This window comes from Agrobacterium tumefaciens, from assembly GCF_013337285.1.
Classification (GTDB): domain Bacteria; phylum Pseudomonadota; class Alphaproteobacteria; order Rhizobiales; family Rhizobiaceae; genus Agrobacterium; species Agrobacterium burrii.
The window spans coordinates 1-92,010 of record NZ_SUPW01000012.1 but is presented as its reverse complement, the minus strand read 5'-3'; the positions used below and the strand labels follow the sequence as shown (position 1 = coordinate 92,010).

Annotated in this window: 79 protein-coding genes; 38 read left to right on the top strand and 41 right to left on the bottom strand. The window is 57.9% G+C overall.

The window, feature by feature from the left end; translation table 11 throughout:
• Window positions 1-1,148 precede the first annotated feature (1,148 nt).
• Window positions 1,149-1,985, bottom strand: a complete 837-nt coding sequence (locus FCH38_RS22490) for a hypothetical protein (RefSeq protein WP_174375226.1) — start codon at window positions 1,983-1,985, stop codon at window positions 1,149-1,151.
• Between the two features lie 110 nt (window positions 1,986-2,095).
• Here FCH38_RS22490 and FCH38_RS22485 point away from each other — a divergent pair, with 110 nt between their 5' ends.
• The gene (locus FCH38_RS22485) at window positions 2,096-2,746 is read left to right on the top strand and encodes a hypothetical protein (RefSeq protein ID WP_174375225.1); all 651 of its coding nucleotides are present in this window, start codon (window positions 2,096-2,098) and stop codon (window positions 2,744-2,746) included.
• A 218-nt stretch (window positions 2,747-2,964) separates the two neighbouring features.
• A complete protein-coding gene (locus FCH38_RS22480) occupies window positions 2,965-3,252 on the top strand; it encodes a hypothetical protein (RefSeq protein ID WP_174375224.1) in 288 nt (95 codons plus the stop codon).
• Between the two features lie 48 nt (window positions 3,253-3,300).
• On the opposite strand, the gene FCH38_RS22475 is transcribed toward FCH38_RS22480, so the two are convergent.
• Genes FCH38_RS22475 through FCH38_RS22465 form a run of 3 tightly spaced genes read right to left on the bottom strand, consistent with a single transcriptional unit; the run spans window position 3,301 to window position 5,137 of the window.
• Complete coding sequence (locus tag FCH38_RS22475; protein ID WP_174375223.1) at window positions 3,301-4,002, bottom strand: SDR family NAD(P)-dependent oxidoreductase; 702 nt, start codon at window positions 4,000-4,002, stop codon at window positions 3,301-3,303.
• A gap of 20 nt (window positions 4,003-4,022) precedes the next feature.
• A complete protein-coding gene (locus tag FCH38_RS22470) occupies window positions 4,023-4,553 on the bottom strand; it encodes a lipocalin family protein (protein WP_174375222.1) in 531 nt (176 codons plus the stop codon).
• 26 nt (window positions 4,554-4,579) lie between these two features.
• A complete protein-coding gene (locus FCH38_RS22465) occupies window positions 4,580-5,137 on the bottom strand; it encodes a hypothetical protein (protein ID WP_174375221.1) in 558 nt (185 codons plus the stop codon).
• A 444-nt stretch (window positions 5,138-5,581) separates the two neighbouring features.
• Between FCH38_RS22465 and FCH38_RS22460 the strand changes: the two genes are divergently transcribed.
• Genes FCH38_RS22460 through FCH38_RS22450 form a run of 3 tightly spaced genes read left to right on the top strand, consistent with a single transcriptional unit; the run spans window position 5,582 to window position 9,287 of the window.
• Window positions 5,582-6,835, top strand: coding sequence for a glycosyltransferase family 4 protein (locus tag FCH38_RS22460; RefSeq protein WP_174375231.1), 1,254 nt, complete (start codon window positions 5,582-5,584; stop codon window positions 6,833-6,835).
• On the top strand, window positions 6,832-8,115 hold the full coding sequence (locus tag FCH38_RS22455) for a glycosyltransferase family 4 protein (protein ID WP_174375220.1): 1,284 nt from the start codon (window positions 6,832-6,834) through the stop codon (window positions 8,113-8,115). The genes FCH38_RS22460 and FCH38_RS22455 overlap by 4 nt, the downstream gene beginning before the upstream one ends.
• On the top strand, window positions 8,112-9,287 hold the full coding sequence (locus FCH38_RS22450) for a glycosyltransferase (protein ID WP_174375219.1): 1,176 nt from the start codon (window positions 8,112-8,114) through the stop codon (window positions 9,285-9,287). The genes FCH38_RS22455 and FCH38_RS22450 overlap by 4 nt, the downstream gene beginning before the upstream one ends.
• On the opposite strand, the gene FCH38_RS22445 is transcribed toward FCH38_RS22450, so the two are convergent.
• The 6 genes from FCH38_RS22445 to FCH38_RS22420 form a co-directional block, all read right to left on the bottom strand.
• Window positions 9,251-9,859, bottom strand: a complete 609-nt coding sequence (locus FCH38_RS22445; RefSeq protein WP_174375218.1) for a putative colanic acid biosynthesis acetyltransferase — start codon at window positions 9,857-9,859, stop codon at window positions 9,251-9,253. The genes FCH38_RS22450 and FCH38_RS22445 overlap by 37 nt on opposite strands.
• Before the next feature lie 3 nt (window positions 9,860-9,862).
• Window positions 9,863-11,140, bottom strand: a complete 1,278-nt coding sequence (locus FCH38_RS22440) for a hypothetical protein (RefSeq protein WP_174375217.1) — start codon at window positions 11,138-11,140, stop codon at window positions 9,863-9,865.
• Window positions 11,137-11,763: a YdcF family protein gene (locus FCH38_RS22435; protein WP_236776682.1), complete on the bottom strand. Its 627-nt coding sequence runs from the start codon at window positions 11,761-11,763 to the stop codon at window positions 11,137-11,139. The genes FCH38_RS22440 and FCH38_RS22435 overlap by 4 nt, the downstream gene beginning before the upstream one ends.
• Before the next feature lie 79 nt (window positions 11,764-11,842).
• A complete protein-coding gene (locus FCH38_RS22430) occupies window positions 11,843-12,988 on the bottom strand; it encodes an MraY family glycosyltransferase (RefSeq protein ID WP_174375215.1) in 1,146 nt (381 codons plus the stop codon).
• A 255-nt stretch (window positions 12,989-13,243) separates the two neighbouring features.
• On the bottom strand, window positions 13,244-14,488 hold the full coding sequence (locus FCH38_RS22425; RefSeq protein ID WP_236776681.1) for a DUF4038 domain-containing protein: 1,245 nt from the start codon (window positions 14,486-14,488) through the stop codon (window positions 13,244-13,246).
• A gap of 79 nt (window positions 14,489-14,567) precedes the next feature.
• The gene (locus FCH38_RS22420; RefSeq protein ID WP_174375214.1) at window positions 14,568-15,767 is read right to left on the bottom strand and encodes a glycosyltransferase family 4 protein; all 1,200 of its coding nucleotides are present in this window, start codon (window positions 15,765-15,767) and stop codon (window positions 14,568-14,570) included.
• A gap of 270 nt (window positions 15,768-16,037) precedes the next feature.
• Here FCH38_RS22420 and FCH38_RS22415 point away from each other — a divergent pair, with 270 nt between their 5' ends.
• From FCH38_RS22415 to FCH38_RS22405, 3 genes are all read left to right on the top strand, one after another.
• Window positions 16,038-17,270, top strand: a complete 1,233-nt coding sequence (locus FCH38_RS22415) for a polysaccharide pyruvyl transferase family protein (RefSeq protein ID WP_174375213.1) — start codon at window positions 16,038-16,040, stop codon at window positions 17,268-17,270.
• A gap of 224 nt (window positions 17,271-17,494) precedes the next feature.
• A complete protein-coding gene (locus FCH38_RS22410) occupies window positions 17,495-19,006 on the top strand; it encodes an oligosaccharide flippase family protein (RefSeq protein ID WP_174375212.1) in 1,512 nt (503 codons plus the stop codon).
• A complete protein-coding gene (locus FCH38_RS22405) occupies window positions 19,003-19,962 on the top strand; it encodes a glycosyltransferase family A protein (protein WP_174375211.1) in 960 nt (319 codons plus the stop codon). The genes FCH38_RS22410 and FCH38_RS22405 overlap by 4 nt, the downstream gene beginning before the upstream one ends.
• A gap of 33 nt (window positions 19,963-19,995) precedes the next feature.
• Here the strand turns inward: FCH38_RS22405 and FCH38_RS22400 are convergent, their stop codons facing one another.
• Window positions 19,996-22,407: a response regulator gene (locus FCH38_RS22400; RefSeq protein WP_174375210.1), complete on the bottom strand. Its 2,412-nt coding sequence runs from the start codon at window positions 22,405-22,407 to the stop codon at window positions 19,996-19,998.
• A 693-nt stretch (window positions 22,408-23,100) separates the two neighbouring features.
• Here FCH38_RS22400 and FCH38_RS22395 point away from each other — a divergent pair.
• From FCH38_RS22395 to FCH38_RS22380, 4 genes are all read left to right on the top strand, one after another.
• Window positions 23,101-23,829 carry a LuxR C-terminal-related transcriptional regulator gene (locus FCH38_RS22395; RefSeq protein ID WP_149901103.1) on the top strand — a complete coding sequence of 243 codons (729 nt, stop codon included), beginning with the start codon at window positions 23,101-23,103 and terminating at the stop codon, window positions 23,827-23,829.
• Between the two features lie 218 nt (window positions 23,830-24,047).
• Entirely contained in the window at window positions 24,048-25,451 is a 1,404-nt protein-coding gene (locus FCH38_RS22390) for a glutamate-1-semialdehyde 2,1-aminomutase (RefSeq protein WP_174375209.1), read from the top strand.
• A gap of 118 nt (window positions 25,452-25,569) precedes the next feature.
• The gene (locus FCH38_RS22385; RefSeq protein ID WP_174375208.1) at window positions 25,570-26,640 is read left to right on the top strand and encodes an NAD-dependent epimerase/dehydratase family protein; all 1,071 of its coding nucleotides are present in this window, start codon (window positions 25,570-25,572) and stop codon (window positions 26,638-26,640) included.
• A gap of 12 nt (window positions 26,641-26,652) precedes the next feature.
• Window positions 26,653-27,996, top strand: coding sequence for a DUF4910 domain-containing protein (locus tag FCH38_RS22380; RefSeq protein ID WP_174375207.1), 1,344 nt, complete (start codon window positions 26,653-26,655; stop codon window positions 27,994-27,996).
• Between the two features lie 4 nt (window positions 27,997-28,000).
• Here FCH38_RS22380 and rfbC read toward each other — a convergent pair whose 3' ends face one another.
• The gene (rfbC, locus tag FCH38_RS22375) at window positions 28,001-28,528 is read right to left on the bottom strand and encodes a dTDP-4-dehydrorhamnose 3,5-epimerase (protein WP_174375206.1); all 528 of its coding nucleotides are present in this window, start codon (window positions 28,526-28,528) and stop codon (window positions 28,001-28,003) included.
• Between the two features lie 306 nt (window positions 28,529-28,834).
• On the opposite strand from rfbC, the gene FCH38_RS22370 reads away from it, so the two are divergent.
• From FCH38_RS22370 to FCH38_RS22340, 7 genes are all read left to right on the top strand, one after another.
• A complete protein-coding gene (locus FCH38_RS22370) occupies window positions 28,835-30,127 on the top strand; it encodes a methyltransferase domain-containing protein (protein WP_174375205.1) in 1,293 nt (430 codons plus the stop codon).
• Window positions 30,124-30,936: a glucose-1-phosphate cytidylyltransferase gene (locus FCH38_RS22365; RefSeq protein WP_174375204.1), complete on the top strand. Its 813-nt coding sequence runs from the start codon at window positions 30,124-30,126 to the stop codon at window positions 30,934-30,936. Before FCH38_RS22370 ends, FCH38_RS22365 begins: the two co-directional genes overlap by 4 nt.
• The gene (locus tag FCH38_RS22360; protein ID WP_174375203.1) at window positions 30,933-31,586 is read left to right on the top strand and encodes a PIG-L deacetylase family protein; all 654 of its coding nucleotides are present in this window, start codon (window positions 30,933-30,935) and stop codon (window positions 31,584-31,586) included. Before FCH38_RS22365 ends, FCH38_RS22360 begins: the two co-directional genes overlap by 4 nt.
• A gap of 67 nt (window positions 31,587-31,653) precedes the next feature.
• On the top strand, window positions 31,654-32,355 hold the full coding sequence (locus FCH38_RS22355) for a helix-turn-helix transcriptional regulator (protein WP_174375202.1): 702 nt from the start codon (window positions 31,654-31,656) through the stop codon (window positions 32,353-32,355).
• 63 nt (window positions 32,356-32,418) lie between these two features.
• The gene (locus FCH38_RS22350; RefSeq protein WP_174375201.1) at window positions 32,419-34,581 is read left to right on the top strand and encodes a GumC family protein; all 2,163 of its coding nucleotides are present in this window, start codon (window positions 32,419-32,421) and stop codon (window positions 34,579-34,581) included.
• A 3-nt stretch (window positions 34,582-34,584) separates the two neighbouring features.
• The gene (locus tag FCH38_RS22345; protein ID WP_174375200.1) at window positions 34,585-35,844 is read left to right on the top strand and encodes a polysaccharide biosynthesis/export family protein; all 1,260 of its coding nucleotides are present in this window, start codon (window positions 34,585-34,587) and stop codon (window positions 35,842-35,844) included.
• 86 nt (window positions 35,845-35,930) lie between these two features.
• Window positions 35,931-36,227: a hypothetical protein gene (locus tag FCH38_RS22340; RefSeq protein ID WP_174375199.1), complete on the top strand. Its 297-nt coding sequence runs from the start codon at window positions 35,931-35,933 to the stop codon at window positions 36,225-36,227.
• A 535-nt stretch (window positions 36,228-36,762) separates the two neighbouring features.
• Here FCH38_RS22340 and FCH38_RS22335 read toward each other — a convergent pair.
• The 3 genes from FCH38_RS22335 to gmd form a co-directional block, all read right to left on the bottom strand.
• Entirely contained in the window at window positions 36,763-39,261 is a 2,499-nt protein-coding gene (locus FCH38_RS22335; RefSeq protein ID WP_236776680.1) for a glycosyl hydrolase family 28-related protein, read from the bottom strand.
• A gap of 119 nt (window positions 39,262-39,380) precedes the next feature.
• Window positions 39,381-40,373: a GDP-L-fucose synthase family protein gene (locus tag FCH38_RS22330; RefSeq protein WP_174375198.1), complete on the bottom strand. Its 993-nt coding sequence runs from the start codon at window positions 40,371-40,373 to the stop codon at window positions 39,381-39,383.
• Window positions 40,357-41,427: a GDP-mannose 4,6-dehydratase gene (gmd, locus tag FCH38_RS22325; RefSeq protein WP_174375197.1), complete on the bottom strand. Its 1,071-nt coding sequence runs from the start codon at window positions 41,425-41,427 to the stop codon at window positions 40,357-40,359. The genes FCH38_RS22330 and gmd overlap by 17 nt, the downstream gene beginning before the upstream one ends.
• Before the next feature lie 315 nt (window positions 41,428-41,742).
• On the opposite strand from gmd, the gene FCH38_RS22320 reads away from it, so the two are divergent.
• Window positions 41,743-42,822, top strand: coding sequence for a class I SAM-dependent methyltransferase (locus FCH38_RS22320; protein WP_174375196.1), 1,080 nt, complete (start codon window positions 41,743-41,745; stop codon window positions 42,820-42,822).
• A 45-nt stretch (window positions 42,823-42,867) separates the two neighbouring features.
• Here the strand turns inward: FCH38_RS22320 and FCH38_RS22315 are convergent, their stop codons facing one another.
• Window positions 42,868-44,817, bottom strand: coding sequence for an ABC transporter ATP-binding protein/permease (locus FCH38_RS22315; RefSeq protein ID WP_174375195.1), 1,950 nt, complete (start codon window positions 44,815-44,817; stop codon window positions 42,868-42,870).
• A 349-nt stretch (window positions 44,818-45,166) separates the two neighbouring features.
• Here FCH38_RS22315 and FCH38_RS22310 point away from each other — a divergent pair, with 349 nt between their 5' ends.
• Window positions 45,167-46,936 (top strand): diguanylate cyclase, encoded by a 1,770-nt coding sequence (locus tag FCH38_RS22310; RefSeq protein ID WP_174375194.1) that lies wholly within the window; start codon window positions 45,167-45,169, stop codon window positions 46,934-46,936.
• A 56-nt stretch (window positions 46,937-46,992) separates the two neighbouring features.
• On the opposite strand, the gene FCH38_RS22305 is transcribed toward FCH38_RS22310, so the two are convergent.
• On the bottom strand, window positions 46,993-48,072 hold the full coding sequence (locus FCH38_RS22305; protein WP_149901088.1) for a hypothetical protein: 1,080 nt from the start codon (window positions 48,070-48,072) through the stop codon (window positions 46,993-46,995).
• 240 nt (window positions 48,073-48,312) lie between these two features.
• On the bottom strand, window positions 48,313-48,516 hold the full coding sequence (locus tag FCH38_RS22300; RefSeq protein WP_153516141.1) for a CsbD family protein: 204 nt from the start codon (window positions 48,514-48,516) through the stop codon (window positions 48,313-48,315).
• A 270-nt stretch (window positions 48,517-48,786) separates the two neighbouring features.
• On the opposite strand from FCH38_RS22300, the gene FCH38_RS22295 reads away from it, so the two are divergent.
• On the top strand, window positions 48,787-49,038 hold the full coding sequence (locus tag FCH38_RS22295; RefSeq protein WP_153516140.1) for a hypothetical protein: 252 nt from the start codon (window positions 48,787-48,789) through the stop codon (window positions 49,036-49,038).
• Window positions 49,039-49,128: 90 nt separating this feature from the next.
• Here FCH38_RS22295 and FCH38_RS22290 read toward each other — a convergent pair whose 3' ends face one another.
• The 7 genes from FCH38_RS22290 to FCH38_RS22260 all read right to left on the bottom strand — a co-directional run bounded on the left by FCH38_RS22290 (window position 49,129) and on the right by FCH38_RS22260 (window position 57,237).
• The gene (locus FCH38_RS22290; protein ID WP_153516139.1) at window positions 49,129-49,908 is read right to left on the bottom strand and encodes an SDR family oxidoreductase; all 780 of its coding nucleotides are present in this window, start codon (window positions 49,906-49,908) and stop codon (window positions 49,129-49,131) included.
• 14 nt (window positions 49,909-49,922) lie between these two features.
• Window positions 49,923-51,071 carry a galactonate dehydratase gene (gene dgoD, locus FCH38_RS22285; RefSeq protein ID WP_153516138.1) on the bottom strand — a complete coding sequence of 383 codons (1,149 nt, stop codon included), beginning with the start codon at window positions 51,069-51,071 and terminating at the stop codon, window positions 49,923-49,925.
• A 13-nt stretch (window positions 51,072-51,084) separates the two neighbouring features.
• On the bottom strand, window positions 51,085-52,707 hold the full coding sequence (locus FCH38_RS22280) for a GMC family oxidoreductase (RefSeq protein ID WP_153516137.1): 1,623 nt from the start codon (window positions 52,705-52,707) through the stop codon (window positions 51,085-51,087).
• Window positions 52,708-52,734: 27 nt separating this feature from the next.
• Window positions 52,735-53,625 (bottom strand): aldose 1-epimerase, encoded by an 891-nt coding sequence (locus tag FCH38_RS22275; protein ID WP_153516136.1) that lies wholly within the window; start codon window positions 53,623-53,625, stop codon window positions 52,735-52,737.
• Between the two features lie 6 nt (window positions 53,626-53,631).
• The gene (locus FCH38_RS22270) at window positions 53,632-54,639 is read right to left on the bottom strand and encodes an ABC transporter permease (protein ID WP_153516135.1); all 1,008 of its coding nucleotides are present in this window, start codon (window positions 54,637-54,639) and stop codon (window positions 53,632-53,634) included.
• A gap of 12 nt (window positions 54,640-54,651) precedes the next feature.
• Window positions 54,652-56,178 carry a sugar ABC transporter ATP-binding protein gene (locus FCH38_RS22265; RefSeq protein ID WP_153516134.1) on the bottom strand — a complete coding sequence of 509 codons (1,527 nt, stop codon included), beginning with the start codon at window positions 56,176-56,178 and terminating at the stop codon, window positions 54,652-54,654.
• 87 nt (window positions 56,179-56,265) lie between these two features.
• The gene (locus tag FCH38_RS22260) at window positions 56,266-57,237 is read right to left on the bottom strand and encodes a substrate-binding domain-containing protein (RefSeq protein ID WP_153516133.1); all 972 of its coding nucleotides are present in this window, start codon (window positions 57,235-57,237) and stop codon (window positions 56,266-56,268) included.
• A gap of 251 nt (window positions 57,238-57,488) precedes the next feature.
• On the opposite strand from FCH38_RS22260, the gene FCH38_RS22255 reads away from it, so the two are divergent.
• Entirely contained in the window at window positions 57,489-58,259 is a 771-nt protein-coding gene (locus tag FCH38_RS22255) for a FadR/GntR family transcriptional regulator (protein WP_153516184.1), read from the top strand.
• Window positions 58,260-58,318: 59 nt separating this feature from the next.
• Here the strand turns inward: FCH38_RS22255 and FCH38_RS22250 are convergent, their stop codons facing one another.
• The 6 genes from FCH38_RS22250 to FCH38_RS22225 all read right to left on the bottom strand — a co-directional run bounded on the left by FCH38_RS22250 (window position 58,319) and on the right by FCH38_RS22225 (window position 66,549).
• Entirely contained in the window at window positions 58,319-59,473 is a 1,155-nt protein-coding gene (locus FCH38_RS22250) for a mandelate racemase/muconate lactonizing enzyme family protein (RefSeq protein ID WP_153516132.1), read from the bottom strand.
• A 13-nt stretch (window positions 59,474-59,486) separates the two neighbouring features.
• A complete protein-coding gene (gene manD / locus FCH38_RS22245) occupies window positions 59,487-60,695 on the bottom strand; it encodes a D-mannonate dehydratase ManD (protein WP_153516131.1) in 1,209 nt (402 codons plus the stop codon).
• 3 nt (window positions 60,696-60,698) lie between these two features.
• Window positions 60,699-62,399, bottom strand: coding sequence for an ABC transporter ATP-binding protein (locus FCH38_RS22240; protein ID WP_174375193.1), 1,701 nt, complete (start codon window positions 62,397-62,399; stop codon window positions 60,699-60,701).
• Window positions 62,396-63,550 carry an ABC transporter permease gene (locus tag FCH38_RS22235; protein ID WP_174375192.1) on the bottom strand — a complete coding sequence of 385 codons (1,155 nt, stop codon included), beginning with the start codon at window positions 63,548-63,550 and terminating at the stop codon, window positions 62,396-62,398. The genes FCH38_RS22240 and FCH38_RS22235 overlap by 4 nt, the downstream gene beginning before the upstream one ends.
• Window positions 63,547-64,533, bottom strand: a complete 987-nt coding sequence (locus FCH38_RS22230) for an ABC transporter permease (RefSeq protein WP_174375191.1) — start codon at window positions 64,531-64,533, stop codon at window positions 63,547-63,549. The genes FCH38_RS22235 and FCH38_RS22230 overlap by 4 nt, the downstream gene beginning before the upstream one ends.
• Before the next feature lie 75 nt (window positions 64,534-64,608).
• A complete protein-coding gene (locus tag FCH38_RS22225; protein ID WP_174375190.1) occupies window positions 64,609-66,549 on the bottom strand; it encodes an ABC transporter substrate-binding protein in 1,941 nt (646 codons plus the stop codon).
• Window positions 66,550-66,716: 167 nt separating this feature from the next.
• Between FCH38_RS22225 and FCH38_RS22220 the strand changes: the two genes are divergently transcribed.
• Both FCH38_RS22220 and FCH38_RS22215 read left to right on the top strand, forming a co-directional pair.
• Window positions 66,717-67,427 carry a GntR family transcriptional regulator gene (locus FCH38_RS22220; RefSeq protein ID WP_174375189.1) on the top strand — a complete coding sequence of 237 codons (711 nt, stop codon included), beginning with the start codon at window positions 66,717-66,719 and terminating at the stop codon, window positions 67,425-67,427.
• A 245-nt stretch (window positions 67,428-67,672) separates the two neighbouring features.
• Entirely contained in the window at window positions 67,673-68,881 is a 1,209-nt protein-coding gene (locus FCH38_RS22215; protein ID WP_149901080.1) for an MFS transporter, read from the top strand.
• 141 nt (window positions 68,882-69,022) lie between these two features.
• On the opposite strand, the gene catB is transcribed toward FCH38_RS22215, so the two are convergent.
• Window positions 69,023-69,652, bottom strand: a complete 630-nt coding sequence (catB, locus tag FCH38_RS22210) for a type B chloramphenicol O-acetyltransferase (RefSeq protein ID WP_149901079.1) — start codon at window positions 69,650-69,652, stop codon at window positions 69,023-69,025.
• 318 nt (window positions 69,653-69,970) lie between these two features.
• Entirely contained in the window at window positions 69,971-70,438 is a 468-nt protein-coding gene (locus FCH38_RS22205) for an Lrp/AsnC family transcriptional regulator (protein ID WP_142842036.1), read from the bottom strand.
• Window positions 70,439-70,559: 121 nt separating this feature from the next.
• Between FCH38_RS22205 and FCH38_RS22200 the strand changes: the two genes are divergently transcribed.
• From FCH38_RS22200 to ehuA, 11 genes are all read left to right on the top strand, one after another.
• Entirely contained in the window at window positions 70,560-72,038 is a 1,479-nt protein-coding gene (locus FCH38_RS22200) for an NAD-dependent succinate-semialdehyde dehydrogenase (RefSeq protein ID WP_174375188.1), read from the top strand.
• A 14-nt stretch (window positions 72,039-72,052) separates the two neighbouring features.
• Window positions 72,053-73,456: an aspartate aminotransferase family protein gene (locus FCH38_RS22195; RefSeq protein ID WP_174375187.1), complete on the top strand. Its 1,404-nt coding sequence runs from the start codon at window positions 72,053-72,055 to the stop codon at window positions 73,454-73,456.
• Between the two features lie 169 nt (window positions 73,457-73,625).
• Window positions 73,626-75,074: a PLP-dependent aminotransferase family protein gene (locus tag FCH38_RS22190; protein ID WP_174375186.1), complete on the top strand. Its 1,449-nt coding sequence runs from the start codon at window positions 73,626-73,628 to the stop codon at window positions 75,072-75,074.
• Between the two features lie 70 nt (window positions 75,075-75,144).
• The gene (gene eutB / locus FCH38_RS22185) at window positions 75,145-76,164 is read left to right on the top strand and encodes a hydroxyectoine utilization dehydratase EutB (protein ID WP_174375185.1); all 1,020 of its coding nucleotides are present in this window, start codon (window positions 75,145-75,147) and stop codon (window positions 76,162-76,164) included.
• Window positions 76,161-77,174: an ectoine utilization protein EutC gene (eutC, locus tag FCH38_RS22180; RefSeq protein ID WP_174375184.1), complete on the top strand. Its 1,014-nt coding sequence runs from the start codon at window positions 76,161-76,163 to the stop codon at window positions 77,172-77,174. The genes eutB and eutC overlap by 4 nt, the downstream gene beginning before the upstream one ends.
• Window positions 77,171-78,349: an ectoine hydrolase DoeA gene (gene doeA, locus FCH38_RS22175; protein ID WP_174375183.1), complete on the top strand. Its 1,179-nt coding sequence runs from the start codon at window positions 77,171-77,173 to the stop codon at window positions 78,347-78,349. The genes eutC and doeA overlap by 4 nt, the downstream gene beginning before the upstream one ends.
• Window positions 78,350-78,353: 4 nt before the next feature.
• The gene (doeB, locus tag FCH38_RS22170) at window positions 78,354-79,367 is read left to right on the top strand and encodes a N(2)-acetyl-L-2,4-diaminobutanoate deacetylase DoeB (RefSeq protein ID WP_174375228.1); all 1,014 of its coding nucleotides are present in this window, start codon (window positions 78,354-78,356) and stop codon (window positions 79,365-79,367) included.
• Window positions 79,368-79,428: 61 nt separating this feature from the next.
• Window positions 79,429-80,280, top strand: coding sequence for an ectoine/hydroxyectoine ABC transporter substrate-binding protein EhuB (gene ehuB / locus FCH38_RS22165; protein ID WP_153516120.1), 852 nt, complete (start codon window positions 79,429-79,431; stop codon window positions 80,278-80,280).
• A gap of 60 nt (window positions 80,281-80,340) precedes the next feature.
• Complete coding sequence (gene ehuC, locus FCH38_RS22160; RefSeq protein WP_149901070.1) at window positions 80,341-81,006, top strand: ectoine/hydroxyectoine ABC transporter permease subunit EhuC; 666 nt, start codon at window positions 80,341-80,343, stop codon at window positions 81,004-81,006.
• 12 nt (window positions 81,007-81,018) lie between these two features.
• Window positions 81,019-81,711, top strand: coding sequence for an ectoine/hydroxyectoine ABC transporter permease subunit EhuD (ehuD, locus tag FCH38_RS22155; protein ID WP_149901069.1), 693 nt, complete (start codon window positions 81,019-81,021; stop codon window positions 81,709-81,711).
• The gene (gene ehuA, locus FCH38_RS22150) at window positions 81,708-82,487 is read left to right on the top strand and encodes an ectoine/hydroxyectoine ABC transporter ATP-binding protein EhuA (RefSeq protein ID WP_174375182.1); all 780 of its coding nucleotides are present in this window, start codon (window positions 81,708-81,710) and stop codon (window positions 82,485-82,487) included. Before ehuD ends, ehuA begins: the two co-directional genes overlap by 4 nt.
• A gap of 33 nt (window positions 82,488-82,520) precedes the next feature.
• Here ehuA and FCH38_RS22145 read toward each other — a convergent pair whose 3' ends face one another.
• Window positions 82,521-83,429: a LysR family transcriptional regulator gene (locus tag FCH38_RS22145; RefSeq protein WP_174375181.1), complete on the bottom strand. Its 909-nt coding sequence runs from the start codon at window positions 83,427-83,429 to the stop codon at window positions 82,521-82,523.
• 119 nt (window positions 83,430-83,548) lie between these two features.
• Between FCH38_RS22145 and FCH38_RS22140 the strand changes: the two genes are divergently transcribed.
• Window positions 83,549-84,271: an SDR family oxidoreductase gene (locus FCH38_RS22140; protein ID WP_174375180.1), complete on the top strand. Its 723-nt coding sequence runs from the start codon at window positions 83,549-83,551 to the stop codon at window positions 84,269-84,271.
• A 59-nt stretch (window positions 84,272-84,330) separates the two neighbouring features.
• Entirely contained in the window at window positions 84,331-84,609 is a 279-nt protein-coding gene (locus FCH38_RS22135) for an Atu4866 domain-containing protein (protein ID WP_236776683.1), read from the top strand.
• Between the two features lie 150 nt (window positions 84,610-84,759).
• On the opposite strand, the gene FCH38_RS22130 is transcribed toward FCH38_RS22135, so the two are convergent.
• The 7 genes from FCH38_RS22130 to FCH38_RS22100 all read right to left on the bottom strand — a co-directional run bounded on the left by FCH38_RS22130 (window position 84,760) and on the right by FCH38_RS22100 (window position 91,906).
• Entirely contained in the window at window positions 84,760-85,755 is a 996-nt protein-coding gene (locus FCH38_RS22130; RefSeq protein WP_174375179.1) for a hypothetical protein, read from the bottom strand.
• A 179-nt stretch (window positions 85,756-85,934) separates the two neighbouring features.
• Entirely contained in the window at window positions 85,935-86,804 is an 870-nt protein-coding gene (locus FCH38_RS22125; RefSeq protein ID WP_174375178.1) for a sugar phosphate isomerase/epimerase family protein, read from the bottom strand.
• A gap of 65 nt (window positions 86,805-86,869) precedes the next feature.
• Window positions 86,870-87,535 carry a nucleoside triphosphate hydrolase gene (locus tag FCH38_RS22120; protein WP_174375177.1) on the bottom strand — a complete coding sequence of 222 codons (666 nt, stop codon included), beginning with the start codon at window positions 87,533-87,535 and terminating at the stop codon, window positions 86,870-86,872.
• Window positions 87,536-87,564: 29 nt separating this feature from the next.
• Entirely contained in the window at window positions 87,565-88,413 is an 849-nt protein-coding gene (locus FCH38_RS22115; protein ID WP_149901061.1) for a sugar phosphate isomerase/epimerase family protein, read from the bottom strand.
• Between the two features lies 1 nt (window position 88,414).
• Window positions 88,415-89,410: an ABC transporter permease gene (locus FCH38_RS22110; protein WP_046801277.1), complete on the bottom strand. Its 996-nt coding sequence runs from the start codon at window positions 89,408-89,410 to the stop codon at window positions 88,415-88,417.
• The gene (locus FCH38_RS22105) at window positions 89,407-90,423 is read right to left on the bottom strand and encodes an ABC transporter permease (RefSeq protein WP_174375176.1); all 1,017 of its coding nucleotides are present in this window, start codon (window positions 90,421-90,423) and stop codon (window positions 89,407-89,409) included. The genes FCH38_RS22110 and FCH38_RS22105 overlap by 4 nt, the downstream gene beginning before the upstream one ends.
• Window positions 90,416-91,906, bottom strand: coding sequence for a sugar ABC transporter ATP-binding protein (locus FCH38_RS22100; RefSeq protein WP_174375175.1), 1,491 nt, complete (start codon window positions 91,904-91,906; stop codon window positions 90,416-90,418). Before FCH38_RS22100 ends, FCH38_RS22105 begins: the two co-directional genes overlap by 8 nt.
• Between the last annotated feature and the right edge of the window lie 104 nt (window positions 91,907-92,010).

The following is a 92,010-nucleotide window of genomic DNA, read 5'->3' as shown; positions in this document are numbered from 1 at the left end:
GGCAATATAAATCAGGCAAACAGGGCGGGCATGAACGGGGAAACAAAAAGCCTTCCCCAAAGCTAAAGAATCTAGGGGAACAGCGTTAATTCGTTGAAAACATACATCCTTTCAAGTCGAAATATGCGGGCGGCAACCACGGCTGCCAGTCAAAACAACTTTTCGCTTTGGCTTCATCGACAAGCTAGCATGATTATGTCCACTTCTGGCCCGAAGCGAACAATTGCTTTAGCTGCGTGTGACTTCTCAAAACTCCCAGACTGTTCGAATTGAAAAGCTGATTTTCAGTGTAAAACTCCTGATTTAAGCAACGCTATAATTTGTCAGGTTGTAAGTGTTGCGCACGCTGTGGAAAACGTGTTTCCGTGTTCACGTGGTAGGGTGTGGACACTAAATTGAAACTTCATCAAACAACAATGTTTCCGATGGAGAAAAATACGTTATGTTTCATTACATAAATCAAATGGTAGTCGATGCATCACCTTACGTCGCGCTGGTCAGCTTCTACATTCAACTTCATGTCATTTTCTATTTCCACGATCGGCGCTAGGAGTAATTCAATGAGCCGAGGATTAGGGAACGTAGAGAGGCTTGTCCAAGAATATCTGTTATCGCGCCCGCTTATGGCGAGAACAGATAGAATTGCATATTCGATATTTTTTCCTGAAAAGACTAACAGCCATTACTTCGACTATGATCATTTTTACTATCACGACGAAAGCTTTTTAGATCGTTTGAGTGCCAGCCAAATTTCAAGTGTGCGTCGCGCGCTATCTAGTCTTCACAGAAAGGGCCTAGCTTTCAAGACACTGAAGGACAGCCGATGCTACGTCTTATGGGGCTCCAAGGCAACTTTCATGTATTACCTAAATGAATTTGGATGGATGTATAAATGCCATACGGCTGACAATCATCCGCTTATTCGAATTAATTATTACATCCGTAAAGAAGCGTTAGGTGAATGAGTGACTTCTGTTCCGCGCTGTAAATTTGCCTGATCGTGACCGCAATTAGCGCAAAGCGGAAGACCGCAATTGGCCCTAAGCGGTCATTCTGGACCCAACTTAACATGTCCGGGAAGGGTGGGTGGCGGACAGTCAGATTACGACCGCTTCGCGCGATGGTCGGACACTTCCCCTCACCTAGATTTAGGGTAGGACCCATTTCGCTTTGTGGATTATGAGCTTTCTAATCCGGCCATCCAGCGCGAGTATCTCGTCACAGACTACCTCGATTTCGCTTGGGCGCTCATTGACGTACCGGTCAAGACTCTTGCTTATCGCCTGTCTAGTCGTAGCAGAGACTTTCTTTTTATCCACATGGAAAGATACGGTCTTACCGACCCCATGGAGAAATACTCGGCCATTGCCGCTGTTGGCGTCATATGCTCCAACGCCAACGGTTTTAGTCGTATTTTGGAGCCCGGGTATGTTGGCGTTCACATAGCTTTTTGTGTCGTCGTCTAGAGTAAGCAAGCTGGTGGTGGACTTCTTGATGTTAAGGGTAGTCGCACCCTCCCCAATGACCGTGTGGGCTCGTTTAATGGAGGCTTCGACAGCATCTATCATCGCCTCCACATCCCCCTTCGGAAACTTCGAAAGCCAACGCCTTTCCTGCGATGTGAGACGGTCCTGCTGCCCGGTGACACTTTTCAAGGCATATCCAACAAAGGTGCCGAAGATAGCAGATAGGGTGGCGGCTCCGAATTTGCCCACCGCCTTCGTCATAAAAAGACTGTCAGGATCGGAAACATGGACAATCAGGTCATTTATGAAACTGCCCTTCCTGGCAGGTTCAATGTAAACCATTGCGGCAGTGGACATAACTCCACTCTTCTTTATTTTGCCTGTCGCAAGGTAGTTCGCAAGAACCGAAAACGACCAGCTTATCCCTTCGAGCGAAACCATCCCGTCGTGCGCTGGCAATCTGTTTAAATCAGCCTCATCACCCTCAAACTGCAGTCGAAATTTAATCGAAAATGCCATAAGATTCCCCCCTCCGCTCTACGGCTAGCTGGCGGATATCGGAATCACAAGTGATTATTGCAAATAGATTTCCACAACCGCTGGGATGTCTAAGTTTGGGCTGGTTTGACATGAAGAAAATAATCGTGGGCTTATGTGGGCTATTTGTAACTCTGGTGCTCACGCCACTTTTGGCTTCGTGGCTGAGCGCGTTAGGAACCGAGCTTGGATGGTTCGATAGACCGAGTAACCAGATTCAGTTCCTGCTAAATAAGACTTCGGCTCTACGCGCGCTGCCACTTTACGATGTCGTCGTTGTTGCCGTTCCCAGCGCTGCATTCGGGTATGTTTTTCGCTGGATGGTGGAGCGCAAAAGCTCTCGGCCTGAGATCGCCACTGGCGACACATTAGTAGTAACAGCCGATGCGGTAGAAGCGTCTCGTCGGATTGGCCTGGCTATAGAAGCTATTGAAAAGGCAACAGCCATCACCAATCAAGGTGGCTCGATGGAAGACCAGCTCACGTATGTGGCGGGACAAATCACCGCCACCTCGCTCTCATTGTCTGCTCTGGGTGTTCAGCTTCCAGCGCTCAATCGAGAGCACCCGGCCGCCTATCTACGTTCATATAGGTCCCTTTTCGAGGCGATAAAACCTCTAATCGAGACCGGACACTTTCAGACAGCTGAGGAATTTGCGCGCGGCCTCGAAGACCGCTTACCAGAGCAATTTCTTCACCGGCCGAAGTACGCCACAATCGATGTGCCCAAATCGGGTCAGTAAGGGAGCAGGAGCTTTCTAACGATCAAATGGGCGAGGCGGCTGCAGGTGATCGCAAAACAATAGCGGCCGCTAACCAGATGATGGATTAGCTCACTGAAAGGCGGAATCGGGTCGATTGTTGACATTCCTGCACACTATTAGGATGTCCGCTATTGGCGCAAACCGGAAGACCGCAATTGGCTCATTGCGGACCTCCACAGCCCATGCGAATTTGCCTCATGACAGTTGAAGAGAACTCAGCGCCGGATAGCGCGCAAATCCAACTCACGCCCGAGGAGTCAATCGTGCTATTCGAGCTGTTATCGCGGTGGTGCGAAGACAACAATGCGTCAACACCGGAGGCCTCTTGTTTCGAAAGCACCGCCGAGGGCGCTGTACTGCATAAACTGTTGGCTGACCTTGAGAAGCAATTGATCTGCCCTATCAAAGCTGAATATCGCGACTTGTTGGATCGCGCCCGCGATCGATTGAAAGGGAACTGGGATTATCCGACATTGAGGGGCTGATCACTGCACTGGTACCGGACTGTTGGTAGCGACCACATACGCCAGAACTCACCATTGGATCGCTGAGCCATCATAGGCAAAAAATTGCCCTGTCTGGCTCTGGTTTAGACCGTCGATCGTTTCCAAAAGGCGCGCAGCCGATTGATCCGGGGTAAACCGGTCTCTGCCCTTCGAAAACGGCTGGGAAAGGTCCGTATCGACTGTTCCGGGATGCAGCGCGACGATGATGGCTTGGCGGTTGGTGCGGGCAATTTCTATCGCCGCGGTTCGAATGATCTGATTTTGAGCGGCCTTCGCGGCGCGATAGGAAATCCACCCGCCCAGCCGGTTATCGCCAATCGAGCCAACACGCGCCGACAGCGAGGCAAAGACGCTTCGCCTGTCCCGTTGCAAAAGCGGCGTGAAATATTTCAGGAGCAGTGCAGGCCCTATGGCATTGACTGCAAATTGTTTCGCCATGTGACCGGCGTTGATCGCCCGTATAGACTTTTCCGGGCCGGCACCATCGACCACCAAAGCACCCGTTGCGTTGAAGATCAGATCGAATGAACCGCGCTGGTCCTCCAGACGGGCTGCGGCTTCATGGACCGTCGTCTCGTCGGTGATATCGAGACCATCGCGGCTGCGAGACAGAGGCAAAGCGAGCGCGCACCGGGGATCGGCCTTGAGGCGCGCAAGCAGTGCCGCGCCAATACCGCCGGACGCACCGATAACGATGGCTCTATAGCCGCTTTCAAACGAGGCTGTCATGAAGGCGCTCCCGTCAGCGGTTATCTCTGGGCGGGAAACTCAAGCTTTTTGACATCGTAGCCCAGCTCACGCACTTTCATCATCATCCTGTTGAGCTTCGCCTTGGAGGGGATGCTGCGAGCGTAAACCCAGACATCTTCTGTGGATGGATTGGCGCTGATGAACCACGACTTGTCAGGGGATTTATAGAGCACCCAGTAATTGAACGTGATCAGGAGCGGGTATCGAACCCTCATCTTCGCCTTGTTTGACGCGAAGTCCTCGATCTTTCCAATACCGTTGATGGTCTTCAATTTGCCCTGGGGCGTGCCTTCGCGGCAGCCGTCTTCTACCAGCACTTCATCGGCCGACTTACCCTGTCGGTAGGTGGAATAGCCGGCAACGCATCCGTCCGTCAGAAACATCGGCATGCGGCCGATTTCCAGCCATGTGCCACGATAGTGATCGGCATCAACGGCAACGGGCTTGGGGGCTGCCGCGGCGAGCGAGCCCGCGAATAGAAACAGCGAAAATGTCAGCGCACCTATGATGCGCTTGCGATTTTTCTGCATAAACTCCTCCTGTCGATCAATCGGGTTCAGGTCTCAGTTCGCCGTGACAAGCCGGCATATCGAAGCGCGATAAAGGCCATGAGGCCGGCAGCGGAGAACGCGTTGAGATTAAGAAGCGTCGCAAGATCATCTGCCGACCAGGATTGCAGCGCCGCGCCCAGAAATGTGCGCGAGCAGAAGAAGGCGATAAAGACAAGAATTGCCGTCGCATATTGCCAGAGTTTCTCGTCCGCACGGAACGAGATGGCCGCCAGCATGATGCAGGCCGCAAAGAAAAATTCTGTGCCGGATGCGTGGCCGAATATCGCCGTTTCAAACAAAGTATCGAGCGTTCCCACAAGAGGAAGCGCCAGGCGTGCAGCCAGATGGGATTTCTTTGCCAGAAACGGGATAGCAAGGAAAAACGGCACCGATAGCAGGGTAACGAGCGATGCCACAGCAGCATCGGCATCGACCAGATACCAGACATAAAGCGGATAAAACGGCTTGTTGAGGATGATGACCCAGGCAACGGTCAGTGTCGCCTTTGTCAGGTCATCGGTTACGGACAGACCCGTCCGCCTATCATCTCTTCCAAGCTCCATCAGGCCGTCTTCTCCGTTAACGCCACTTAAGGCCGCTGGCCTAGATACGACGAAGCGATTGGTTTGGTTTCATTCGCGAGATAAAACTGCGATGGCGATGCCGTAAATCGACACGCAAACCGGATGTAGCGCTCGTCTATCCCGCATTTTTCGTTTTCTGGCCAAGTGGCCTGCCCCATCGGGCGATCCGGTTTGTATGGTCGTGCGCTCTGGGTTTGCTCTGAGCGCCAAGTTTTATTGGCCGAAGCATTTACGGATTTACTAACCCATAAGGGCGTCATCTGCGTTTTGGCTACCAAAGGGATAGTACATCGCCAACTTCGGAGTATTGGCCACTCCGTATCATGCCCCACCTAGTCCTTACGACCAGCTTGCCGCCTGTTTTCACCTCGCCAAGAATGCTTCTTCAGGGGCGGGCATTTGGCGGGAGAAAAAGGCGTGAGGATGATCTTCCTGAACAGATACGGTTTCCCCGACCAGTCGGCGACAAGCCGGATGATATCGTCGCTGGCCATTTCGATGGCGCAGCGCGGAATGAATGTGACTGTTGTTGCAAGTCGCGAAATACACAATCATCCCGGCAGCGTGTTGCCGGCAACCGAGACCGTTCGGGGTGTACAGATTCGACGGCTCGCAAGCGGCCGCTTCGGTCGGCACAGCCTCATGCGCCGGAGCATTGATTATCTTCTTTTTCAGGTGCTGGCATTCGTCTGGCTTCTGCGCAACGTTCGGGCGACGGATACGGTTATTGTCTGCACCGATCCTCCGCTCCTCTCCGTTACGAGTAGCATCGCGATCCGCCTCAAGGGCGCTCTCATGGTGAACTGGATCATGGATCTGTTTCCGGAGACGGCGATCGAGCTTGGATTTTTCAGGAAACGGGCACGGTGGCTTGCGCCATGGCTGACGCGGGCGCGCAACTGGTCTTTGCAGTCGCCCGGCATGGTTGTCTGCCCTACTGACAAGATGGCGGAATTCCTCTTTACGCGAGGCCTTGCAAAGGATCGCGTCGGTGTCCTGCATCACTGGTCGGATGGCGAGGAAATCTATCCTGTCTTGCGCCAAGACAACAGCCTGCGGAAGGCGTGGGGACTACAGGATGTGTTTGTCGTTGGCTATTCGGGAAACTTCGGGCGGGCGCATGAGTTCGGCACTCTGCTGGCGGCGGCGAAGCGTCTCGAGCACCGGCCGGATATTCGGTTCCTCCTCATTGGCGGCGGACACCAGCACGGGGCTGTGAAGAGTGTCGTTCAGGATCTCGGTCTTCAGAACGTCATCTTCAAGCCGCTACAGCCCGTTGAGAACCTTGCTGAAAGCCTGAGCGTTGCGGACGTGCATCTGGTTTCGCTGCTGCCGGAACTGGAACATTGCATTATTCCAAGCAAATTCTATGGCATCCTGGCGGCCGGGCGGCCGACGATCTTCGTCGGCGATGCGGATGGAGAAGTGCCGCGCGTTCTCAGAGCCAAGGGATGCGGCAGCAACGTCGAAATCGGCGATACCGATAGGCTTGCCGGCATCATCGAGACGCTTTGCGATGACCCAGATACCTGCAAAGCAATGGGTGATGCGGCAAGGCGGCTGCTTTGTGCCGATTATTCCCGAGAAAAGGCGGCGGATGCCTGGGCGGCGCTGATGGCCGGGCTACAGACTGTTGAGCCTTCCAGGCCCCCTATCGCTCAAGGTGTCTCGTCATGAAAGACAAAGTCGTCGTCAGCCAGCTCGGCGCCCGCATGCATTATGCCGTGCCGAGGATATTCGCATCCGCCGGCCGCCTTGCGCATTTTTACACTGACATATGCGCCACGAAGGGCTGGCCCCGGATCGTCAATTCATTTCCGGCCACCCTTTATCCCGCACCTGTCAAACGGCTGGCCGGCCGGATGCCCAAAGGCGTGCCGACAGCGCTGACGACGGTGTTTTCCGGCTTTGGCCTCCGTTCCGTGCTGCGCCACATGCGCACCAAAGACGTCGTCGAGGAAACCTCCCACGCGATCTGGGCCGGGTCGGTTTTTTCCGAAATGGTCGCCCGGCGCGGCTTCCATGGCGCCGCTGGGCTATACGCCTTCAGCGGCGACGCACTGGAACAGATGAGGGCAGCTAAACAGCAGGGCCTGTGGACCGCAGTCGAGCAGATGATCGCGCCACGCGATGTCGTGGAAACGCTTCTGGACCAGGAAATGATGCGGTTTCCGGCGTGGGCCGGGCCTGTGCGGGATAATCCGCATGCACGTCTATTCGCCGATCGGGAAAAAGCCGAATGGCGTCTGGCGGATATCATCGTCTGCCCGTCGGAATTTGTCCGCAGACACGTCGTTGCCTGCGGCGGGCCGGGCGACCGGTGTGTCGTCGTGCCCTATGGGGTCAATGTCACGGCTGCCATCGACAGACCAGCGCGCATGCCGGGGCCGATCAGGGTTCTGACCGTGGGTGAAGTCGGGCTGCGCAAGGGATCGCCCTATGTCGTGGAAGCCGCCAGATTGATGGACGGTGCCGCCCGCTTCCGGATGGCGGGCCGCGTTCGCCTGCCCGATGACGTCAAGCAGGAGATTTCGCAATGGGTCGAGCTGAGGGGTATCGTTCCGCGCTCGCAGATTGCCGAGGAGTTTCTGTGGGCGGATGTCTTTCTGCTGCCGTCGCTCTGCGAAGGGTCTGCGACCGCCGTCTATGAAGCGCTGGCAGCGGGACTGCCGGTCATAACGACGGAAAACACCGGCAGTGTGGTTCGCGACGGGATTGAAGGTTTCATCGTTCCCGTCTGCGATCCACAAGCGATCGCGACTGCGGTGCGGGCGCTCGCCGACAATCCCGAGCTGCGGCGGAGCATGTCCGCCAATGCACTGCTGCGCGCGGCCGAACATACAGTGGAGGCTTATGGCGAGCGGCTTCTTGCCGCCCTGTCCGGGCCGCATCTGTCGGATTCCGCCGGTCTTTGCCAGACGGACAACGCGCGGTATGGGGGGAATAGCCAGCTATGAAGATTATCCACGTCATCGCTTCGATTGATCCCAAGCATGGCGGGTTGCAGGCCGTTGCCATGCGCCTTGCCGCCGCGCAGGCCGGGCTGGGCCTGGATGTGAATATCGTCAGCTATGGCGACGCCGCCATCGAGGCACAGGTCAAGGAAATCGGTCGCAGCATACCGCATTTCGAAAATATCCACTGGCATCTGCTGCAGCCAGCCGGGAGGCTGGAGACGCTGTTCTGCTTCAGGGGCCGGCGCATGCTGAAAGCCTTGCTGAAAGATGCATCCTTCATGCATATTCACGGCGTATGGGAGCCATTTCTGCTCTATGCGTCCAAGCTGGCCCGCGCTGCAGGCGTCCCCTACTGCATTTGCCCGGCCGGCATGCTGGATCACTGGAGCCTTGGACAGCGATCGTGGAAAAAGAAAATCGCCCTGATGCTCTGTTATCGCAAGATGCTGAACGAGGCTGCTTTTCTACATCTGCTGAACGTCGATGAAATGGCCGCCGTAGAGCCGCTGAATTTCCAGGCACGCAATCTGATCATACCAAACGGGGTTTTCGCCGAGGAATTCGATCCCCTGCCGGCCCGAGGACATTTCAAGCAGAAAATCGCCCTGGCGCATGGCAGGCGTTACATTCTGTTCCTGTCCCGCCTGCACATCAAAAAGGGTATCGACATTCTCGCCTCGGCCTTCGCGGCTATCTGTGAAACCTATGTCGACGTTGATCTTGTCGTTGCAGGTCCACCGGGTGGAGCAGAGGGCCATTTTATGCACCTGGTCAAAAAACTGAACATCCGGGACCGGGTCTTTATGGTCGGAGCCATCTACGGCGAAGCGAAGCTCGAAGCCATGGTCGATGCCGACTGCTTCTGCCTGCCAAGCCGGCAGGAAGGTTTCAGCATGGCGATCACCGAAGCGCTCGCCTGCGGTACGCCTGTGGTGATCACCGACCAGTGCCACTTTCCCGAAGTTGGTTCTGCCGACGCCGGGCTTATCGTCGCGGTTGATGCGGCCGAGGTTGCCAAGGCCCTGGCAAGCGTTCTCGCCAACCCGGCCAAATCGAGAACGATGGGCGAAAACGGCCGTCGGCTTGTGCTGGAGAAATTCACCTGGCCGGCCATCGCCCATGCCACGCTGGAGGGTTATCGGTTGAGCGCGCCGGACGCAGCCGCTTCCTGACGGCGGGAGCCGACCGGCCTTGCCGGGTTGCCGACATAAATCGTCCACGGCTCCAGAGACTTCACTGTAACGGCACGTGCACCGAGCACGGCCCCCTTGCCGACGACGACACCCGGACCGACGAAAGCTTCCGCTGCCACCCACGCGTCCTCCTCGATCATCACCGGCCGCGTCACGAGGGGAAATGCGCTATCCTGAACGTCATGCGAGCCGGTGCACAGATGGGCACGTTGCGACACCGAGGCATATTGGCGGATGGTGATCATGTCGACGTTGTAGCAGATCACGCCGGGTCCGAGAGATGTGTGACGCTCCATGACGAGATGCCCCGGCCACCACACGATCGCCCCGGAATGCACCATCGCGGTGGCATGCAGGCGCGCGCCGAAACTGCGCAGGAGAAAATTGCGCCAGCGCCGCATCGGCGGCGGCGTCCAGCTGGCGAGGAGCCGCCAGACGATCATCCATCCCAGCCGTTTCAACCGGAAATGCAAGGCAAAGGTCGGACCGCCGAAACGCGGCAGCGGCGTCGTCGCATGCTGAAAGCCGGGATCGTCGTATCGTGAGCGCATCGCCTACCCTCCGGCCTGAGACGTCAAAGATGGTATTTCGTACCGACGCTGCTGCTCGCGCGCGGGTATGACGGCAAATGCCAGCGCCGGCGCTGCAAACATCAGCATATGCACCCAGACCATCAGAACCCAGTCGGTCTGATGCGATATGGCGTGCATGGAAGGTACGATCGACAACAGATAGGTGAATTGCGCCGCAAACTCGCCCATGTTCGCGGTCACCCAGATCCGGCGCACCAGATAGGCGAGCAGGAAAAACTTGAACGCTCCCAGATACCAGAACGACCCGAACGCATCCGCCATCCCGGTCTCCGTCGTGCCGAGGACGGGATTGTAGTCGCGCGATTGGACCGGGACAGGCAGCATGAAGGATTGCTTGACCTCCACGCCCACCAGCTGCGCGGGCACGAAGTTGAACACCAGTCTGTTCCAATGGAACTTGCCGTAGTCGAATTGCAGCGTGCTTGCGGTGTCGTCGATCCGCATGATCGCATTGCGCATCTCGTCGCCGCCATCCCGGAACACCTTTTCAAGATTGCCGACGAAATCTATCTTCTTGATGTCATCCCAGACGGGCGCGTCGTTGGCCTTGGTAATGGCGCGGTAGTCGCCCATGCTGTTCATCGACAGTGTACCGAGGAAAAGCGCAATGATGACGAGGATGCGCGGGATCGCCCATCCTTTGTGAAACCACCATGCCAGCGCAAACATCATGATGAGTTCCACCGCTTCGGCGCGCTTTCCCGTTATCACGATGCGATCCAGATAAAAGACGAGATCGAAGGCGAGGACGACCAGCGCCAGCCAGGAAAATCGTCGTGCAAGGCAGAGCACCGCAATGGCCAGACCATAACTCAACAGCCGCGAAAAGAAGATGTACATGACCGGAACACCGGTCATCTGCACCGCAATGGTCAACTCCCCCGGCAAACGGCTCAGCTTGAAATAGAAGTAGGCCCCGGCGACCGAGAGAACGGCAGCGACGAGCAGCAGACGTGTTTCATCGAAATCGATCCGGAAGAATGCAAAGGGTTTTGTCGTTCGGCTCCATCCCCACCAGCACATGAAAAGGCACAGCATCATGAACAGCGCGGCTCTGGCAAACGCGCCTTCCGGCAGGAATCTTTCTGACGCGAGGCCCGGAACCTGCGGCAGGATGAAACTGAACGTGATGACGCCCGTCAAAAACGGGAACTCGTAAATTCGCTCCCGGCGCATCATTCCCCAACAAATGAGCAGGACAACACCACCGAAAAGGCAGAAAACCAGAAGCGTGTTCATGAAGCGATCCCTGCCTGAACCGGAGGCAAATCCCGCACGAAACTGCTTCTGAGGTCGTAAAAGAGCGTTTTGGCGTACTCCTTGAAAACCTGAACACCATCGGCGTCCACGGCAAGCCGCCACAGCGGCACGGTCCTGTGCGCAGGAAGGGAAATCCACTCGATTTGAGGCATCACAAACCGGAAGCGCTTTACCGCACGCCGTGAATGAAACCAGCTCGTGACCAGAATGGCGCGCCTTGCTGCCATTCCAGTCAGTATCGGCTCTGCGAAGGTCGCGTTTTCCCAAGTGCTGAGCGAAAGACATTCTTTTGAAATGGCTGCGACATTGACCCCCAACTGCACCAGCATGTCTCGAATGAAGTCGCAATCCCCGTAGCCAACCACCAGAACGAGGGGCGCCCGTCCCTCATGCCAGAGTTTTGCCGCCTGAGCCGCTCTAGGAGGCCCGTTACCGCCCAGAACCACGATGACATCGGCCTGCGCCGGCGGATCCTCCACCACAAGGAGAGATCCTGCCGAAACGAGTGCCAGTCCGTAGAGGCCGATTGCACTCAAGATGATGGCACCCAGGCAAATCGAACTCCGTTTCGACAGCCAGTTGTTTTTGATGTTGCGCGACATGCGCGAACGCCAGGGCCGCCCTTTCGAAACGGCCTTTGCGGGAATTCGCGGTCCGGGCCACGGCGATTTCATGATGCGATTACTCTTCATTCGGCGATTGTATCGCTCTTGGCTCCGACGCGGCGTTGGCAACGACGGGCAGACGCACTACCTCGCGGTAGACGTCGATATTGCCCCTGTGAAGCAGGATTTTCGAGAGAGAGCCTGTCGCGGCAAGGACGAATATGGTGTGGAGGGCAATCGGCACGAGAAGGCCTGCGGCCATTATTTCCGCCGGGATGCCGGCTTTTATCCCGGCAAAACCGATGCTTCCGCAAATGAAGGAAATGACGATCAGCGTGTTCGTTGCCGCTGCCGGCGTGAGACCGTAGTCGAGAAGCAGATGATGAAAGTGCCAGCGATCGGCCGACATTGGACTGCGACCGTGCAGGATGCGACGGACAATCAGGCTGAGCGTATCGGTGATCGGCAGAATGACGATCCAGAGTAAAGCCGGAAAGGATACCGCACTGCTTCTGGTTGCCAGCAGGATGATCACGTAGGCTATCGTTGCGCCGAGCGCAGTGCTGCCCGCATCACCGAGGAATATGCTCGCCCTTGCGCGCCATGGGCCGCGCATGTTGAAGACCAGAAAAGCGCAGAGGCATACCGAAAGCGCCTGAAGCGGCGGAATGATGTCGCCGACGCCTGCGAAGATCGCCACGATCATCAGCCAGATCAACGCGACGCCGGCGGTGCCACCCGCAAGCCCGTCCACGCCATCCAGCATGTTCCACGAATTCACCAGCCCGGTGACGAAGAGAACGCCGATGACGAAAAACAGCGGCAGGAACAATTCCGAATTCTGCGTGAAAAGCACGCCGACAGAAAGAGAGCCGATATTGGCACCACCTACGAGCGCAATCGCCATTGCCAGTTGCATGACAAGGCGTCCTGCTGCCGGTAGCGGCCTGCGATCGTCAACGACGCCCATCAGCAGAATGACCGCCAGCCCGAGCCAGAAGTTCATGCCGAGAGCCGCGCTCCACCCGCCAACAAAGGCGGCAACGGCGAAGGCGGAAAAGATTGCTATGCCGCCGCACAGCGGAACGGCTCCGGTGTGGCGTTTGCGGATTGAATCGGGGCGATCCACAAGCTGAAACGCAATGGTCAGGCGCCTGAGAAGGACAATGAGAGATACGCACAGGATGAAGGTAGCGATGGTGTTGAAGAGTATCCCCGACATGTCTGATCCCCACGCTATGAACCTTGGCGGCCCACTTGCAACGATAGTCGCCTCATGACGATCCTAAAAAACACCGGCCCTGAGGGGTATGCGGGCAAAAGGCGTGTGGAATCCACCAAAGGGAGAGGGTGTCGCCATTAACATCTACCCTGCCTACTCCCAGACCGGATCAACCATCGAAAGAGCTAGGGCCACGACCTTGACTGCCGGTGACAACGAATGAACGACTCGGCAGCCAACAACGTCTGGGGGCGATCATTTCCGAGCGGAGATAATGGCGATCCAATCCTGAAAGCCAGAGGCATTCGCCGATGCGGGGACGGTGACGTTGCGAACGCCGCTGCGGCCTAGACGCTCGATCGGTTCGATGTAAAGTCCGTTCGACGGATCGTACCAGCGAAGGGTTTTCTCGCCGGCTGCCAGACTGTCGAGATCGATGGTAACGGAAGGCGTGTCGAGATAGATCAAGGCGAACGCGCCATCCCTGTCGCGCGCCGCGAATGCGTCCCCATCGCTTTTCAGCAGGCTTCCCTGATCCGGCACGAGCTTCCACCACGCCAGTTGACTGAAAAGCGCTGCCAGATGGGTGATGCTTTGAGCGCCACGGCTGTTGAGCGAATCCTGCCAGCTGTCCTTTGCGTCATAAAGCCCGGCGGCGGAAAAATGCCAGACCGGATTGTTGCCGTAAAGCTGACCACTCGCTCCCGACAGCATGGCGCCATAGGCAATAAGACGAACCTGACGTTCCCTGACATTGTTTTCGCCTTCATAAGCGCTTTCGATCAGGAAAAAAGGCCGTCGCGGTCCAGATCGATAACGATCCAGCACCGCCGTCGCGACATTGTGGTACGTATAAATCGAATCAATATCGAGCCAGGACGCATCCCGCCAAAAATCGCTCGTCACGGTGTCGGGATTGCCATGGAAGGTCTGCAATGCAGAAGGATTGGTTTCCGCGATCCCCATGACAACAGCCGTGACCAGGTTACGATCGGGCGGATCATAATCTCCGCCCTGCACCCAGATGATGTTCGGGTACTTCGCAAAACGTTGTCCGACATAGCGTCCATAGGCCCGAAGCTTTTCCGGCCCGGCTGCGACCATGTCCTGATACCATCCTTCCGGCCCACCGCGCGCGCCCATATAGGCCGGGCAGAGAAGCACCAGCAGGTTGCGACTGGCGGCTGCCTTTATGAACGCTTCTGCCCTGTCGAAATAGGCCTCGTTCGGTCGATCGAATGGAGCGCCGACAAAAGGTTTTTCGTCGTAGAAGTTTGCCGGCGCCTTGCGGGAGAACTGATGCTCGATCAGCGATACGAGCACGGTGTTGAAGCCCTGCCGCTTTCGGGTTTCCAGATAAAATTCCGCATCGGGGATGGAGGTATCGCCAATCAGCGACCAGGCACTGTCGCCGATAACAAGGAATGGCAGACCCTTGCTGTCCTCCAGATATTGACCGTCCTGCGCCGTTCGCAGCGGAAACGCGGTATCCTGTGCCATACAGGTCGAAAACATGCATAGCCAAAGAAGCAAGACGCTGCACAGATGTCCAAGTCGCCGCTGATCGTCGATCATCGCTTCAGAGCCGTTCACGAACGACGCGGAGCCAGTTTTTCAATGGCAATGGCAAATAGGTTCTAAAGCCCGGCCTCAACCCGGCGGGAATGGACCAGTCCTCCATCCTCAGCACTGTTGACAGGCCTGGACGGTCGTTCAGTGTCCCGGTGATGACTTCGTTATAGCGTGCGGCCATCCGCTCGATGCTGAAGAGGTTCAGGACCATTTCCTTTCCCGCAATCGACATTCGCTCGAGAAGGTCGCGATCGGCATGCAAGCGTGCGATGGCGTTGGCCGCTGCCGTATAATTGCCGATGGGGAACAGGAAGCCGTTTCGGCCCGTCTCGACGATCGTGTCAGTCACCCCGCGGATATGCGACACGACCGGGACACAGCCGCCGGCCATTGCCTCGATCATCGTCATGCCAAGCCCCTCGAAGCGCGACGGCATGATGAGAACATCGTGACTGGCCATGATGACGGGTATGTCGGAAAGCTGGACGGCTCCTGCATAACTGACGCGACCGCCGTGGCCGGCCAATCTTCGCTGGAGTTTGCCCATGTCCGGCCCATCTCCGACGATCGTCAGGCGCACCGCCTCGGGCGACGCATCCAGTATTTCCCGCAGCCACATCACGCCCTTCGACGCGTCTTCAATGCGCCCGACGAAGAGAGCCTTGAGTTCCGGCCCCCGGTTGAGGCGTCGAACCGCCTGACTGCGGAACGCATCGCTGTCCACCGCATTCGGGATTGCGTAGGTGCGATCCTTCGAAAAACCGTTGCGCGCGACCAGATCGGCACGGCACCGCTCCGACACGCCGATCGTCACATGGGCATAGTCGCGGACCGCACGCGCGGCCGCGTATGTTCCAGGCGAGATATTATGGACGACGAGAATACGCAGAATGCCTTCGGGGAGATAACGCGCGATATTTGTCTGCAACTTATCGCCAAGGACGTTGACGATCACGCCGTCGAACCCGCCCTCTTCGATAGCTGCCGCCATCTGCCCTGCGCAATCACGTTCGCTGAGATTGACGGGCATGCGCAGCAGTTGACCGAATGCCTTTTCATCCTGCAGATCGACCGGCAGCCCATATGTTTCCTTGCACACGCCGAGCCATCGAACGTCGATGCCATAGGCAGCGAGGCCTTTGCGAAGATGTTTGAAGACGGAATAGGTGCCGCCGATATGGGGAAGCACAAAATAGGCAAGCTTCATGGGACACTCTCGCTCTTGCACCCGCAACCACACCGCAATGGATCAACGGCGGATGGCTCAAGTGGCGGCTAACGAGACATACTAGAAAGCCACGGAATGACAGGCAGCTGCATCTTAGGCTTAGCTGTATCTTCCTTTGAGAGGTTTGCTTCGGCCAGACTATTCGTTTGGCGTAAGGCCCAACCCGAATGTCGGTGTGGGGTCGTCCTGATCCAGCAGATATCAATGCCATATCGAGCGTGTCGGCGCCGTGCTGCGATTGGAAAATAAATGAGGATCACTCTCCTTGGACAATTCGGCTCCGGCAATTCGGGCAATGACGGATCGCTGGAAGCCATGCTCCTCTATCTGCGCAGGATGAGGCCCGATGCCGATCTGCTGTGTATCTGCGCAAGTCCGACCGTCGTCAGCGCGAAGTTCAATATTCGTTCGATGGGCGTTGGGGGGCCTCCCCTGACGAATGCGTGGATGAGGCAACTGGACAAGATGCTCGGCAAGGTGCCGCGACGCTTGCAGCTACTGCTCAGTTCCCTGTTTCATTTCGACAAAGCCGACCTGATGATCATACCGGGGACCGGCATCCTCGATGATTTTCAGGAAAAATGGTTCGGCTGGCCTTTTGTCGTGTTTTGCTGGTGTCTCGTCGCACGCCTTCGTAACACGCGGATCGCTTTCGTCAGCATCGGCGCCGGTCCGATGAAAAGCCGTCTCAGCCGCTGGTTCCTGCGCTCCGCCGCACAGATGGCCTCCTATCGATCCTACCGGGACGATTTCTCGCTCAACTATATGAAAATGATCGGTGTTGACGTGTCGCGAGACCATCGTTACCCCGATATCGCCTTTGATCTTCCTGTTCCTGTGCCACACCAGGAGAGCTCCGCCGACGGCGTCATGAGAATAGGCGTCGGCGTCATGGACTATCGCGGCTGGCGTCACAACGATCCCGAGGCCGCCCAGATTTACAAAGCCTATATCCACAAGCTCTCACGGCTCGTGAGCTGGTTGATCGGTGAAGGCCATCGCATCACGCTTTTGATGGGCGACGTTACGGATAAGGTCGCCTGCGCGGATCTGATGTTTCTGCTGACGGATATGCTCTCTGAGGATGAGATGTCGCAGATCGAGATCAGCTCGGCGGCAACGCTGCGCGATATCATGCAACAAATGGCGGCAATCGATCTTGCCGTGGTGTCGCGATATCATGGCCTCGTCTGCTCTCTGAAGCTCGGAAATCCGACGATATCAATAGGTTATGCCCGCAAGTTCAACGACCTTATGAGTGATTTCGATCAGGATAAATTTGCCCGGCACATCGACACGTTCGAAGTCGAGGACGTCATCGGGCTGGTGAAGGAGATACTCGCTGGAGACGGGGCGGTGAGGCAGCGGATTGCCTATGCCAATGAACGCTTCAAGCGCCAGCTCTCCGAGCAGGAGGCGCTGCTTGGCCGGGAATTTCTCTCAACGGATGGCGTCGCAACGCCACAGAGCGTTACGCCTTAGGCGCACGCTGTGCCGCACCCTGATGCTTTCGACGTAATACCGAAGCTCGTTAACACCCGATGGGAGTAGACCGCATCCTCTCGCATGCCCTTCAACGAACATTGTCCAAACAGCCTACACCAACGGATCCGGCGGCCATCCCAACGGTCAGTTTCCAAGGTTGAAGTCCCCACTCTAGATTTGACGCTACCGTCGATCATCGGCGATGCTGTCGGAGCCCTTCGATGCACAAAGTCCGCCGCGCCTTTTTCATGGCCTTGCTGGAACAACATCTCGGAATTGCGATCAATTTAGCCCTGATCGCGGTGGTATCGAGACTGCTCTCGCCTGCGGAAGTCGGCTTTGCCGTTATCGGCTACGGGGTAACATCGGTGATCTTCGCGTTTCGCGAATTCGTTTCTTCCGATTTCCTCATTCAGCTCGATGTCGTTGAACGCGATGACATCAACACGTCGCTGACACTGTTGCTGCTGGTCAGCGGCATTCTCGGGATCGTTCTTTATCTGTGCGGACCGTATCTGGCGATTTTCTACCACCAGCCCGGCCTCCAGCACTATCTTATCCTCGCAATCGCCGCCGTCATCGCCGAAAGCCTGGGCATGCCGGCGTTTTCCATGCTGCGTCGCCAGCTGGCCTTCGGCACGATCGCGCGCGTCAGAACCATCGGCCTCATGGTTATGGCTGTGGTGACGGTCTTCGCGGCCAGACATGGGTGGGGCTTCGTCAGTTTCGCTCTCGGCCTGCTGGCGGGCAACAGCGTCGCCAGCGCTCTTGCCACCTATGCCGATCCGGCCCAGCGTGCAGCACGGCTTTCGCTCAGGTCGTGGCGGCGTATGGCCGAATTCGGCCGTTACAGGGGGGCCGCCACCATCGTCGACAAACTGTATGAGTCCCTGCCGCAGCTGGTGCTCGGCTTTGCCATGACACCGACAGCGGTCGCAATCTACAATCGCGCCAATACCGTCTGCTCCATTCCCGATCGCATTTTCCTCTCGGCAATCTTTTCCTTCGCCTTTCCGGCACTCGCCGCCGAAGTTCGCGAGGGTGGAGACGTCCGCAGGTCATACCTGCGCGCCCTCAGCTACATCACCGTGCTCTATTGGCCGTCGCTGATCATGGTCGCCATACTGGCCGATCCCATCGTGCGCCTTGCACTTGGAGACCAATGGCTTGCCGCCGTACCGATCACCCGGATCCTCGCGCTTGCGTCGCTCTTCTGGTTTCCGATGGTGCTGACGACGCCGCTGCTGATCGCTCTCAACGCCAACCGGGAAGCTTTTCTGGGCAATTTCGTCTGCCGCAGCGTCTCGGCAATCGTGCTCTGCTCTGCCAGCTTCTTCGGCCTGACTGCCGTAGCGCTCAGCCAGTTCGTCACACTGCCCTTTCAGATGCTCGTCGCTTTCTATCTGGTCAGACGCCACGCGCACTTCAGATTGTCAGAACTTTTCGCAGCCATCGGGCCGAGTGCCGCCGTGACCCTTGCCGCGATTGCGGGGCCGCTCGCCATCTCCGCCTGGATGGGCTTCCGCTTCGATTATTCCCTCGCCCAGGCTGGCGGTGCCGTCCTTCTGTCGGTGACCGGCTGGGCCGCCTGCCTGTTTCTTCTGCGTCACCCCCTCGTCGGCGAGATACGGTCGACGCTCGATGCTTTCGCCGGGCGTCTGCGCAGAAGCGGAAAGCCGCCTGCACCCGCTTCCATTTCCGACACCGTCGTTTCCGCAGCGGTCGAGCCATGAGCAGCATCGATATCGTCATCCCCAACTACAATTACGGTCGCTTTCTTGAGGGATGCGTCGAAAGTGTCCTTGGTCAGAACATCCCGGACATGCGCATCCTCATCATCGACAATGCCTCCACAGACGACAGTGTTGCGATCACCCGATCTCTCGCCGCAGCCAATCCCCGTATCGAAACGAGCCTGCGCCCAAAAAACCTCGGCGGTCATGCGTCTTTCAACGAGGGCATCGATTGGGCTCGGGCGGATTATTTCGCCATCATCTGCGCCGACGATGTCCTGTCGCCCGGCGCCCTGGCACGCGCAATACAGGCGCTCGACAATCACCCCGGCGCGCACATGGCCTTCGGCCGCACCGCCTTCTTCCGTGACGACGCCGAAATAACATCAAGCCTTCGCAGCGATGCCGATGGCATGCACCTTCATCGCGGGATCGACTTCATCGCCAACATTTGCGCGACGGGACGCAGCCCGGTGCCAGGCCCGCTCGCGGTGACAAGAACGCACGTTCAGCAACATGCCGGTCATTACCGCCCCGCCCTTCGCCATACCGACGATGTCGAGATGTGGATGCGGCTTGCGGTCCTCGGCGACATCGTCGAACTTGACGCGGTGCAGAATTTCACCCGCATCCACGGCGCCAACCAATCGGCCATCCTTGATAACGTGCTTGCCTGGAACAGCGAAATCGAAGCCGCGCTCGAAAGCTTCTTTGGCAACGAAGGGGCCTTACTTGCCAATGCCCAAACCCTGCTCCGGCGCGGGCGCGCCAGCCTGAGCGACCGTGCCTATTGGTGCGCGCTTTCCAATCTGGTTCGGCGTCGGCCCGGCGCGGGCGCCCTTCTCGCGCAGGCTTTCCGCCTGCGACCCGCTTCAGCGTTTCTGCCACCGGTAAGCTATCTTGTCCGCCGACCTGACGCGCTGCACCGCATTCGCGAAGCGATCGCCCGCAGATAGCAATCGATCAGCAAAAGTTTCGATGATGAAGGCCTATTCTTCGGCATTCAGCACAAGCCGCAACAACGCCGGCAACGAAGCAGATTTCGTTCGTCGCATGATCGAGGCGCGATGATTTTCGACAGTGCGCTGACTGAGCTTCAAATCGGCTGCAATAATCTTGTTGGCCTGCCCCTGAACAATCCGGTCAAGGATCTGCCGTTGCTTGCGAGTAAGCTTTGCCAATATCGCTCGAGCCGTCTCATGCCGCTCCTCACGCTCGTTCGCATTACGCGATCGATCGAGCGCCGACTGCACACTCCGATAGAGTTCCTGGTAAGAAATCGGTTTCTCGATGAAATCGGCCGCTCCGTATCGCATCGAATCGACTGCCATACGCACGTCGCTGCGACCCGTGATCACGATGACCGGAAACCGATGCTGCCTTTCTTTCAGCAAACGCAGCAACTCCATGCCGACCATGCCAGGCAGATAAGAATCGACAAGCAGACAGCCTGATCTGTCGGGCTTGTAATCTGCAAGATAGGCTTCGGCCGAAGCATAGGTTGAGGCCGTCCAGCCCTCGCCTTCGAAAAGAGCCCGCAAGTTATCCCTGATGTCTTGCTGGTCGTCGATGATTTCGATGAGCCTGCCCGTCGTCGGCTGCATGTCTTCGGACTGGCTTACGTGCTCCGCCCTCTCGCCGGTCTGGCGAACGACCAGGGTCTCGACCACCTGCACGACGGCCCTGAGTTTCGCCGGCTTGTGCAGATACGGTATGTCGTGCTGCGCAAAAGCCTTCAGGGCCTTGATCGAAATATCGCCTGTGAGAATGAGTGCCGGAACATTTCGGCGGAGTGCCTGCCGGATATCCTCAATCGCAGCGACGCCATCCCCACCGGTAAGGAGATTGTAGTCTGCGAGAATGACGTCCGGCTTGAACTGCAATCCTCGAACAATCGCGATCGCTTCGGCGGCCGTTGAGGTCGCGGCGACCACATATCCCGTCTGCTCCAGGCCCTTTTTGAGAAGATCGCGCATGCCGTTTTCATCTTCGATGATCAAAATCGACGCAGACGACAGGGAGGTCGCCTGATGCAAGTGACCATCCACGGGTGCTGGCAGTGACGCAAGCGGCTCACCTGCTGGCGCCTGATCGATCTCGATCATGAATGCAGAACCTTTATGCAATCGCGACCGCACTGCCACCCTCAGTCCGAGAAGCTCGCTGAGCCGCTTGACGATCGACAACCCCAGCCCCAAACCTCGGTCGTGCGTTCCAACAGGCGCATCGAGTTGGCGGTATTCCTGGAAAATATCATCGATACTGTTTTCTGGAATGCCCATGCCAGTGTCCCGCACTTCGAACCGAACCTTCGTACCGCGCCGGCGGCAGCCGACCAGAATTTTACCGCTCGTCGTATACTTCACCGCATTGGACAGAAGATTGCGAACGATCTGCTCGAACAATCGCGGATCGGTGCGCACGGCGAGGCTGGACGGCACAACATGGAGTTGCAGCCCGGCAGCGCGAGCGGAATAGTGAAATTCCTTGAAGAGCCGCCCCAGAAGATCGCCTATCGCAAAGCTCACGATCTGAGGTTCCACCATCCCTGCTTCGATCTGGTTGATGTCGAGAATGGAGTTGAGTATTCCCAACATCGAGGACAGCGTCTCCTCCATCCTCTGAACGAAAGTGCGCGCCTCCCCTTCGCCCACGCTCCTCTCCAAAAGCCCCTGCAACAGCTTCAACGTTTGCAGCGGTTGACGCAGATCGTGGCTTGCCGCAGACAGGAATTGCGACTTGGCCTCGGTCGCCCGCTCGGCGGATTTTTTTGCAGCTTCCCTGCTCTCGGCAACCTGTTTCTGGGCGCTCATATCGATGAAGGTGATGACGACCCCGTCGACGGTATTGCTGTCGTCGCGATAGGGGTTGACCCGGCGGACATACCAGCGACCGTCAGGCCCTTCTATCTCCCTGTCGATTGTATCGCCACCGCGCAGAGCCGTCATCGCATCGAGTTGAAGCGTATTGCCCCCGGTAAAACCGCCAAGGTCCGACAGGGGGCGGCCGACATCGGACGATATGATATTGCATACCGACCGGGTGGCCGGTGTGAAAAACCGTATAAGAAGACTGGAATCCAGAAAAAGCGTCGGGACATCGGTACTATACAAGACGTTTTGCAAATCGTTGGACACTGCACGCTGACGTTCCAGTGCTTCGTGGAGCTGGCTGTTGAGGGCCGTCAGCTCTTCATTGAGGGATTGCAGTTCCTCTTTTGACGTTGCCGGTTCCTCACTCGTTGAGGGCAAAGAGGGAGTGCCGATATTTCCACCTTGGACTGCGCCGGGATCAAGATCACCGGAAACAGGAGCTCCAACGCGCTGCGATCCGGACATCGAACCGGTGTCTCCCTCGTAACCAGAGGCAACCTCGTCACTATCCTCGCCGCGTTCCGCCATATTCACTCTCGTTAAAATTGACGCGCATTCCAAATAGAGATCAACCCTTGCAAAACGTCAGGCGCAGAAGGGTCAACGACGTCTTGAAAGCAGCCATCACGGCCTTGAGATCATTCGTCAGGGATAAATATTTCACCAAGCCCCGTCATCGACGGGGTAGGTTTGTGCACTTGTCGCAAGGCGCAACTTCAAAATGCGAACAACACTCATAAGTTGTTGACATTGCAAACAAAAGCACGAATGGCCGATGATAAGTCAATCCAGCCGCGATTATAATTCATCCAATATAGTTAGGGCCGGCTCAGGAAAAATGAAGATGACCGGGCAGAAATTCCATTTCGCCATTCGCGCGTGCAGATTGACATGTTCACGTCATGCTAGATTGAACACCACCTCGAAATCACAATCAAAAGTGAGTAATTTCCGAACCTTTTCCACGCGGGATGCTCCATTGTAGGATTGAGGGACGGAAATTCGGGTCGTGCAACGTCTTCTGCTTTCTGGGCAATATTAAATAACAAAAAATCCAGACCGCAAAACTGCACATCGCTTCCGGAGTTCCTGTTGATGACGACGTTTCGGGTTGGATTACCTCAAACTCAGTTGTGCCGACTCGTAAAAAGAAACTTCAGTTGCGTCTCTGCCAAGCCAGGCAGTTCCGCAAAGTAATTTTTAGCGCGGATAGGACATAACATGCTGACATCAGTTCCCAACAACGGGCATAGCCAATTCTCATCGAATTTCCATGTGGTTGCGCGTTCGAAAGCTGCCGAAACTTCCGTCAAAAAACTGGCGATCATCGACGACCGCACGCTCGACCGTGAGTGTCTGGCTCAGAGCCTGATCGCATACGGACTTGATATGGAGGTCGAGTTGTTTTCATCACTCGACGACTGGAGACATGCCCCGGACGGCCATCATAGCGGCATCCTGGTCAACGTCGGTCGCAGTGATTTTTGTGATGACGTATCCCTTCATGAATTACGGGAGTTCATTGCCGATTTCCCTTATCTGCCGGTCGTCATTCTTGCGGAAAACCGCGATCTGCGTCAGGTCATGAGGGCCTTTGAAGTGGGGGTGCGGGGATACATCTCCTCGTCGATAGGATTGGCAGTGTGCGTCGGCGCCATCTCCCTTGCATTGGCGGGCGGCGCTTTCGTATCAGCTGAAAATATCAGTGATCTCAGGCAGTTACTCGTGGTTGCCGAAGACAAGGAACGTCAGCGAACGGAAATGTTCACCCAGCGTGAGGTCGATGTCATCAACGCCTTGACGCAAGGCAAGCCGAACAAGATCATCGCCTATGAACTCAACCTTCGCGAAAGCACCGTAAAGGTACATATTCGCAATATCATGAAGAAGGTGGGCGCCAAAAACAGAACGGAAGTGATCTTTAAAATATCCGATCTGTTCAAAAACTAGCATCAGGTGTCGTGTGCAGTGAACCTGTTATAAATTTATAATTGCTTGCGGGTGTCGGGCCCCGCACGATGCAACCGTATTGAAGCGATTATCACAAGAATTTTGTGCATCCCTCTTAAGCCTTTCGGCTAGCATTCCACGCATAAAGACGGGGTAACGGCCATTGAGCCGGATACGGTACTCTCTGGTCATCGACCATATGGACCCGGGATTGCGCCATGCAAACTTTCGTCGAAAATTTCGAAAACTCGGATCGACTTCGCCAGCACTCCCGCAACATCATACCGGGCGGTGCGCATACCTATGCAAAGGGTGACGACCAGTACCCTGTTCTGTCTCCCGGCTTCATTGACAAGGGATATGGCTGCCACGTCTGGGATGTCGACGGCAACGAATATATCGAATACGGCATGGGCAATCGGGCTGTTGGCCTTGGTCATGCCTATGCCGACGTCGTAGAGGCGGCACGTGCGGAACTGTATCGCGGCTGCAACTTCACGCGGCCGTCAAAGATCGAGGTGGAGTGCGCATCGACCTTTCTTGATACGATCCAGACAGCCGACATGGTCAAATTCTGCAAAAACGGTTCCGATGCGACATCCGCGGCGATACGACTTGCGCGGGCCGTTACCGGTCGCGACCTGATCGCGCGCTGCAGCGACCACCCGTTTTTCTCCACCGACGACTGGTTCATCGGCACAACCGAGATGAATGCCGGCATTCCCGAGGCGATCCAGAATCTGGTTCTTGGTTTCAGCTACAATGATCTGAACAGTGCGCGCAGTCTGTTCGAGCGCTTTCCGGGCCGCATAGCCGCCTTCATCCTGGAGCCGTCGCGCGGTGATCCACCTCGGGACCAGTTTCTTCACAAACTTCAGACGCTTTGCCACGAAAACGGTGCGCTTTTCATTCTCGACGAAATGATCACCGGCTTCCGCTGGGATGCGGGTGGAGGGCAAAAGACATACGATATCGTCCCCGATCTTTCCTGCTTCGGCAAGGCGCTTGGGAATGGCTTTTCGATTTCCGCCCTTGCCGGCAAGCGTGAATTCATGGAACGAGGCGGCATCGATCAAACCGATGCCCCCCGGGTTTTCCTGCTTTCGACGACGCATGGTGCGGAAACGCATGCGATGGCGGCGGCAATCGCAACCATGAAGGTTTACACGCGCGAACCCGTGGTCCCACATCTGGTCCGCCAGGGAAATGCGCTGCGTGCCGCCATCAGCCAGATTGCAATTGCGCACGGGCTTGATGCCTACTTCGGCATACAGGGCCATTCCGCCTGCCTCAGCTACTTCACGCTCGACCAGAATGGAAAGCCGTCTCAGGCTTTTCGCTCGCTCTTTCTGCAGGAAACCATTCGCCGCGGCATTCTCGCGCCGTCTCTCGTCGTCAGCTACACGCATCAGGATGAGGATATAGCCAAAACGCTTGACGCCATCGATGAAGCACTGGTGGTCTACCGCAAGGCGCTGGAACATGGCGTCGAAAAATTCCTGACAGGGCGCCCATCCGCAGTCGTCTTCCGACGTTTTAATGGCGGCACGCAGCACCAGGCCAGCCATGATCTGGCCATGGCCGGCATGCCGCAATTACCGGAAAGCATCCGAAAGCCTTAGCCGACCGTGGCACCTATACCGTTCGCATGATCGCTACAGCCGCTTTGCCCGCTGCATCGGTCTCGCCTGAAAAGATACGCTCGTTACGATAGAAAATAGATTTTGGAGGGGAAATTTCATGCACGTTCTGGTCACCGGACATCGCGGATATATCGGCTCCGTCATGGTCCCCATCCTGCGCAAGGCGGGCCACGAAGTACACGGCTATGACACTGAATTCTACCATCGCTGCGCTTATGTTCCAGGCGGCCCCTTGCCGCAGGTACCTGGCGTCTGCAAGGACATCCGCGATGTTACGCCTGCGGATATGGAAGGTTTCGACGCCGTCATTCATCTTGCGGCGCTGTCAAACGATCCGCTGAGCAATCTCAATCCGGAAATCACCTATGAGATCAACTATCGCGGCAGCGTTCGGGCAGCGCAGGCGGCCAAGCAGGCAGGCGTCAAGCGTTTCATCTTCGCCTCCTCATGCAGCAACTACGGTGCTGCTGGCGAGGGACTGGTTAACGAAACGGCAGAGCTGAAGCCGGTATCGGCCTATGGCACATCCAAGGTATTGGCGGAGCGCGAGATCGCAAGTCTCGCCAGCCCCGGCTTCACACCGGTCTATATGCGTCCGGCGACGGCATATGGCCTTTCGCCGATGCTGCGTTTCGATATCGTCCTCAACAACCTGACAGCCTGGGCGGTGACGGAGGGACTGATCCTCCTGAAATCCGACGGATCGCCATGGCGTCCAATCGTTCACATCGAGGATATTTCGCGCGCTTTTCTGGCCGCGCTCGAAGCGCCGACCGATGTCGTCCACAATCAGGCTTTCAACGTCGGGCAGGACGCGCACAACTATCAGATCAGGGAGATCGCCGAAATCGTCGCCCTCACCGTGCCCGGATGCCGGCTGCAATATGCGAGCGACGCGAGCCCCGATACCCGTTCCTACCGCGTCGATTTCGGCAAGATCGCCCGTGCGCTTCCGGCATTCAAACCGACATGGACGGCGGCAGCCGGTGCCGAGCAACTCTATAGGGCCTATAAGAGCGCCGGCCTGACAATGGCGGAATTCGAGGGACCGCACTATCAGCGGATCGGCCAACTTCAGAAGCTGATCGGTGACAGGGATATCGACATCAACCTGCGCCGCCCCATGGCCGCGCCGCGCTACAGTGCCGATATTGCGACATCGGCTTGAACGGAGGCTCGGATGGGCAAGATGGAGCCTGGCGCCACGCTGACAGGCGCTGCGTGGCGAGAGGCAGGTATCGGCCAGACCATTCATGATCTGGCCTCCCGCCTCTTTCCGATCTGTCGCAGCATCACCGGTAAAGGTGTGCGCGACACGATCGCGATCCTTAAAGACTATATCGATATCGAGCAGCGCGCCATCCCGAGCGGAACGCGGGTTTTCGACTGGACGGTGCCGCAGGAATGGATCGTCCGGGACGCCTATGTGAAAAACGCGGCGGGACGCAAGGTCATCGACTTTCAGATCTCGAACCTGCATCTCATGAACTACAGCATCCCTCAACGTCGCGTGATGCCGCTGGCCGAACTGCAGGCTCATATCTATACCTTGCCGGCACAACCCGATCTCATTCCGTACAAAACAGCCTATTACACGGATGCCTGGGGCTTCTGCATGTCGCATCATGCGTTCCTCAAGCTCGAGGACGGCGACTATGAAGTCGTCATCGACACCGAAAAGACGTCAGGCAATCTGTTTTACGGAGAATATCTGCATGTCGGACGAAGTACCAAGGAAGTGCTTCTCTTCGCGCATATCTGTCATCCATCGCTCGCCAACGACAATTGTTCCGGCCTTGCAGTGCTGACGTGTCTTGCGGCCGGTCTGAAAAGCAGATCCACATATTACAGCTACAGGTTCGTCTTCGCACCCGGAACGATCGGCTCCCTGTCATGGCTTGCGCAGAACGAAGAAGATATCTCGAACATCGCACACGGTCTTGTGGTTTCATGCATTGGCGACGGGGGCGGACCGAACTACAAGCGCAGCCGCAGGGGAGATGCGCTGATCGACCGGATCGCTGCCTGCACGCGCTGCGGTGAGGACAAAAAACATCTTGAGATCGCCGACTTCAGTCCCTACGGCTATGATGAGCGCCAATTCTGTTCGCCGGGCTTCAATCTGCCGGTCGGACTGCTGCAAAGAAGCGCTTTCGGAACCTTTCCCGAATATCACACCTCGGCCGACAATCTCGACTTCATCCGGCCCGAACACCTCTACTCATCCTTCTGGATGATCATGGACATGATCGATGCTCTCGAAGACAATTGGACGCCGTTGAACCTCAAGCCCAAGGGTGAACCACAGCTCGGAAAATACGGGCTTTTCCCTGCGATCGGCGGCCATAAGACCAATGATGGCCGCACCATGGCCTATCTATGGATCCTCAACCTCGCCGATGGAAACAACTCGCTGCTTGATATCGCCGAAAGGTCGAAAATGCCATTTGTCGATATTGCGAGCGCTGCCGGCAAGCTGCTTGAAGCAGGCCTTGTCTCCAATCTTGGTTTCCTGACGCGCTAGAACTTCATTGCCAAACCGGCCAACCCAGGTCCTTTTCCGACATGACGGAGGGTGGCGCGGGCCATTCTACACCGATTGCGGGCTCGTCATGGCGGATCCCCGCTGCACTTTCTTGCGCATAGGGCACCGAAATCAGATAGGACACGGCAACGTCGTCGCTGAGCGACTGGAAACCGTGCGCAAAACCCTCGGGAATGTAGAACTGCGCGCCATTGTCGGCCGACAATATCGTCCCAACCCATTGCAGATAGGTCGGCGAGTCGCGACGCAGATCGACGGCGACATCCCATATTGATCCTTTGACGCAGGAAACCAGCTTTGTCTCCTGATGCGGAGGTCGCTGGAAATGCAAGCCTCGCACGGTGTGTTTCAGTTTTGACAGGGAAAGGCTGTGCTGCGCGAAATCAGAAACCAGCGCGTTGCTCTCAAATTCACGCTTGCAGAATGTTCTGGCAAAAGAGCCGCGACTATCCCGGACAGGCACCGTATTGACGACCCAAAGCCCCTCGATCTTCGTCTTCTCAAACAGCATTCGGCGCTCCTGAAGCAACCCCTCGCAGGCAAGAATTCCCCGCCATTTTTAGCGGCTAAGGAATACATCCATAGGCAGAACCATAGCTTGAAGGCGGGTTGTCAAATAAGTCACCCTTTCGGTTTCCAAAGCCGACCGCTGGAAGCGTATTTTAGCGGATTCTTATATCAACCTACGGCTTATGGATGACGTTTTCGTGCCGAATGCAGTATCGTCACTCCCCCCGATCCATAGTATTTTTTCCAGTTAATAAAAGAATTTTCTCAAATTCACTCAAAGACACTGCGATGAAATCAGGGGCGTCCGATGAATAATGAGGCAGTTTTTTCCGCAAGGTTGAGCTCTACGCAACACGTGGGGCTTTGCCGCCTTTGCAGCGCGCCATTGGTGCATACCTTCGTCGATCTTGGCATGTCTCCACCCTGCGAAAGCTTCGTGGCAGCCGATGCAGCCAACGACGTCGAGCCATTTTATCCGCTGCATGCATTCGTTTGCGACGAATGCTTTCTGGTCCAGCTTCAGGAGTATGTTGCGCCAGAGAACATTTTCACGGAATACGCTTACTTTTCCTCGTTCTCGGACAGTTGGGTCGCACACGCAAAACGGTATTGCGACATGGTCATCGAGCGCTTTTCGCTTGGCCAGTCAAGTTTCGTTGTCGAGCTTGCCAGCAACGACGGTTACCTGCTGCAGCATTTCCTTTCTAGCAACATCCCGATGCTCGGAATTGAACCGGCGGTCAACGTCGCAAAGGTGGCGATCGGGAAAGGCATTCCGACACTGACGGAATTTTTCAACGAGGCTCTAGCAACCAATATGGCGGCCAGGGGACAAAAAGCCGATCTCATCATCGGTAATAATGTCCTCGCCCAGGTGCCTGATATCAACGATTTCGTTGCTGGCATGAAAGCGCTGCTCAAGCCGGATGGCGTCATCACACTTGAATTCCCGCATATCGAAAAGCTCATCGAGGAAAACCAGTTCGACACAATCTATCACGAACACTTTTCCTACTTCTCGTTGCTGACCATCGAAAAAATGGCCCGCCGTCATGGGCTCAAGGTTTTCGATGTCGAAGAGATCCCCACACATGGCGGTTCGCTGCGAGTGTTTTTCTCACACGAAGACAGCAAGTTTTCGCGTGAAGCCCGCGTGGACAATCTCCTCGCACGGGAGCGCGGCGCCCGGCTCGACCAGATCGAGACCTATACCGCCTTCTCCGAAGCCGTGCGCCAGACCAAGCGAAACCTCCTGTCTTTCCTCATCCGCCTCAAGGAGATGCGCAAATCGATCTGCGCTTATGGCGCACCGGGAAAAGGCAATACGCTGCTGAATTATTGCGGCATCGGCACGGATTTCATCGATTTTGCAGTCGACCGCAATCCTTACAAACACGGCCGCCTCACGCCGGGAATGCATATTCCGATCCGGCCCGTCAGCGAAATAGAGCGCATCAAGCCGGACTACGTTCTCATTCTCCCCTGGAACCTGAAGCATGAGATCGTTGCACAAATGAACGACATCAGAAACTGGGGCGGGAAATTCATCGTTCCAATTCCCGACATATCCATCATTGATCCGAAGGAGTTGGTACAATGAAGGTCGTCTTGTTCTGCGGCGGCAGGGGTACGCGCATCAGGGAATATTCCGAAAGCGTCCCGAAACCGCTGATCCCGCTCGGGTCTCAACCGATCATGCGGCATGTCATGCAATATTACGCCCGTTTCGGGCATGAGGACTTCATCCTCTGCCTCGGCTACAAGGCGCATGTCATAAAAGAGTTCTTCCTGAACAGCCGGCCGGAAAGCTATGCCGATTGCGTCATATCAAGCCCCGGACGTGTGGAGTTGCTCGAGGAACTGCCGAGGGATTGGCGCGTATCCCTGATCGATACCGGGATATGGCGCAATATAGGCGAGCGTCTCTGGGCTGTGCGTCATCATCTCAAAGGCGAGAAAATGTTCCTCGCCAATTATAGCGACGGCCTGACCGACGTCGATCTCGACGACATGATTGCCCAGTTCGAAAAGAGCGACAAGCTCGCCTGCTTCCTGGCTGTCAGACCACCCCTCACCTACCACCTGGCGGAGATCGACGAGAACGGAAGGGTCCGGGAATTTCGATCATCGGAAACATCAGATATGTGGATCAACGGCGGCTATTTCCTGATGCGACCGGAAATTTTCGAGTACATGCGCGAGGGCGAAGAACTCGTGCTGGAACCGTTTTCCCGGTTGATAGCCGAAGACAAACTGATGGCCTACAAACATGAGGGCTTCTGGCGCTCAATGGATACGCTGCGCGACTGGCAGACGTTGGAAGCGATGGTCGAGCGTGGTGACATGCCATGGATTGGAGACGATGCGTCAATGGCACGCAGATCGTCAGAACCAAAGCTGCTGCCATGAAAAACATGTCCCTTGCCTCCGCCGGTGATCGCCTGTCTATCCTTTGTCTTGGAGCTCACTCCGACGATATCGAGATCGGCGTCGGAGGCACGGTCCTCAGCCTGCTTTCAAAAGGCGTGCTGCTGGATGTCTACTGGTGCGTCCTCAGCGCCGGCAACGAACGCGCGCTGGAGGCACGCAGTTCCGCCGAGGCTTTTCTGGCAAAAGCGGCATCCTACTCCATTGAGCTTGCCTCGTTTCAGGACAGCTACTTTCCCACGCAGAGCCGCGAGATCAAGTCGTGGTTGCTGACATTGCGCGACAAAGTCAGTCCCGACATCATCTTCACGCATAGTCGTGAGGATGCGCATCAGGATCACCGCGAAATCAACAAGCTCACATCCAACATCTTTAGAAATCACCTGATTTTGGAATACGAAATCCCCAAATGGGACGGCGATTTCAGCAGGCGAAATGCCTATGTGCCGTTGAGCGAAGACGCGATGAACATGAAGGTCGAGCTACTGTTGCAACACTTCGGAACACAGAGATCCAAGGACTGGTTCGACGCCGATACCTTTCGCGGCCTGGCGCGGCTGCGGGGAATGGAATGCCGTGCACCGACACGCTTTGCCGAAGCCTTTACCGTCAGAAAGCTGACCTTCGCCTGACAGATAAGAAATCGACGTTTTCCTGGAATTAAAAGAAACCAAAAATAATACAGGGGGCATTTTCGTCATGATCCAGAACCACATCTCCGAGAACCCGTCGGAAGGCGCACCGCATCCGCAGGCCGAAACGAATACGGCCGGCTACATCGGCATCATCGATCGTCGCATGCTGGAGCGGGAATGCCTTGCCCATAGTCTCAACTATCAATATGCGGACAGGCGCATTCTGACCTTCTCCAATCTCGGCGAATGGCAACAGGCACGCGCGGAAATCGGCATGCCTGCGGCAGTTCTGGTCAGTGCCTTGCCCGCTCCGTCGGCAGAGATGAACCGCGAGCTAGCAGAGATTGTCGCTGCCGTGTCGCCGGCCGCCGTCGTCGTGCTCTCCGACGATCAGGATATCAATACCATCCTCGATACGATCGCTCTTGGCGTGCGTGGGTATATATCGAGTTCCGTCAGCGTCGATGTCTGCGTTCAGGCGATCAGCCTTGCAATAGCGGGCGGCCGTTTCATACCGGCAAGCAGCGTCATGAACATGAAAAGCCTGTTCGGCCTGACGGCACATGCGACCACACCGCCGATGAAATTTACAAGCCGTCAATCGGCTATCGCGGAGGCCCTGCGGTGCGGCAAGGCGAACAAGGATATCGCTCTGGAACTGAACCTCTGCGAAAGCACCATCAAGGTCCATATCCGCAATATCATGAAGAAGCTTGGGGCAACCAACCGCACGGAAGTTGCCTGCAAGATCGGTGACATGGCGTAAGGGCGTTAAGCCCGCACCATTCACCGACCGCTACCGAACGCGCCGCTGAGAGCAGGAACAGTCATGATCCAGTCGTCATCATCTGCGAGTGAACAGGAAGGCATTTCCCGCTTCATATCCATCCTGCGGGAGCGGCGCAAAGCCGTCTTCATCTGCTTTCTCGCCAGTTTCACAATCGCGGCAATCGGCTACGCGCGAACCCCGATCCGATACAAGGCCGAAGCGACGCTTGCGCTTGATGTCCGCAAGCTTCAGGCGCTCCCCACCGAATCGGTTGTCTCGCCGCTGCCGCAGGAAAGCCCGGTGCTGCGAACCGAACTCGATATCATCGGCTCGAGGTCCATGGCCGAACGGGTTCTCGTCATTCTGCAGAAAGATCGCCTGCTCGAAGGGCGGCAAGCCAAATCCGACCCGGCGAACACCGCCGCGATCGTGCTTGGCAACGACGCCGAGACATCGAAAATGATCGATACCCTCATGACCAACGTTCGTGTGATGAATGATGGCCGGTCGTATACCATTTACATTTCCTATTATGCCGGCGATCCGGCGCTTGCCGCGAAAGTCGCCAACGCTTTTGGGGAAGCCTATATCGACTATCAGATCGACCTCCAGACGACGGCAACCCGGCGTGTCAGCACATGGCTCGGGGAGCGGCTTGTCAGTCTGCGGACAGAACTCGAGGAGTCCGAACGCCAGGCCTCGCAATTTCGCGAAAAATCCGGGTTGATAGACACTGGCGGCCTTCCCCTGCAATCGCAGCGTCTTGCAAGTCTGAATGTCGAGCTGACAACGCTACAGGCCAAGCTGGTAGGGTCGCGCGCGCGTCTGGCGACAGCGCTTGAACTGCAAAAAAGCGGCAATGGGCTCGGGATAACCGAAGTTCTGGCCTCACCAACGATCCAGCTTTTAAGGGCCGAGCAGGCAAGGGTCATTCGAGCCATCGCGCAGATCGACGAAAGCGGCGCCGTCATGAGCCCGGAGCGTCCGCAATTATCCTCCCAGCTCAGTTCACTCAACAAGCAGATCGATTCAGAAATAGCGCAGATCATCTCCGCCTTGCGCAATGAGATCGAGGTCACCGAAAAACAGCGGCAGGAGGTCGAAGCCAGCCTTAACGACGTGCAACGCGCCGTTTCCACGACGGATATGGCGATGGTTCAATCCGGGCAACTTGACAGGGAAGCGGCAGCGAACCGCTCGATCTACGAGACATATCTGGCACGCTACAAGCAGACGATCGAACAGGACGGTATCGCCACTGCCGAGGCACGGATCATATCGAGCGCCATGCCGTCCCGCAAGCCGACCAGCCCTGATGCGGGTTTGTGGGCCTTGGCTGCGCTTCTTCTCGGTTGCAGCACCGGTTTGGCGGCGGCTTTCATCCTGAATTTTACCGACCGCTCCGTTGGCTCCATCACGTCCCTCCAACAGAAAACCGGGCTTAACGTCATCGGGCGCATCCCACGCATTTCCTTTGGAGAGTTTGAGAACAAGCCCGGGAAATTCAGCAGCGGCGCGGCGGATTTCTACAGCGCGTTTGCCGACCTTCAGACCCACATCCAGTTGGCGGAGAGCAAGGCCAAGGTGATCGCCTTCACCTCTTCGGCCGATGGCGAAGGCAAGACGTTCGTGATTGCCAACCTTGCCAGATCGCTTGCGATGAGCGGCGTGAAGCTGCTGCTGATCGATGCCAATCTGCGGAATCCGGCTCTCGGATCGGAATTCAATGTTGGATCGGCGTCGCATGTCGCCCAGGCGGTCAACCGTGAGGTATCGCTGGATGACATCATCCAGCACGATCAGGATTCAGGGGTCGACATCATCATCGCCGAGAAAAGCGACCTGCCACCAAATCTTGTTCTTGGAAGCAAGCGCTTCGCCGGCCTGATTGCAGAGGCGAGGCAGCGATACGAACTTGTATTGATCGATGCCCCGTCCGTTGCGCATGACCTCGACCTGTTGCGGATCGCCACTTTGTCGGACGCCGTCTCGTTCGTGGTCCGGCAGGATGTCGCCGATGGCACGGCCATGAAAAACGCCGTCATCAAGCTGCGGGTCGCGGGCCGGCCGATCACCGGCATCGTCCTCAACGGCATACGGCGTCAGAGAACGCATCGAACGCCGGTCTGGCCGAGGATTTTCCGGAACTGGAATACGCATTTCAAGCCACAGAAACGCGCAACCAATCTGCGCCCGCCGGCTATCGTCCATAATGAGAGGTGAGACATGCGCTTCGTGACAAGGCCCAAAGGCTTTTCCCTGATGATCGCCAGTACGACCTTTCTGTCTTTGGCCGTTTGCCAGCTACCGGCCGTTGCAGATGGAACCAATTACAAGGTCGCGACCGGCGACGTCTTGACGATCTCCGTCTATGGCGACCCGGGCCTGACCGGCCTATTCCCTGTCAGTGCGGATGGAACGATCGGTTATCCGCTTCTTGGCAACGTCAACGTGGTCGATCAGACGGTGAACGAAATCGGTGCGCAGATCAGCCGCGATCTGGCAAGCCATGTGGCAAACCGCTCCGTCGCCGTCGCGGTCAAGGAATATGCTCCGATCTTCGTTGTCGGCGACGTCCAGAAGCCGGGAAAATATGAATTCCGTCCCGGCATGATCGTGCTTGAGCTCTTCGCACTCGGCGGGGGATTGCGCGAGTCGAATGCACAGAGGGATACATCGGGCATACAGCTGATCGCGGCCCAGCAGGAATATGAAGACATGTCGATGCAACTGCTGTCGCAGGACGTTAGGCGCGTTCGGCTGGAAGCGGAACTGAACGACACCGAATTCAACTATAAGGGCGACGACATCGGACTTGTCCGGGATCGCGCCGCGTTGGAGAAAATCGTCTCGTCTGAAACAGGTCTGTTTCGCCTTCGCCTGTCGGCGCAGCAGGACGAAAAGACCAACCTCGAAGTCCAGCGGCAGAACTTCATTCAGGAAATAGATACGCTTGAGAAAAGCAACGTCATGCGCAACCAGCAACTCGAATTGCTCGACATGGATGTCAACGCGTCGAAGGAACTTGTCACGCGCGGTGCAGCCTCCGAATCTGCCCTCCGAGAGCGCAAGCGCGAACTGCTATCCATGAACCAGCAGGTGCTGGAATCGACATCGTTCCTGGCACGCGCGCAGCAAAACAAGAGCGAGGTGGAGCGTCGTATTCTGGAGTTGAAAAGCAAAAGGCACAATGATGCTGCGACCGAACTGCGGGAGACGTCCCTCGACATCATGCGCCTGAAGAAAAAACTGGCCTTCAGTCTTCAATCCATGGCCGAGATCGGCTCGACGGCGCGGCGGGTTTCCAGCCTCGAGGACATGATCGAAACCAAGTTCTTCATCGTGCGTCAGGTTGCAGGCGCCTATAGCGAAATAGCTGCCGACGAGCATACGCAAGTTCGGGCGGGAGACGTCGTCCGCGTCCGCCTGTCGGTATCCGGCAAAGACCCGGTTTCGGCAGCGCTCGTCACAGGAAGCGTTAACTAAAAAGGGTTTACCGGAATTCCGATCGGTAGGCTCCCGATTTCCTCCAGAGAGCAGAAGCAATCGGCACAAGTGTCTGGGAGGCGGAGATGGAATCTGCGATCATTCCGGTTGGTTATCACATGGTCAGGCAGGACGCTGTCATCATCGTGAACGGAGAAAGAGGGCTGTGGCCCGTCCATGTGACGCAGGATGCCCTGAACGACATTCAGTCCCCACCGCAATGCGATGCGCAACGTCTGGCGCAATTCGCCGACGTGTTTGCAATGATAGGGGCATCCAAAATCGAGAAGGGAATGTTTGCGTTCGATGGACAGATCTGGATCACGGCAAGCGACGTCCGGACCTGGCTCAATTTGACGGCAAAAAACGGACCGGCCAGGTGAGTTTTATCAAACTCTACCGCCTTTATCGTTTTGTCGTTACCAAAAGCGCAAAATTTGTCAGACAGCATATGCGTGGATGGGCACCCTACCGCTTATAGCCAGATTGAATCGACACGATAAAAGCGGTTTCTAGAGGTACCCGCCGCCCCCTGATACTTTGGTGGGTCGCCGGTCACCGGGCTCACCTGGTAACCGGGAGGGCTCGCTCGTTGAACCGGGCGAGCCTATTTGCATCTCGCACAAATCGTCGCCAACGCCGCGCAAATCCTGTCGCATCGACGGCTTCTGATTGAGATTTGCAAGAATATCAGCTGAACCGAACGAACCACAGATCGCTCGCCACTCATGGAGTAACGAACGATCCGTCGGGTCCCTCGCCTGCAATGGAAACCTCCGAGCCTCAATCTGAATGGCCCATGGTATCGCATGACCTAGATGTATCGAGCCATAGTCGCCACTTTCCAGCAACAGGTCAATTCACCGCAGATACGTCATTAGGGGTAATTTGCCCCAATTTTTCCGGGAATAGACCCGTTTAATAAGATGTTGGCCTTGCGGCATTGGACGACGGTTTAACGGTGTTGGCCGTTGGCCCCGCGTTTCCCGTTGCAAAACCGCTCCACGTCGAGCCGATATTTGCCCAGCTATTGTCCGGATGCATCGTCACGAAACCCGAACTTTGGACCGGCCCTGGCGGTCCTCGGGTAAAATGATTGTCATAGAGTACCGTGTTGATCCGCCTTGAGCGTTCGGCCGGTCCGGCCTTGAAGCTGCCGTCATGCGTCCACATGAGTTTGTAGGCATCAACGAAGCCGTAGCGGACGTTGGTGAACGTATTTCCATCGAAGACAGTGCCATTGTAGTCGGCACCGGCATGGTTCCACGTTTCATATTCGACGCCGATATAGGCGATATCGGTGAACCTGTTCCTGCGATACACATTTCCGAGACCGCCCCAGATGCCGGCAACGCCGGTATCCGCGAATGTCGTGCCGACATAGAGGCCGCTGTTGCTGCGGGCCACGCTGTTGTTGGAATATTGCAGGAAATACGGGCTAAGGCCCCGCGTCGAGTCCAGCGCAACCGTCATCATGCCGTGTCGCATCCGGGAGATGCGGTTGCTGTCGACCACCACGTCATAGACGTTGCCGTAAAGGAGAACGGCGGTGGAATCGGAATCATGCTCCGCATAACTTCCCCTGCCCTCGAACGTATTGTCGTATATAACGGCCCGCGATGCGGTCGCTGCCAGCGCAAACCGGCTCGTTCGATCGGGAACGATATTCCAGGCTTGTTCGAGCAGAACGGTAGAACCGTCCGTCGATACAATGTGACGGTGCTGCCCGGCACCTCGGCCGCCAACGATAACGAGATCGCGCCCGCCCGGCACGGCATCCCCTAAATCCGACAGGGTGCTGAAGGTAACCGAGGTCGACGAAGCGCCGACGAAATCATTTTTAAGCTTGCTCCCGACGATCTCGAAACAGATTTGTTCGCCCTTATTGCAATCGACCTTGGTGCAGTCGTGAGGCGCGGCATTTCTTGAGATGTTTTTCTCGAAATAGAGGTTTCGCATGCTGCCGAAATGCGCCTGGCCAACAAAAAAACGTCCGATGCCATGGCCGTCGTCGCGCCTTTCATCCGCGTTCGTCAGCTCGTTGCCGGTCATGGCAAAATCGCGCCCACCCCACAGGGCGACGACGGACTCGCCGTAGCCCGTCATCCGGAAACGATTATCGGAGAAAAACACCTGCCGGCTCGCGCCGTAGAAGGACCCGTTTTCGATCAGCTCGGACGCATGGACAAAAAGCCCTTCCGTGTCCTGCGCATCGAAAGCCGGCACGCCCCAGGCGTCGATGCGCACGGAATCCAGACGGATGTTTTTGCGGTTGCGCAAAGCGAGAAGAGGTTTACCGGCAATATTGCGATTGGCATTGAGTGTCAGTTTCTCGAACCGGGTGTAGTCGCCTTGAACGACAACCATGCTCTGATCGATCCTGCGGTTGAGCCTGATTTCCGTGTTGTCAGCCCCTTCCCCCAACCATGCCACATTGCCGGGCGCAGTGAGAGGCTTTGTCACGAGATAAATGCCGGCGGGAAAATACAACACCGATGGCGCCGTTGCAGCCGCGGCGTCGATTGCGCGCAAAATCGCCGCGGTGTCATCGGTCATGCCATCGCCCGTCGCACCGAACTGTCCGGCGTTGATGCGCTTTTTATCCTGCGCCGCCCATGGCGATTGCGACAGGACGTCAAGTGCAAGCGGACCGCTCCAGCCGAAGCGGCCGCCATGGGTATTGTGAGCCCACACTTCATACTTGCCCGGAGGCAGAGCCGGCACCTTGAAATCGACCTTGAAGGGGTTGACGGAGATTGCCGGAACATACCAGCCCGCGGCACCGGCCGGCTTGATATAGAGATAAGACTGGCTGGTCCCATTGAACCGCGAAAGGTTGCGTCCATAGACCGAGACGACCGCTCCAGGCGCTGCGGCATCCGGCCCGATCCACCAGCTTTCGGTGCGATTGATCGCAAAGCTGCGTCCCTGGACATCACCCCGCTGGGGCCTGATCAGGTAGGTGGACCATGAGGCAAGCGTCGTTGGCAGCAGCAGCGTCGCCGCCGTCGCATCAGCCGTCAGCGGTGCGACCGGCGTCACCACACCCTGCGTGGCGCCGGGAGCTTGCGAAAAGATTTGAAAACCGGTTCGTCCATCGAGATCGACGCCGGTCATCGACACAACCTCGTCAGCGCCCGCCGTTCTAGAAATCTCCGCGATTGCCGGCCCCTCGCCGCCAACCTCTGTCCACGGCGGATTGAAGGCATCCGCATCATCTGGCAATCGTGGTTCTGGAACGGGTATCGGGAAACCGAACTGGCGTGGATCAGGCTGACTGCCTGGCTCTTGCCCTCCCTGCACCGCCGGTTGCGCCACGACACCCGAAAATGCGAAACCCGACAATGGCAAACCTGACAATGCGAGCACAAGCACGACAGGGAAAATCCATGATGTCAGGGAATTTGGCGATCTCATCTTGCGCAATCTCCGCAGACGAACGCAGGCTGGGTTCAATTCCTGCGAGTGGAACCGGCATCAGCAAGCGAAGCGGACCCGTCTCCAGAAATAGCACCTGCACGCCCCGTGATGGCTTATTACACGGCTTGTCGTACCATATCCGGTTGCAGCGACTTCGGTTGTCGCCACCACTCATACAAATCCTGAATTCCGTATCTGAGTTCCACCGTCGAGGTCCAGCCAAGCGCGTTTAGCCGCGAGCAGTCGAGCAGCTTTCTCGGAGCGCCATCCGGCTTGCTGGTGTCAAAAACGATCTGCCCGTCATAGCCGACGATGCCTGCAATCAGGTGGGCAAGATTGCGGATTGATATCTCCCGTCCCGAACCGATATTGAGCAGCGGAAAATGCGCCGATGATTTCATAAGGAAACAGCAGGCATCCGCCAGATCGTCCACATGGAGAAATTCACGCAGAGGGCTGCCCGTACCCCATAGAACAACCTTGTTCTGACCGCTGATTTTCGCTTCATGCATTCGCCTGATCATCGCGGGAATGACGTGCGAGCTTTGCGGATCGAAATTGTCGTTCAGGCCGTAGATGTTGGTCGGCATGACGGAGATGCAATTCAGGCCGTACTGACTGGCATAGAACTGGGAAAGCTTGAGCGACGCGATCTTGGCAATGGCGTAGGCCTCGTTGGTCGGCTCCAGCGGACCTGTTAGAAGGGCATTTTCCGTGATCGGTTGTGCTGCGAATTTCGGATAGATGCAGCTCGATCCCATCCAGAGAAGCTTTTCGACACCGATATCAGCAGCCGATTTCATGATGTTCATCGAAATGAGGGTGTTGGTGTAAAGAAAGTCAGCCGGATAGGCTGCATTTGCTGCGATGCCTCCGACCTTGGCGGCAGCGACAAAAATAACCTCCGGCCTTGCCGCCGCCATCCATTGCTCCGTCTCATATTGTCGGGTCAGGTCCAGCTCGCTGCGCGAGACTGTGAGGATTTTGCAACTTTCGCGTTGCAGCCGTCGCACAAGTGCCGAGCCGACCATTCCCGTATGGCCGGCAACCCAGACGCGCTTGCCCTTCAAGCTGAACGCGATGTCTTTCGATTTATGCGACGAATTCATTTCTTCCCTCTTCCAGCATCACGAGGCGAAGATCCGCTTCGACCATTTCATGAACAAGGTCGCAGAAGGACGTTGAATGGCTCCAGTTTAGTTTTCTGCGTGCCTTGCTGGAGTCACCGAGAAGAAAATCCACTTCTGCCGGACGAAAATATCTCGGATCGATTTCGATGATCGTATTTCCGGTTTTGGCATCGTATCCCACTTCGTCACGGCCATCGCCGTGCCACTCGATGCTCCTGCCAACAACGCCGAAAGCAAGCTCGACGAATTCCCGCACCGTATGTGCCTCGCCGGTCGCGAGCACATAGTCCTCGGGTATTTCCTGCTGCACGATGCGCCACATGCCTTCGACATAGTCGCGCGCATGTCCCCAGTCTCTCTTTGCGTCGAGATTGCCAAGGCGCAGCTTGCCCATGAGACCGCGTTCGATGGCCGCAACGCCGCGCGTGATTTTCCGGGTGACGAATGTCTCCCCGCGAATAGGGCTCTCATGGTTGAAAAGAATGCCGTTCGATGCGTGAAAGCCGTAACTTTCCCGGTAATTGACCGTCATCCAGTAGGCGTAGAGCTTTGCCGCAGCATAGGGGCTTCTCGGATAGAACGGCGTACCCTCGTGCTGGGCAACAGTACCCATCCCCCCGAACAGCTCCGATGTGGATGCCTGGTAAAACCGGCACCGGTCGCCCAAGTTCAAAATGCGCATGGCTTCCAGCAGTCTCAGCGTACCAAGCGCATCCGCATTTGCCGTATATTCCGGCGTCTCGAAGCTGACCTGGACATGGCTCTGGGCGCCAAGATTATAAATCTCGTCGGGCTGGACCTCTTGAATGACCCGGCACAGGTTCGTGGCATCCGTCAGGTCACCGAAGTGCAGACGAAAGCGAAGGTCTTCCTCGAAGGGATCTTGATAAAGATGATCGATCCGGCCGGTATTGAAGGAGGAAGACCGCCTCTTCAGGCCGTGAACGATATATCCCTTGGCAAGCAGCAATTCACTCAGATAAGCGCCGTCCTGCCCGGTTACGCCGATGATCAAGGCTCTCTTGTCTACCATTCACCACATCTCCCAGCGGTTCCGGCCCCGGCTGGCGCCTCCATAGAAGGTATAACGAGGCCCTGCGGGTCGGCAGCATACCAAAAGGGAGAGGACGGCAGGTCAGAACTGGCCGATTCACCGTCCACCACGTCGACATCTGCCTTTAAGAGGAGGCAGGGTGAGTATCCCCACTCCCGCCTTAAGCCTTTTGGTCGAGTTGCAGGTCGCGCGCACCGTGCCAGACTTCGCAAATACAACGCCGGGTCGCGCACGATCTTTACGACGGCAGGGAGCGCGAGACGAGATCATCTAAGATTCATGGAGGCGGATTGGATGGGTACGTTCGCGACGACTTACGAAAAAACGCAGAACTTCAACTGGCTGACGCGCTTTCTGCATGCGGGCCGCTATCGAAAACTGCTTGAGGTCCTCGAAACCGTGCAGAAGGATGTCGGTAATCGGAAGGTCAGAATACTGGATATCGGCTGCGGGCCTGGAACTGCGGTCGGACATATTCTGGAGAAATTCGACGTTGACTATGTGGGCATCGACTACGATCCGACCTTCATCGAGGCCGCGCGCAATCGTTACAGCAAATTTGAAAACTGCCGTTTCATCGTCGGCGACGCCACCGACGAGCGCCTTTACGAAACGATCGAGGCCGACATCGTCATCGCGCTGGAAACGCTCGAACATATCCACCTCAACCGCACCGTCCGTGTCATCGAGCATGTCTGCGCGATCGTTCGCCCCCGGATTTTCCTGGTGACGGTGCCGGTCGAAGTCGGGCCAGCGGTATGGATCAAGAACTGGGGTTCGGCCCTCATGGGCTACAACCGGCAATCCGGCAATCTGAAAGAGACTTTTTGGGCAGGGTTATATCGGCTGGACCGGGTGCCCGCGCACCATACGTCCCATCAGGGCTTCGACTGGCGGTGTCTGGCGCAGGTGATCCGCGTCAACGCGCCCTTGCGCGAAATCCGCAGCCTGCCGTTTTCTTTCGTTCCACGCCTGCTCAGCCCGAACGTCGCGCTGATCGCCGAGCCGGTGAAATCGACAATCGATCTGGCAAATGACGACCCCGACGCATGGAAGATCAACCATGGCCAGACGGCCTGGAACCGCCCGCAAATTGTCGGCGATGCCGATGTTGCGCGCCACGCCAAATCATCGAAAACATGGTCTATGCGCCTCAAAGGATTGCTGGGCATGACCCTCGCCGCAATGCCATTCGCCTGGCATCGCTGGTCTTACATTTCCATATCGCCGGGCGAACTGCACTCACCGCATTTCCTGCTGACGATCGACAAACACCTGCTACGGCCTGACCAGCCCTTTGAAGGCGACTTCATCATCCTTGCGGGGCAAGCCGTTGTTCAACGTATTTCCGAGGCCAGCTATCTGCTGATCTAGCGCATTTCCAGTAAAACTGCGTAGCAGGGCCATCAGATGTACCCGTCACCGCCGCTTGACTATGCGCCGAAGCATAGACCCCTTTCTGGCCTTGCGCGGGATAAGCTCGATATCACTGACAAGCTTTGCGCCACCTTCCCGGCGTTCCAGTGTGATCTTGCGGCTGTGAAATGCTTCCAGTTCGGCACGATGCGCCACGCTGATGATCGTGGCATCCGGTAGTTCGTCGATGACCGTCTGCATCATCTTGTCCTGACTTTTTTCGTCCAGGGCTGCCGTCGCCTCGTCCATGACGATGATGTCGGGAGCGTTCAGCAACAGACGTGCGAAGGTCAGGCGTTGTTTTTCGCCACCCGACAACGTCTGATCCCATGGCGCCTCGTCTTCGATCTTGTCCTTGAGTTGGCCAAGACCAACCTTGTCGAGAGCGGCGCCGATCTCTTCCGCCGTCCAGCTTTCCGCCGGTTGCGGATAAGAGACCGCGCGGCGCAGCGTGCCGGCTGGAATGTATGGCCGCTGCGGCAGCATGAACAGCTGGCTGCCGGCGCGGAAATTCACGCTGCCACCGCCCCAGGGCCAGAGGCCGGAAATGGCACGCACCAGCGTGCTTTTGCCCGAACCGGATTCCCCTGACACCAATACGCGCTCGCCCGCGCCGATTTCCACATCCGTCTCTTTGACGACGGCGGTTCCATCGCCCAGAGAAACGGAGACATCCTTGAGGCTGAGCATGGTCTCGCCTTCCGTTTCGCCGCGCACGATGCGGCCGAGAGTGTCGCTTTTTTCGGCCCGCTCGAGGCCATCGAGCGACATCATCAGCGAGGCGACGCGTCGTGCGCAGGCGTTCCAGTCTGCCAGGCGCGGATAGTTATCGACCAGCCAGCCAAATGCGGACTGGACGATGGTGAAAGCAGATGCTGCCTGCATTACCTCGCCGAGCGACATGCTGCCATCAAGAAACTTGGGCGCACAGAGCAGAAGCGGTACGACGGGCGCAATCAACATCGAACCATTGGAGACAACCGTGGTGCGCATATATTGCTGCGCCAGAAGACGCCACTGCCCCCGCACATTGGCGAACCTCTTGTCGAGATCACTCCGCTCCTCTTCTTCACCGCCAAGCAGGGCGATGCTCTCACCATTTTCCCTGACGCGCGTGAGCGTGTAGCGGAATTCCGCTTCGACCTGATTCTTCACTTCGGAAACCTTGACGAAGTTTCGGGCAATGAAGGCTATGGAACTGGAGGTGATGATCGCATAGATGACGGCTGCAACCACGAGGAAGCCGGGAATCGTGATCCAGACACCGCCGATCGACAGCGTTAGCGCCCCGCCAATCGTCCACAAAACAACGATGAAGGTGGAAGCAGACACAAAGGCAGCGATGACACCCGAGACGAAATCAACCGGCGCCTCGGTGGCGATCCGCATATCCTCCGAGAGCCTCGCCTCCGGATTTTGGTGGTCGCCATCAATCAGGTTGAGCTGATAATAGCGACCGTTCGCAATCCATCTTCCCACCAGCGCCTTTGTCAGCCAGGAACGCCAGCGCCGCTGAATACGCATTCTGACATACACCTGTGAGGTGACGATGAACACGCTGCCCAAAACGATGGGCGGAAAGATGGATGCGAAAAAATAGACCGTCGAAGCGTCGCGTTTCTCGATTGCGTCAAAAATTCCGCGATTCCAGACGTTGATGCCATATTGGAAGGCGACATTGATGCCGATCATGGCCAAAAGCCCGAGCGAGAACGGCCATGCCAACCCATCGCCGCGGCGGCTCCAGAAACCTCGCGCGCTGATCCAGAAGCGCTTCAGCAGATATTTCCTGCGCGCTTCCTCCGCTTCCTCGGGCGTCAAGCCCGAAGCAGGTTCCATCTCCTCTGGCGGGAGAGGATCATCGGTATCAGGAGCATCCTTGACGGATGCGGTTTCGGTACCAGTTTCGTCGGCACCAACGACCGGTTTCGGTCTTGATTCATTGTCGATCATGGTCGCTTAACGAAGGATGACGTGAAAGGTTTCACGGCTTTGTGATGGGTCGTGAAATTTTCTTTTGCAGTGACGCAAGGCCGCTGAGAAGGTTCCAAAACGTCAACTTCGTGCTCGCTGCCGAGACGCTGTAATGATGGCGGCGGGCGTTATGCTGACGTGATCGAGACGCTCCTTCCACGACACATCGCCAAGGGGATCAGACATAGCCCGCGGCACAACCGATCATGACGATGATCGGCAGTATGTTAACTTCCCGTTTTGACGAGATGCCCTAAAATAAGCAGACTCTGATATTGGACCCGCCGCGCCCGGTTGTCATGGCTTGCGGCAAGCAGACGGCGCCATCATGCGACTTAGCACCATCACGAACCTGGCCTATGCCGTGACCCTCGTACTCACAACGGTGTCGGCGACCACATTCATTCTGTCAGCCAGAAGTGCTTCTCAAGAACGAGTGGCCATCCAGGATCACCTCCAGTTGAATGATCTTGCCGAGGAACTGGCACTCATTGCGGATGAGCGCACCGAAGAGGCGCGTCTCTACGTCATGCGGGGCGACGAGCAGCATCTGGCGAAATTCTACGTCGACGAAGATCAGGAAAAGCACCTCGAAAACACGCTGGACAAACTCTCCGCGCTCGGTGTTTCGCCGGAAGAGGCAGGATCATTTCAGGAGATACGCAAGAGCGCTGACGCGCTGGACAAGATGGAGCGTGAGGCCATCAGCCTCTATCGATCCGGCCGCCAGAACGACGCACAGCAGATCCTGTTTGGCGATGAGCATTATCGGCTGCATACGGGCCTCATGAACACGGTCGCGACCTTGAGAGAAGGTATCGCGGTCCGCTCACAGGCAACGGTTGACCAGGCCAAAAGCCGGAGCGATTTCTATGGATCGATCGCCAAGGCGATGCTTGCACTCACCGCCCTGATGTTTGTGGCCGTGCTTTATTTCGTCCTTACCAGACGTGTTGCCGCGCCGCTTATCCGGATGAGCAATATCGTTACGCGCCTTGCCAGACAGGACTACAGTATCGATGTGCCCGACGAGGGACGTCGTGACGAAATTGGAGACATGAACCAGGCCATCCGCATCTTCCGCAGCAACGGGCTTGAGCGGGACCGGCTCGACGCGGAGCACCGCAAGAACCAGCGTATAAAGGACCTGATCCTGCAAATGATGCATCGGATCCAGGCATGTCAGAATCAGGATGAATTGTCCGACGTCGTTTCGAAATTCATGCCGCAGATTTTCCCCACCATTGCCGGCCGCCTGCTTGTCATCAAGGAGCACAGTTCGGTTCTCCAATCGACGGGGCAATGGTCCAGTCCTTCGTTTTCCGAGCCGGAGTTTTCGATCGACGATTGCTGGGCGCTCCGGCGCGGGCGTCCCCATGCCAGTAACCCTGATGGAGACGACGTCGCCTGCCATCATATCAAGGGGAATATCGGACCCGGCCTGTGTATACCGCTCACGGCATTGGGTGACACCGTCGGCCTGCTGTATCTTGAAATTCCGCAGGGTAACGAGACGCTGGAGACGGAGCGACTCTATCTGGAACTCCTCGCCGAGAATGTCGGCCTTGCCGTCGCAAATCTCCAGCTTCGGCAGCGACTGGTCGGCATGGCAAAACAGGACGCCCTGACCGGTCTCCTCAACCGCCGGTCTCTTGATGAGGAGCTGAACAGGCATATTGGGAAGCCAACCCAAAACCTCGCCTGCCTGATGCTCGACATAGACCATTTCAAGCGCTTCAACGACCGCTTTGGCCATGACGCCGGAGATGCGGTGATGCAATATGTCGCCCAGGTCCTTTCGGAAGCCATCGGTGGTCTAGGAGAACTGTTCCGTTTCGGCGGCGAGGAATTCACCGTGCTCATGCCGGCTGCGGGCATTGAAGATGCCATCAGGCTTGCGGAGAAACTGCGGTACGCCGTCGAGCGCGCACCTTTCACCTACCGCGGTCGCCTGCTTGACCCCATCACCATATCGATCGGCATTGCAACGTCACCGGGTGCGGGGACCGTGAGCAGCGTGTTGGAACGCGCGGACGCTGCGCTTCTAAACGCCAAGCAGACAGGCCGGAACAGGTGGGTGTCATCAGACGAACTGTAAATGGAAGAGCCTCCAACCCGTCAGGATGGAGGCTCTTGTCTAGTATACGAAACCGATCATTTCCGGTAGGCAAGCCCACCCCAAATCCGGCCTTCATCCCGATGTCGGCCACCATGAACGGCACCGATATATGCCGCAGCAGATGACACAATGGCAGAAGCCGCCAGCAGGAATGCAGTGAGGATGCCTGCAACGCGTGCCTTTTCAGCTGCATCAGCGGCCTTTGTCTTGGCGTCGTCCAGTGCCTTCTGAGCCTGAGCCTTCAAGTCATCGATCTGCTTTTGAGCTTCGTCGACCTTCTTCTGTGCTTCTGCACGCACGGCCTGCACACGTTCAACCGTCTGGTTCACCCGTGCCTGCGCATCGGTCTGGCTGATGCCGGTACGAGCCGCGATCTGATTGGTGAGCCAGGTTTTGTCTGCATCGGAAATCTCGCCGGTCGCCAGCAGGTTACCGAGAAGGCCGCTGATCTGACGTTGGAAATCGCCAGCGCCCTGTTCACCCTGCGGCTGGGTCGTCTGTGTGTCCGTTCGCAACAGGGTGTCGGTGAAGTAGTCGATCGGATTGGTCTTCAGGCCCTGCGGAAGCATCTGCTCAATGCTGGGCGCCGCTGCCTGACCCGCACCTTGCGCGATGCCGCCCGCCGCACTGCCGACCCCCGAAATCAGCCCACCGGCGACCTGACCGGCGCCTTGGACTGCGCCACCCACGGCCGAACCGGTTGCTTCAATGGCGGTTTGCGCCACGCTTCCCACGGCTTTTGCACCGCCGGACAGCACGCCGAGGGCCAGAAACGCAGAGACGACCGTTCCAATTCCCCAGACCACCAGACCATTGAGGCCATCACGAACAGTCAGTTCGTTTCGATCTGCCTGCCCGGCAGGACGGCGCATCCGGCCGGTGATGTAACCGCCCAGCATGTAAGAGCCGACCATGGAAATGATAACGAACAGAGCGGTTATGATCAGCCAGATTGTGCTGACTTCGCCATCGTCCAACGAGATTGAACTCAGCCCCAATCCACCAGCAAATGCGGTGAGGACCGCCATGGCGCCGGACGCAATAAATGCGCCAGCAAAAATCGCAGGCCAATCGACATAGCTGCGATTGGTTTCAGTACCGATTGAATCAACCATCAGCGCAACCCCAGGAATGAGAGAATGAACAAGACGATTACGACGAGCCCGACTAGATAAATGATAGAGTTCATACGGTATCTCCTCCGAAAGGACGACGAGTCCTCCGCGTAGCGGTTGATTATATTCTGGTGACAGGTGCGAGCTGATTGCTCTGCAGATCAAACTCGCAGCGACTGAAAAAGTTTCACGACCGGTAAACCCGGATAAGAAAAACCCCGCCGAAGCGGGGTCTTGTGGCTACCAGCTTTGACGACCATACCAGTCGTCAACGTCCTTCCTGGTCCGGTCCTTTTCGTAACCGTAACGCTCCTGGAGCTTGCCTTCGAGCTGCTCGCGCTTGCCGTTGATGACGTCAAGATCGTCGTCGGTGAGTTTGCCCCACTGCTCCTTGACCTTACCCTTCATCTGCTTCCAGTTGCCTTCGACACGATTCCAATCCATTTGGGCCTCCCTTTGCTTTGTGTTTGCCTCGTGTAAATGCCCGCACATCGCTGAGGTTCCGAAATGGATCGCCGGCGGAACGTTTCAATCGTGGATACGTGAACAGGTATTTGGTTTGGGTGCGAAGGCCGGAGCTCACCTGGGGCGAGCAGCATTGGAAACAGCTTGGGTCCCCGTTCAGCCCGGGTTAATGACACACGCGTCAACATCTCCGGAATGGAACTGCAAGCGTGATTTCACGTTAACGCTAGCTTTTTGGGAGATAAAACAATGAAGCTTTTGAGCGCCGCAATCTGCCTGGTCTCTGTGGGCATTCTGAGTGGATGCGTGGATGACGGTGGATACCGGACGGGCGGATATTACTCGAGCGGCGTCTATTACCGATCTTATGACCGCGATCGCCAATACCGTGACTATGACCGCCGTCAATGGCGTCAGCACAGGGAGTGGCGTGACCGCGGCGACGGGCGCGGCGATTACCGTTACCGGCCCCGTCCCGCCTATGGTGTAGAGGTGCGATGAACGGGCTGCCGCAGAGGAGTGGCGCTTGTGCGTCGTTGCCTTATGCGGCAACCCGTCGTCTTAACCGCTCTTCGGCGACCCCGGCAGCATTCAAACAGGATGTTGCTGGACGCTGAGGCCGCCGTCGATAGTCAGGCATGTCGCGTTCATGAAAGGGCATTCATCGGAGATCATGAAGACGGCTGCCATTGCGATTTCGTCCGGAGTGGCAATACGACCTCCAGGATGGAGCTTCATGGTTTCCGCCTCCGCCGCCACGGGATCGGGGAAGCTGTTCCAATAATCGATGACCTTCCGGGTCGCGACATATCCGGGCGCCAGCGCATTCACCCGTATATTTCTGGACGCATATTCGATGCCAAGCGACTTGGTCATGCCCATAAGCGCATGCTTTGCCAGCGGATAGGGAAACGTATGCGGGATAATCGTGAACGCATGCGTCGAGGCGATGTTCAGCACCACGCCACCGCCCGCTTTTATCATGCCCGGAAGCGTCGCCCTGCAACAATACCACGCCCCCTTGAGATTGATATCGAAGCAGCGCTGCCATTCCTCGTCGCTGGTTTCCAGCGGCTCGGCAAACACGTTGACCCCGGCATTGTTGACGAGTGCGTTGATCCGACCGATCTCGCCTGCCGCTTTTTCTACAGCCGCTTCAATCGCGTTCGCATCCGTAATGTCCGCCGCCATCCAGCCGAGCTTGCCCCCGCCATCTTGAAGTGCGCGCGCCTCGCGTTCGAGCAGATCGGCGTCGCGATCAATCAGGAACAAGGCGGCGTTTTCACGAAGAAATGCCTTGGCAAGAGCAAGGCCGATACCCTGAGCCGCGCCTGTTATGAAGATGCGTTTGCCGGAAAGCCTTCCAACCATGCTGTTCACCCCACTCACCACTCGGCAAAGCTGCCATCGGCATGACGCCAGATCGGGTTGCGCCAGCGGTGACCCTGCCTGGCGCGCTCGATGACATAGGCCTCGTCTATTTCAATACCAAGGCCCGGCCCCTGCGGGATAGAGACGAAGCCATCCGCATACTGGAACACATCCTTGTTGGAGATGTAATCCAGAATATCGTTGCTCTTGTTGTAATGAATGCCGAGGCTCTGCTCCTGGATGAACGCGTTATAGGATACGGCGTCCACCTGCAGGCAGGCGGCGAGTGCAATCGGCCCCAGCGGGCAATGCGGCGCGAGCGCCACGTCATAGGCCTCCGCCATGGCCGCGATCTTGCGGCATTCGGTAATGCCGCCGGCATGCGACAGGTCCGGCTGGATGATATCGACGTAACCGCCTTCGAAGACGGATTTGAAGTCCCAGCGTGAATAAAGCCTCTCACCCAGCGCAATCGGCGTCGAGGTATGGTTGGCGATCTCTTTCAGCGCTTCCTTGTTTTCGGAAAGAACCGGCTCTTCGATGAACATCAGCTTGTAAGGCTCAAGTTCCTTGGCGAGCACCTTGGCCATCGGCTTGTGAACGCGACCGTGGAAATCGACGCCGATGCCGATATGCGGACCGACTGCTTCACGGATAATGGCAATGGTCTCGACAGCCTTCTCGACCTTTTCGTTGGTATCGACGATCTGCATCTCTTCGCAGCCGTTCAACTTGATGGCCTTGAAACCGCGCGCCACGACATCTCTGGCATTTTGCGCGACGTCCGAGGGCCGGTCGCCGCCGATCCAGGAATAGACCTTGATACGGTCGCGAAGCTGGCCTCCGAGAAGCGAGTGAACCGGCTGGCCGAGCGCTTTGCCCTTGATATCCCACAACGCCTGATCGATACCGGCGAGCGCGGACATGTGCACGGCGCCACCACGATAGAAGCCGCCACGATAAAGCACCGTCCAGTGATCCTCGATGAGGAACGGATCTTTGCCGATCAGATAATCCGCCATTTCCTGCACCGCCGCCTCGACCGTCAGCGCGCGGCCTTCGACGACGGGTTCGCCCCACCCCACGATACCTTCGTCCGTTTCGATCTTGAGGAAAAGCCAGCGTGGCGGGACGATGTAGGTGGTCAGCCTGGTAATTTTCATGAGATCAGTCCAATCAAGAAAGAATAAGATCAGCTGCCTTGCCAGCGGCAGCAAGAACGGCGGCATTGGTATTGCCGCTGACGATTGCCGGCATTAGCGAGGCGTCGACGACCCGAAGGCAGCGCGTGCCGCGCACCCTGAGCCTGGCGTCCAGAACCGCTTCCGGGTCGCCGTCATGGCCCATTTTGCACGTGCCGACAGGATGATAGCCCGTCTTTACTGTGCGCCTGCAATGGGCTGCGATTGCCTCATCACTCGTAACCTCGGCACCGGGGAAGATTTCCCTGTCGATCAGGTCGCGCATGGGTGAGGCCGCAAGCACCCGACGCGCAAAACGAAAGCCGGCCATGGTCAGCTTCAGGTCATCGGGATGAGCGAATATCTGCGTATCGACGATTGGATCTGCTGAGGGATCGCTGGAGGAAAGCGTCACCGAACCTCGGGCTTTCGGGCGAAGCAGCAACGAATTGATCGTCACGCCGTCACCTGGTTCCGTTCCCATGACATCGCGATCCAGATAGACGGTAGGCACACAGAACATCTGGATCGTAGGTCGGTCATTATTGCCGTTCGGATCGTAGAAAGCGCATGTCTCGACACCCGTGGTGGAAGCAGGGCCGGATTTGAACATCAGGTATTGCAAACCGGCCTTGATCATCGGCCAGCCACGATCCTGCCCGTAATAGCCGAACGCGCCTTTTGTCGTGGCGACGACCGGGCATTCATAATGATCCTGCAAGTTCTTGCCCACGCCGGGAAGCGCGATTTTCGTTGCGATGCCGTGTTGCTGGAGATGATCTTCCGGGCCGATACCGGACAGCATCAGGAGCTTTGGCGTCTGGTAGGCCCCCGCCGCGAGGATGACCTCGACGCCGGCATCGGCTGTTTTTCTTGCGCCGTTTTCGACATAGTCGACGCCAATGGCACGGTTCCCATCCATGCGGATCGACGTGACAGTGGCGCCGGTCTCGATGGTTAGCTTCGGATTGTTCATGACCGGCGCCAGAAACGCATCGACTGCGCTGGAACGCTTGCGCGTCATCCAGTCTATGGTGTGCTGCATGAAGCCGACACCGAACTGTTCGGCGCCGTTGAAGTCGGGATTATAGGGAATGCCCATGCCCTGAAGCGTTTTGACGTAAGTGCGCGTCATGGGACTTGTGTGACCAAGATGCGAAATCTTCAGCGGTCCGCCGACGCCGTGATATTCGCCTGCCAGATGGTCATTGTCTTCCTGCGCCTTGAAATAGGGCAAAAGGTCACTGTAGGACCATGCACCGTCATTGTCAGAACCGGGCGTCGTGACGAGTTCATTCCAGAGATCAAAATCCGCCGCCTGTCCGCGCATATAGACCATGGCGTTGACGGTGCTTCCGCCGCCCAGCACCTTGCCCTGCGGCACGATGGGTCCGCGACCATCGAGCTGCGGTTGCGGCTTCGTGCTGTGCATGGCGAGATAGGTATCCTTCGCCAGGAACTTCATGTAACCCGCCGGAAAGTGCATGATGGGGCTGGCTTTGGCCGGCCCGCGCTCCAGCAACAGCACCCGCGCCCCGGACAAGACAAGACGCGCGGCGACGACACATGCCGAGCTGCCACCGCCGACGATGATATAGTCGAACCGCTTATCGGCCATTTTTAATCTCCAGATGCATGTGCATATTCATAGATCCCGCGGCTCAAGCCTGAAGCTGCCCGCCAGTTTTTCGCCAGGCGCCAGCACTTTAAGGTCTCCCAGGCCAGGAAGATAATGCCCGTTCGCCAGATGCGACATCGGTTCGAAACAGAAATAATCGCGCTCAAAAGAAGGATCGAAGGTAGTGTCGGATACGAACACAAAGGCGTGCCTGAAAATCGGATCGGCAGTGAGCAGCAATTGCGTATGGCGCTCCGGCCAGACAATGGTCGCTTCGCCCGCCCATCCCTCATAACCATTATTGACCCAGCGTTCCGGCAGGGGAGCAGGCTTCTTGAAATCCAGATCGGCTGGTATGGCTGTTCTTTCGCCCGGCAACCAACCCTCGACTTCCGTCCAGAAGTGCGAGGCGGCAGCACGCAGCGTCGTCTTCGGCGTCAGGGGGAAATAGGGATGCCAGCCAAGCCCGAAGGGCATCGGGCGCTCCCCCATGTTTTCCACGGCAAGGGTCAGCACGAGGCAATCATCTTCAAGCGTGAACGTCTGCACCGCCCGATAGTGATAGGGCGTGGATGACCCATGGCAGGTAAAGCTCATTTCGACGGATGTCGGCGTTCTTTTACCCACGGACCACTCGGCCTGCCAGCCCTCGCCATGCAGGTAATGCGGATCCCATGCCGTGTTGGCAGCGAGCGTATAGGCCCTGCCATCGAACTCGAAGCTGTTGTCTTTTACACGGTTCCCGAAAGGCACCAGTGGATAGCAGGATGAGCCAAGGGCATCCGCATCGTCCGACTTTGCCGGACGCAGCAACGGCACGCGGCCAACGTCGATATCCTTCCAGAAGCCGAGGATGATACCGCCCTGCGTCGAGATGCGCAGCGATAACGGTCCCGATTTCAGATCAATCATGGCCATGCCGCGTCATCCCCTGTTGCGCGACAGGCTGCGCTTGATCGCCTGAATATTGGCAAGCACGGCGATGACGATGATGAGACCGCGAACTACCTGCTGGAAGAACGGATTGATGCCGAGAAGAACAAGACCATTGCCGATAAGCGTGATGACCAGAACGCCAAGCAGCGTACCCAGCATCGAGCCGCGGCCGCCGGAAAGCGCGGTCCCACCCACAACCACTGCCGCGATCACGTCAAATTCAAGACCGTTCGCCGCCGTTGCATTGCCCGAACCAAGACGCGAAACAAGAAGAATGCCTGATATGGCCGCCATCGCTCCGCCGATGGCAAAGAGCGCCACACGAATGCGTGCGACGTTGATGCCGCTGAGGAAGGCTGCATGTGCATTTCCGCCAACAGCGAAAACCGACCGACCAAAGGCGGTTTTTCTGCTGACGAAAGCAAAAATCGCAAACAGCACCAGCATGATGATGGCGGCTGGTGGAATGCCGAATACCGAGCGGTCGAGCGCATCCAGCATGTCGTTGCGGCCGATGGAAACCGGCAGCGCATCAGTTACGAAAAGCGCGATGCCGCGCAACGCGCTCCACATGCCGAGCGTGGCGACGAAAGACGGCACATCGAAATAGGCTCGCAGAATGCCGGAAATGGCGCCGAGCAGCGCCCCGAACGCTATCGCCAGCACGAAGGCCGCAGGTGTGGGAACACCCCATTGCAGAAGAAATGCAAGCTCGACCGAGATGAAAGCCACCATCGGCCCGACACTGACATCGATTTCACCGGCAATAATGATGAGCGTCACCGCCCAGGCGGCAATGCCGATCGTCGCCGCATCACGCAGGATGTTGACCTGGTTATTGAACGACATGAAGCCGGGCGCAGTCGATGAAAAAACGACGTAAAGAACGGCAATGGCAAAGAACAGGCTAAGCTCGTTCATATGCTTCGAGAGGGCAAAGCCCCGGCTTGCAGTCTTCTGTGAAACAGCCTTTTTGGCAGTTTGATCGAGTGACATGGTCTGTCTCCCTCAATGTCCGGTAATGCAGGCAGCCATCAAGGTGTCCTGATCTATGTTGGGTGATTTGAACTCTTCGCGCAGCGCACCATCACGAAGAACGAGTGCGCGGTCGCAGACGAGCGGCAGTTCCTCGATTTCGCTGGAAACGAAAATGACGCTGCGACCTTCCGCGGCGAGCTGCCGGATAATGGCGTAGATCTGCGCTTTCGCCTCGATATCCACGCCGCGCGTTGGTTCGTCGAGAAGAAGAATGCGGCTTCCGGCATAGACCCAGCGGCCGATGACGACCTTTTGCTGATTTCCGCCCGAAAGTGTTCCAATTGGTGTGTCGGTGCTGGCCGTCTTGATGTGAAGACGCTCAATGATGTCGCGTGTCGCCTGCGCCATGCGGCTGGCCGAGAGGATACCGTTACGACTGACGCCCGAGAAGTTGGTGGAAAGCGTGTTTTCGTCAACGCCAAGCAGCGGCACGATCCCCTCTTCCTTGCGGCTCTCCGGCGTATAGCCGAAACCCATACCGACCATCTGCTTGTAACCGGCCGACTTGACCGAGCGTCCATCCACCAGGACATCGCCGCCGTCGAAATCACGCACGCCCATGATGGCTTGCAGCAGCTCCGTGCGGCCCGCGCCGAGCAGACCGGCAATACCGAGCACCTCTCCCCTGTGGAGGGCGAAGGAAATCGACGAAAGCTTCGGGGCCAGCGCCAGATCCCGCACCTCCAGAACCACATCGGAAGACGCATGGTTTTCAAGCGCCGCGGCCTGGGAGGCTTCGGAACCGAGCATCAGCCTGACGATCTCGCGCGTATCGGCGCCTTTTACGTCGACCGTATCGATAATCCGGCCATCACGCATGATCGTCGCGGAATGAGCGATCTGGCGAATTTCGTTCATGCGATGGCTGACATAGATGACCGCGATTCCTTTCGCAGCCACATTTTTGACGGCAGCCATGACCTTTTCAGCCTCCGCTGCGGCCAGGGAACTGGTTGGCTCGTCGAGAATAATAAGCCTGGGTTGGCCCACCATGGCGCGGGCGATTTCAAGCAATTGCCGCTCCGCAGGGCTCAAGCCCGCCACGATACGATCCGCCGGAAGATCAAGGCCAAGGCTTGCCATGGCTTCTGCGGCCTCGGCTTCCATGGCTGCATATTGAATGACACCGCCCTTACGCGGCCAGCGTCCGAGAAACAGGTTCTCGGCAAGCGTCATGCCGGGCACCAGGCTAAGTTCCTGATAAACGACGCGCACGCCTTTTTTGAAGGATTCCTGCGCCCGCGCAGAGCCGGACGAGGAAAGTTCGGAGCCGCCGATCGATACGCTTCCGGTATCCGGCGTCTCGGCACCGGTCAGCATGCGGATCAGGGTCGATTTACCGGCGCCGTTCTTGCCGAGCAAAGCTCTCACCTCCCCGGGCGCCACCTCGAATGTGGCATCGTCAAGAGCAAGTACACCGGGGTAACGCCGCGTACATCCCTTGATCGAGGCGACGGCCGAAATATCCGGCAGACTGTTCTGGAAAACAGATGTCATGGGTCTTTCCATTGCTGTTGAAGCCGCCGATTGCCCGGCGGCTCTATCTGGCGGACCGCTCACGGAGCCGCAGCGACGAAAGGTTGATCAGGGGATGCCGTCAGCATGCGCCTTCAGCCAGCCCTTGCCATCTTCGGACGACTTGTAGAGATCGATATCGTAAGCGACCTTGATGCCTTCTGGCGGCTGGCCGTCGATGGACTTGATCGCCTGAGCAAGCGCCAGCCTGCCGAGACCCTGGCCGGAAATATCGACAACAGCCTTGATGACCGAGAAGTCAGCCAGTTCCTGGGCAATTTCGGTGGTCATGTCGCCGCCAAAGACGACCACTTTGCCGGTCTTGCCCTGGCTTTTAACCGCACGGGCCGCGCCCAACGTTGCCCCACCCGCCTCGCCGAAGAAGGCGTCGATATCCGGGTTGGAGGAAAGCATCGTGCTGGCGACCGAAACTGCCTTGTCGAGGATAGCGCCTTCCTGGTTGGCAACGATCTTCGCACCCGGCACCTTGGCCTGTAACGCCTCTTCGAAGCCTTTTCTGCGTGTAACGCAGACTTCGACGAATTCGCAGTTCAGAACCGCGATCTTCGGTGCTTCATTCTTCTGGGCGATGAAATAGTCCGCAGCCGCATCACCGAGCTTGCGGCCGAAATCGAATGGATCGCCGACCGCATAGGCCGAGATATATTCCTTCATTTCGGCGTCGTTGAGGCATGTGTTGTAGCAGACCACCGGAATGCCCGCGTCATGCGCACGGCGGATTGCCCGGTAAGAGCCATCGGCGGAAACAGGCGATATGATGATGGCCTGAACGCCGGCGGAGATCAAGGAATCGATGAAGGAGGATTCCTTGCTGACATCTCCCTGTGCATTTGTCTCGACAACATCAAGCTTGCGGCCGGCTTCCGCCGCTCCGCTCTGGATGCCCTTGCGTACACCCGCATAAAAACCCTGCGCATCCATATAGATTGCGCCAACTTTCAGATCTTCCTGCGCGGCAACGGTCGTTGCGCCCGCACATGCTGCCGCAGCCAGAAGTGCCACGTGTCTAATGAGCTTCATCTGCTCTCTCCCTGATAAAAACCCGACTGCCGGTGTCTCTCTCCACCATTCGGCACAACGAAACCTTAATTTAAGTCGGACAAATGTCAACTTAAATACGATTTATTTTTCGATTTGATCGTTTTGCCAGGATCATTCATATTATCGATTGAGTCCCTTCGTAATTTTCGGTTGCGGGTCGAGGCGAGCAGGCTTTTCACGCATGTCGGGAAAAGAAACAGAAGGATAGCAGCACCGTGAAAAGCGGCCGCATGACCCAAGTGCTGACGGAACACGGCACGCCGATTGCCCAGCACGGCAAACGCAGCGTGCGGGAAATGCTGCTCCACTGTCTTGTCGAGTTGATCGTCTCAGGCGCTTTTCCAGAGAACTCGACGCTTCCGAACGAAGCCGAACTGACAGAAAGGTTCAGCGTCAGCCGCACCAGCCTGCGGGAGGCAATGCAATATCTTTCAGCGCTCGGCATGGTGCGGTCGCGAACGCGGGCAGGCACAACCGTTTTGCCGCGTGAGAACTGGAACTATCTCGATCCGATCGTGCTGGATGTCATGCTGTCGGTGGGCGCTGACGACGCCTTTTATGCCTCGCTCATCGATGCCCGCCAGCTACTCGAACCGGCGGCGGCAGCGCAGGCGGCGGCAAATGCCAATGCCCGGCAATTGTACCATATTTCCAGAGCGTTCGAGAACATGGTGGAGGCCAATGCCCGCGACACCGAAGACTGGAGCCGGGCCGATCTGGATTTCCATACAGCGATCATCAATGCCAGCGGCAACTGGGTCTACCGGCAGTTCGCCACCGCCATTCGCGCTGCCCTGCTTGCAAGCTTCCGCCTGACCAATCGTGCCAGCCAGTCCCATGAACAAGCCATTTCGACGCATCAGGACGTGCTTGAAGCGATACGGATGCGGCGTCCGGATGCGGCTCGCCAGGCGATGGAGCGGCTTATTGGTGTTGCACGAAGCGAGATGACGGATGCCTTGTCACGTGCCCGCAAGGCATCTGACTCCGTTGAAAAGTAATCTGACGGGCAAAAACTGCGTATCGCCGACTGTTATCCAAGCGATACGCATCTGCGACATCACCAGTTGGTCACGGACCCGTCGCGACGTTTGAGGTGAGGTGCTTCCCAGAATTCGAAGCTTTGCCGTGCGATCAGCTTCTCGTTCACCTCGATGCCAAGACCGGGTGCATCAGAAACCGGGTAATAAGGCCCATCAAGTTTTGGCTGAACCGGGAAGAACTCCGAATTGTCGAAACCGAGATGGGTTTCAGCCGGGCTGGCACGTGTTTCAAGCCATGAGAAATTGGCAACCGCTGCCGAAAAATGGATCGTCGCCGCGGTGCAGATCGGCCCGAGCGGATTGTGCGGCATCATGTCCACATAATGCGTTTCGCTCCATGCGGCGACCTTCATGCTCTCCGTCAAGCCGCCGACATTGCAGACATCGAGACGGTTGAACTGGTGGATGTCCCGCTCGATATAGGGCTGGAACTGCCACTTGGATGAGAACTCCTCACCGATGGCGAACGGTACGTCGGTGAGACGCCGCAGGGCCTCGTAGGCGCCGGGGGATTCATCACGAATAGGCTCTTCCAAGAAGTCGAGTGTGCCCTTCGGCATCTTCTGGCAGAAGCTCGCCGCTTCCGCCACCGTCAGGCGGTGGTGATAATCGATGCCGAGCACCACATCGTCGCCCAGCACTTCGCGCGCCTTGACGCACCATTTCGCTGTTGTCGCGATATGCTCACGCGGCTCGTAAATCTCCTTGTTCTCGTGACCGTCGGGAGACAGGCGCATGGCGGTCCAGCCATGTTCGACGAGCATCTGCGCCTGTTCGATCATCGCTTCACCGGGGGCTGCGAACGTCGTGGCGAATGTCGGAATACGGTCGCGCTGCTTGCCGCCGAGCAGATCGTAGACCGGGACGCCAAGAGCTTTTCCCTTGATGTCGTAGAGGGCTATATCGATGGCGGAGATTGCCGCCTGCAGCACACGCCCACCCTCGAAATACTGGCTACGATACATTTCCTGCCAGAGCGCGCCGATCTTGAAGGGATCGCGACCGCACAGGAACTCGGCATAGTGCTCGAGCACGCCGACAACCGCCTTTTCTCGCCCCGAAAGACCGCTTTCGCCCCAGCCGAAAATGCCTTCATCGGTCTCGATCTTCACCAGAAGCTGGTTGCGAATGCCGACCTTGACCGCGTAGCTCTTGATTGCTGTAATCTTCATATCGTCTCTCCCCTTACCAATGCCAGAGCGTGCCGTCTTCCAGACGGTTCACGGGCAGATAGGCGCGCTGATACGGATATTTCTCTGCGAGTTTCTCATCGATATAGACGCCATGGCCGATGGCGTCACCGGGATGCAGATAGCCGTCCTTCAGGCTCCATGCGCTTGGAAACACCTCGAGGATTTCCGGCAGATAACCGGAATATTCCTGGATACCGAAATTCGGCACCCACAGGTCGAGATGGAGATTGGCGCCAAGGCAGATGGGCGACATGTCCATTGCGCCGTGGCAGGCGGTGCGGACATTATAGATACCGGCAAAATCCATCACACGGCGAAGTGCCGTCACACCGCCCGCATGGACCGAGGTCATGCGGATATAATCGATCAACTGCTCTTCGATCAGCAGGCGGGCATCCCAGATCGTGTTGAACACTTCGCCAACCGCAAGCGGCGTCGTCGTGTGCTTGCGGATCAGGCGAAAGCCTTCCTGATGTTCGGCGGCAACCGCATCCTCAAGCCAGAACAGACGGGCAAATTCCAGATCCTTGCCCAGCCGCGCCGCCTCGATAGGCGTCAAACGGTGATGCGTGTCGTGCAGCAGTTCGATGTCATCGCCATAGGCGTCACGAACCGCTTCAAAAAGCTTCGGAATATGCCGCATATATTTCGATGTGGACCACACTTCCTCATGCGGAACGGCATCATCGACGGCATTGTTGGTGACGGCTTTTGCCCCGGTTCCGTAAACGCCGGGCAGACCGGGAATGCCGACCTGCACCCGAACGGCCTTGTAGCCTTGATCGATCCGTTTGCCGACGGCTTCCACCGCTTCGCTGATATCCGTGCCCTGCGCATGGGTGTAGCAAAGCACCTTCTCACGGCTCGCACCGCCGAAGAGCTGATAAAGCGGCATATTTGCGGCTTTGGCCTTGATATCCCAAAGCGCGGTATCGATACCGGCAATGGCGGCCATCGTCACCGGACCGCGACGCCAATAGGCGCCCTTGTAGAAATATTGCCAGATATCTTCGATCCGCGACGGATCGCGGCCGATCAGCAGAGGCGCCAGATGATCCTGAAGATAAGCGACAACCGCCTTTTCACGGCCGTTGAGCGTCGCGTCACCCACGCCGGTCAGCCCTTCGTCAGTGAATATCTTCACCGTCACGAAATTGCGGCCGGGTGAGCAAACGATGATTTTAACGTCGGTAATTTTCATGACTTATCCAATGGTGGAAACGGTGCGGGTGGGATCGTAGCGGAAGCGCTGGGACAGGCGTCTCTCACGCGGATCGGGATGGGGAATGGCCGACAGCAGCGAGCGCGTATAGTCATGCTGCGGATCGTTGACGACCTGATCCGTGTCGCCCATCTCCACGACCTTGCCGCGATACATGACCGCAACGCGGTCGCACATGTAGCGAATGACGGACATGTCGTGGGAGATGAAGACGTAGGACAGGCCGAGCTGGTCCTGAAGGCTCATCATCAGGTCGAGCATCTGCGAGCGAAGCGAAACGTCGAGCGCGGACGTCGCCTCATCCGCGACGATGAGGCGGGGCTTGACCGCGATTGCCCTTGCAATGCCGATGCGCTGGCGCTGGCCACCGGAAAAGGCATGCGGATAGCGCTCGCGCCATGCGGGTTCCAACCCCACCTGCTGCATCAGCTCGGCAACGCGATCCTCGACCTCGGCGCCTTTCATGCCGGCAAGTTTCAAAGGCTCCGCAATGATCTGGCCGACGGTTTTGCGCGGGCTGAGCGAACCGACAGGATCCTGAAAGATCATCCGAACCTCACGGCGAACGTCCTTCAACGTCGTTTTGCCGGCGGTGCGAAGATCGACGGTGCTGCCATCCGGACGGCGATAGCCGATCGTCCCGGCCTGCGGATCGTAAATGCGCAGGAGGCAGCGGCCCATCGTCGTTTTGCCGGACCCGGATTCGCCGACGATGCCAAGGGTTTCTCCCGGACGAACCGACAGGGACACGTCGTCGACAGCCTTCAGACCCGAAGCAAAGGTCAGCGACAGGTTTTTGACATCGAGAAGAAGCGGCGTTTCAGCCGGTATCGCGGGACGGCTCAGCCGCACCTCCGCCTTTTTCTCCAGCTTGACGACGGAGCCGATCAGTCCACGCGTATAGTCATCCTGCGGCGCGTGGAAAATCTGCTCGACCGAGCCTTTCTCCATCACCTTGCCGCGATACATGACGAGGACGTCGTCGGCAATTTCCGCCACCACGCCCATGTCGTGGGTGATGAACAGAACCGCCATGCCATGGCTTTTCTGGAGTTTCTTGATGAGATCGAGAATTTCCGCCTGCGTCGTCACATCGAGCGCCGTCGTTGGTTCGTCGGCGATCAGAACGGATGGATTGCAGGCAAGCGCCATGGCGATCATCACGCGCTGGCGCATTCCGCCGGAGAATTCGAACGTGTAGCGATCGATCGCCGTTTCGGGCCTTGGTATTTCCACCTGTCTGAGCAACTCGATGACGCGGGCGCGTTGCTCCTTCTTTGACGTTCCGAAATGGATGCGAAGCGCCTCTCCGATCTGTGTGCCGATGCGGTGGACCGGAGACAGCGAACTCATCGGCTCCTGAAAGATCATGGCGATCTCTTTGCCGCGCACCGAGCGGATCTCCTTGCCGCGCGGATCGAGCGCTGCAAGATCGGTCACGCTGCCATCCAGCCGTTTCAGCAGGATATGGCCGTCTTCGATGCGACCGGGCCTGTCGACGATCTGAAGGATCGAGCGCGCCGTCACCGATTTGCCCGAGCCGGATTCACCGACGACGCAGAGCGTCTGGCCGCGTTTCAGCTCGAAGGAGACGCCATCCACCGCCTTGAAGATGCCGGTGCGGGTTGGAAAATAGGTCTTGAGATTATCGACCTTGAGGATCGTGTCGTCACTGCTGGTCATGATACGGACTCGTATGGGTCTGCGGCATCGCGAAGGCCATCGCCGAGGAAGTTGAGGGAAAGCACCGAGATCACGATCGCGGCGGCGGGCGTGAACAGCAGCCAGGGCGCCTGCGCCACCGCGCGGATGTTCTGCGCTTCCTGAAGGAGAACACCCCAGGAGATGATTGGCGGCTGAAGGCCGATACCGAGGAAGGACAGCGCGGTTTCAGCCAGGATCATCGAGGGAATGGCAAGCGTCAGCGTCGCGATGATGTGGCTCATGAAAGACGGCACGAGATGGCTGAAGATGATGCGGAATTCGCTCATCCCGTCCAGCCGTGCGGCGATGACGAAGTCCTCGTTCCTCAATGACAGGAACTTGCCGCGCACCTCGCGTGCCAGACTGGTCCAGCCGATCAATGAGACGATCAGGGTAATGATGAAATAGGTGCGAAGCGGCGGCCACCCGATCGGGATTGCGGCTGCAAGCCCCATCCATAGCGGGATCGTCGGAATGGATCGCAGCAACTCTATGGCACGCTGGATGACGAGATCGAGCCATCCGCCGAAGAATCCGGATATACCGCCGATGGTAACGCCCAGAATGAGGCTCATGAACACGCCGACGAGGCCGATGGACAGCGATATCTGGGCGCCGTGCACGACGCGGCTGAAGATATCGCGCCCCAGACGGTCTGCACCGAAAATATAGAGACTGTCGCCGGGCTTGGGGTCGGTCAGACCGAACAGCTTGGTTTCCATCGGAATGAAGCCGAGCAGATGATAGGGTTGCTGCGCCTTGACGAAGAAGCCGACAGTGAGCGGCTTGGCCGGATCGGGCGTGAATTCCCGACGCATGGACTCCGTGTTCAGCGTCATCTTCAACTGGTTGACATGCGGCTTGAAAGAGCCGTCATGCATCAGCGATACCCATTGCGGCGGCGCATAGGTGAAGCGGGCATTGGTGGCGTTGGGATCAACCGGGGCGATAAAATTCGCAAAAGCCGCCACGAGATACATGACGATGATCACCACCAGGCTCACAAGGGCGATTTTATGCTTCTTGAACTTGAGCCAGAAGAGACGCCATTGTCCGGCAACGGCAATATCCTTGTTGTGAAGGTCGAGCGATGGGCCGGTATCCGGCGGGAGGTGAGTGATGTCTGTCATTGCAGCCGAATCCGCGGGTCAGTGATGGCAAGCAGGATGTCCGAAATCAAAGTGCCGATGATCGTCAGCACCGAGATCAGCAGGATGAGCGAGCCAGCGAGATACATGTCCTGGGCAAGCAGCGCGCGCAGCAGCAACGGCCCGGTGGTGGGCAGGCTCATGACGACGGAGACGATGATTTCGCCTGAGATCACCGCCGGCAAAATCCAGCCCAGCGTGGAAATCAGCGGGTTGAGCGCCAGTCGCACCGGATAGCGCATCAACAATTCGAATTCCGACATGCCTTTGGCGCGAGCCGTCGTGACATAGGGTTTCGAAAGCTCATCCAGCAGATTGGCGCGCATGATGCGCACAAGGGCGGCAAGCGAGCCGAGCCCGATGACGATGACCGGCAGCCAGACATGCTGGGAAAAATCCACCAGCCTTGCGAAGCTCCAGGGAGCATCGACAAATGCCGGTGAAAACAGCCCGCCGACGCTTTGCCCAAACCAGGCGGACATGACGTACATGGCAGACAGCGCCATCAGGAAATCCGGCACGGCCAGAAAGAAGAAGGCGAGAAAAGTCGCGGAATAATCGGAAATCGAATATTTCCGGACAGCCGACAGAATGCCGATGGGAATGGCGATTGCCCACACGAAGCACAGCGTCAGAAACGAGAGCAGAAGCGAGAAACCGAGGCGGCTCCATATGAGTTCCGTCACCGGACGTCCCAGCTCGAAAGAAATGCCGAAATCGCCTTTCGTGAGGATACCCCAGATCCACTTGTAATATTGGAAATACATGGGCTGATCGAGACCATAACGCTCGCGCATGGCCTCTACCGTTCCCGCTTCCACAGCGCCGCCCTGGCTGGCCCAGTCCGCCATCAGCGTCGTGAGATAGTCACCGGGCGGCAGCTGGATGATGATGAAGGCGATGATGGATACGGCAAACAGTGTCGGTATCGCAAACACCAGCCGCTTGAGAATAAAACGAAACATGGATCTCGCCGTTCGATGTGACATAGATCGAAGGGACCGGCAGCGGCATTTACGCCACTGCCGGCGGGAGGAGCCTTATTGAGCAGGCTTGTCGAAATACCACTGCGTCAGCGTCGGCGCAGGGTGCCAGAGATTGCCGGTGATCGGGATGCCGTTCACCACATTCTTCAGGTTCTTCGATGTCATCATGTATTTCGGCTTGGGCCGGGAAATACCGATATTGAGGAAGTTATCGGCTGAAAGCTCAAGGAACGCCTTCATCTTGTCGCGACGATCATCGTCCGTCACGGCCGCGTTGACCTTGTCGTAAGACGCCATCAGCGCCTTGATCTCGGCCGGAGGCTCCTCGCCGGTGGCGTGATTGGCGTACCATTCGCTCCACTTCATGGCGAAGAAGATATCCGCCTTCTGGAACGGCATGTAGCAGCGCGGGTCGGTATAGACCTCGGAAAGGCCGCCGACGCAGTTCCAGATATAGGCATCCTGCTCGTTTGCCGACCACATGGTGTTCAATCGCGCCCGGTCCGTGGTCCTGAGCTGGATATCGATGCCGACATCTTTGGCGTATTGCTGAACCATCTGCATGACATCGGGGTAGGACAGACCGAAGACATCCGCCACCATGAAGTTGATCGTCAGCCGCTTGCCGGTTTCATCCAGCCGGAAACCTTCCGCATCCTTCTTCGGCAGGATTTTGTCGAGCATTTCGGCCGAGAGCTTTGGATCAAACTGCGTGTACTGCGTCGCCTCGCGTTCGTTGTAGAGCTCGTGTTCGGGCTGCACCGCCACCTGCGCAGGCGTGCCCTGCCCCACATAGACAAGATCGATGATTTCCTGCCGGTTGATGGCCTGGCTCAGCGCAATACGGAAATCCTTGTTCTGGAAAATCTTGCGTTTGACCGGATCGGTGGAATTCAGATTCAGCAGAATGGTGGCGTCGTTTGCCGGAAGATCCTTCACGTCCACGAACTTGTAATTGCCGGTTTCCTGACCATCAAACAGAACCGACTTGAATGTGGCGTTGTTGATGTGGCGGAACGCGAAATCGAACTCACCGGACGTCATCTTCAGTGCCATCAACTGCGGATCGTCGAGCTTGGCCCAGGTGATCGTGTCGATATAGGGAAGCTGATTGCCGGCCGTATCGACCTTCCAGTAATATGGGTTGCGTGTGGCAACGACGCGGTCCTGATCCGCATAAGGCACCGTCAGCACCCATGGGTTCATCGTGGGCAGCTCGAGGTTCTGCCAATAAGCGGGCTGGAAGGTCAGCGAAACCTTGGAGTTGAACAGCGCCACCCAGTCGCCGGCGGCCGGGTTGGATTTCAGAATGGCTGGAATGCCATCCTTATTGTACTTCTCATGAAACTGGCTGAGATAGTGCTTGGGATAAATGACCGGCAGATGCCCCTGACCATAGGCAAGCTGTTGCAGAAACAGGCCATAGGGCGACTCGAACTTGAACTCGACGGTGAGGTCATCGATCTTCGTGACCTTCACCGGCTTTCCGCCCACCGTGAAGGTCGGGTTCTTTGCCGGAGACAGCGCCGGGTTCATGAAGACGTCTTCATACCAGAACATGATGTCATCGGCCGTGAAGGGCTGGCCATCGCTCCATTTCAGGCCCTTGCGCAGCTTGAATGTGTAGGTCGTCGCATCGTCCGATGCTTTGAACTCTTCCGCAAGGGAAGGCATGATCTTTTTCCACTGCGGATCCCAGCGAACCAGCAACTCGTTGGCAATGGTGCGCGTCAGATTGTACTGGTCGCCGTTGGCGAGAATGGTCGTGCGCAGCGTGCCGCCATATTTGCCGACACCATCCACCATGGTTTCGACGAACGGCGTCTCTGGCAGACGCTCAGTGACGGCCGGCAGTTTGCCGCCTTTCACCTGCTCATCAAGCGCAGGCGCCTGCCTGTAATCGGCAGCCCATAAAGGAGCCGTTCCGCAAAGAAGGGCAGTAGCAAGCAGCGTGCCGGACAGGCCAAAGCGACGCGGTGTGAACCGGTAATTCATTTCTTCTCCTCCGATTACCGGCTCCACCACCGGCATTCTCCCTCAGACGGCGCCTCCTCCGTCTTGTGCACAAAAACTTTCAGATCGTACATTATTTGTCAATATGAATGTATGAAAATACGTTTTCCTATTGGCAATCGCGGGGAAAATGCTTTAAAAGCAACCTCATGAACACGATCACCACCCTTTCTGCACCAACGCCGGAGTTGGACTCCATGACGGACGAGGCCGAAGTTTCGGTCTATGAGCGCCTGCGCGACGACATCATTCACGGCCGCCTGAAGGCAAATGAGCGGTTGAAGGTCACGGACCTCGCAAACCGGATGGGCACTTCGACCAACCCGGTCCGCGAAGCCCTCCAGCAATTGCGCGGCGAAGGTTTCGTCGTCATGGCGCCCAATCGCGGCGCGCGCGTGCGCCCGATAGACGAGGACTTCGTGCGCGACATCTGTGAGATCGAGGTTTTGATCGAGCCCGCTTTGACACGCTGGTTTGTGGGCATTGCCACCAAAGCAGACATTGAAGCGCTAGAAGACTTGCAGCAACAGATCGAGGACCTGAATTTCGCGGACGAGGCAAAGCATTCCGACCTCGATCTGCAATTTCATCAACTCATGTACGACCGACACTACAACCGGCATGCCGTCGACCTGTGGGTGCGTCACCGACAGATTCTGGGCGCGATCAGCCGGCGGTTTTCCACCTCGGTAAAACGTCAGCGTGATGTGGTCAAAGAGCATCAGGAACTGTTGCGCTGCCTGAAGATGCATGATTCCGACGCCGCCGCGGCTGCCATAGCCACCCACGTCTCAGGCTCGGGCGCGCACATCATCGAGCATATGCGCGTTTCGCGCCATGCCAGATCCGACATGCGGTGAACACGAAACGGCCGGTCCGGGGCGACGCGCGAGAGATGGCCCACAGCCAGACAGGGAACAGACCTCGCTTCCTCCGCAGACGCCAGGCATCCGGCCTTCATATCTCAGATAGCGGCCATGCATATGCGCATCCGAACGTTGTGCGACGCACAAATTTAGGAGGAATAGGCATGAAATTCGGATTTTTAGATACATATCATCCGGAAAAATTCGTCTAAAACTCTCTCAACTCAAGGAGAGACACCATGACGGACACGACATCAGAATTTGATGGGGCAACAATTGGCCTGGAGACCGCCGAGCAACCAGCATGGACCGCAGCCACCTGGTTTGCGGTTCTTTCGATGGCGGCCACCAGCTTTGCGCTGGTATCGGCCGAGTTCCTGCCAGCGGGATTGTTGACGCCCATGGCGCGCGATCTCGGCATCACCGAGGGTACAGCCGGGCAGGTCGTCACGGCGACAGCTTCCGTAGGCGCCGTGACGGCTTTGCTGAGCAATGTTCTCATCGGCAAACTGAACCGCAAGACCGTGCTTGTCGGTCTCAGCGCGCTGGCCATCGGTTCCAACATTCTCGCATCAGTTGCTGCGGATTTCTGGCTATTGTTGGTGGGCCGGGCCGGACTGGGTATCGCGCTCAGCGGCTTCTGGGCTCTTTCGGTTGCCGTTGTCGCGCGGCTCGTTGGCGCAAATTCGACCGGGCGCGGCATGGCCATCGTCACCCTCGGCGTTTCGCTCGCCACCATCGCTGCCCCTTCAATGGGCGCCTTGATCAGCGACTGGGTTGGATGGCGCATCGCCATGTCGATGACGGCGGGGCTCGCCATAATTGCCATGCTGCTGCAGATACTCAGCCTGCCCTCGCTGCCGGCAAGCACGAGCAACAGTCTTTCCGATGTTCTGCGGCTGACGCGGCGGCGCAGCGTTCAACTGGGGATGCTTGCAATCCTGTTGCTGATGACGGGGCATTTTGCCGGTTCGGTCTATGTGCGTCCCTTCCTCGAACAGGTGACGCTGCTTGAGACCACGCCGATTGCCCTCGCCTTGCTCGGCTTTGGTGTCGCTTCCGTGATCGGCAATGTGCTGGGGGGCCGGATGGCTGACACCAGTATCCGCCTCGCACTCATCGTCACTGCCGCCCTGATGGCGTTTGCGACGATCGCCCTTGTCGTCTGGGGTGCTCATACAGGTGCCGCATTTGCTCTCGTCGCTCTTTGGGGTCTTGCCTTCGGCATGGCGCCGGTGGTGCTGCCGACCAACCTTTCCCGCGGCGCACCCGATGCCCTGGAGGCAGCAGGCAGCCTGATGGTCGTTTCCTTTCAGGTGGCCATCAGTATCGGTGCGGTTTTTGGCGGCTACATCGTTGATTCCTATGGCGCTACCGCTCCGTTGACCTTGACTGCGATTTTGGCCGGTTTCACGGTTGCTCTCGCTTTGCTGCAGCGTCCGGATTGATCTCTGCCTTTCTACGTCACGCCACTGGCAAGGCGTCTGATCATCCACAATTCTGCTGGCGTTGTTACGACGCCAGCACGCATGTTTCTCGCGCTTCGGGTAGCCGACCTGCCTCAATGAGGCAGGTCGGCAACATCGCCTTTACGGAAGGTGGGCCTGCCAGAACCGATGCAGCTTTGCGACGTTGCCGCTCGTCATAAGCGGCATTGCGGCTTTGAGCTTTTCTGCCGGCCACTCCCACCATTTCATCTCAAGCAGCAGGGCGATGTCATCGTCTTCAAACCGCTTGCGAATGGTTTTGGCGGGGTTGCCGCCGACGATGGCGTAAGGTTCGACATCCTTCGTCACCAGCGCCCTCGTTCCGATGACGGCGCCATCGCCGATCTTGATGCCGGGCATGATGATCGCTTCCGAGCCTATCCAGACATCGTTGCCGATGAGGGTGTCGCCCGCCGGCAAATAACCATTCTCCGCGTTTTCGAATTCCGGCACTTCCGGCATGAAGAAGAACGGGAAGGTGCTTATCCACTTGTTCCGATGGCCCTGATTGCCCGCCATGATGAAGGCGGCACCCGAACCAATGGAGCAGAAGCTTCCGATAACCAGCTTGTCCGCGCCTTCATCCGCCAGCAGATAACGGGCACAATCTTCAAAACTGTGGCCGTGATAATAACCGGAATAATAGCTGTATTTACCGACGATGAGGTTGGGGTTCTTTACCTGCCTGTCGAGCGTGATGCCCCGGAACGGGCTTTCGAAATAATTTTCCATTGAGGTAATCTCACTGCATGTGTTCGCATTCGCTTGCCTTCAGGCAAGCCGACGCCAAGCGCGAAGCCGGCCGGCTCCTCGCCCGATGCTCCTCGCGCTGCGGCGGGAGCTAGATGCAGGTGATACTCGATGCTTTTATCATCAGGCCTGATTATCGCAAAAATCCTCGAAGGCCAAGTCGGTGCCAGGCGACTGAAGATTTGTGCTGGGGGAATTTTCGGCGTCGACCCTTGCCGGGGCTGGGTTTCTTTCGGACTTTCGCCCGGCAATGCCCGGGATGGGAATTCTTTCAACCGGGCTTCCAGATCGCCCCCTCAATCAGGCTTCGATTGGAAAGGCAAAGCCGGCTTTAACCCGATCCATCACAACCATGGTCTTGAAGCCTTTAATGTCATGGTTTTCATAAAAGAACCGGCGGGTGAAAGCCTCGTAATCCTCCATGTCCTTTGCCGTGATGACCAGAATGAAGTCGGCGTCGCCGGTCACATAATAGCCGATCATGACTTCACGCGTGGCGCGGATGGCGGCCTTGAAGCGATCGACAATGTCCGCCCGCTCGCGCTCCAGCGATACCAGAACGATCATGGTGATGCCGCGCCCGACGGCTTTGGGTGAGATGATTGCCACATCCGCTTCAATCACCCCCTCCTCGCGCAGGCGCTTCAGCCGTCTTTGGCAGGCCGTGGGCGACAGGTTGACGATCTGCGCCAGCTCTTCCGACGTCAGGCGGTTGTTCTTCTGCACGGCGTCAAGCAACGCCCTGTCGGCTCGATCTATGGTGGTCATGCAGAATTCCTGCGTCAATTTGAAAAACTAAGCATCATTCCTGCGCCATAACAGGAATAAACGCCGCCGATCGATGATGCCGCGCCGCTAAGCTCCTTGCAAATAAAAAGGGAGCCTCCTCATGAAAGATATCGCCAGCGCGGCGCTTAAAAGTCTGCATCGGCCCGATCTGGTCGAGCATCGTGCCTTTCTTGATGGGGCATGGGTGGCGCGTGACGAGAAACTGAGCGTTATCGATCCGGCCACCGGCGACCACCTCGCCAGCGTGACATCCTGTTCGCTCGACGATGTCGATGTCGCAATCGATGCCGCCGGCAGAGCCTTTCTCGACTGGCGGGAACGGCTGCCCGTCGAGCGTGGCGACATCCTGCGCGCCTGGGGCAGACTGATGCGTGAAAACGCGGATGATCTCGCCACCATCATAACCGCCGAACAGGGCAAACCGCTTTCCGAATCCCTTGGCGAGATTTCCTATGCCGCCAATTTTCTCGACTGGTTCGCGAGCGAAGGCGAACGATCCTATGGTGAAACCATCCCGAGCCATTTAAAGGGCGGCAGCCTCTCCGTGCAGATGCAGCCAATCGGCGTTACCGTCGCAATCACCCCATGGAACTTCCCTTCCGCCATGATAACCCGCAAGGCCGGTGCCGCCCTTGCCGCCGGGTGCACCATGATCGTCAAACCGGCGCCGGAAACGCCGCTCTCGGCTCTGGCTCTGGCAAAGCTTGCAGAAGAAGCGGGAATGCCATCAGGCGTTTTACAGGTGCTGCCCGGCGAAGCCGCCCCGCTGACGCGCCGCCTTCTGGACCACACGGATGTCCGCGCATTTTCCTTCACCGGCTCGACGCAGGTCGGGCGGATCCTCCTCGAACAATCGGCGGCAACGATCAAAAAAGCGTCGCTTGAGCTTGGTGGCCATGCGCCTTTCATCGTATTCGAGGATACCAACCTGTCCCAGGCGGTCAAAGGCTGCCTCGGCGCCAAATTCGCCACATCAGGACAGGACTGCCTTGCGGCAAACCGCATCTACGTTCAACGCGCAGTTTACGAACGGTTCATCGACCAGTTTGCCAAAGCGACGTCCGAACTTGTGGTTGGCCACGGTCTTGAACCCGACATCGATATCGGCCCGATGACGCGCCCCTCCGTCGCCGAGAAATGCCGTCAGCAGATCGCCCAGGCTCTTTCAGCCGGCGCACGTCTGGTCTGCGGCGGACAGGATAGCCCTCTGGGCGGCAATTTTGTTACGCCGACGGTTCTTGCAGACGTTACCGACGACATGCTGATCGCCCGCGAGGAAACCTTCGGGCCGGTCGCCGCCATATTGCCGTTCGACGATGAGCAGGAGGTGATCCGCCGCGCCAACGCGACGGAAATGGGGCTTGCAGCCTATCTCTATACCAACGATCTCGGCCGCGCGATGCGTCTCACCAACCAGCTGGAATACGGCATGGTGGCCGTCAACACGCCGAAATTCACCGGCGCGCCCATTCCATTCGGCGGCTGGAAGCAATCCGGGCTTGGCCGCGAGGGGTCGCGCCATGGTCTCCTGGAATATCTCGAACCCAAATATGTCTGCTTCGGCAATCTTGCTGCCTGAAAGGAATTTCTGTCATGACCATCGACATCAAACGTATCGCCGAAATGGATCGCAACGCGGTTCTGCACCCCTTTACGCAGCTGAAGGATTTCGCCAGCGGCAAGCTCGGCGAACCGACGATCGTTGAAACCGGCAAGGGCATTCGCATTCAGGACGCGCATGGCAAACAATTGATCGATGGTTTTGCCGGGCTTTATTGCGTCAATGTCGGATATGGCCGCACCGAGGTGGCCGAGGCCATTTCCCGCCAGGCCTATCGCCTTGCCTATTATCATTCCTACGCCGCCCACACGACCGACGAACTGGCGATCCTTTCAGACCGGCTGGTAAAAATGGCGCCAGGCAGGATGAGCAAGGTCTTTTATGGCATGTCCGGTTCGGATGCCAACGAAACTCAGGCAAAGCTCGTCTGGTATTACAACAACCTGCGCGGCAAGCCGGAAAAGAAGAAGATCATCTCGCGTGAGCGGGGATATCACGGCTGCAGCGTCGTCTCCGGCTCCATGACCGGCATGAGCTTTTATCACGATCACATGGACCTGCCGCGTGCGGGCATCCTGCACACCGGCGCTCCCCATCATTATTGGGGTGCGGAAGCAGGTGAAACCGAACTCGAATTTTCAAAGCGGCGCGCCGACGAGCTCGAAGCGCTTATCCTTCGGGAAAATCCCGACACCATTGGCGCTTTCATTGCCGAACCGGTGCTCGGCACCGGCGGCATTACACCGCCGCCGGAAGGTTACTGGGCGGCGATACAGACTGTCCTCGGGAAATACGACATCCTGCTGATCGCCGATGAAGTGATCACCGGTTTCGGCCGTACCGGCTCCATGTTCGGCTCGCAGCACTATGGCATCGAACCGGATCTGCTTACGGTCGCGAAGGGCCTGACCTCCGCCTATTTCCCGCTCTCCGGCGCAATCGTCGGCGAGAAGGTTTACAAGGTGATGGAGGAAGGCGCTGATCGCGTCGGTGCCTTCTCGCACGGCTATACCTATTCAGGCCATCCTATTGGTGCGGCAGCGGCAAATGCCGTGCTCGACATCGTGGAAAAGGAAGACCTGCCGGGCAATGCGCGCGCCGTCGGCAGCTATTTCCAGGAACAGCTCAAGGCGAAGTTTGCCCAGCTGCCAATCGTCGGTGAAGTGCGCGGTGTGGGCCTGATGGGCGCAATCGAATTTGTTGCCGACCGGGACAGGAAAACCCGCTTTGCCCCTGGCCTTGCGGTCGGCGCGCGCGTTTCCAAGGCGGCGCGCAACGGCGGTCTCATTGCACGTGCCATGCCGCATGGCGATATTCTTGGTTTTGCGCCGCCGCTGGTCACGACGAAGGCAGAGGTGGACGAGATCATCGCCATCGCCGAAGCTGCGGTTCGCAGCGTCATGGATGAGCTGGTACAGGCGGGCGAAAAAATCTGAGGATCCATGCCATTCCGGCTTTCGTCATCAATGCCTGTTTGAGCGGCAACGGCGTGGCGATTGCGCATATTCGCAGTGCAATCGTCACCGGTGATGCATAAGGCTTCATCTTTTTGAAGAACCGTGCATAATGTCATGAAATTACCGTCGTCAAAAACGAGACAATTTCATGCGTCGTCAAGCCAATCCGCTCAGCCTCGATCCGGTTCCCGCAACAAAACCGGTGGCATGGCGGCCAAGCCTGACCAAGCAGAAGGGCGAGACCAAACATTCGGCACTGACGGAACGGATCATCGCCGATATCGATGCCGGTGTCTTGAAGCCGATGGACCGGATGCCGACCCATCGCGATCTGGCCCGCGATCTTGGCCTTTCCGTCCAGACCGTCAGCCTCTCCTACAAGGAGGCTGAACGGCTGGGTTATCTGAGCGGCGAAATCGGCCGCGGCACCTTCGTCAAGGCGCGGGTAACCGACCGGGCGGGCCGCATGATGCTGGATCACAGCCCGACCGAGGTGCTTGATCTTTCCATCATCCGCGGCGTCTATCTCGAGGAGCACGAAACGGCCTCGCGTGCGATCCTGCGCGAACTGGCGGATAGTGACAATTCAAGCTTCATGCGCCCCTGCCGTCCGGTCGCGGGACTGGACAGCCATCGCGAGACGGCACGCAGCTGGCTCGGCATGATGGGCGTCACGGCCGGTGCCGAGCGTATCCTTGTCACCAATGGCGCGGCGCACGGCATTTTCCTCGCGCTCAGCTGCATCGTCCGTTCGAGCGACGTCGTGCTGTGCGAAAACCTTACCGATCACGGAATTATCGGCCTTTCCAACATTCTGGGGTTCAGTCTCAAGGGACTGCCCACGGATGGCGAGGGCATTCTGCCCGATGCGCTGGAGGCCGCCTGCGCGGCGGGCGGGGTGCGGGCGCTCGTTCTCATCCCAACCCTCAACAATCCCACCGGCCACGTCGCGGGCGCGGAACGCCGGCGCGACATCGCCGCGATTGCGCAACGACACGGCGTCTTCGTCATTGAGGATGAAGTGTATCGCCCGATGATCGAAGACGGGTTGCCGTCCATCACCGAGATGCTGCCGGATCTGGGCTTTTTCGTTACCAGCTTTACCAAGACGGTCCTGACAGGGCTGCGCGTCGGTTATCTCGTCGTGCCACCGGCCTATTCCATCCGCGCCGCCTCCATCCTGCGGGTTTCGAGCTGGAGCGGTACATATCTGACCGCCGAAATCGCCACACGCTGGGTTGAAAACGGCACCGCGCGCCGGCTGCTGGACATCCAGCGCGCCGAAGCCCGCGCCCGACAGACCATTGCGATGGAAATCCTCGGCGACCATATCGCCTCGAGCCATCCCCTCTCCTTCTGCGCCTGGCTCAGGGTTCCGCCGCACTGGACGGAAGACGGCCTGGTCCGTTCCCTGACCAACCAGAACGTTGCGGTCACGCCGTCGGAGCCCTTTGTTGCCGGGCCAGGCCATGGCGGCGGTATTCGCATATGTCTCGGTGGACGCCTCAACCATCAAAGCCTCACCAAGGCACTGACGACGGTGCGCCAGGCCTTCGAGCAACTACCCCCGGTTTATGACATCGGTTCGATCGGCTGAAACGCACTTGCCCGAAAATCATTGAATCATTACAATATAATAATTGACATGATTTTACTTCGATCTCAACATGACAATCATGAAGAGCGAAAACCTTTCCATATCCGCTGACACATTCCTGCTGCCGGTCTCGCTGGCGGATATCGAGCAGGCTGCCGCGCGTATCCTCGGCCATGTAGAGCTGACGCCGTTGGTTCGCTCCGATGTCCTGTCACAACGTCCCGGCGCGCCGGTCCATCTCAAACTGGAAACCCTTCAGCCGGTTGGCGCTTTCAAGCTGCGCGGCGCGATGAATGCGATCCTGTCGCTTGACGACGAGGCGCGCAGGCGTGGCCTCGTTACCGCCTCGACGGGCAATCATGGCCGCGCTGTCGCCTTTGCCGGGCGCAAACTCGGCATCCCGGCCACGGTCTGCATGTCGTCGCTCGTCCCGGCAAACAAGGTCGAAGCCATCCGTGCCCTCGGCGCTGATATTCGCATCGTCGGCACATCGCAGGACGACGCGCAGGAGGAAGTTGAGCGCCTGACAGGCAGCCACGGCCTGACGTCGATCCCGCCCTTTGATGATGTGAATGTCGTGGCCGGTCAGGGTACGATCGGCCTCGAAATTGTCGAGGACATGCCTGATCTGGAAACCATCCTCATTCCCCTCTCCGGTGGCGGTCTGGCGGGCGGCATCGCCGTGGCCATCAAAGCCCTGAAGCCGCAGGCCCGCATCATCGGTATTTCCATGGAGCGCGGCGCGGCCATGCATGCATCGGTCTCGGCCGGCAGGCCTGTCTCCGTGCGGGAGGAGGAAACACTGGCGGATTCGCTGGGTGGTGGCATCGGGCTGGAAAACCGCGTGACTTTTGCACTCTGCCGCGCGCTGCTTCACGAGATCGTGCTGGTTTCCGAAGCCGAGATTGCTGCCGGGATCTGCCATGCGGCACGCGAAGAAGGTTTGATCGTGGAAGGAGCCGGCGCGGTTGGTTTTGCTGCGATCCTGTCGGGCAAGATCAAAATCACCGGCCCCACCGCCCTTATCGTATCCGGCGGCAATATCGACCCGGCCATTCACAAGACGATCGTCGAGGGAGCTGTCGCATGAGCCGCATCACCATCCTGACCGAAAACGACCTTCGCGCCATCGTCAAGCTCGATCTGTCTTCCATCGACTGTGTCGAACGGGCCTTTGCGGCACTGGCCACCGAAGCCGTCGCCATGCCGCCGATCCTGCGCCTCGACATTCCAGAGTTCCGCGGCGAAGTGGATGTAAAGACGGCTTACGTGCCCGGCTTTGAAGGTTTCGCCATCAAGGTCAGCCCCGGATTCTTCGATAATCCGAAGCTTGGCCTGCCGAGCCTCAACGGCCTGATGATCCTCTTCAGTGCGAAAACGGGACTGGTGGAGGCGCTGCTTCTCGACAATGGTTATCTCACCGATGTTCGCACCGCCGCAGCCGGCGCGGTCACTGCGCGCCACCTGTCGCGCGAGGATGCCTCCACCGCCACGATTTTCGGCGCAGGCATGCAGACACGGTTGCAGCTGGAAGCCCTGATGCTGGTGCGCCCGATAAGATCAGCCCGGATATGGGCAAGAAACCATGACAGGGCGCAGAAACTCGCCGGCGATTTCTCCCGCGAACACGGCATCGAGGTTACCGCCATACCCGACCCGCGTGACGCAATACGAGGCGCGGACATCATCATCACCACAACACCTTCCGAAAAGCCGATCCTCTTTGCCGACTGGCTGGAACCGGGCCAGCATCTGACCGCGATGGGATCGGACGCCGAACACAAGAACGAGATTGATCCCGGCGTCTTTGCCCAGGCGACCTATGTCGCAGACCGTCTGACCCAGACCCGCATTCTCGGCGAGCTGCACCATGCCATCGCCGCAGGGCGTGTCATGCCGGATCAGCAATTCGCCGAGCTTGGGGCCATCATCGCCGGCAAGGCGCAGGGAAGAGTGGGCGGCGACCAAATAACCTTTGCCGACCTGACCGGCACCGGCGTGCAGGACACCGCCATCGCCAATCTCGCCTTCACCCGCGCACGGGAAGCCAATAGCGGCCAAATCATCGAAAACAGTGTGAAAATGGGAGACGCAGCGTGAGCATAACGCTGAACTTTACGCGCGAGGAATATGCCGCGCGCCTGTCCAAAACCCGCAAATCCATGGAAAAGGCCGGCATCGATCTTCTTGTGGTCACCGACCCGTCCAACATGCACTGGCTGACCGGTTATGACGGCTGGTCCTTTTATGTGCATCAATGTGTGCTCGTGCCACCGGATGGCGAGCCGATCTGGTATGGCCGAAAACAGGACGCCAATGGCGCAAAGCGCACGGCCTACCTCGCCCATGACAATATTATCGGTTATCCCGATCATTACGTTCAATCGACCGAACGGCACCCCATGGATCTGCTGTCGCAGATCATCGAAGACCGGGGCTGGTCCGGCCTCACCGTCGGCGTCGAGATGGATAACTACTATTTCTCCGCCGCCGCTTTTGCGTCGCTGCAGAAACATCTGCCGAACGCCCGATTCAAGGATGCGGCCGGTCTCGTGAACTGGCAGCGCGCAATCAAGAGCCCGACCGAACTCGGTTATATGCGCAATGCCGGCAAGATCGTCGAGCTGATGCACAAGCGCATCGTTGATGTCGTCGAACCCGGTATGCGCAAATGCGACCTCGTTGCCGAGATTTACGATGCCGGCATTCGCGGCACCGCCGAATTCGGTGGTGACTATCCCGCCATTGTTCCGCTGCTGCCGTCCGGAGCCGACGCTTCCGCGCCGCATCTGACATGGGACGACAAACCCATGCGCCTGGGAGAAGGGACATTCTTCGAGATTGCCGGCGCCTACAGGCGTTACCATTGCCCGCTGTCGCGCACCGTTTTTCTCGGCAAGCCGACACAGGCGTTTCTCGATGCGGAAAAAGCAACACTCGAAGGCATGGAAGCCGGACTTTCGGCAGCGAAGCCGGGCAATACCTGCGAAGACATCGCCAATGCCTTTTTCGCCGTGCTCAAAAAATACGGGATCATCAAGGACAACCGTACCGGCTATCCGATCGGCCTGTCCTATCCGCCTGACTGGGGCGAGCGCACCATGAGCCTGCGGCCCGGCGACCGCACCGAGCTGAAACCCGGCATGACGTTCCATTTCATGACGGGTCTGTGGCTTGAGGACATGGGGCTGGAAATCACCGAAAGCATCGCGATCACCGAAACGGGCGTCGAGTGCCTGTCGAATGTGCCGCGGCAACTCTTCGTGAAGGGCTGAGATGATGTTGAGCACCGCTCCTCGCCCCTCACCGATCACGCCCTCCGTCGATTTCGACGCGAAAGGCGTGCAGCACGGTCATTTGCGGCTACCCTATAGCCGCGATGACAGCGCCTGGGGTTCGGTGATGATACCGATCTGCATCATCGCCAATGGCGACGGGCCAACGGCACTTCTGACCGGCGGCAATCACGGCGACGAGTATGAGGGGCCGGCAGCACTTTTCGAGCTTGCCCATACGCTTGATCCGGCTGAGGTAAGCGGCCGCATCATCATCGTGCCGGCGCTCAACTATCCCGCCTTTCGCGCGGGCACACGGACGTCGCCAATCGATCGGGGAAACCTGAACCGCAGCTTTCCCGGCCGGCCTGATGGAACGGTGACGGAGAAGATCGCCGATTACGTGACCCGCCATCTGATACCGCTTGCGGATATTGTTCTCGATTTCCATTCCGGCGGCAGGACACTCGACTTCCTGCCCTATGCCGCCGCTCACGAATTGCCCGACAAGGTGCAGGAGACCCGTTGTTTTGAGGCGGTGGCGGCCTTTGCTGCGCCCTATTCGATGAAGATGCTGGAAATCGATGCCGTCGGCATGCTCGATACGACGGTCGAGGAACTCGGCAAGGTTTTTGTCACGACCGAACTGGGCGGTGCCGGCACGGCGAGCGCAAGATCGATCGACATCGCCCGGAAAGGCAGCCTCAATCTGCTGCGTCACGCCGGCATACTGGCCGGTTCGCCGGATGTTCAACCAAGCCGCTGGCTGGACATGCCCTCCAGCAATTGCTTCATTTTTGCCGAAGATGACGGGCTCGTCGCCTTTGTCCGCGATCTGGGAGACGCGGTCACGGCAGGTGAAATCATCGCCCGGGTCTATCCGGTTGGAAAAACCGGCCTCGCGCCAGTCGACTACCGCGCATCCATCGGTGGCGTGCTTGCGGCGCGCCACGTTCCTGGCCTGATCAAGGCCGGCGACTGCCTTTCCGTCATCGCCACGGTAACGGAGAACACATAGTCAAACGAACCCCCGTGAGATCCGAAAACGGACCACGCAACCCAACCAGAGGAGTAATACCATGCACATTACCAAAATCGCCGGGCTTTCCGCCCTTGCCCTTGCCATCGGCATGACATCGGCCAGCGCCTTGACCTTAGAGGAGGTCAAGAGCCAGGGATATATTCGTGCCGCCACGGCAAACGAAGTGCCCTATTCCTACATGCAGCCCGACGGCACATCTGCCGGGATCGGCCCTGATGTGGCCAATGCGGTTCTGAAATCGATGGGTATCGAGGAGGTCAACTGGACGGTGACGCCGTTTGGCACGCTGATCCCCGGCCTTAAGGCCCGTCGCTTCGATTTTGCGGCGGCAGAACAGAACATCTCGCCCGAACGCTGCAAGCAGGTCTCCTTCACCGAGCCGAATTCTTCCTACGGCGAAGGCCTGCTGGTGAAGAAGGGCAATCCGAAGAAGCTGACAACCTATGCCGATATCGCCAAGGATCCATCCTTGAAGGTGGCCGTCGTCTCGGGCGCCAACAATGTCGATTTCCTGCGGGCCGTCGGCGTCAAGGACGAGCAGATCGTCTTCATTCCGGCCAATGCCGATGCGATCCCCACCGTACAGAGCCGCGCGGATGCCTATGCGGCCACGGAGCTCACCGTCTCCGAACTCGCCAAAAATCAGGCCAATGTCGAGCAGGTCAAGCCGTTCGTAGATCCGGTTGTGAAGGATGCGCCGGTGCGCAATTATGGCGGCTTCGCCTTCCGCCCCGAGGACAAGGAGTTGCGTGACGCATTTGACGCCGCTCTGATCGAATTCCGCAAGACGGATGACTACAAGAAAATCCTGTCCAAATACGGTCTGTCCGAACAGAGTATCGCGGCAGCGGCCGAAAAGAAGGTCGCCGATCTCTGCGCCGGAAAATAACGCTCATCGGCGCCCGGTTTTCGCCGGGCGCCGCTCGTCAGGAACTTGGGAAAACTCCAGATGGACATGACCGCCTACCTGCCAATGTTGTGGCAAGGTGCCGTCGTCACCATGACGATTACGCTCGCAGCGCTCGTTGTCGGCACGCTGCTCGCCTTTTTCTTTGGGATTTTGCGTGTCGAAGGCGGACCGATCCTGTCAAAGGTCGCGCTTTGTTATACGGAGGTGTTTCGCGGCACCTCGCTGCTGGTTCAGCTCTTCTGGTTCTATTACGCGCTGCCGCTCGTTGGGCTGAGCTTTGATCCGATCACCACAGGTATTCTGGTGCTCGCCGCCCATGCCGGCGGTTATGGCGCGGAGATCGTGCGCGGTGCGCTGTCCTCCGTTTCCGTGCAGCAGCTGGAAGCGGCCCGCGCGCTGAACTTTACGCGGATGCAGACGCTGTTTCGCATCTCGCTGCCGCAGGCAATCGTCGAGATGATGCCGGCATTCGGCAATCTGGCGATAGAAACGCTGAAGCTTTCTTCGCTCGTGTCGCTGATCTCGATTGCCGACCTGACATTCGCGGCGCAGTCGATCCGCAACCTGACGCTGGATAGCACCAGTATCTATTCGATCACGCTGCTCTGTTATTTCGCGATGTCCCTGATCCTGATGGTCATCATCCGGGTGATCGAACATTTCGTCAGGCGCGGCAACGTCTTTCCGCGCACCCGCCATTCGTAAGGATATCTTCTCATGATGTATGGTTACGAATGGGACACCACCACCTGGCTCACCTATACAACATCGATCCTGCCCATCATCCTGATCGGCCTGACGGTGACGTTGAAGGCGGCAGCCGCCGGCTTCGCCATCGCGCTGGTTCTGGGGCTCGTTTTTGCACTGCTGCGCCGCAGCCGGGTCAAGATGATCTCCTGGCCGACTGCTCTGGTTGTCGAGTTCCTTCGCGATACGCCACTGCTGGTGCAGCTGTTCTTCCTTTATTACGTGCTTCCGGAGTTCGGCATCGTACTGCCCGCCTTCCTGACCGGCGCGCTGGCGCTCGGCCTGCAATATGCGGCCTATACCTCCGAGGTCTATCGCGGCGGCATCGAGGCGGTGCATCACGGCCAGTGGGAAGCTGCGACCGCGCTCAATCTGACACAGATGCAGACCTATCGGGATATCATCATTCCTCAGGCCATCCCGCGCATCGTGCCGGCGATGGGCAACTACCTTGTCGCCATGATCAAGGAAACGCCGGTCCTTTCCGTCGTCACGGTTCTGGAGATGATGGGGCTTGCCAACATGATCGGCGAGCGCACCTTCGAATATCTGGTACCGCTGACGCTTGTCGGCCTGATCTTCCTTCTTCTGACAATAATCTGCTCGGCAGGCCTCAGCCGCCTGCAAAGGGCGCTACCAAAAGCAGGAATACCCTTGCGATGACCAACACCACCAATCAGCCGCTGATCGAATTTTGCGATGTCACGAAGCGCTTCGGCATTCTGACGGTTCTCGACCAGTTCAATTTCAGCGTGGCAAGGGGGGAAAAAGTTACGCTTATCGGCCCTTCCGGTTCCGGCAAATCAACGGTTCTGCGCATTCTCATGACGCTGGAACCGTTCCAGGAGGGCAAGCTTACCCTTGCCGATATCTCCTATCATGAGCAGGGCGGCAAAGGCCCCTTTCAGGCTTCGGAGAAACACCTTCGCCAGATCCGCAATCACGTCGGCATGGTCTTTCAGAGCTTCAACCTCTTTCCGCATATGACGGTGCTTCGCAACATCGTGGAAGCGCCGGTGCGGGTGCTGGGCATTGCCCGCGCAGAGGCGGAAGCGCGTGCAATCGAATTGCTGAAGATGGTCGGGCTGGCCGACAAGAAGGATCATTTTCCGGTGCAGCTTTCCGGCGGTCAGCAGCAGCGTGTCGCCATTGCCCGCTCGCTTGCCATGCGCCCGCGTGTCCTGCTTTTTGATGAGCCGACCTCGGCGCTTGACCCGCAGCTGGTGGGTGAAGTGCTGTCAGTCATCCGTGATCTGGCGAATGAGCACGATCTGACGATGCTGCTTGTTACCCACGAAATGCGCTTTGCCCGCGAAGTGTCGGACCGCGTCTGTTTCTTCGACAAAGGCCGTATCTGCGAACAGGGCACACCCGAGGAAATTTTCGGCGGACCGAAGGAAGAGCGGACCCGCGAATTTCTGTCATCGGTTTTGCGGTAAAGCGACATCGAAGCCAAGGCACGCCATCATCGTTTAAAGCGACCGCGTGCGTTGCCTTGATGTCTTGACGTGATCGATCAGCGCCCGGAGCTTGGGCGCCAGATTACGCCTGCTCGGATAATAGAGGTAGAAGCCGGGGAAATATGGTGAGTAGTCCTCAAGCAGCGGCACCAGCTCGCCGCGATCGATCCAACTGCGGAATGTATCTTCGATGCCGAAGGTGATCCCTGCTCCCGCCACCGCCATGCGGATCATGAGTGCCATGTCGTTGGTGGTGATCTCCGGCGCTACCGCGACACTGAATTCGCGCCCGGCCTCCGCAAACTCCCAGCGATAGGGTGCGCTACGCGGAGCCGGCCGCCAGCCAATGCAGCGGTGATGCGCCAGTTCCTTCGGGTGCGCGGGCTTGCTGCTACCCTTGAGATAATCAGGCGAACAGACCGCCAGCTGCCGCACATCCCCGGATATCGGCACGATGATCATGTCCTCATCGATAACCTCGCCCAGCCGCACGGCCGCGTCATAACCTTCGGCAACAATATCGAACTCCTCATCCGTCACCACGACATCGAGGTGAACGTCCGGATAGGCGGCCGTGAAGCCTGCGAGAAGCGGCCCGGACAGGAAGCTTTCGGCAATGGAGGAGACGGTGAGCCGCAACAGCCCGTTCGGCCTTTCGCGCAATTCGCCGGCCTGTTCCAGCGCCGCCGACATTTCGGCTATGGCCGGAGCGATATTGGCATAAAGCCCCTCACCCGCCTCGGTAAGACTGACGCTGCGGGTGGTGCGCCACACCAGCGCCAGACCGAGCATTTCTTCCAGCCGCCGGATCGTCTGGCTGACGGCGGAACGTGACACTCCCATGCGGTCGGCAGCGGCACGGAAACTCTTCAGTTCCGCCACCAGCACAAAGACCGAGAGAGCATTCAGATCAGGAGACATTGGTTAGCTGTTCTTACCACTATGGAAACTAATAGGTATCTTATCTCAACAATGCTGCCTGTCTATCTTTCAAACAACCGCAAATCGAGCGGTGGTTTTAAACAGGAAGGACAAGAACGATGGACAAGGTTATTCTCATCACGGGGGCCTCCAGCGGCATTGGCGCGGGTATCGCGCGTGAGCTCGGCAAGGCTGGCGCAAAACTCATGCTCGGCGCCCGCCGCACGGAGCGGCTGGAAGAACTCGCAAAGGAGATCCGGGAAGCGGGCAACGGCCAGGTGGCGGTCAGCCGGCTTGATGTCACCAACCGTGCCGACGTTGCCGACTTCGCGGACAAGGCCCGCGAAACCTTCGGCCGGGTCGACGTCATGATCAACAATGCCGGCGTCATGCCGCTTTCCCTGATGGCCTCGATGAAGGTCGACGAATGGGACCGCATGGTGGACGTCAACATCAAGGGCGTGCTGCACGGCATCGCGGCCGTGCTGCCGGAAATGACGTCGCGCGGTTCCGGCCACATCATCAATATCGCCTCCATCGGGGCGCTGTCGGTGGTGCCCACCGCCGCCGTCTACTGCGCGACGAAATTCGCCGTCAGGGCAATTTCGGACGGGTTGCGGCAGGAACGGCCGGACCTGCGCGTCACCTGCATTCATCCCGGTGTAGTGGAAAGCGAACTGGCGGAAACGATCACCGATCCGGCAGCCGCCGAGGCCATGAAAGCCTACCGCGCCATTGCGCTGAAGCCCGACGCCATCGGTCGCGCGGTGCGTTTCGCCATCGAACAGCCCGATGACGTCGATCTGAACGAGATCGTCATTCGCCCAACGGCTGCCGCCTGAGGAGGAGACAGATGAGACAGATGAAACACATGACAATACCGGTTGCCGCTGCATTGGCCATGCTTACGGGAACAGAAACCCGCGCAGGTTCTACTCCGCCGCAGGCTCATCCTTATGTCGGAATGTGGGTGACAGGCGACGGCCATATTCGCCAGGAGCTTTTGACCAACGGGCGTTATGACGAAGCCCGCGGCGACCGCAAAAGCGCCTATCAGGGCCGTTACGTTGTGACCGGCAATCACATCGATTACTGGGACGATACCGGCTTTACCGCGGATGGAACGTTCATAGATGATGTCCTCCACCATGGCGGCATGATCTTTTACCGGGAGCGGTGAGGTGCAATTAAAACGATGGATCGCGCCCGCCCGCGATCCATCACCAGCAGACACTTGCGGCACCATCCTGGTCGATGTGGCTGGCTTGCAGCTGCGGCTGGCAAGGCAGTTTCCAGAGGAATATTTCACGGCAATTCGGCCCGCGCGAACTCAATCCGCCGGGGTGGCCAGAACCTCTCCTTCCCTGTTCTGTACGACGCTTGCGGCCGATGCCGGCTGAGGATCAACATCGGGCAGAGGTGGGGTGAGCAGCCATGCGGCTGGATATTCTTTCCGAAAGTGCCGGGAGTTATAGCGAACATGGGTTCCGGCCGTGTGGCGGCGCGTGCCGAGCATAGCCTCTTTTGACAGGACTGCGCCTTTGATTTCGTAGAGTTTTCGTTCGTCATCAAGGGCAATCGTCGCATCGGAGAGATCGAAATCATCGACGTGAACGGTCTGACCTTGCGGCGTGTCGAGAACCCATCTGTCGGAATCGACGAAGCCGTCGATATAGACATTGCCCGCGGAAGCGCGCAGGGACGTGCCTTCCGGCAGGGTGATCCCATCAACGACATTGCCATCGGCAAGAATGCATCTGCTGAAGGCGGATATGCTGCCATCGGGCCGCAGATCAAATTCCACCGGCTGGGTAGCATCGCAGAGCCAACCGCTCTGGGTGGTTACGCCAATGCCGCTTATCCGCATGTTGTCTGGGGTAAAGCCGACGGTTTCGAAGTTCTCGTTGGTTTTTACCGCGATATAGCGAACGATCTCGACGGCGTCGATATCTGCAACGCGCACGGGATGCGGAAACACGGCGCGGGTGAAGGCGTCCCTGGTATTGGCAATGGACAGCTCGAGTTTCGTGCCTTTGGGCATATCGATCTGGCCAAGCCGGGTTGGCTCAAGCAATTCCGGCCGATAGCTTGCCACCCGCCCCCTGTCATAGGCCCGCATCTGGATATAAAAATCACCGGTTTTCCATAGGGTGAAGGCTGCGATGGCGGTCACCAGCCCATAGGGCAGCAGCATCGGGCGTTTCCAGCGGCCGCAGACATATCGAATAAGCAGCGCCAGCGTCCAGACGGCCCAGACAAAGGTCGCGGCGAGAAGGAAGGCGACGAGAAGCAGCGCTTCGACGGACGGGAGTGCGACAGGGATCATGTGAACCAATAGCCTTGGGCGGATCGTTTCCGATCCTCAGATTCCCCAGCCTTAGCCCACGAATGGTGGTTTGTTCAACTTGCCGATGGACTGGCCGCGTCGGTCATCAGCCTGTTTTTTTGGTGAGAGACCCAGGCGCCGCCGATAACCGGCGCCTGGTCAACACGCTTTTGCGGACATCAGCCGCCGAGGACGAAACGGGAAAATGCCAGGGAGTTCCGGGCGTCCTCGTCCATTCTGGCGATGTCGGCGCCATTGCTCAGATCACGCCACACCTTGATATCAGAACCGATGGTGCCGCCGGTCTTGACGAACGGCTCCATGACGACGGCGCCGGTGTAATTGATATCGCGAAGCGCGAGGCCGATTTCCTGCCAGGGCATCCTGCCTTTGCCCGGAACACGGCGATTGCTCTCGCCGGTGTGGAAGTGACCCAGCAGCGGGCCGGCCGTGCGGATGGCTTCGCCGAAACTGTCTTCCTCGATGTTCATGTGGAAGGTATCGAGCATGACCTTCACATTGGTCTTCCCGACATCCTTGACGAAGGCGACGCCTTCGGCCGCCGTGTTGAGCACGTGGTTTTCAAAGCGGTTGAGGACTTCGATGCACAGGTTGATGCCGAGATCATTGGCGAAATCCGCAATGCCGTGAATGCCCTCGACACCACGTGCATAATCGCCCGGCTTGTCGACCGGCTGCGAGTAGTCGATCGGCCAATAGGAATGCAGAGCGCCGCCGATGGTGCGGATGTCGAGCTTGGCGACATTGGTAAGCGTCCGCTCAAAAAACGCCTTGCCCGCTGCGCGCACGGCCGCATCTTCCGACGACAGGTTCTTTGATTTCGACGGGCCGATGCCGGCGGTGAGGATGATGCCGTTATCCTTCGCGCTCTGCTTGATGGCAGCGAGTTCGGCGTCGCTGTATTCGTTGATATGATGGGCGGCGACTTCGATGATATCAAAACCGAGTTTGGCGACCTTTTCTATATAGGGGCCGAACTTGGCGCTCCACTCATGTTCCCAGTAAGAATAATAGATGCCGTGTTTCATGGGGATTTCTTTCGCTTCTGTTTCACTTGGTTGGGATATGGGCGCACGCGGTCGTTCGGGGCGTCTCAGGAAGCGGCCGCGCTTCCCGGATTGCCGATGCGAAGATCGGGTTCGGTGCTCGTCGAGATGATGAAACGGCCGTTCGGGAGATCGTTCTCCTCGACCTTCCGGTTGATCTCGTCCTCGGAAAGACCGAAGCCCAGCCAGCGGTTTCTCAGCCGGGCGCGCAGATCGTCCTCGCCGACATCGACAAAAACCGTCAGATCGAAGATCGGTTTGAGACGGTTCCACGGCGACTGGCCGGCGAGGAGATAATTGCCTTCACAGACGATGATATCGACGGATTGCGGGATCAGCCGGCCGCCTGCGCGGGCGATTTCAATCGCCCGGTCAAAGACCGGAACGGCAACGACATCATCCCCATTGGCCTTGAGACGCTCGAGCATCTGCCGCAACCCGTGGGCATCGAAGGTATCGATGGCGCCCTTGAACGGTCGGCGGTTCATCTCCTCGAGCACCGCATCGTCATAGTGATAACCATCCATCGGGAAAAGCGCGGCGGACTGGCCTCCACCTGCGTTCAACACATCCACCACACCTTCGGCAATGGTCGATTTTCCCGATCCCGGAGCGCCGGCAATCGCGATCATCACGCGTCGGCCTTTGGCCCGGTCGAAGCGTTCGAGAGCCAGGCCCGCAATCTTACGGGCGTTGTTGTCAATTGTGCTCAAGGTGGTCCTCGCCCCGATAATGATTGCGGTCAGAAAATCCGGTACTGGCTTGCCTTGTCGCGCAGGAAGGCCAGCCCCTTGTCGAGGACCTCGTCTGCGCCTGAAGCGACCGGCCGCCAGGTGGAAATCGCACCCGCCATCTCCTCCGGCATCGCGGCAAAACTTTCGAGCGTCAGCACGCCCTTGAAGCGGATGGCTGCGAGTGCGGCAAACACCGCGTCCCAGGCAACATTGCCGAAACCCGGCGTGCCGCGGTCACTTTCCGACATATGCATGTATTTCAGATGGTTACGAGCAGCGATGATGCCATTGGCGATGCCCTTCTCCTCCATGTTCATATGGAAGGTATCGAGATGGACAAAGACGTTGTCGGCACCGATACGCTCAACCAACGCCACGGCCTGCTCAGCTGAGTTGACCAGATGGTTTTCATACCGGTTGACGGCCTCGATCCCGAATTGCAGGCCAAGCGTCTTCGCATGGCCGGCAGCCTGGCATAGTGCCCGTGTCAGATTGTCGTATTCGGCCTGCGTCGGCGGGAAACCCGTGCGCTCGCTGGTGCCGCCATAGGTCACGCCGGTCAGCGCTTCCGCCCCCATTTCAGCGGCCTTGTCCAGCGCGGCCTTCAAATGGGCGACGGCTGCTTCCGGGCGAACGGAGGCCCAGGCGGGCTCCGGCAGGACCAGCGAGCAGGCAGCCCGCAGACCGTATTTCTCCAGCATGGCGCGGGTATGCGCCGTATCGACGGATGGGAGATCGACAAGCGGAATCTCGATGAAGTCCTGCCCATAATCCGCGGCACCGGCAATGGCCCGCCTGGCGCTTTCATGATCCCAGTTGAGGGACCACATCATTGCGTGAACACCGAAGCCTTGCACGTCATACCTTCTTTCTGAGAGATGCGAAGTAACCTGAAAACAGGCCACGCGCCGCCATGACGACAATCATCAGCACCCCCCACAGCGCCGTTGCCAGATGCTGGTTGGCGCCGAGAAGGTTGAGCCCGGACGACAGGAGCTGCAGAACGATCAGCGCAACAAAGACGGGCAGCACACGGCCGAATCCACCGAATGGATTGATGCCGCCGAGGAAGGCCGCCAGCACCGTGATCAGCAGGTAGGATTCACCGTGTCCGACACGCACCGAGTTGAAACGGGCAAGCATGATGATGCCGGCAACGGCACACATGAGACCCGAGAGCGTGTAGACGAGCACCTGGATCTTGCGGGTATTGAGACCGGAATAACGCGCCGCCTCGATATTGGAGCCGATCATCAGCAGACCGAAACCGAGCTTCGTGCGGGTGAGGAGCACATGCCACAGCCCGACGCAGGCGATGAAGATCAGCAGCGGGATGGGCAGCCCGAAAAGCGTGCCGTGGCCAAGCGGCGCCATATAGGCAGGAAAACCGGAAACATCACCGCCACGCGTCAGGAACTCCCCGAGCCCGCGCAGGAAAATCATCATCGACAGGGTGACGAGGATCGGGTGCGCGCGGGTATAGGCAATCGCCGCGCCGGTCATGGCGCCGGCAGCACCACCCGTGGCAAGGGCGGCAAGGCAGGCGAGCAGGAAGGCGCTCGGCGGTGCGTCCACGCCGCCATGGGCCTGCAGCACCCAGGCTGCCGCCAGCCCCGACAGATTGGCGGCGAAAGTGACGGAAAGATTGATCCCGCCGGTCAGCAATGGCAGCAGCATCGCCAGTGTGAGCAGACCGAGCTCCGGCAGTTGGAAGGCGACCGAACCGAATGTGGCGAGCGACAGGAAATTATCCGCCAGCGTCCCGAAGATGAGCATGACCGCGACAAAGGCAATCACCGGCCCGGCCATGTCGGCACCGAAAATCGCGTTGAATTTCCGAACGAAGCTGCTCATCGCTGCGCACTCCCCTTTTTAGCGGAGGTCCGCAAGGCTGCCGGCAGCAGCTTGTCGAACCGGGTGGAGGAAAGCGTTATTGCAATGAGAATGATGGCGCCGACGATCATCTTGAATGCAAAGGGAGACACGCCCATCAGGTTGAGACCGTTCTGGGTGATGGACACCATCAACACACCAAGCACGCAGCCGATGACCGAACCCTTGCCGCCGCCAAGCCGCGCGCCGCCAAGCACGGTGGCAGCAAGAACATCCAGCTCGCGGCCATAAAGCGCGTTGGGCACGACCTCCTGCGCGTAATGCGCCTGCATGAGCCCGGCAATGCCCGCCATCAGGCCGAGCCAGCCAAAGGAAATATAATGCATGGCGCCGATATTGATGCCAAAGCGGCGTGCGCCTTCCGGATTGTCACCGAAAGCATAAAGTTTGCGGCCGACCGTGGTGCGAGAAATCATGAACCAGGTAGCGAAGCAGCAGAGGATCATGACCACGACCGGCAGCGTCAACTCGACCCAGGAGCCATCCGGCATCTCACGTTCGTAAAACACCACGCGCGTCGAAAGCCATTCCGGCAGATCGTAGATCGACACGCCCTTGGTGAAGAACATCAGCAGGCCGAAGAAGATGTTGAAGGTGGAAATGGTCGCGACAATGGAAATGATATTGAGCCGCCAGACCAGAAAGGCGTTGACGAAGCCGAGACCAAGGCCAACGGCGCCGGCAATGATGAAACCTTCGGCCCAGTTGCCGCCACCCAGCGCATTAAGCGCCAGCACCGTGACATATTGCACGACGGAAGCGGCAACGGCGAAAGAGATATCGATACCACCCGAGATCAGCACGACAAGCAGGCCGACCGCAAAGATGATGTTGACCGCCGAGACATTCAGCACATCGAAGGCGTTGGAGATGGTTAGGAAACGATCGGTGCCAAAGGACAGGCCCGTGCAAAGCAGCACCATGACCACAAGCAGCGTGAATTCGGTCGTATGTCCGAGGATGAGCCTACGCATAGATGGCGGACTCCAGTTCGGTAAGCGACACATGTCGCGGATCATGGGTGGCGTGGAACCGGCCTTCGACCATGTGGATGATCCTGTCTGTGTTGAAATAGACTTCCGGCGGTTCATCGGAAATGACGATGATCGAAAGGCCTTCGGCGGCCAGCTTGCGAACGATTTCGAAGATGCCCGCGCGCGCACCGACATCGACACCCACGGTCGGCGCATCCAGAATGAGGATTTTCGGGCCGATCGCCAGCCACTTGGCAATGGCGACACGCTGCTGGTTTCCGCCCGAAAGCGTGCGGATCGGGTCTTCCGGCAGGCCGATCTTGACGCCGAGCGCTGAAATCCAGCGGGAAACCACATCCGCCTTTTTCGATGACGAGATAAGGCCGCCCGTCAGCAGCCGGTCGAGTGAGGCCATGACGAGATTATCGGCAATCGACTGGGGCTGATTGAGACCAAGCGCAAGCCGGTCTTCGGAAAGATAGGCGACGCCGGCCCGGATCGCATCCCTGTTGGAGTGGAAATTCACCTTCTTCCCGTCGATCAGAATTTCACCCGATTGCGGCCGATGCATGCCGAAAAGGGTCAAGGCCAGTTCCGTGCGTCCGGCTCCCAGCAGTCCGGTGATCCCCAGCGTTTCGCCCTGCCGTAAATCGAAAGAAACATCTTCAAACTCACCCGCACGCGTGAGCCCGCGCACGGAGAGAACAACGGGCTTGTCATCGTGATCGGCAGCGATGACGGCGCTGTCGAAATTGCGGCCGGTCATCAGTTCGGTCACGCGTGACTGGGTCATGCCTTCAACCGGGAAGACACCGACAAGCGACCCGTCGCGCAGCACGGTGATGCGGTCTGAAATCTCAAGCACTTCCGCCAGCCGGTGGGAGACGAACACAACCGCGACGCCGGAGGCGGAGAGATTGCGGACGATGTCGATCAGATAGTCCGTTTCCGATTGCGTCAGCGACGCGGTCGGCTCGTCCATGAAAACGAGGCGCGCTTCCCCGACCAGTGCACGGGCAATCGCCACGATCTGACGCTGGGCAATCGGCAGTTCCTTCAGCGGCCGGTGGAGGTCGATCTCGACGCCGAGCCGGGCCAAGGCCTTCTCGGCCGCTTTTGCGATCGCGCCTTTGTCGACCAGCCCGTATCTGCCGTTCACCGCGTACTGAAAGCCGATATTTTCCGCCACCGACATTTCATCAAACAGCGCCAGATCCTGCCAGATCACCTGAATGCCAAGCGCTTGCGCAAGCGTCGGGGTCATCGCAGCTATCGACTTGCCGTCGAAATACAGTTCCGCATCGTTTTCGGGCGTATAAACGCCTGTGATGACCTTGATCAGTGTGCTTTTGCCACAGCCGTTTTCGCCGGCAAGGCAATGCACTTCACCGGGATTGACCTCGAAAGAAACGCCTTTCAGGGCGCGCACGCCGCCGAAAGTGACTTTGACATTCTTGAGGGACAGGAGCGGTTCTGCGCTCATGATAGCGTATCTCTCCTTTCGCCGCGAAAGCATCGCAGACGTGGCGCTCGGCATGTTTTCCTGAATGGGCGTCGCGCGGGGTTTTTTAACCCCCGCCCCCCGCC

Bases quoted from the DNA above. Each gene is read 5' to 3' on its own strand.
- FCH38_RS22235 (WP_174375192.1), bottom strand. From the start codon at position 63,550: ATGACAGACATCACTCACCTCCCGCCGGATACCGGCCCATCGCTCGAC.
- FCH38_RS22380 (WP_174375207.1), top strand. From the start codon at position 26,653: ATGGGCAAGATGGAGCCTGGCGCCACGCTGACAGGCGCTGCGTGGCGA.
- FCH38_RS22205 (WP_142842036.1), bottom strand. From the start codon at position 70,438: ATGACCACCATAGATCGAGCCGACAGGGCGTTGCTTGACGCCGTGCAG.
- FCH38_RS22280 (WP_153516137.1), bottom strand. From the start codon at position 52,707: ATGGCCGATAAGCGGTTCGACTATATCATCGTCGGCGGTGGCAGCTCG.
- FCH38_RS22310 (WP_174375194.1), top strand. From the start codon at position 45,167: ATGCGACTTAGCACCATCACGAACCTGGCCTATGCCGTGACCCTCGTA.
- FCH38_RS22430 (WP_174375215.1), bottom strand. From the start codon at position 12,988: ATGTCGGGGATACTCTTCAACACCATCGCTACCTTCATCCTGTGCGTA.
- FCH38_RS22105 (WP_174375176.1), bottom strand. From the start codon at position 90,423: ATGCGTAGGCTCATCCTCGGACATACGACCGAATTCACGCTGCTTGTG.
- FCH38_RS22445 (WP_174375218.1), bottom strand. From the start codon at position 9,859: ATGCGCTCACGATACGACGATCCCGGCTTTCAGCATGCGACGACGCCG.
- FCH38_RS22125 (WP_174375178.1), bottom strand. From the start codon at position 86,804: ATGAAACACGGCATCTATTATTCTTACTGGGAACATGAGTGGAGCGCC.
- FCH38_RS22300 (WP_153516141.1), bottom strand. From the start codon at position 48,516: ATGGATTGGAATCGTGTCGAAGGCAACTGGAAGCAGATGAAGGGTAAG.
- FCH38_RS22190 (WP_174375186.1), top strand. From the start codon at position 73,626: ATGCGTCGTCAAGCCAATCCGCTCAGCCTCGATCCGGTTCCCGCAACA.
- FCH38_RS22305 (WP_149901088.1), bottom strand. From the start codon at position 48,072: ATGGTTGATTCAATCGGTACTGAAACCAATCGCAGCTATGTCGATTGG.
- FCH38_RS22145 (WP_174375181.1), bottom strand. From the start codon at position 83,429: ATGTCTCCTGATCTGAATGCTCTCTCGGTCTTTGTGCTGGTGGCGGAA.
- FCH38_RS22270 (WP_153516135.1), bottom strand. From the start codon at position 54,639: ATGTCACTCGATCAAACTGCCAAAAAGGCTGTTTCACAGAAGACTGCA.
- eutB (WP_174375185.1), top strand. From the start codon at position 75,145: ATGACAATCATGAAGAGCGAAAACCTTTCCATATCCGCTGACACATTC.
- FCH38_RS22330 (WP_174375198.1), bottom strand. From the start codon at position 40,373: ATGAATTCGTCGCATAAATCGAAAGACATCGCGTTCAGCTTGAAGGGC.
- FCH38_RS22420 (WP_174375214.1), bottom strand. From the start codon at position 15,767: ATGAAGCTTGCCTATTTTGTGCTTCCCCATATCGGCGGCACCTATTCC.
- eutC (WP_174375184.1), top strand. From the start codon at position 76,161: ATGAGCCGCATCACCATCCTGACCGAAAACGACCTTCGCGCCATCGTC.
- FCH38_RS22425 (WP_236776681.1), bottom strand. From the start codon at position 14,488: ATGGCACAGGATACCGCGTTTCCGCTGCGAACGGCGCAGGACGGTCAA.
- FCH38_RS22490 (WP_174375226.1), bottom strand. From the start codon at position 1,985: ATGGCATTTTCGATTAAATTTCGACTGCAGTTTGAGGGTGATGAGGCT.
- FCH38_RS22360 (WP_174375203.1), top strand. From the start codon at position 30,933: ATGAAAAACATGTCCCTTGCCTCCGCCGGTGATCGCCTGTCTATCCTT.
- FCH38_RS22435 (WP_236776682.1), bottom strand. From the start codon at position 11,763: ATGTCGCGCAACATCAAAAACAACTGGCTGTCGAAACGGAGTTCGATT.
- FCH38_RS22255 (WP_153516184.1), top strand. From the start codon at position 57,489: ATGACCCAAGTGCTGACGGAACACGGCACGCCGATTGCCCAGCACGGC.
- FCH38_RS22395 (WP_149901103.1), top strand. From the start codon at position 23,101: ATGCTGACATCAGTTCCCAACAACGGGCATAGCCAATTCTCATCGAAT.
- FCH38_RS22290 (WP_153516139.1), bottom strand. From the start codon at position 49,908: ATGGTTGGAAGGCTTTCCGGCAAACGCATCTTCATAACAGGCGCGGCT.
- ehuA (WP_174375182.1), top strand. From the start codon at position 81,708: ATGACCAACACCACCAATCAGCCGCTGATCGAATTTTGCGATGTCACG.
- FCH38_RS22365 (WP_174375204.1), top strand. From the start codon at position 30,124: ATGAAGGTCGTCTTGTTCTGCGGCGGCAGGGGTACGCGCATCAGGGAA.
- FCH38_RS22350 (WP_174375201.1), top strand. From the start codon at position 32,419: ATGATCCAGTCGTCATCATCTGCGAGTGAACAGGAAGGCATTTCCCGC.
- FCH38_RS22220 (WP_174375189.1), top strand. From the start codon at position 66,717: ATGAACACGATCACCACCCTTTCTGCACCAACGCCGGAGTTGGACTCC.
- FCH38_RS22335 (WP_236776680.1), bottom strand. From the start codon at position 39,261: ATGAGATCGCCAAATTCCCTGACATCATGGATTTTCCCTGTCGTGCTT.
- rfbC (WP_174375206.1), bottom strand. From the start codon at position 28,528: ATGCTGTTTGAGAAGACGAAGATCGAGGGGCTTTGGGTCGTCAATACG.
- FCH38_RS22410 (WP_174375212.1), top strand. From the start codon at position 17,495: ATGCACAAAGTCCGCCGCGCCTTTTTCATGGCCTTGCTGGAACAACAT.
- FCH38_RS22320 (WP_174375196.1), top strand. From the start codon at position 41,743: ATGGGTACGTTCGCGACGACTTACGAAAAAACGCAGAACTTCAACTGG.
- FCH38_RS22315 (WP_174375195.1), bottom strand. From the start codon at position 44,817: ATGATCGACAATGAATCAAGACCGAAACCGGTCGTTGGTGCCGACGAA.
- FCH38_RS22470 (WP_174375222.1), bottom strand. From the start codon at position 4,553: ATGCAGAAAAATCGCAAGCGCATCATAGGTGCGCTGACATTTTCGCTG.
- FCH38_RS22100 (WP_174375175.1), bottom strand. From the start codon at position 91,906: ATGAGCGCAGAACCGCTCCTGTCCCTCAAGAATGTCAAAGTCACTTTC.
- FCH38_RS22275 (WP_153516136.1), bottom strand. From the start codon at position 53,625: ATGGCCATGATTGATCTGAAATCGGGACCGTTATCGCTGCGCATCTCG.
- catB (WP_149901079.1), bottom strand. From the start codon at position 69,652: ATGGAAAATTATTTCGAAAGCCCGTTCCGGGGCATCACGCTCGACAGG.
- FCH38_RS22340 (WP_174375199.1), top strand. From the start codon at position 35,931: ATGGAATCTGCGATCATTCCGGTTGGTTATCACATGGTCAGGCAGGAC.
- FCH38_RS22135 (WP_236776683.1), top strand. From the start codon at position 84,331: ATGCTTACGGGAACAGAAACCCGCGCAGGTTCTACTCCGCCGCAGGCT.
- FCH38_RS22460 (WP_174375231.1), top strand. From the start codon at position 5,582: ATGATCTTCCTGAACAGATACGGTTTCCCCGACCAGTCGGCGACAAGC.
- FCH38_RS22225 (WP_174375190.1), bottom strand. From the start codon at position 66,549: ATGAATTACCGGTTCACACCGCGTCGCTTTGGCCTGTCCGGCACGCTG.
- FCH38_RS22370 (WP_174375205.1), top strand. From the start codon at position 28,835: ATGAATAATGAGGCAGTTTTTTCCGCAAGGTTGAGCTCTACGCAACAC.
- FCH38_RS22450 (WP_174375219.1), top strand. From the start codon at position 8,112: ATGAAGATTATCCACGTCATCGCTTCGATTGATCCCAAGCATGGCGGG.
- FCH38_RS22295 (WP_153516140.1), top strand. From the start codon at position 48,787: ATGAAGCTTTTGAGCGCCGCAATCTGCCTGGTCTCTGTGGGCATTCTG.
- FCH38_RS22265 (WP_153516134.1), bottom strand. From the start codon at position 56,178: ATGACATCTGTTTTCCAGAACAGTCTGCCGGATATTTCGGCCGTCGCC.
- FCH38_RS22485 (WP_174375225.1), top strand. From the start codon at position 2,096: ATGAAGAAAATAATCGTGGGCTTATGTGGGCTATTTGTAACTCTGGTG.
- FCH38_RS22480 (WP_174375224.1), top strand. From the start codon at position 2,965: ATGACAGTTGAAGAGAACTCAGCGCCGGATAGCGCGCAAATCCAACTC.
- FCH38_RS22240 (WP_174375193.1), bottom strand. From the start codon at position 62,399: ATGACCAGCAGTGACGACACGATCCTCAAGGTCGATAATCTCAAGACC.
- FCH38_RS22200 (WP_174375188.1), top strand. From the start codon at position 70,560: ATGAAAGATATCGCCAGCGCGGCGCTTAAAAGTCTGCATCGGCCCGAT.
- ehuC (WP_149901070.1), top strand. From the start codon at position 80,341: ATGGACATGACCGCCTACCTGCCAATGTTGTGGCAAGGTGCCGTCGTC.
- FCH38_RS22405 (WP_174375211.1), top strand. From the start codon at position 19,003: ATGAGCAGCATCGATATCGTCATCCCCAACTACAATTACGGTCGCTTT.
- ehuB (WP_153516120.1), top strand. From the start codon at position 79,429: ATGCACATTACCAAAATCGCCGGGCTTTCCGCCCTTGCCCTTGCCATC.
- FCH38_RS22215 (WP_149901080.1), top strand. From the start codon at position 67,673: ATGACGGACACGACATCAGAATTTGATGGGGCAACAATTGGCCTGGAG.
- manD (WP_153516131.1), bottom strand. From the start codon at position 60,695: ATGAAAATTACCGACGTTAAAATCATCGTTTGCTCACCCGGCCGCAAT.
- FCH38_RS22385 (WP_174375208.1), top strand. From the start codon at position 25,570: ATGCACGTTCTGGTCACCGGACATCGCGGATATATCGGCTCCGTCATG.
- FCH38_RS22345 (WP_174375200.1), top strand. From the start codon at position 34,585: ATGCGCTTCGTGACAAGGCCCAAAGGCTTTTCCCTGATGATCGCCAGT.
- FCH38_RS22110 (WP_046801277.1), bottom strand. From the start codon at position 89,410: ATGAGCAGCTTCGTTCGGAAATTCAACGCGATTTTCGGTGCCGACATG.
- gmd (WP_174375197.1), bottom strand. From the start codon at position 41,427: ATGGTAGACAAGAGAGCCTTGATCATCGGCGTAACCGGGCAGGACGGC.
- dgoD (WP_153516138.1), bottom strand. From the start codon at position 51,071: ATGAAAATTACCAGGCTGACCACCTACATCGTCCCGCCACGCTGGCTT.
- FCH38_RS22130 (WP_174375179.1), bottom strand. From the start codon at position 85,755: ATGATCCCTGTCGCACTCCCGTCCGTCGAAGCGCTGCTTCTCGTCGCC.
- FCH38_RS22140 (WP_174375180.1), top strand. From the start codon at position 83,549: ATGGACAAGGTTATTCTCATCACGGGGGCCTCCAGCGGCATTGGCGCG.
- FCH38_RS22250 (WP_153516132.1), bottom strand. From the start codon at position 59,473: ATGAAGATTACAGCAATCAAGAGCTACGCGGTCAAGGTCGGCATTCGC.
- FCH38_RS22195 (WP_174375187.1), top strand. From the start codon at position 72,053: ATGACCATCGACATCAAACGTATCGCCGAAATGGATCGCAACGCGGTT.
- FCH38_RS22440 (WP_174375217.1), bottom strand. From the start codon at position 11,140: ATGAACACGCTTCTGGTTTTCTGCCTTTTCGGTGGTGTTGTCCTGCTC.
- FCH38_RS22455 (WP_174375220.1), top strand. From the start codon at position 6,832: ATGAAAGACAAAGTCGTCGTCAGCCAGCTCGGCGCCCGCATGCATTAT.
- FCH38_RS22475 (WP_174375223.1), bottom strand. From the start codon at position 4,002: ATGACAGCCTCGTTTGAAAGCGGCTATAGAGCCATCGTTATCGGTGCG.
- ehuD (WP_149901069.1), top strand. From the start codon at position 81,019: ATGATGTATGGTTACGAATGGGACACCACCACCTGGCTCACCTATACA.
- FCH38_RS22355 (WP_174375202.1), top strand. From the start codon at position 31,654: ATGATCCAGAACCACATCTCCGAGAACCCGTCGGAAGGCGCACCGCAT.
- FCH38_RS22415 (WP_174375213.1), top strand. From the start codon at position 16,038: ATGAGGATCACTCTCCTTGGACAATTCGGCTCCGGCAATTCGGGCAAT.
- FCH38_RS22400 (WP_174375210.1), bottom strand. From the start codon at position 22,407: ATGGCGGAACGCGGCGAGGATAGTGACGAGGTTGCCTCTGGTTACGAG.
- FCH38_RS22390 (WP_174375209.1), top strand. From the start codon at position 24,048: ATGCAAACTTTCGTCGAAAATTTCGAAAACTCGGATCGACTTCGCCAG.
- FCH38_RS22465 (WP_174375221.1), bottom strand. From the start codon at position 5,137: ATGGAGCTTGGAAGAGATGATAGGCGGACGGGTCTGTCCGTAACCGAT.
- FCH38_RS22260 (WP_153516133.1), bottom strand. From the start codon at position 57,237: ATGAAGCTCATTAGACACGTGGCACTTCTGGCTGCGGCAGCATGTGCG.
- FCH38_RS22230 (WP_174375191.1), bottom strand. From the start codon at position 64,533: ATGTTTCGTTTTATTCTCAAGCGGCTGGTGTTTGCGATACCGACACTG.
- doeB (WP_174375228.1), top strand. From the start codon at position 78,354: ATGTTGAGCACCGCTCCTCGCCCCTCACCGATCACGCCCTCCGTCGAT.